The organism is Mesorhizobium ciceri WSM4083 (assembly GCF_000519305.1).
Classification (GTDB): Bacteria; Pseudomonadota; Alphaproteobacteria; order Rhizobiales; family Rhizobiaceae; genus Mesorhizobium; species Mesorhizobium ciceri_B.
Genome location: NZ_JAFG01000003.1, coordinates 725,130 through 837,714 on the forward strand (window position 1 = coordinate 725,130; position 112,585 = coordinate 837,714).

109 protein-coding genes and 1 pseudogene (2 of these 110 only partly in view) are annotated in these 112,585 nt (G+C 62.6%); 65 read left to right on the plus strand and 45 right to left on the minus strand.

The genetic code is table 11. The annotated features are described in order from the left end of the window. From MESCI2_RS0103690 to MESCI2_RS0103710, 5 genes are all read right to left on the minus strand, one after another. Positions 1–43 carry the 5' end (the start) of an SGNH/GDSL hydrolase family protein gene (locus MESCI2_RS0103690; protein ID WP_027035370.1) on the minus strand. Its footprint begins 641 nt before the window's first position, so only the first 43 of its 684 coding nucleotides appear in the window; its start codon is at positions 41–43; its stop codon lies beyond the left edge, outside the window. A gap of 64 nt (positions 44–107) precedes the next feature. After that, on the minus strand, positions 108–1,061 hold the full coding sequence (locus MESCI2_RS0103695) for an ABC transporter permease (protein WP_027035371.1): 954 nt from the start codon (positions 1,059–1,061) through the stop codon (positions 108–110). Positions 1,062–1,064: 3 nt separating this feature from the next. Then, positions 1,065–2,027 carry an ABC transporter permease gene (locus tag MESCI2_RS0103700; RefSeq protein WP_027035372.1) on the minus strand — a complete coding sequence of 321 codons (963 nt, stop codon included), beginning with the start codon at positions 2,025–2,027 and terminating at the stop codon, positions 1,065–1,067. Positions 2,028–2,035: 8 nt separating this feature from the next. Beyond that, on the minus strand, positions 2,036–3,547 hold the full coding sequence (locus tag MESCI2_RS0103705) for a sugar ABC transporter ATP-binding protein (protein ID WP_027035373.1): 1,512 nt from the start codon (positions 3,545–3,547) through the stop codon (positions 2,036–2,038). A 94-nt stretch (positions 3,548–3,641) separates the two neighbouring features. Continuing rightward, entirely contained in the window at positions 3,642–4,721 is a 1,080-nt protein-coding gene (locus MESCI2_RS0103710) for a substrate-binding domain-containing protein (protein ID WP_027035374.1), read from the minus strand. A gap of 343 nt (positions 4,722–5,064) precedes the next feature. Here MESCI2_RS0103710 and MESCI2_RS0103715 point away from each other — a divergent pair, with 343 nt between their 5' ends. The 9 genes from MESCI2_RS0103715 to MESCI2_RS0103755 all read left to right on the plus strand — a co-directional run bounded on the left by MESCI2_RS0103715 (position 5,065) and on the right by MESCI2_RS0103755 (position 13,431). Beyond that, positions 5,065–5,715, plus strand: coding sequence for an SGNH/GDSL hydrolase family protein (locus MESCI2_RS0103715; protein WP_027035375.1), 651 nt, complete (start codon positions 5,065–5,067; stop codon positions 5,713–5,715). A gap of 57 nt (positions 5,716–5,772) precedes the next feature. Further along, positions 5,773–6,867 (plus strand): ROK family transcriptional regulator, encoded by a 1,095-nt coding sequence (locus MESCI2_RS0103720; protein ID WP_027035376.1) that lies wholly within the window; start codon positions 5,773–5,775, stop codon positions 6,865–6,867. A gap of 135 nt (positions 6,868–7,002) precedes the next feature. Then, positions 7,003–7,695: a helix-turn-helix domain-containing protein gene (locus MESCI2_RS0103725; protein ID WP_027035377.1), complete on the plus strand. Its 693-nt coding sequence runs from the start codon at positions 7,003–7,005 to the stop codon at positions 7,693–7,695. Between the two features lie 3 nt (positions 7,696–7,698). Next, positions 7,699–8,778, plus strand: a complete 1,080-nt coding sequence (locus tag MESCI2_RS0103730) for an extracellular solute-binding protein (RefSeq protein WP_032900303.1) — start codon at positions 7,699–7,701, stop codon at positions 8,776–8,778. Positions 8,779–8,862: 84 nt separating this feature from the next. Beyond that, complete coding sequence (locus tag MESCI2_RS0103735; RefSeq protein WP_050596447.1) at positions 8,863–9,711, plus strand: ABC transporter permease; 849 nt, start codon at positions 8,863–8,865, stop codon at positions 9,709–9,711. Continuing rightward, entirely contained in the window at positions 9,708–10,496 is a 789-nt protein-coding gene (locus tag MESCI2_RS0103740) for an ABC transporter permease (RefSeq protein WP_027035380.1), read from the plus strand. The genes MESCI2_RS0103735 and MESCI2_RS0103740 overlap by 4 nt, the downstream gene beginning before the upstream one ends. A 1-nt stretch (position 10,497) precedes the next feature. Then, positions 10,498–11,607, plus strand: a complete 1,110-nt coding sequence (locus MESCI2_RS0103745) for an ABC transporter ATP-binding protein (RefSeq protein WP_027035381.1) — start codon at positions 10,498–10,500, stop codon at positions 11,605–11,607. A 30-nt stretch (positions 11,608–11,637) separates the two neighbouring features. After that, positions 11,638–13,020 carry an NAD(P)/FAD-dependent oxidoreductase gene (locus tag MESCI2_RS0103750; protein WP_027035382.1) on the plus strand — a complete coding sequence of 461 codons (1,383 nt, stop codon included), beginning with the start codon at positions 11,638–11,640 and terminating at the stop codon, positions 13,018–13,020. Between the two features lie 54 nt (positions 13,021–13,074). Further along, a complete protein-coding gene (locus tag MESCI2_RS0103755; protein WP_027035383.1) occupies positions 13,075–13,431 on the plus strand; it encodes a cupin domain-containing protein in 357 nt (118 codons plus the stop codon). Positions 13,432–13,448: 17 nt separating this feature from the next. On the opposite strand, the gene MESCI2_RS0103760 is transcribed toward MESCI2_RS0103755, so the two are convergent. From MESCI2_RS0103760 to MESCI2_RS0103805, 10 genes are all read right to left on the minus strand, one after another. Then, on the minus strand, positions 13,449–13,706 hold the full coding sequence (locus MESCI2_RS0103760; protein ID WP_027035384.1) for a BrnA antitoxin family protein: 258 nt from the start codon (positions 13,704–13,706) through the stop codon (positions 13,449–13,451). Between the two features lie 99 nt (positions 13,707–13,805). Then, positions 13,806–16,667, minus strand: a complete 2,862-nt coding sequence (locus tag MESCI2_RS0103765; RefSeq protein WP_027035385.1) for a nitrate reductase — start codon at positions 16,665–16,667, stop codon at positions 13,806–13,808. Between the two features lie 3 nt (positions 16,668–16,670). After that, on the minus strand, positions 16,671–17,000 hold the full coding sequence (nirD, locus tag MESCI2_RS0103770; protein WP_027035386.1) for a nitrite reductase small subunit NirD: 330 nt from the start codon (positions 16,998–17,000) through the stop codon (positions 16,671–16,673). A gap of 5 nt (positions 17,001–17,005) precedes the next feature. Next, positions 17,006–19,456: a nitrite reductase large subunit NirB gene (nirB, locus tag MESCI2_RS0103775; RefSeq protein WP_027035387.1), complete on the minus strand. Its 2,451-nt coding sequence runs from the start codon at positions 19,454–19,456 to the stop codon at positions 17,006–17,008. A gap of 4 nt (positions 19,457–19,460) precedes the next feature. Further along, positions 19,461–20,258, minus strand: coding sequence for an ABC transporter ATP-binding protein (locus MESCI2_RS0103780; protein ID WP_027035388.1), 798 nt, complete (start codon positions 20,256–20,258; stop codon positions 19,461–19,463). Between the two features lie 11 nt (positions 20,259–20,269). Further along, positions 20,270–21,160, minus strand: coding sequence for a nitrate ABC transporter permease (ntrB, locus tag MESCI2_RS0103785; protein WP_027035389.1), 891 nt, complete (start codon positions 21,158–21,160; stop codon positions 20,270–20,272). Between the two features lie 70 nt (positions 21,161–21,230). Next, a complete protein-coding gene (locus MESCI2_RS0103790) occupies positions 21,231–22,547 on the minus strand; it encodes a CmpA/NrtA family ABC transporter substrate-binding protein (RefSeq protein ID WP_027035390.1) in 1,317 nt (438 codons plus the stop codon). Positions 22,548–22,905: 358 nt separating this feature from the next. Then, positions 22,906–24,144 (minus strand): CmpA/NrtA family ABC transporter substrate-binding protein, encoded by a 1,239-nt coding sequence (locus MESCI2_RS0103795; RefSeq protein ID WP_027035391.1) that lies wholly within the window; start codon positions 24,142–24,144, stop codon positions 22,906–22,908. Positions 24,145–24,146: 2 nt separating this feature from the next. After that, positions 24,147–24,749 carry an ANTAR domain-containing response regulator gene (locus tag MESCI2_RS0103800; protein WP_027035392.1) on the minus strand — a complete coding sequence of 201 codons (603 nt, stop codon included), beginning with the start codon at positions 24,747–24,749 and terminating at the stop codon, positions 24,147–24,149. An 82-nt stretch (positions 24,750–24,831) separates the two neighbouring features. Further along, positions 24,832–26,901 (minus strand): NAD(P)-binding protein, encoded by a 2,070-nt coding sequence (locus tag MESCI2_RS0103805; protein ID WP_027035393.1) that lies wholly within the window; start codon positions 26,899–26,901, stop codon positions 24,832–24,834. Between the two features lie 276 nt (positions 26,902–27,177). On the opposite strand from MESCI2_RS0103805, the gene argE reads away from it, so the two are divergent. Next, the gene (gene argE / locus MESCI2_RS0103810; RefSeq protein WP_027035394.1) at positions 27,178–28,338 is read left to right on the plus strand and encodes an acetylornithine deacetylase; all 1,161 of its coding nucleotides are present in this window, start codon (positions 27,178–27,180) and stop codon (positions 28,336–28,338) included. A 7-nt stretch (positions 28,339–28,345) separates the two neighbouring features. Here argE and MESCI2_RS0103815 read toward each other — a convergent pair whose 3' ends face one another. From MESCI2_RS0103815 to MESCI2_RS0103855, 9 genes are all read right to left on the minus strand, one after another. Beyond that, entirely contained in the window at positions 28,346–29,302 is a 957-nt protein-coding gene (locus MESCI2_RS0103815) for a LysR family transcriptional regulator (protein ID WP_027035395.1), read from the minus strand. Between the two features lie 151 nt (positions 29,303–29,453). Continuing rightward, complete coding sequence (locus tag MESCI2_RS0103820) at positions 29,454–30,944, minus strand: aldehyde dehydrogenase (RefSeq protein WP_027035396.1); 1,491 nt, start codon at positions 30,942–30,944, stop codon at positions 29,454–29,456. A gap of 21 nt (positions 30,945–30,965) precedes the next feature. Continuing rightward, entirely contained in the window at positions 30,966–31,640 is a 675-nt protein-coding gene (locus tag MESCI2_RS0103825; protein WP_027035397.1) for a DUF1028 domain-containing protein, read from the minus strand. Positions 31,641–31,645: 5 nt separating this feature from the next. After that, a complete protein-coding gene (locus MESCI2_RS0103830) occupies positions 31,646–32,062 on the minus strand; it encodes a RidA family protein (protein ID WP_023809426.1) in 417 nt (138 codons plus the stop codon). A 55-nt stretch (positions 32,063–32,117) separates the two neighbouring features. Beyond that, positions 32,118–33,392 (minus strand): flavin-containing monooxygenase, encoded by a 1,275-nt coding sequence (locus tag MESCI2_RS0103835; RefSeq protein WP_027035398.1) that lies wholly within the window; start codon positions 33,390–33,392, stop codon positions 32,118–32,120. A gap of 153 nt (positions 33,393–33,545) precedes the next feature. Beyond that, positions 33,546–35,150: a GMC family oxidoreductase gene (locus MESCI2_RS0103840; protein ID WP_027035399.1), complete on the minus strand. Its 1,605-nt coding sequence runs from the start codon at positions 35,148–35,150 to the stop codon at positions 33,546–33,548. Between the two features lie 76 nt (positions 35,151–35,226). Beyond that, entirely contained in the window at positions 35,227–36,030 is an 804-nt protein-coding gene (locus tag MESCI2_RS0103845) for an ABC transporter ATP-binding protein (RefSeq protein WP_027035400.1), read from the minus strand. 13 nt (positions 36,031–36,043) lie between these two features. Beyond that, positions 36,044–36,910, minus strand: a complete 867-nt coding sequence (locus tag MESCI2_RS0103850; protein WP_024503974.1) for an ABC transporter permease — start codon at positions 36,908–36,910, stop codon at positions 36,044–36,046. 129 nt (positions 36,911–37,039) lie between these two features. Continuing rightward, positions 37,040–38,029 (minus strand): ABC transporter substrate-binding protein, encoded by a 990-nt coding sequence (locus MESCI2_RS0103855; RefSeq protein WP_027035402.1) that lies wholly within the window; start codon positions 38,027–38,029, stop codon positions 37,040–37,042. On the opposite strand from MESCI2_RS0103855, the gene MESCI2_RS1000000138405 reads away from it, so the two are divergent. Next, positions 37,965–38,183: a hypothetical protein gene (locus MESCI2_RS1000000138405; RefSeq protein WP_197031524.1), complete on the plus strand. Its 219-nt coding sequence runs from the start codon at positions 37,965–37,967 to the stop codon at positions 38,181–38,183. The genes MESCI2_RS0103855 and MESCI2_RS1000000138405 overlap by 65 nt on opposite strands. A 517-nt stretch (positions 38,184–38,700) precedes the next feature. Here the strand turns inward: MESCI2_RS1000000138405 and MESCI2_RS0103865 are convergent. From MESCI2_RS0103865 to MESCI2_RS01000000134200, 6 genes are all read right to left on the minus strand, one after another. After that, on the minus strand, positions 38,701–39,522 hold the full coding sequence (locus tag MESCI2_RS0103865) for a carbohydrate ABC transporter permease (protein WP_027035404.1): 822 nt from the start codon (positions 39,520–39,522) through the stop codon (positions 38,701–38,703). A gap of 2 nt (positions 39,523–39,524) precedes the next feature. Further along, positions 39,525–40,391: a carbohydrate ABC transporter permease gene (locus tag MESCI2_RS0103870; RefSeq protein WP_027035405.1), complete on the minus strand. Its 867-nt coding sequence runs from the start codon at positions 40,389–40,391 to the stop codon at positions 39,525–39,527. Between the two features lie 56 nt (positions 40,392–40,447). Next, positions 40,448–41,773: an ABC transporter substrate-binding protein gene (locus tag MESCI2_RS0103875; protein ID WP_027035406.1), complete on the minus strand. Its 1,326-nt coding sequence runs from the start codon at positions 41,771–41,773 to the stop codon at positions 40,448–40,450. A gap of 52 nt (positions 41,774–41,825) precedes the next feature. Further along, positions 41,826–43,325, minus strand: a complete 1,500-nt coding sequence (locus MESCI2_RS0103880) for a putative N-acetylmannosamine-6-phosphate 2-epimerase (RefSeq protein WP_050596482.1) — start codon at positions 43,323–43,325, stop codon at positions 41,826–41,828. A 131-nt stretch (positions 43,326–43,456) separates the two neighbouring features. Then, a complete protein-coding gene (locus tag MESCI2_RS0103885) occupies positions 43,457–44,206 on the minus strand; it encodes a GntR family transcriptional regulator (RefSeq protein ID WP_027035408.1) in 750 nt (249 codons plus the stop codon). A 131-nt stretch (positions 44,207–44,337) separates the two neighbouring features. Continuing rightward, positions 44,338–45,177, minus strand: a complete 840-nt coding sequence (locus tag MESCI2_RS01000000134200) for an IclR family transcriptional regulator (RefSeq protein ID WP_197031502.1) — start codon at positions 45,175–45,177, stop codon at positions 44,338–44,340. Positions 45,178–45,217: 40 nt separating this feature from the next. Here MESCI2_RS01000000134200 and MESCI2_RS0103895 point away from each other — a divergent pair, with 40 nt between their 5' ends. From MESCI2_RS0103895 to MESCI2_RS0103930, 8 genes are all read left to right on the plus strand, one after another. After that, positions 45,218–46,321: a succinylglutamate desuccinylase/aspartoacylase family protein gene (locus MESCI2_RS0103895; RefSeq protein ID WP_245270205.1), complete on the plus strand. Its 1,104-nt coding sequence runs from the start codon at positions 45,218–45,220 to the stop codon at positions 46,319–46,321. After that, positions 46,311–47,249, plus strand: a complete 939-nt coding sequence (locus MESCI2_RS0103900; protein ID WP_027035410.1) for a threonine ammonia-lyase — start codon at positions 46,311–46,313, stop codon at positions 47,247–47,249. The genes MESCI2_RS0103895 and MESCI2_RS0103900 overlap by 11 nt, the downstream gene beginning before the upstream one ends. A 159-nt stretch (positions 47,250–47,408) precedes the next feature. Continuing rightward, positions 47,409–48,428 carry a sugar ABC transporter substrate-binding protein gene (locus MESCI2_RS0103905; protein WP_027035411.1) on the plus strand — a complete coding sequence of 340 codons (1,020 nt, stop codon included), beginning with the start codon at positions 47,409–47,411 and terminating at the stop codon, positions 48,426–48,428. A 116-nt stretch (positions 48,429–48,544) separates the two neighbouring features. Further along, entirely contained in the window at positions 48,545–51,088 is a 2,544-nt protein-coding gene (locus MESCI2_RS0103910; RefSeq protein ID WP_027035412.1) for an ATP-binding cassette domain-containing protein, read from the plus strand. Between the two features lie 11 nt (positions 51,089–51,099). After that, positions 51,100–52,122 carry a Gfo/Idh/MocA family protein gene (locus tag MESCI2_RS0103915; protein WP_027035413.1) on the plus strand — a complete coding sequence of 341 codons (1,023 nt, stop codon included), beginning with the start codon at positions 51,100–51,102 and terminating at the stop codon, positions 52,120–52,122. Positions 52,123–52,132: 10 nt separating this feature from the next. Beyond that, a complete protein-coding gene (locus MESCI2_RS0103920; protein ID WP_050596449.1) occupies positions 52,133–53,107 on the plus strand; it encodes an ABC transporter permease in 975 nt (324 codons plus the stop codon). Next, positions 53,104–53,910: a creatininase family protein gene (locus MESCI2_RS0103925; RefSeq protein ID WP_027035415.1), complete on the plus strand. Its 807-nt coding sequence runs from the start codon at positions 53,104–53,106 to the stop codon at positions 53,908–53,910. Before MESCI2_RS0103920 ends, MESCI2_RS0103925 begins: the two co-directional genes overlap by 4 nt. Then, on the plus strand, positions 53,910–55,436 hold the full coding sequence (locus tag MESCI2_RS0103930; RefSeq protein WP_027035416.1) for an aldehyde dehydrogenase family protein: 1,527 nt from the start codon (positions 53,910–53,912) through the stop codon (positions 55,434–55,436). The genes MESCI2_RS0103925 and MESCI2_RS0103930 overlap by 1 nt, the downstream gene beginning before the upstream one ends. A gap of 41 nt (positions 55,437–55,477) precedes the next feature. Here the strand turns inward: MESCI2_RS0103930 and MESCI2_RS0103935 are convergent, their stop codons facing one another. Continuing rightward, positions 55,478–57,040, minus strand: a complete 1,563-nt coding sequence (locus MESCI2_RS0103935) for a GMC family oxidoreductase (protein ID WP_032900304.1) — start codon at positions 57,038–57,040, stop codon at positions 55,478–55,480. 435 nt (positions 57,041–57,475) lie between these two features. Here MESCI2_RS0103935 and MESCI2_RS0103940 point away from each other — a divergent pair, with 435 nt between their 5' ends. Further along, entirely contained in the window at positions 57,476–57,994 is a 519-nt protein-coding gene (locus MESCI2_RS0103940) for a ferritin-like domain-containing protein (RefSeq protein ID WP_027035418.1), read from the plus strand. A gap of 103 nt (positions 57,995–58,097) precedes the next feature. On the opposite strand, the gene MESCI2_RS1000000136510 is transcribed toward MESCI2_RS0103940, so the two are convergent. Further along, a complete protein-coding gene (locus tag MESCI2_RS1000000136510) occupies positions 58,098–58,295 on the minus strand; it encodes a hypothetical protein (protein WP_013530427.1) in 198 nt (65 codons plus the stop codon). A 243-nt stretch (positions 58,296–58,538) separates the two neighbouring features. Further along, complete coding sequence (locus MESCI2_RS0103950; RefSeq protein ID WP_027035419.1) at positions 58,539–59,444, minus strand: LysR family transcriptional regulator; 906 nt, start codon at positions 59,442–59,444, stop codon at positions 58,539–58,541. Between the two features lie 200 nt (positions 59,445–59,644). Between MESCI2_RS0103950 and MESCI2_RS0103955 the strand changes: the two genes are divergently transcribed. From MESCI2_RS0103955 to MESCI2_RS0103975, 5 genes are all read left to right on the plus strand, one after another. Beyond that, complete coding sequence (locus tag MESCI2_RS0103955; RefSeq protein WP_027035420.1) at positions 59,645–59,944, plus strand: hypothetical protein; 300 nt, start codon at positions 59,645–59,647, stop codon at positions 59,942–59,944. Positions 59,945–60,043: 99 nt separating this feature from the next. After that, positions 60,044–61,093 (plus strand): NAD(P)-dependent alcohol dehydrogenase, encoded by a 1,050-nt coding sequence (locus MESCI2_RS0103960; protein WP_027035421.1) that lies wholly within the window; start codon positions 60,044–60,046, stop codon positions 61,091–61,093. Positions 61,094–61,104: 11 nt separating this feature from the next. Beyond that, the gene (locus MESCI2_RS0103965; RefSeq protein ID WP_027035422.1) at positions 61,105–61,794 is read left to right on the plus strand and encodes a type 1 glutamine amidotransferase domain-containing protein; all 690 of its coding nucleotides are present in this window, start codon (positions 61,105–61,107) and stop codon (positions 61,792–61,794) included. A 94-nt stretch (positions 61,795–61,888) separates the two neighbouring features. Then, positions 61,889–62,896: an amidohydrolase family protein gene (locus MESCI2_RS0103970; RefSeq protein WP_027035423.1), complete on the plus strand. Its 1,008-nt coding sequence runs from the start codon at positions 61,889–61,891 to the stop codon at positions 62,894–62,896. A gap of 81 nt (positions 62,897–62,977) precedes the next feature. Continuing rightward, entirely contained in the window at positions 62,978–63,718 is a 741-nt protein-coding gene (locus MESCI2_RS0103975) for an SDR family oxidoreductase (RefSeq protein ID WP_027035424.1), read from the plus strand. A 78-nt stretch (positions 63,719–63,796) separates the two neighbouring features. On the opposite strand, the gene MESCI2_RS0103980 is transcribed toward MESCI2_RS0103975, so the two are convergent. Beyond that, the gene (locus MESCI2_RS0103980) at positions 63,797–64,591 is read right to left on the minus strand and encodes an SDR family NAD(P)-dependent oxidoreductase (protein WP_027035425.1); all 795 of its coding nucleotides are present in this window, start codon (positions 64,589–64,591) and stop codon (positions 63,797–63,799) included. A 103-nt stretch (positions 64,592–64,694) separates the two neighbouring features. On the opposite strand from MESCI2_RS0103980, the gene MESCI2_RS0103985 reads away from it, so the two are divergent. Next, positions 64,695–65,585, plus strand: a complete 891-nt coding sequence (locus MESCI2_RS0103985; RefSeq protein ID WP_027035426.1) for a LysR family transcriptional regulator — start codon at positions 64,695–64,697, stop codon at positions 65,583–65,585. 731 nt (positions 65,586–66,316) lie between these two features. On the opposite strand, the gene MESCI2_RS0103995 is transcribed toward MESCI2_RS0103985, so the two are convergent. Then, positions 66,317–67,921 (minus strand): FAD-dependent oxidoreductase, encoded by a 1,605-nt coding sequence (locus tag MESCI2_RS0103995; RefSeq protein ID WP_197031503.1) that lies wholly within the window; start codon positions 67,919–67,921, stop codon positions 66,317–66,319. A 149-nt stretch (positions 67,922–68,070) separates the two neighbouring features. On the opposite strand from MESCI2_RS0103995, the gene MESCI2_RS0104000 reads away from it, so the two are divergent. Genes MESCI2_RS0104000 through MESCI2_RS0104015 form a run of 4 tightly spaced genes read left to right on the plus strand, consistent with a single transcriptional unit; the run spans position 68,071 to position 71,943 of the window. After that, entirely contained in the window at positions 68,071–68,607 is a 537-nt protein-coding gene (locus MESCI2_RS0104000) for a cupin domain-containing protein (RefSeq protein WP_050596450.1), read from the plus strand. An 11-nt stretch (positions 68,608–68,618) separates the two neighbouring features. Next, on the plus strand, positions 68,619–69,395 hold the full coding sequence (locus MESCI2_RS0104005; RefSeq protein WP_032900305.1) for an aspartate dehydrogenase: 777 nt from the start codon (positions 68,619–68,621) through the stop codon (positions 69,393–69,395). Further along, positions 69,395–70,207, plus strand: a complete 813-nt coding sequence (locus MESCI2_RS0104010; RefSeq protein ID WP_027035430.1) for an alpha/beta fold hydrolase — start codon at positions 69,395–69,397, stop codon at positions 70,205–70,207. The genes MESCI2_RS0104005 and MESCI2_RS0104010 overlap by 1 nt, the downstream gene beginning before the upstream one ends. Continuing rightward, positions 70,204–71,943, plus strand: a complete 1,740-nt coding sequence (locus tag MESCI2_RS0104015) for a cobalamin-dependent protein (RefSeq protein WP_027035431.1) — start codon at positions 70,204–70,206, stop codon at positions 71,941–71,943. The genes MESCI2_RS0104010 and MESCI2_RS0104015 overlap by 4 nt, the downstream gene beginning before the upstream one ends. 40 nt (positions 71,944–71,983) lie before the next feature. Here the strand turns inward: MESCI2_RS0104015 and MESCI2_RS0104020 are convergent, their stop codons facing one another. After that, positions 71,984–72,730, minus strand: a complete 747-nt coding sequence (locus MESCI2_RS0104020; RefSeq protein WP_027035432.1) for an SDR family oxidoreductase — start codon at positions 72,728–72,730, stop codon at positions 71,984–71,986. 103 nt (positions 72,731–72,833) lie between these two features. Here MESCI2_RS0104020 and MESCI2_RS0104025 point away from each other — a divergent pair, with 103 nt between their 5' ends. The 7 genes from MESCI2_RS0104025 (at position 72,834) to MESCI2_RS0104055 (ending at position 79,044) form a co-directional block, all read left to right on the plus strand. Then, positions 72,834–73,805, plus strand: a complete 972-nt coding sequence (locus tag MESCI2_RS0104025) for a thiamine pyrophosphate-dependent dehydrogenase E1 component subunit alpha (RefSeq protein ID WP_197031504.1) — start codon at positions 72,834–72,836, stop codon at positions 73,803–73,805. A gap of 1 nt (position 73,806) precedes the next feature. Continuing rightward, positions 73,807–74,781: an alpha-ketoacid dehydrogenase subunit beta gene (locus MESCI2_RS0104030; protein ID WP_027035434.1), complete on the plus strand. Its 975-nt coding sequence runs from the start codon at positions 73,807–73,809 to the stop codon at positions 74,779–74,781. 14 nt (positions 74,782–74,795) lie between these two features. Beyond that, positions 74,796–76,094 (plus strand): acetoin dehydrogenase dihydrolipoyllysine-residue acetyltransferase subunit, encoded by a 1,299-nt coding sequence (locus MESCI2_RS01000000134205; protein ID WP_155936569.1) that lies wholly within the window; start codon positions 74,796–74,798, stop codon positions 76,092–76,094. 64 nt (positions 76,095–76,158) lie between these two features. Then, positions 76,159–76,482 (plus strand): NIPSNAP family protein, encoded by a 324-nt coding sequence (locus tag MESCI2_RS0104040; RefSeq protein WP_027035435.1) that lies wholly within the window; start codon positions 76,159–76,161, stop codon positions 76,480–76,482. Between the two features lies 1 nt (position 76,483). After that, positions 76,484–77,353, plus strand: a complete 870-nt coding sequence (locus MESCI2_RS0104045) for a hypothetical protein (protein WP_027035436.1) — start codon at positions 76,484–76,486, stop codon at positions 77,351–77,353. Next, positions 77,353–78,276, plus strand: a complete 924-nt coding sequence (locus MESCI2_RS0104050) for a 3-hydroxyacyl-CoA dehydrogenase NAD-binding domain-containing protein (RefSeq protein WP_027035437.1) — start codon at positions 77,353–77,355, stop codon at positions 78,274–78,276. Before MESCI2_RS0104045 ends, MESCI2_RS0104050 begins: the two co-directional genes overlap by 1 nt. 18 nt (positions 78,277–78,294) lie before the next feature. Next, complete coding sequence (locus MESCI2_RS0104055; protein WP_050596453.1) at positions 78,295–79,044, plus strand: SDR family oxidoreductase; 750 nt, start codon at positions 78,295–78,297, stop codon at positions 79,042–79,044. Between the two features lie 28 nt (positions 79,045–79,072). Here the strand turns inward: MESCI2_RS0104055 and MESCI2_RS0104060 are convergent, their stop codons facing one another. Next, complete coding sequence (locus tag MESCI2_RS0104060) at positions 79,073–79,825, minus strand: pyrroline-5-carboxylate reductase family protein (protein ID WP_032900306.1); 753 nt, start codon at positions 79,823–79,825, stop codon at positions 79,073–79,075. A 110-nt stretch (positions 79,826–79,935) separates the two neighbouring features. Between MESCI2_RS0104060 and MESCI2_RS01000000134210 the strand changes: the two genes are divergently transcribed. The 8 genes from MESCI2_RS01000000134210 (at position 79,936) to MESCI2_RS0104105 (ending at position 88,169) form a co-directional block, all read left to right on the plus strand. Continuing rightward, positions 79,936–80,709: a GntR family transcriptional regulator gene (locus MESCI2_RS01000000134210; protein ID WP_197031505.1), complete on the plus strand. Its 774-nt coding sequence runs from the start codon at positions 79,936–79,938 to the stop codon at positions 80,707–80,709. 138 nt (positions 80,710–80,847) lie between these two features. Beyond that, complete coding sequence (locus tag MESCI2_RS0104070; protein ID WP_027035440.1) at positions 80,848–81,963, plus strand: branched-chain amino acid ABC transporter substrate-binding protein; 1,116 nt, start codon at positions 80,848–80,850, stop codon at positions 81,961–81,963. 150 nt (positions 81,964–82,113) lie between these two features. After that, on the plus strand, positions 82,114–83,064 hold the full coding sequence (locus tag MESCI2_RS0104075) for a branched-chain amino acid ABC transporter permease (RefSeq protein WP_245270206.1): 951 nt from the start codon (positions 82,114–82,116) through the stop codon (positions 83,062–83,064). After that, positions 83,064–84,059: a branched-chain amino acid ABC transporter permease gene (locus tag MESCI2_RS01000000134215; RefSeq protein WP_081738585.1), complete on the plus strand. Its 996-nt coding sequence runs from the start codon at positions 83,064–83,066 to the stop codon at positions 84,057–84,059. Before MESCI2_RS0104075 ends, MESCI2_RS01000000134215 begins: the two co-directional genes overlap by 1 nt. Then, entirely contained in the window at positions 84,056–84,886 is an 831-nt protein-coding gene (locus MESCI2_RS0104085) for an ABC transporter ATP-binding protein (RefSeq protein WP_027035442.1), read from the plus strand. Before MESCI2_RS01000000134215 ends, MESCI2_RS0104085 begins: the two co-directional genes overlap by 4 nt. Beyond that, entirely contained in the window at positions 84,810–85,559 is a 750-nt protein-coding gene (locus tag MESCI2_RS0104090; protein WP_050596456.1) for an ABC transporter ATP-binding protein, read from the plus strand. Before MESCI2_RS0104085 ends, MESCI2_RS0104090 begins: the two co-directional genes overlap by 77 nt. Then, a complete protein-coding gene (locus tag MESCI2_RS01000000134220) occupies positions 85,552–86,841 on the plus strand; it encodes an NAD(P)/FAD-dependent oxidoreductase (protein ID WP_032900307.1) in 1,290 nt (429 codons plus the stop codon). Before MESCI2_RS0104090 ends, MESCI2_RS01000000134220 begins: the two co-directional genes overlap by 8 nt. 896 nt (positions 86,842–87,737) lie before the next feature. Then, positions 87,738–88,169 (plus strand): potassium channel family protein, encoded by a 432-nt coding sequence (locus MESCI2_RS0104105; protein ID WP_027035444.1) that lies wholly within the window; start codon positions 87,738–87,740, stop codon positions 88,167–88,169. Between the two features lie 9 nt (positions 88,170–88,178). Here MESCI2_RS0104105 and hemN read toward each other — a convergent pair whose 3' ends face one another. Further along, entirely contained in the window at positions 88,179–89,528 is a 1,350-nt protein-coding gene (gene hemN, locus MESCI2_RS0104110; protein ID WP_027035445.1) for an oxygen-independent coproporphyrinogen III oxidase, read from the minus strand. Positions 89,529–89,685: 157 nt separating this feature from the next. Between hemN and MESCI2_RS0104115 the strand changes: the two genes are divergently transcribed. After that, positions 89,686–90,414 carry a Crp/Fnr family transcriptional regulator gene (locus MESCI2_RS0104115; protein ID WP_027035446.1) on the plus strand — a complete coding sequence of 243 codons (729 nt, stop codon included), beginning with the start codon at positions 89,686–89,688 and terminating at the stop codon, positions 90,412–90,414. A gap of 2 nt (positions 90,415–90,416) precedes the next feature. Here the strand turns inward: MESCI2_RS0104115 and MESCI2_RS1000000139195 are convergent, their stop codons facing one another. Beyond that, positions 90,417–91,145: a hemerythrin domain-containing protein gene (locus MESCI2_RS1000000139195; protein WP_346557996.1), complete on the minus strand. Its 729-nt coding sequence runs from the start codon at positions 91,143–91,145 to the stop codon at positions 90,417–90,419. Between MESCI2_RS1000000139195 and ccoN the strand changes: the two genes are divergently transcribed. The 10 genes from ccoN (at position 91,050) to MESCI2_RS0104170 (ending at position 101,352) form a co-directional block, all read left to right on the plus strand. Beyond that, positions 91,050–92,660 carry a cytochrome-c oxidase, cbb3-type subunit I gene (gene ccoN / locus MESCI2_RS0104125; RefSeq protein ID WP_027035448.1) on the plus strand — a complete coding sequence of 537 codons (1,611 nt, stop codon included), beginning with the start codon at positions 91,050–91,052 and terminating at the stop codon, positions 92,658–92,660. The genes MESCI2_RS1000000139195 and ccoN overlap by 96 nt on opposite strands. Before the next feature lie 11 nt (positions 92,661–92,671). Further along, a complete protein-coding gene (gene ccoO, locus MESCI2_RS0104130; protein WP_027035449.1) occupies positions 92,672–93,403 on the plus strand; it encodes a cytochrome-c oxidase, cbb3-type subunit II in 732 nt (243 codons plus the stop codon). 12 nt (positions 93,404–93,415) lie between these two features. Beyond that, a complete protein-coding gene (locus tag MESCI2_RS0104135) occupies positions 93,416–93,565 on the plus strand; it encodes a CcoQ/FixQ family Cbb3-type cytochrome c oxidase assembly chaperone (protein WP_027035450.1) in 150 nt (49 codons plus the stop codon). A gap of 2 nt (positions 93,566–93,567) precedes the next feature. Continuing rightward, positions 93,568–94,431: a cytochrome-c oxidase, cbb3-type subunit III gene (ccoP, locus tag MESCI2_RS0104140; RefSeq protein WP_027035451.1), complete on the plus strand. Its 864-nt coding sequence runs from the start codon at positions 93,568–93,570 to the stop codon at positions 94,429–94,431. Positions 94,432–94,609: 178 nt separating this feature from the next. After that, positions 94,610–96,169: a cytochrome c oxidase accessory protein CcoG gene (ccoG, locus tag MESCI2_RS0104145; RefSeq protein WP_027035452.1), complete on the plus strand. Its 1,560-nt coding sequence runs from the start codon at positions 94,610–94,612 to the stop codon at positions 96,167–96,169. Further along, positions 96,166–96,663, plus strand: coding sequence for a FixH family protein (locus MESCI2_RS0104150; RefSeq protein WP_027035453.1), 498 nt, complete (start codon positions 96,166–96,168; stop codon positions 96,661–96,663). Before ccoG ends, MESCI2_RS0104150 begins: the two co-directional genes overlap by 4 nt. Further along, entirely contained in the window at positions 96,660–98,948 is a 2,289-nt protein-coding gene (locus MESCI2_RS0104155; RefSeq protein ID WP_027035454.1) for a cation-translocating P-type ATPase, read from the plus strand. The genes MESCI2_RS0104150 and MESCI2_RS0104155 overlap by 4 nt, the downstream gene beginning before the upstream one ends. Next, entirely contained in the window at positions 98,945–99,100 is a 156-nt protein-coding gene (gene ccoS / locus MESCI2_RS0104160) for a cbb3-type cytochrome oxidase assembly protein CcoS (RefSeq protein WP_027035455.1), read from the plus strand. The genes MESCI2_RS0104155 and ccoS overlap by 4 nt, the downstream gene beginning before the upstream one ends. Before the next feature lie 223 nt (positions 99,101–99,323). Further along, positions 99,324–100,430 carry a copper-containing nitrite reductase gene (nirK, locus tag MESCI2_RS0104165; RefSeq protein WP_027035456.1) on the plus strand — a complete coding sequence of 369 codons (1,107 nt, stop codon included), beginning with the start codon at positions 99,324–99,326 and terminating at the stop codon, positions 100,428–100,430. An 88-nt stretch (positions 100,431–100,518) separates the two neighbouring features. Then, positions 100,519–101,352: an SUMF1/EgtB/PvdO family nonheme iron enzyme gene (locus MESCI2_RS0104170; protein WP_346557997.1), complete on the plus strand. Its 834-nt coding sequence runs from the start codon at positions 100,519–100,521 to the stop codon at positions 101,350–101,352. A gap of 58 nt (positions 101,353–101,410) precedes the next feature. On the opposite strand, the gene MESCI2_RS0104175 is transcribed toward MESCI2_RS0104170, so the two are convergent. After that, on the minus strand, positions 101,411–102,586 hold the full coding sequence (locus MESCI2_RS0104175) for an NnrS family protein (protein WP_027035458.1): 1,176 nt from the start codon (positions 102,584–102,586) through the stop codon (positions 101,411–101,413). A 103-nt stretch (positions 102,587–102,689) separates the two neighbouring features. Further along, a complete protein-coding gene (locus MESCI2_RS0104180) occupies positions 102,690–103,127 on the minus strand; it encodes a pseudoazurin (protein ID WP_027035459.1) in 438 nt (145 codons plus the stop codon). A gap of 151 nt (positions 103,128–103,278) precedes the next feature. Here MESCI2_RS0104180 and MESCI2_RS0104185 point away from each other — a divergent pair, with 151 nt between their 5' ends. Beyond that, entirely contained in the window at positions 103,279–103,980 is a 702-nt protein-coding gene (locus tag MESCI2_RS0104185; protein ID WP_027035460.1) for a Crp/Fnr family transcriptional regulator, read from the plus strand. Between the two features lie 2 nt (positions 103,981–103,982). Here MESCI2_RS0104185 and MESCI2_RS0104190 read toward each other — a convergent pair whose 3' ends face one another. Beyond that, the gene (locus MESCI2_RS0104190) at positions 103,983–104,198 is read right to left on the minus strand and encodes a DUF1858 domain-containing protein (protein WP_027035461.1); all 216 of its coding nucleotides are present in this window, start codon (positions 104,196–104,198) and stop codon (positions 103,983–103,985) included. 147 nt (positions 104,199–104,345) lie between these two features. Between MESCI2_RS0104190 and MESCI2_RS0104195 the strand changes: the two genes are divergently transcribed. Then, positions 104,346–105,044 (plus strand): CBS domain-containing protein, encoded by a 699-nt coding sequence (locus MESCI2_RS0104195; protein ID WP_027035462.1) that lies wholly within the window; start codon positions 104,346–104,348, stop codon positions 105,042–105,044. A gap of 152 nt (positions 105,045–105,196) precedes the next feature. Here the strand turns inward: MESCI2_RS0104195 and MESCI2_RS0104200 are convergent, their stop codons facing one another. From MESCI2_RS0104200 to MESCI2_RS0104210, 3 genes are all read right to left on the minus strand, one after another. Continuing rightward, positions 105,197–105,745: a hypothetical protein gene (locus MESCI2_RS0104200; RefSeq protein WP_027035463.1), complete on the minus strand. Its 549-nt coding sequence runs from the start codon at positions 105,743–105,745 to the stop codon at positions 105,197–105,199. Positions 105,746–105,855: 110 nt separating this feature from the next. Then, positions 105,856–106,191: a DUF6455 family protein gene (locus MESCI2_RS0104205; protein WP_245270207.1), complete on the minus strand. Its 336-nt coding sequence runs from the start codon at positions 106,189–106,191 to the stop codon at positions 105,856–105,858. 77 nt (positions 106,192–106,268) lie between these two features. After that, positions 106,269–107,081, minus strand: a complete 813-nt coding sequence (locus tag MESCI2_RS0104210; RefSeq protein ID WP_027035465.1) for a universal stress protein — start codon at positions 107,079–107,081, stop codon at positions 106,269–106,271. 188 nt (positions 107,082–107,269) lie between these two features. Here MESCI2_RS0104210 and MESCI2_RS0104215 point away from each other — a divergent pair, with 188 nt between their 5' ends. From MESCI2_RS0104215 to MESCI2_RS01000000134230, 7 genes and pseudogenes are all read left to right on the plus strand, one after another. Next, entirely contained in the window at positions 107,270–108,826 is a 1,557-nt protein-coding gene (locus tag MESCI2_RS0104215) for a PAS domain S-box protein (protein WP_027035466.1), read from the plus strand. Then, positions 108,813–109,427 (plus strand): response regulator FixJ, encoded by a 615-nt coding sequence (gene fixJ / locus MESCI2_RS0104220; protein WP_027035467.1) that lies wholly within the window; start codon positions 108,813–108,815, stop codon positions 109,425–109,427. The genes MESCI2_RS0104215 and fixJ overlap by 14 nt, the downstream gene beginning before the upstream one ends. Before the next feature lie 146 nt (positions 109,428–109,573). Continuing rightward, on the plus strand, positions 109,574–109,804 hold the full coding sequence (locus MESCI2_RS1000000138410; protein WP_197031506.1) for a hypothetical protein: 231 nt from the start codon (positions 109,574–109,576) through the stop codon (positions 109,802–109,804). Between the two features lie 16 nt (positions 109,805–109,820). Next, positions 109,821–110,267, plus strand: coding sequence for a pyridoxamine 5'-phosphate oxidase family protein (locus MESCI2_RS0104235; RefSeq protein ID WP_027035469.1), 447 nt, complete (start codon positions 109,821–109,823; stop codon positions 110,265–110,267). A gap of 144 nt (positions 110,268–110,411) precedes the next feature. Then, the gene (gene trxC, locus MESCI2_RS0104240; protein WP_027035470.1) at positions 110,412–110,861 is read left to right on the plus strand and encodes a thioredoxin TrxC; all 450 of its coding nucleotides are present in this window, start codon (positions 110,412–110,414) and stop codon (positions 110,859–110,861) included. A 12-nt stretch (positions 110,862–110,873) separates the two neighbouring features. Further along, positions 110,874–112,127 carry an MgtC/SapB family protein gene (locus tag MESCI2_RS0104245; protein ID WP_027035471.1) on the plus strand — a complete coding sequence of 418 codons (1,254 nt, stop codon included), beginning with the start codon at positions 110,874–110,876 and terminating at the stop codon, positions 112,125–112,127. 388 nt (positions 112,128–112,515) lie between these two features. Beyond that, positions 112,516–112,585: pseudogene (locus MESCI2_RS01000000134230) on the plus strand (helix-turn-helix domain-containing protein); it runs 576 nt beyond the window's last position.

The following is a 112,585-nucleotide window of genomic DNA, read 5'->3' on the forward strand; positions in this document are numbered from 1 at the left end:
TCAGCGAGTCGCCGTAGCACATGATGTTTTTTGGCGGTGACATCCATGTTTCTCCATCTGTTTGCAATTGTCTGAACGCCGGCGCACTTGCTTCTCGCCGTCCCAAGTCAGGGGTTTCGCACGCGCACTCCGTAGAAGATCGCCGCGCCGAGAATGATGACGCCCTGCGCGATGAGCTTGCCGGGCTCGTCGATGCCGAGCACCGTCATCACCACGAACAGCAGCGCAAAGCACAGCGCCCCGAAGAAAGGCCCCCAGACGCCCCCGTCGCCACGGCCGAAGACGACGCCGCCGAGGATCGTTGCCGCGACCGCCAGGATCGGCAGGTCGAGGCCGACACGGACGCTGCCGACGGCGATCGAGCCGGTCTGCACCAGGGCCGCGATCGCCGCGATCAGGCCGGCGAGCGTATGCGCCAGGATGACCGTTCGCTGGACCGGCACGCCGGAAAAATGCGCGGCTTCGGCATTCTCCCCGACCGAGGCGACGTAGCGGCCAAAGACGGTCCGCGACAGAAGCAGCCACACCAAAGCGGTCAGCAGGACCCAGAACAGCACCGGCGTCGGAACCGACAGGAATTTCGTGTTGTAGAGGTCGTTGAACAGCTTCGGCACATCGCCGGGCGGATTGCCGCTCGACAGGAACTGCACCAGCCCGACCAGGATGATGCTGACCGCCAGCGTGACAATGACCGCCGACACCCGCCGGCTGCCTATCATGAAGCCGTTGAACAGGCCGATGACGAGGCCGGTGGCGAGCGCCAGCACGACGAAGAAAGGCATAGACGCGCCGGGAAAAGTGCCCGACGAGATGAAATAGTTGATGAGCAGGATGATGCCGCCGCCGGAGAGGTCGATCGACTTCACCCGCATGGCGACGAGCTGCCCCAGCACCAGGATGCCGAGCGGGACGATCTGCCTGACGAAGATTCCCATGATGTTGAGGTTGAGCATGTTCGGCCGCGCGATCCACAGCGTCGCCAGCAGCACGAGAAAGACAAAATAGGACGGCGGTATGCGCAGCAGACGCCGGGCGATCGGATTTGCGAGAACGGCAGCCATCTTTCAGAGCCCCATCTTCTTGCGGGATTGCAGCCCGACCACCGCCAGCAGGATGCCGCCCTTGATCGCCGTCTGGACGAAGGGCGAGACGTTGGCGAGGTTCATGCCATTGGCCAGCAGCGCCATCACCAGCGCGCCGATCACCGTGCCGTGCAGGCTGCCGATGCCGCCGGAGAGCTGGGTGCCTCCAAGCGCCACGGCGGTGACGGTATCGAGTTCGAAAAGCAGCCCGACATTCGGATCGCCCGATACGATGCGCCCGGCCAGGAAGACACCGGCAACGGCCGCGAAACAGGAACAGATCACATAGGCGAGGATGATGTTGCGGCGGTCGGAGACGCCGAAATTGCGGGCAGCACTCTCGGCGCCGGAAGCGATGCCGCCTCCGATCGCAAACAGATGCAGCCCGTACCGGGATCCGTAGAGCAGTTTCCACGCTGCCAGGATCACCATGATGCCCCAGAAAACCGGATAGGGAATGCCGAGGAAACTGCCCGAGACGGCAGCGATGACGATCTCCGGCACGGTGCCGCCAGAGACGGGACGCAGGATGCGCGTGATGCCGAGCACGATGTACTGCGTCGACAGCGTCGCGATAATCGGATGGACGTTGAAGCGGGTGATCGCCAGGCCGTTGATCAGCCCGATGAGTGCCGCCAGCACGAAGACCGCCGGGATCAGCACGATCGCCGGCTGGTCGAGCGCCAGCACCGCGGTGGTGAAGCTGATGACCGAGCCGACCGACAGGTCGAGCCCGCCGATGAGCACGACGACGAGTTGTCCGATTGCCGCGATGATCAGCGGCATCGCCTGGGCCACCAGGTTGAAGAGGTTTTCAGCCGTCGCGAACTGCGTCGTCTCGACGGTCAGCCACAGCGAAATGAGCAAGGCGACCAGCAGTGGCAGGCCCCACAGGCCTTGCCGCGTGTTCCGGCCACTCAGGATGTTGAAAAGCGAACGATGCATGGAGGCCCCTAATGCTGGCGCGTGGAGCCGCCCGTCAGGGCCGCGTCGAGGATTTTGTGCTCGGTCGCCTGCGCTGCCGGCATTTCGGCAACGATGGTGTCGTCATGGACGACGTAGATGCGGTCGCAGAGCCCGATCAGTTCGATCGTCTCGCGCGACAGCACCAGCACGGCGCCGCCCTTGGCGGTAAAGTCCCGCAGCAGATGGTAGATCTCGGACTTGGCGCCGATGTCGACGCCGCGCGTCGGCTCCTCGACCAGCAGAAGATCGAGATCGGCGGCAAGGTAACGGCCGAGCAGGACCTTTTGCTGGTTGCCGCCCGACAGTGAACCGACCGCAGCCGATGGCCCCGCCGCCTTTATGTTCATGACCTCCATCATGCGGGCGACGATGTTTCGATACGGCCGCGCCAGCGCGAGTTCGGATCGCCTCGAATGCAATCCGATGGCGATGTTGTGGGCGATCGGCAAAGCGAGAAAAAGCCCCTCTTCCTTGCGGTCCTCGGGAACGAAGCCGACCTTCAGCTGCTGCAAATGGCGAACGCCCGATGATGTCGGGAGCGGCATTTTCAGCGCCTTGCCGTTGATGGAAATCGTCCCGGCGAAGGGATGATAGCGGCCGATCAGCGATCTCAGGAAGCGCTGCTGGCCCTGTCCCTCCAGGCCGGCCAGGGCGACGATCTCGCCCTTGTGCAATGTCAGCGACAGCGGCCGCGATGTCTCGGTGATCCTCAGGTTCTCGACGCGCAGGATCTCGTCGCCTTTGTCATCCGTACGATCGGGAAAAAGGTCCTGGAGTTCGCGTCCGACCATCATGGCGATGAGTTCGTCGGTGGTGATCTCGGACACCATTCTTGTGCCGACCAGTGCGCCGTCCTTCAGCACCGTCACCGTGTCGCACAACTCGAAGATCTCCTCCATGCGATGAGAGATGTAGACGATGGCTTTTCCCTTATCGCGCAGCCGGCGGATGTTGCGGTTGAGCACATCGACGTCGGCTGCGTTGAGCGCCGCCGTCGGCTCATCGAGGATGAGCACGCTGGCGTCCGCCTGGATGCAATGCGCGATCTCGACGAATTGCCGCTCGGCGATCGTCAGGTTGGAAACGAGTTGCGACGGGTCGAGCGTGAGGCCGAGTTCGCCAAGCGCCCTGGCGGTCTGGCTTTTCATCGCGGGATAGTCGATCGAGCCGAATCGGGTCGTCGGCTCCCGGCCGAGAAACATGTTCTCGGCGATCGACAGATTGGGCAGCAGCGAATGCTCCTGGAAAACGGTCGAAATGCCGGCATCGAGCGCGGCGCGCGGCGACTTCAAATCGAGTTTCTCGCCGTTCATGAAGATCTCGCCGGAATCGGGCTGATGCACGCCCGCCAGGATCTTCATCAACGTCGATTTGCCGGCACCGTTCTCGCCCATCAAGGCGTGGACGCTGCCCGCCTTGAGATCGAGGGAAACGGAATGGAGCGCCTTGCTCCCTCCGAATGCCTTCGAAATGTGGGACATCTCGATAAGATTGGTCACGAAACCCTCGAACGAAACGGATTCAGCACATGGAACGGCGTGCGGGGAATGCCAGCGGGGAATGGTCGCCCACTCCCCGCCAGCCACGGCACCGTCACTTCTTGCCGTAGTATTCCTTGAGCTTGTCTTCTGGCAGTTCGCTTGGCCACCAGACGTTGGCGGTCAGGTCGTCGCGATAGTATTTTTTGGCCTTGTCCTGGTCCCATCCGTCGGGATTGTAGACGTAGCGCTTGTAGAGTTGCTTGCCTTCCAGAAGGGCAACGGCGGCGCGCACGCCGGCAGCGCCCTGGGCGGGGCTGTATTCGGGCGAGATCGACTTGAATCCGTCAGTGATCCACTGGCCGAAATAGCCATTGTTGCCCTCGCCCGAAATCGGCGGAATGGGTGTGCCGAACTGCTTGAAGACATCGACGCAGGCGCGCGTCATGTCGGCGCCGGACGACCAGATGCCGTCGACCTGCGGATTGTTCAGATAGAGCGTCTCGCACAGCTTCTTGGCCTTGTCGTACTGCCAGTCGCCATGCTCCTCGGCAATGATCTGCACATGCGTGCCCTTGAGCGATTCCAGGAGGCCGTTGTAGCGGTTGGTGTCTTCCGGATGGCCGGCCAGGCCACGCAGGACCCAGATCTTGCCGTTGTCGCCGACGGTCTTCACCAGCCAGTCGCCCATGACCTTGCCAAAGTGCTCGGCACCGCCCTGGATTTCGGTGGTGTAGGCATCGGAATCGATACGGCCGGTATGAAGGATGACGGGGATGCCGGCGGCGACCGCCTTGGCGATGCTGGCATTGGCCGATGTGCTGGTCACCGGCTGAACGATGATCGCGTCGACATGCTGCGCGATCAGGTCCTCGATGTCGGCCACCTGCTTTTTCTGGTCGAAGCCGGCATCGAGCAGGATGAATTTCGAGATGCGCTTGTCCTTGGCCGCGGCGTTCTCCGCCTCATGTGCCACCTGTACTGTCCAGGTGTTGGCGTTGACGCCGAAGTCGCTCATGCCGATGACCCAGGGCGGGTCCTTCTTGAACGCACCGGCTGCGGTCATGCGCGTGTCGTCGGGGCGCGGCGCGACGCCGTCCATCAGCTTGATGTCTTCCGCATGCGCCAGGGACGTCACGGCAAGCGTGGACGCAACGAGCATCCCCAGGCCGACGGTTTTCAGCAATCCTAACATTAAACTCTCCTCCTTGTGGTTGCCCCGGCCTACGAATTCGTATGGCCGGCCGTACGAATGCGTACGGCCATGAGACGCTCTCCCAATGCATGCTCGTTGTCGCAAACCGACCGATGCACGCAATTCTCCCGCCCCCGAACACATACGTGCCGAAGCCCAATTCCTGCTGGACGATGATGACGGTCGAGAACTCCTCCGGGCACTTTAGAAGCACAGCGGATTCGCCCTGTCAATAGTTAGTCATGTTGAATGACTATTCCCTTGCTTGCCTTTCACCGCTCCACTATCCATCATGAATGGCGCTCGCCGGCTTCGGCGCGCTGTCAGTCCCGGCGGGAAAAACATGCGATCAGTCTTGTGCTACGGCGACTCCAACACGCACGGCCAGATTCCCGGCAGGGGGCCGCTCGAGCGCTATGGTCCGGGTGAACGCTGGCCGGGGATATTGCGTTCTCAGCTAGGCTCCGACTGGTATGTTATCGAGGAGGGGTTGAGCGGCCGCACCACCGTCCACGACGACCCGATCGAGGGCGCCCACAAGAACGGCCGAACCTATCTTCGTCCTTGCCTGCAGAGCCATGCGACGCTCGACCTCGTCATCATCATGCTCGGCACCAACGATTTGAAGATCCGCTTCAACAAGCCGCCGTCGGAAGTGGCGATGGGGATCGGCTGCCTCGTCTACGACATCAAGGAGCTGGCGCCCGGTCCGGGCGGCTCGACGCCCGAAATCATGATCGTGGCGCCGCCGCCGATGCAGGACGACGTCAAGGAATGGAAGTCCATCTTCGCCGGCGCGCCGGAGAAATCGCGCCTGCTCGCGCTCGAGTTCGAGGTTCTGGCGGACTCGCTCGAACTACACTTTTTCGATGCCGGCTCGGTGGTGTCGTGCAGCGAAGCGGACGGCTTTCACATCGATGCCGAGGCGCACAGATTGCTGGGCACCGCACTCGCCCGCGCGGTCGATGCCATCGGCTGGAGCCGCTCGACATGAGCAACCATAGCGCCGCCAGGCAACGCGCTCTTACCGACGGGGCGACCCTTGCCTGACATGAGATTCGCACCACCCAATCCCTTGCGCATCGCCGATCGTGCGAGCGGGCTGAATGCATTAAGCGTGCGCAGCTACAATGAGCGGCTGGTGCTGTCGCTGCTGCTTCAGAACGAAGGCATTTCGCGGATGGAAATCGGCGAGAAGACCGGCCTGTCGGCGCAGACGGCCTCGGTCATCGTCCGCTCGCTCGAGCAGGAAGGCCTGGTCTCGCAAGGCGAGGCGCAGCGCGGCCGCGTCGGTCCGCCCACCATCCCGCTTTCGCTGAACCCGGAGGGCGCCTATGCGGTTGGCGTCGGCTTCAGCCGGCGCAGGATCGACATAGCGCTCATCGACTTCATCGGCACAGTGCGCTTCCACACGCAGTTGCCGGCGGATGAAGCCAATCCCTTTCCGCAAAGCAGCGAACTGTTCGGCGCGATCAGGCAAGCCATGACCAGCCTGCCGGTCGAGGTGCGCAGCCGGGTTGCCGGCATCGGCCTGGCCGTTCCCGACGATGTCGACACGATGGCTGCAACCCGCAACGGATCGAGCACCTCGCTGAAAGCCTTGCAGGGTGAGATCGAGGAACAGAACAAGCTGCCGGTTTTCGTGCAGAACGACATCACCGCGGCAGCCGGCGGCGAGAGCATGTTCGGCGTCGCAAAGCCGCTCAACGACTATCTGTTCTTCTATCTGGGGGCACGGCTGCAGAGCAGGCTCATCCTCAACCACCAGATCTACAAGGGAAACTCCAGCGCCAGCTTCGATCACGGCCTGATGCGCCTGGAGAGCGAACTGGCCATGCGCCGGCGCCCGTCCGAAATCATCTGGAGCAGCAGCCCTGAATGGCCCGACCTGGGCGAGGCCTACAGCGCATGGCTGGGCGAGTGTTCCGACCGCCTGAAAGCGTCGATCTCCGCGCTGACCCAGTTTGTCGAGTTCAGGACGGTCGTCCTGTCCAGCTATGCGCCGCGAAAGATCGCCGAGGCCTTGTGCGACGACATCGGCCGGGAGTTCCCCGGCATCGAGGCACTGCCGGCACGCGTCACCATCAGCCCGAAGGCCGTCGGCGCGGCAAGCCTGCCATTCAGTTCGCGCTTCATGATCCAGTGATCGAGCCGAACCGGCGTTGCCGGTCGGCCGATCATGCCCCTCTGCAGGTCCGTCGATGATTTTCAGGTGACCAAGCGAATCTGCTTGCCAGGACGCCCCACTTAATAGCATGTTAAGTGAACCCTGAGACCGCCCATGAAAATCGCTGCGGATCACGCACTCAACGACAATGCCGCGACCAGCGCCGAGGCGCGCCGCTCGACGGTGTTGGGCGATCGCATCAAGGCCTATCGCACCACGCGGCGCCTGACGCTGCGCCAGCTCGGCGACATGATCGGCACCACCGCCAGCTTCCTGAGCCAGCTCGAGCGCGGCCTTTCGGGAGCCAACACCAGCACGCTGATGCTGATCGCCAATGCGCTCGGCATCAGCGTGGCCGATCTTTTCGACGAATGCGAAGTCTCGCCGCACGCGGTGCTGACACGCGCCGAGCGGCCGGCGCTGCCGACCAGCGAGGGCTATCGCAAGACGTTGCTGTCGCGCCGGCCGATCCGCGAGATGGAAGTCTATTGCGGCGAGTTCGCCGTCGGCGGCTCGACCGGCGACGTGCCCTACACGCACGGCAACGCGAGCGAGATGTTCCTCGTGCTGCGCGGACGCGTGCAACTGACGCTCGGCGACGAGAGCTTCACCCTCGAAGAGGGCGATAGCATCGAATATTCGACCTCGACGCCGCACAGGACGATCAATGTCGGCGATACGGTGGCCGAAGTGCTGTGGATCGTTGCGCCGCCGACCAGCGGCGCCGTCGACCTCGACCAATATGTAGCCCGGAAAACGCTCGCGCCCGGCCTGCCAAAATCAAACAGCGAGCCATCGGAGGGTTAGAAAATGGGAAGCAGATCAAGATTGGCCGGATTTGTCGGCGCCGCCGCGCTGGCCTTGCTGGCAGCCGCCGCTCACGCGCAGAACGCGCCGCCGGCCGGAACCGTCGTCGACGGCTCGTTGAAGGGCAAGACGCTGACCTTCGTTTCCTATGGCGGCATCTACCAGGACGGCCAGGTCGCGGCGCTCAAGGAATTCGTCGACAAGAGCGGCGTCAAGCTTTTGAACGACGGGCCCACCGAAATCGCCAAGCTTCAGGCGCAGGTCGAATCCGGCAATGTGACCTGGGATGTCGTCGACACGGACGATTTTCCGCCCTTCGTGCATTGCGGCAAGCTGTTCCAGAAGCTCGATCTGACCAAGCTCGATATCTCGCACATCCCGGCGGGACAGGTCGGCGAGTGCAGCGTGCCGGCGATGAACTACGGCATGGTCCTGATGTACAAGAACGACACGTACAAGGACAATCCGCCAAAGGACTGGAAGGATTTCTTCGACACCGCGAAATTCCCCGGCACCCGCGCCATCGACGGCAGCGGCAGCCCGCTCGGCGGCCTGATCGAACAGGCCATCCTGGCCGACGGCGGCAAGGTCGACGCCATGACGCCAGCCGATATCGACAAGGGCATCGCCAAGATCAAGGCGATCGGTCCCGACACGATCTTCTGGAAGACCGGCGCCGAATCCCAGCAGCTCGCCGAATCCGGCGAGGCCGACATGATCATCATGTGGACCGGCCGCGCCATGACGGCGGTCAAGAACGGAGCCGCCTATACGCCGGTGTGGAAGGACTGGCTGGTCGTTATGGATCAGCTGACCATCCCGGTCGGCGCCAAGGACCCCGATGCCTCCTACGCGCTGATCAACGCCTATCTCGGCAAGAAGTCGCAGGAGATCCTGACCGAGCAGACATCCTACTCGCCGATCAACAACGAGGCACAGCCCAAGGTGGACGCATCCGTCGCCGCCTTCCTGACCAACACGCCGGACCACGCCAAGCTCGGCTACCAGCAGAACATCAAGTTCTGGGTCGCCAACTTCGCCACAGCGTCCGACAAGTGGACAGCACTGATGGCCGGCAACTGAGCCGGCTAACACTGAGGTGACGGCGTGAGCCAGACATCGCATACGCCGACGGCCGGGGATGAAAATCCCCGGCCGTCAGGTGCCATGCGGGGGCCGCAGCGGCGCCTGCGCCTTGCCGCCTATCCGTCGCTGCTGGCGATGCCGGCCCTGCTCCTGCTCATCGCGGCTATGGGCTATCCCTTGCTGACCGTCACGCTGCGCAGTTTTTCGGACCCGGCCTGGGGCCTGCAGAACTATGTCTGGTTCTTTTCCACACCGGTGAACGTCACCGTCCTGTGGCGCACCTTTTCCATCGCAGCATGGGTCACCATCGTCTGCGTCATTGCCGCCTACCCCTATGCCTATCTCATGACTGCGGTCGGGCCGCGTCTGCGGCTGGTCCTCATCCTGTGCGTGCTGGTGCCGTTCTGGGTCAGCGGCGTGGTGCGCACCCTGGCCTGGGTCATCCTGCTGCAGGATTCCGGCATCATCAATTCGGTCATCAGGCTGCTCGGCTTTGACGGCGTGAAGCTGATCCGCACGCAGACCGGAGTCGTCATCGGCATGGCGCAGGTGTTGCTGCCGTTCATGATCCTGCCGCTCTATTCGGTCATGCGCGGCATCGATTTGCGCCTCGTGCAGGCGGCGCGCAGCCTCGGCGCGCGGCCCGCACGTGCCTTCCTGCAGATCTATCTGCCGCTGTCGCTGCCAGGCGTCTTCGCCGGCGCCATCATCGTCTTCATCCTGTCGCTGGGCTTCTACATCACACCTGCCCTGCTCGGCGGCCCGCGCAGCACCATGCTGTCGACGCTGGTGCAGAGCCAGGTGCTCAGCCTGCTCAACTGGGGCCGTGGCGGCGCCATGGGCGTCGTGCTGCTGGTCGCGACCTTCGTGCTTCTGGCGCTCGCTGCACCGCTGATGCGCCAGCGCCACAAGCAGGCGTCCAGATCATGAGGCTGGCCCCCTTCCGCATTCTGCTCGGCCTGTTCTGCCTGCTGGTCGCCGTCTGGCTGGTGATGCCGACGCTGGTCATCATCCCGATGTCGTTCAACGAGAAGAAGTCGCTCGCTTTCCCGCCGTCCGGCTTCTCGTGGCAGTGGTACGCGAACTTCTTCACCAATCCCGATTGGCTGTCGAGCTTCTTCAATTCGCTCAGGGTCGCGGGCCTCGTCGCCGTTGCCGCCACGCTGATCGGCACGCTGGCGTCGCTTGGCCTTAGCCGCATGAAACATTCCGGCGCCGGCCTGCTGCGCGCCATCCTGATCACGCCGATGATCGTGCCCGGCGTGGTACTGGCGATCGGCATCTATGCCGTTTATCTCGACTACCAGCTCGTCGGCACCACCACCGGCTTCGTCATCGCGCACACGATGCTGGCGATCCCCTTCGTCATCATCGCCGTATCGGCAAGCCTGGAAGTCTTCGACGTGCGGCTGGAAACGGCAGCGGCCAGCCTCGGCGCCGACCGCTTCACCACGTTCCGCACCGTGACCTTGCCGCTGATCGCGCCCGGCATCCTGTCGGGGCTTTTGTTTGCCTTCGTCACCTCCTTCGATGAAATCATCGTCGCGCTGTTCATCACCAGTCCCTACCTCAAGACCTTGCCGGTGCAGATCTTCACCAGCATCACCCGCGACGCCGATCCGACGGTGACGGCCGTCGGAACCATCATCTTCATTGCCACGACGGTGATCATCAGCGCCGGGCTGATCATCAGCTCGAAATCGACGAGGAGTTGAGATGACTGCGAGGGAACGTGGCGCGGCCATCGACATCAAGGGCGCAACCAAGCGCTACGGCAATTTCACCGCACTCGACGATGTCAGCCTGCATATCGAGCCGGGCGAGTTCATGACGCTGCTCGGCCCCAGCGGCTCGGGCAAGACCACCACGCTCAACGTCGTGGCGGGCTTCACCGACCTCACCTCTGGCGACCTCGCCGTCGGCGGCAAGAGCATCGTCGCCCTGCCGGCGCACAAGCGCAACATCGGCGTCGTCTTCCAGCACTACGCGCTGTTTCCGCACCTGACGGTCGGCAAGAACGTCGCCTATCCCCTTACCTTGCGCGGCATGGACAAACAGGCACGCGACCGTCTCGTCGTACGTGCGCTGGACATGGTCAAGATGGCCGACTTCGCGCATCGCTATCCCTCAGAGCTGTCCGGCGGCCAGCAGCAGCGTGTGGCGCTGGCGCGCGCCATCGTGTTCGATCCGCCGCTGTTGTTGATGGACGAACCGCTCGGCGCGCTCGACAAGAAACTGCGCGAATGGCTGCAACTGGAGATCAAGCGCATCCACCGCGAACTCGGCACCACTTTCGTCTATGTGACGCACGACCAGGAAGAAGCGCTGGTGCTCTCCGACCGCATCGCCGTCTTCAACCAGGGGCGCATTGAACAGGTCGGAACTGGCCGCCAGCTCTATGACGAGCCGACGACCTTGTTCGTGGCCAAGTTCATCGGCGAATCGACCAGTTTGCGTGGCACCGCCCAGACGTCCGGAAACGAAACCAGCCTGACGATCGCCGGCCAGAAGATCGTGGCCAAGGGCAAGCTGGCCAGCGGAGGCAAACCGGTGGTCCTGCTGCGGCCGGAAAAGCTCTCGCTTGCCGGCGCCAACACGCCTCCCGCCGCCGGGCAGAACAGCCTCACCGGTGAGGTCAGCGAGGCGATCTATCTGGGGTCGGGTTCGAAATACCAGGTGACGCTTCGCGACGGCTCGGTCGCCATCGTGCGCGCCTCGCTGGAAGCCACACCGTTCTCGATTGGTGACACGGTCGATCTGCGCTGGTCCGTCGTCGATGCAAAACTTCTTGCCGACGACGACCGCGCCGACATGACGATGACCTGACCGCTCCTTTCCCCCGCAGGATTTTTAGACATGGACGCCAAAGTCAACGGCAACGTCTCGTTCTGGTATGCCGACATCGGCCTGCCGGCCTATCGCGCGCCGCTCCCGGGTGAGCTCGAAGCCGATGTCTGCATCGTCGGTGCCGGCTACACCGGCCTGTGGACGGCCTATTACCTGAAGAAGGCCGATCCTTCGATCCGCATCGCCATCGTCGAGCGGGAGTTCGCCGGCTTCGGCGCGTCGGGCCGCAATGGCGGCTGGCTATCCGGCGGCTTCAGCTGGTCGCGCGAGAAATATCTGCAGACCTCGACGCGCGGCGCCGTCATCGACATGGAAACCGCCATGCATGGCACGGTCGACGAAGTGATCGCGGTGGCCGAGGCCGAAGGCATCGATGCCGACATCCGCCGCGTCGACAATCTGACGGTTGCCACCAACCCGCCGCAGCTTGAACGGATCAAGGCCGCCTATGCCGATGCGATCGGCTGGAGCGTCCCGAGTGAGCGTGTCAGCCTGATCGGCCAGGCAGAGGCCAAGGCCCGTATCAACATCAAAAATGTGCTTGGCGGTTATATCCACCACGGCACCGCGCGTGTGCAGCCGGCCAAGCTGGTGCGCGGCCTGTCCGAAGCCGTCGAGCGGCTTGGCGTGCCGATCTATGAACAGACCACCGTGACCGGCATCGAGAAGGGCAAGGTCACGACGAACCGCGGCACTGTGCGCGTGCCCATCATCATCCGTGCCACGGAAGGGTTCACGGCCGGCATACCAGGCAATGAACGGCTCTGGCTGCCGCTCAACAGCGCGCAGATCATCACCGAGCCGCTGCCGCGGTCGCTGTGGGACGAGATCGGCTGGGAGGGCCATGAGCTTCTGGGCGACGCCGCGCACGCCTATTGCTATGCGCAGCGCACAAGGGAAGGCCGCATCACCATGGGCGGACGCGGCGTACCCTATCGCTACGGCTCGCAAACGGATGTACGCGGCCAGACGCAGCAGGCGACGATCGAAAGCCTGCACGCCATCCTCACCCGGCTGCTGCCGCAGACAGCCAGGCTTCGCATCGACCACGCCTGGTGCGGCGTGCTCGGCGTGCCGCGCGACTGGTGCACGACAGCAGGACTCGATCCGCAAACCGGCATCGGCTGGGCCGGCGGCTATGTCGGGCTCGGCGTGTCGAGCTCCAACCTGTCGGGCCGCACGCTGCGCGACCTCATCCTGCGCCGCGACACCGAACTGACCCGCCTGCCCTGGGTCAACCGCCAGGTGAGCAAATGGGAGCCCGAGCCGATGCGCTGGCTCGGCGTCCACTCGATGTATCAGCTCTATCGCGTCGCCGACGAGCGCGAGGAAGCCGGCCTCCAGCACACGTCGAAACTGGCCGCGATCGCCGACCGCATCACCGGGCATTGAGCTCGGAGCGATCCCAAAACTTTCTGCATTTTCAGTGCCTGCCCGGAGACTGCCATGACCGACTTCCAGACCTTCGCCCACCTCGCCTCCATCGATCTCGGCGAGCCCGAGCCCAAGCCGACCTCAATCAGCGGCGATCAGTTCGAAGCCTCGAAGATGCTGTGGACCTCGCCGGACGGCATGCTGGAAGTTGGCGTCTGGGAGTGCACATCAGGCCGCTTCACCGCCTCGCGCGAGACCAATTCCGAAACCTGCCACATCGTGTCGGGCCGGGTCTCGCTGCATGGGCCGGATGGCCGCAGCGAAGAGGTTGGTCCCGGCGAAATGCTGGTGCTGCCGAAAGGCTGGAAAGGCGAATGGACGATCCACGAGAAGACGCGGAAGCTTTACATCCTGCACTTCGAAGCGTGATCTGGCTGGAACAGCCGCTACTCGTCGTCCGAACCGCTGGCCGTCGGCTTGCCTTCAATCGCCTGCCGCAAGGCGTCGTTGATGCGGTCCTGCCAGCCCGGTCCATCCTCCTGAAAGTGGTCCAGCACGGCGCGGTCGATCCGGATCGAAACAAGCTCCCTGACGCCTGGAGCGGCCGAGGGCTCACGCATTGGAGCAGCCGGCTTCTTCACCGGCTTGAAAGCCGCTTCGGCGGCCGTCATCGGATTTGTTGGTCGGCGCGGAGGATTTGCCATTGGATGACCCTGACTGAAGACGATTCGTGCACGACGCTGCACGCTTGCGCCACCATAGCCCAACCAGCGCCGTCGCGCAGGCCCCTTTGGTCAGGACGATCACTCGGCTGCTTGGAGAACCTGTGCGTTGATGATGACCCTGATCTCGGCGCGGCAGGAACCGCAATTCGTGCCGGCATTCAGCGCCGCGCCGATTGCCGCGACGCTGCCGCAGCCGCGGCGCACCGCTTCGGCGATCTGGTTGGCACCGACGCCGAAACAGGAGCAGACGATGGCGCCGCGGTCGACGTCGATCCCGCCCGGCCGTCCGGCCACGATAGCCAGCCTGCCGCGTCGGTCGACATGATCGGCACTCAACTGTTCCGCCGCCCAGCCGCGCGACACGGCGACCGGTCCGGGCGCGACGAACAGCGCCCCGCACAGTTGATCGCCATCGAAGGCGGCGATGCGATGCTGGCCGGCGTCGCGGTCATGATAGGCTGATATTTCGGCACCCAATGACGCGCCGAACAGCGACCCGGCAACGCCCGCCCAGTCGATGTCGTCATCGGCAAAGGCAAGCTCGACCCGCCAACCGCCCTTGCATTTGGCCACGGCCCAATAGGCCGCGGCATCGGGCGCCGGCCTCTGCCGCGTCACCGCAAAGCCAAAGGCTCTTGCCGCGAATTTCTCGATGCGGGCGGCGACATGTTTCAGCGCCGGCTGGCCGGAAATGGGATCGGTCAGCGGCGCGGTCAGCGTGTCGAGCCGGCCCCTTGCCGAGAACTGATCGGTCCAGTGCATCGGCGCAAACAGGCTGCCCTGGCGCTGGCGCGCCGTCACCAGCGCGCGCACCAGCACGTCGCCGCGCGGGCTGGAAACGCGCACGATGTCGGCGTCACCGATGCCGAAGCGCTGCGCATCCACGGGGTGGATTTCGACGAAGGGCTCGGCGATGTGCTGCGAAAGCCGCGGGCTTTTCCCCGTCCGCGTCATGGTGTGCCAATGATCGCGGATACGGCCGGTGTTGAGGATCAGCGGATAGTCGGGACTGGTGCGGACTACCGTGGTCGGGCGGATGGCGATGAAGCGCGCCTTGCGATCGGGTGTGTAGAAATTGCCGTCGGCGAAGAAGCGGGTGGTGGAAGGGCCATTTGCAGCCAACTCCGACTGATGTCGAGCTTGAGCGCCCCCCTCTGGCCTGCCGGCCATCTCCCCCTCAAGGGGGGAGATTGGCAGCTTCGCCGATGGCGCTCGTTCTGCAACGTTGGTAATTGGCGAAAGCTGTAGCAATAGCCGATCTCCCCCCTTGAGGGGGAGATGGCCGGCAGGCCAGAGGGGGGTGCCTTGGCTCGGCGCCGGCCATTGGAATGGCTCAAGCGCCTCATACCCCTCCGCATCAACCCCGGCACAAGCCCCGATATCGAAATCCCGCGCACCATCATTCTCGAACCCCGACAGCGCGGCATGCTCGGCAAACACCTCCCCTGGCGTCGCATAGGAAAACGCCTCGCCAAACCCCATCCGCTTGCCCACCTCGGCGACAATCCACCAGTCGGGCAGCACCTCGCCGGGCAGCTCCAAAAACGCGCGCTGGCGCGAAATGCGGCGTTCGGAATTGGTGACGGTGCCGTCCTTCTCGCCCCAGGCGGCGGCGGGCAGCCGGACATGGGCATGGCGGACGGTGTCGGTCCGGGCCAGCACGTCCGACACCACCACGAAAGGGCACGCCTTGATCGCCGCTTCGACGGCATCGGCGTCCGGCATCGAATCGACCGGGTTGGTGGCCATGATCCACAGCGCCTTGATGCGCCCGTCGGCCAGCGCCTGGAACATCTCGACTGCCTTCAGGCCGGGCTTTCCGGCAATGGCCGGCGCGTTCCAGAAGCGCTGCACACGGTCGCGATGGTCGGGGTTTTCGATCTCCATATGGGCGGCGAGCATATTGGCCATGCCGCCGACCTCGCGGCCGCCCATCGCATTGGGCTGGCCGGTGACTGAGAACGGCCCTGCTCCTGGCTTGCCGATGCGGCCTGTGGCCAAATGGCAGTTGATGATGGCGTTGACCTTGTCGGTGCCGGATGACGACTGGTTCACACCCTGGCTGTAAACCGTCACCGTTTTCGCCGTCGCCGCAAACAGGCTGTAGAAACGGCCAAGCTCGTCCTCGCTCAGGCCGGTGGCGGCGGCGACGCCGGCCAGGTCGAGCGCGGAGGCCGCGAAAAGCGCTTGCCCGAAGCCGGTCGTGTGCGTCGTGATGTAGGCGCGGTCGAGCGCATTGTGCTGGCCGAGATAAGCGAGCAGGCCCGTGAACAAAGCGACGTCGCCATCCGGCGCGATCGCCAGATGCATGTCGGCGATGTCAGCGGTCATGGTGCGACGCGGGTCGACCAGGACGATCTTCATCTCCGGCCGCTTTTCCCGGGCAGCCGCAATGCGCTGGTAAAGCACGGGATGGCACCAGGCGAGATTGGAGCCAACCAGCACGATCAGGTCGGCAAGCTCCAGATCGTCATAGGTTCCCGGCACGGTGTCGGAGCCGAAGGCGCGGCGGTGGCCGGCGACCGAGGAGGCCATGCACAGGCGCGAATTGGTGTCGATGTTGGCCGAGCCGACAAAGCCCTTCATCAGTTTGTTTGCGACATAATAGTCCTCGGTCAGCAACTGGCCGGAGACATAGAAGGCGACCGCATCGGGCCCATGCTCGGCGATGGTTTGCGAGAAGGTCGAGGCGACGAGGTCGAGCGCCTCGTCCCAGCCGGCGCTGCGGCCGTGGATCTCCGGATGGAGCAGCCTGCCGTCGAGGTCGATGGTCTCGGCCAGTGCCGAGCCCTTGGAGCAGAGCCGGCCGAAATTGGCCGGGTGGTCGGGGTCGCCGCGGACGGACACCTGCCCGTCCGCGGCGACCTTCGCCAGCACGCCGCAGCCCACCCCGCAATAGGGGCAGGTGGTCCTCACCTCGCGCGCTTCGTCGATCTCCATGGGTCAGGCCGCGCGGCTGGCCAGCGCTTCCAGCGCAATGAACAGACGCTCGCCTTCGACCCGCACCGGAATGGTGCGCACCGCGCCCTCGTCGGCGCCGAGCGCCTTGCCCGTCTCCAGCGAAATCACCCAATTGTGCAAGGGACAGGTCACCGCCGTGCCGTGCACGATGCCCTGGCTGAGCGGTCCGCCTCTGTGCGGGCAATGGTCGTCGATGGCGTAGACCTGATCGTCCTGGGTGCGGAATACGGCGATCTTTCCCTCTGGCGTGGCGACACAGCGCGCGCCACGGCGGGGGATGTCGGAGATGGAGCCGATGGCGATCCAGTTCATGATGGTCACTCCGCCGCCTGCGCAAAGCCGACCGAGGCCATCGGCCGGAATTCGTGCTTGTCCTTGCCGGAAACGCGCTCTGACCACGGGTCGACCTGGGCGAACTTCTGGCTGAAAACGAAGCGCTCGTAATAGGCCTTGCGCTTGTCGCCATCGTCCATGATCTGGCGCTTGATCTCGGGAATGCCGATGCGCTTGGCCCATTTGTAGATGCGCTCGAGATAGCGGCCCTGCTCGCGATACATCTGCGTCAGCGCCACGATATGCGCCAGCGCCTCATCCTCGGTCTTGACCAGGCCGAGCACCTCGGTGCCCTTGATGTCGAGGCCGGCCGCGCCGGCAAAATGGATCTCGTAACCACTGTCGACGCAGATCACGCCGACATCCTTGCAGGTCGCCTCGGCGCAGTTGCGAGGACAGCCCGACACCGCCATCTTGACCTTGGCCGGGGTCCACGAGCCCCACATGAATTTTTCGATGCGGACGCCAAACCCTGTCGAATCCTGCGTGCCGAAGCGGCACCAGTCCGAGCCGACGCAGGTCTTCACCGTGCGCAACCCCTTGGCATAGGCGTGGCCGGAGACGAAGCCGGCCTGACCGAGATCGGCCCATACCGCCGGCAGGTCTTCCTTGCGGATGCCGAGCATGTCGATGCGCTGGCCGCCGGTGACCTTGACCATCGGGATTTCGAACTTGTCGACGACGTCGGCGATGGCGCGCAGCTCCGCCGCGTTGGTGACGCCGCCCCACATGCGCGGCACCACCGAATAGGTGCCGTCCTTCTGGATGTTGGCGTGGACGCGCTCGTTGATGAAGCGCGACTGGTAGTCGTCGGCGTACTCGTCCGGCCAGTCGCAGACGAGATAATAGTTGAGCGCCGGCCGGCATTTGGCGCAGCCGCAGGAGGTCGTCCACTCCAGTTCCTGCATGACGGCGGGAATGGTCTTCAGGCCCTTGGCGATGATCAGCCGGCGCACCTCGTCATGGCCGAGCGTCGTGCAGCCGCACATCGGCTGCACCGCCGCCGGATTGTATTTGTCGCCGATGGTCAGCACCATCAGCTTCTCGACCAGCCCGGTGCAGGAGCCGCAGGAGGCTGACGCCTTGGTGTGGGCGCGCACGTCGTCGAGCGAGGTCAGGCCCTTCCCCGTAATCGCGCCAGTGATCTTTCCCTTGCAAACGCCGTTGCAGCCGCAGATTTCCGCATCATCCGGCAAGGCTGCAACGGCCGCCATAGGGTCCAGCGGGGCACTCCCCTGGTAGGACTGGCCGAAGATGAGCGTGTCGCGCATTTCGGAAATATCGGTCTGCTTCTTCTTGAGGTCGTTGAACCAGGCTCCATCAGCCGTCTCGCCATAGAGCACGGTACCGATGATGCGGTCGTCCTTCAGGACAAGGCGCTTGTAGACGCCGGCGGCCGCATCGCGCAGCACGATCTCCTGGCGGTCCTCGCCCTCGGCGAAGTCGCCGAGCGAGAACAGGTCGATGCCGGTGACCTTGAGCTTGGTCGGCGTGTCCATATGGACGAAGGCCGCCGCCTCGTTGCCGGCCAGCTGGCTGGCTGTGACGCGCGCCATCTCGTAGAGCGGTGCGACGAGGCCATAGACCTGGCCGTTGACCTCGGCACATTCGCCGAGCGCGTAAATGTCGGGATCGTTGCTGCGCATTCCGGCGTCGACGACGATGCCCCTGTTGACTGCGATGCCGGCCTGTTTCGCCAGCGCCGAATTCGGCCTGATGCCGACGGCCATCACCACAAGCGTTGCTGGGATAATGGTGCCGTCAGCAAGCTCCACCTGCCCGACCTTGCCGTTGCCTGTGATCGCCTGTGTGTTAGCCTTGGTGATCACCTTGATGCCGCGCTGCTCCACGGCACGCTGCAGCAGATAGCCGGCCGCGGGATCGAGCTGGCGCTCCATCAGCGTCGGCATGACATGCAGCACGGTGACGTCCATGCCTTGCGCGTTGAGGCCCGCCGCCGCCTCCAGACCCAGCAGGCCGCCGCCGATGACCACCGCCTTGGCCCGCGACTGCGCGGCGAGCATCATCGCCTGCACATCGTCGAGGTCGCGATAGGTCAGCACGCCCGGCAGGTCATGGCCGGGCACCGGGATGATGAACGGTACCGAGCCGGTGGCGATGACGAGCTTGTCGTAGGGTTCGGTGACGCCATGATCTGACGTGACGGTCTTCGCTGACCGGTCGATGGTGACGATCTTGTGGCCCTTGTAGAGGGTGATGTTGTTGGCGATGTACCAGCCGTCGCCGTGGATGATGATCTCCTCATAGGCTTTCTCGCCCGACAGCACCGGCGACAGCATGATGCGGTCGTAATTGACGCGCGGTTCGGCGTTGAAGATGGTGACGGTGTAGCGGCCCGGCGCCTGTTCCAGCAGGTGCTCGAGCATGCGCCCGGGGGCCATGCCATTGCCGATGATGACAAGTCTTTCGCTCATGGTGCTACTCCGCGGCTTCGACGAAGCGGTGGCGTTCGTAGAGGAACTTCAGCACCGCCTCGCGGCAGCGCAGGAAGGTCCGGTCGGAAGAGAGTTCGACGCGCCGGCGCGGCCGCGCCAGCGGCACGGGAAGCACTTCGCCGATGGTTGCCGCCGGGCCATTGGTCATCATGACGATGCGGTCGGAAAGCAGCACCGCCTCGTCGACATCGTGGGTGATCATGATCGTCGTCGAGCCGAGCCTGGAGTGGATGTCCATCACCGCGTCCTGCAGATGGGCGCGCGTCAGCGCATCGAGCGCGCCGAACGGCTCGTCGAGCAGCAGGATCTTCGGCTCCATGGCCAGCGCCCGGGCGATGCCGACGCGCTGCTTCATGCCGCCCGATATTTCTGCCGGGCGTTTGTCCTTGGCATGCGCCATCTGCACGAGGTCAAGATTGCGCATGATCCAGTCATGCCGCTCGGCCTTGCTCTTCGAACGACCGAAGACCTTCGACACCGCCAGATTGATGTTTTCGTAGACGGTCAGCCACGGCAAAAGGCTGTGGTTCTGGAACACCACGGCGCGTTCCGGTCCGGGGCTGTCGACCTCCTTGTCCTCGAGCAGCACGGCGCCGGCGGACACCTTGGTCAGCCCGGCGATCAGATTGAGCAAGGTCGACTTGCCACAGCCGGAATGGCCGATGATGGAGACGAATTCGCCCTTGTCGATGGTCAGCCTGATGTCCTTCAATACCTCGCTGACCTGGGCACCACGCGTGAAGGATTTGTCGATATGGTCGAGTTTCAGATAGGCCGTCATCGCCCCTCTCCTCACTTTGCCGTTGTGCCGCGGGTGACAAAGGCGCCGACCGCTGCGACCAGACGGTCGAGGCAGAAGCCGGTGACGCCGATATAGGCGAGCGCGACGATGATGTCGGGCAGCCGCGACGAGTTCCACGCGTCCCAGATGAAGAAGCCGATGCCGACGCCGCCGGTCAGCATTTCGGCGGCGACGATGGCGAGCCAGGACAGGCCGATGCCGATCCTCAGGCCGGTAAAGATGTAAGGCGCGGCGGCCGGCACCATGATCTTCACGAAGAACTCGAACTGGTTGAGCCGCAGGATGCGCGAGACGTTGCGATAATCCTCTGGGATGTTACGCACGCCGACCGCGGTGTTGATGATGATTGGCCAGATCGACGTGATGAAGATGACGAAGATCGCCGACGGGCTGGAATCGCGGAACGCCGCCAGCGACAGAGGCAGCCAGGCCAGCGGCGGCACCGTGCGCAGGATCTGGAACACCGGGTCGAGGCCGCGCATCGCCCAGATCGACTGGCCGACCAGCGCGCCGAGCGCGACGCCGACCACCGCCGCCAGGCCGAAGCCGATGGCAACACGCTGCAGCGAGATCAGCACGCGCCATGCCAGACCGATATCCTGCGGGCCATTGTCGAAGAACGGATGCGCGATCAAATCGTAGGCCTCGTTCCACACCTGGGTCGGCGGCGGCAGGCTTGATGTCGGCGACGAACAGGCGATCTGCCAGACGACCAGCATCAGCGCGATCACGATGATGGGCGGCACCAGCGCGCTCGCCAGTTTGCCGGCGATGGCGAGCGGATCGAAGCGACGCCTTGCTTTGGCAGTGAAGGCGATGACCTCCGCCGGCTTGGCAGGAAAGGCCTTCACCTTGGTGTCCTCGATAGTCTGGATCGACATGTCTGGGGAAAACTCCGTGGGGCAGATAATTCGAGCGACAAACGGCGCAATGCGCCGTTTGCGCAGGGGTTCAGGCCGATGCCTTGATCTTCAGGCTATCGAGATAGGCGGACGGGTTGGCCGGATCGAAGATCTTGCCGTCGAAGAAGGTCTCGACGCCGCGCGACGGCGACGCCGGAACGTCGGCAGCCGCAACGCCGAGATCCTTGGCCGCTTCGCGCCACAAATCCTCGCGGTTGACCTGATCGACCAGCGCCTTGATGTCGGTGGTCAGCGCGAACTTACCCCAACGGATGTTCTCGGCGAGGAACCACGTATCGTGGCTCTTGAACGGATAGGAGACGCCGCCCTTCCAAAACTTCATGGAGAAATCGGTGCCGTTGGCGACGCGGCCATTGCCGTAGTTGATGTCGCCCTTGAGGCGGCCGATGATGTCGGCGACGGGCACGTTCATCCATTGCCGCTTGCCGATGATGGCGGCCATCTCGTCCTTGTTGTCGCTGGCCTCGCACCATTGCTGGGCTTCCATGACGGCCATCAGGATCGCCTTGGTGGCGTTCGGGTATTTCTCGATGAATTCGGCACGCAGGCCGAGCGCCTTTTCCGGATGGCCCTTCCACAATTCGCCCGTCGTGGCGGCGGTGAAGCCGACGCCCTGATGGACGAGCTGCTCGTTCCACGGCTCGCCGACGCAGAACACGTCCATGTTGCCGACCTTCATGTTGGCCACCATCTGCGGCGGCGGCACGACGATGGTTGAAACGTCCTTGTCGGGATCGATGCCGCCGGCGGCCAGCCAGTAGCGCAGCCACAGATCATGCGTGCCACCCGGGAAGGTCATGGCGGCCTTGATTTCCTTGCCGGCCGCCTTCTTGGCGGCAAAGGCGTCCTTCAGCTTCGAGGCGTCGAGGCCGACACCGGTGCCGGCATATTCCTGGGCGACCGAAATGCCCTGGCAGTCGTAGTTGAGCCGCGCCACGATCGCCATCGGCATTGGCTGGTTGTTCTGCGTCACCTTGCCGGTGTGCATGAGGTAAGGCAGCGGCGTCAGGATATGGGCGCCGTCGATGCCGTTGGCCGCGCCGCCGAGCATCAGATTGTCGCGTGTCGCGCCCCAGGAGGCCTGCTTGAGCACCTCGACATCGGGCATGCCGAACTTGGGGAACAGCCCCTTCTCCTTGGCGATCATCAGCGGTGCCGCATCGGTCAGCGCAATGAAGCCGAGCTTGGCGCCGGTGACCTCCGGCGCGGCGGTGGCGGCATAGGCGCCGGAGGGGAAGAGCTTGCGGGCGGCCACGAACAGTGCCGCCGTCATCGCGCTGCTGACCAGAAAATCGCGGCGCGTCATGTCCTTGAGGGTCGTTCCAGTCCTGATCCGTTTCGTCATCGTCGTCTCCGGTTGGGGCGCGGCTTGGGATCCGCGTCGTCGATTGCGTGTTGATCAAAACAAAAAAAGCCGCCAGCCAGGTCTTCGCGTCCGGGTGACCGGGAGCGCGCATTAACCTGAGCGGCAGCTTTGCCTGTGGCGCCCGCCATTGGACGCCTGTTCCGTGACCCGTGAAGGGCCTGTCTATTTCAAAGCAGGAACCGTGCCAGTTTCGAGAGAGGCGAAAAAGATCAATGAAATCAGCAGTTCACGCCGATCACCGACACGTCGGGCCCTATGGCCGGCAGGCCAAAGATTGGTCATTGGAGCAATCGCACGCACAATTTTTGTGCAATGCACAAGAATGGCGCGGAAATGATCAGGTCTGAATCTCGGCGGATTTCTGGCCGGCAATGTAAGCGTCGATCTCGTCGGGATCGAAGATCTGGCCGTCGAAGAAACCGTCGGGACCGAGCACCAGACCGGCACCGGTCGCACCGACCGCTGTGGCCACGCGGAGAGCGCCCTCGACTTTCGAATTGGCGCCGGGAAGTGCGACGCCAAGCGGCTTCAATGCCGAACGATAGAGGTCGGGGCGATAGCAGTCGCGGGCGATGGCAAGGTGTTCCGGCGTGTGCGCCACATGCCCCCAGCGCACCATCTGCGTGTAGAACCACAGCGCATGGCTCTTCCACGGAAAATTCGCCGCCTTGTCGAAAGGCAGGAAGAAGTCGTCGATATCCAGCTCCGCCCCGCCGCCCAATTGGAGATGTCCGGTCAGGATCGGCATCTGCACCGCCGGCGGCAGACCGAGGTAGCCGGCCTGCGCCATGACAGCGGCCAATTCGCCATGGTTGGCCGGGTCCTGGCACCAGCGCGCCGAATGATGCAGCGCGCGCAGCAATGCTGCCAGCGCCTCCGGGTTTTCGTCAGCCCACGCCTTGCGCACGCCGATCACCTTCTCCGGGCTGTTGCGCCATATCTGCGCCTTGACGGTGGCGATATGGCCGGTGCCCGCTGCCACCGAAGCGCTGTTCCAGGGTTCGCCAACGCAGTAGCCGTCGATACGCCCGGCGGCCAGCGCATCGGCCATGAAGGGCGGCGGCACGATGACGATCTCGATCTCTTGGCTCGGATCGATGCCGCAGGCGGCGAGCCAGTAGCGCAGCTCGTAATTGTGCCCGGAATGCGGGTGCACCACGGCGAAGCGCAGCGGATCGCGGCCGGCAGCAGCGCGCTCGCGAATGAGCGCGCCAAGTGCGGCACCGGCGCGCGCCGGATCGAGGTCGGCCACGGCGCCATGTGCCGCCATGCCGGCCCAAACGGCGTTCGAGATGGTGACGCAATTGCCGCCGAGGCCGAGCGAGAACGGCACGATGGTTTCCGAGGCGAGCGGCGTCAGCCCGAGATTGCAGGCGAGCGGCATCGGCCCCAGCATATGCGCGAGATGGAAGTGGCCGATGGCGATGCGGTCGCGGATGTTGGCCCACGACGTCTCGCGGTGCAGCGTTAGATCGATGCCTTCGCGCGCGGCGAAGCCAAGCTCACCGGCCGCAACCAGCACGGCGCTGTCGAAAAGCGGCATGAAGCCGGCGGTGATCTGGTGCTCGGCAGTCATGCTCATTCGTCCTCCGCCGGTCCCAGCAGCCCGGCGGCGGTCACCAGGCTCTGGGCGATGTCGCCGATCTTGCGATTCTGGTTCATCGCCGTCTTGCGCAGCAGCGTGTAGGCGGCCTCTTCGGAGAGGCCACGTGACTTCATCAGGATGCCCTTGGCGCGGTCGATCACCTTGCGGCTTTCGAGTTCGCTGCGGACTTCTTCCAGCTCGCGCGCCATGCGCGAAAAGGCGTTGAAGCGGCTGACCGCCATGTCGAGGATCGGCTTGACGCGCTCTTGCCGCAGACCGTCGACGACATAGGCAGAAACGCCGGCATCGACCGCCGCCTCGATCGAGGCCTGGTCGGAGCGGTCGACGAACATGGCGATCGGCCGTTTTACGGCGCGCGACAGCTGGAACATGTTTTCCAGCATGTCGCGGTTCGGGTTTTCGAGATCGATGACGATGACATCGGGCTCGATCTCGGCGATCCGCCGCGCAATGCCGGTCACGTCATGGATGACGGTGACCCGCTCATGGCCGGCCTCGCGCAACCCCGCCTCGATGATCGCGGCGCGGATGCGGTTTTCATCGATCACCAGGACGGCGAGTGCGGTTCGAACCATGCCTGCATTGTGACCAAGCGAAGGAATTGTGCAATGCGGTATGGTTGAACAACCCGATATTCGCTGACCGCTCCGCAGGCGCCTAATCCGCCGCCAGTGCCGTGACCTCGCGGCGGAAGGGCAGTGCGTCGCCGATATCGGCTTCGTCCAGCTCGCGCGCGAAGCGGTGGCCGGCATAGGTTGCCCAGGCGATCGGACCCGGCGCTTCGGCGTCACCGATGACCTTGATCGAGCGGATTCCGCTGTCGGCCCACTCGGCCCGCCGCGCCTTCAGGCCTTGCCAGACGCCATCGTCCTGCTGGCGCGATGTCACCAGCACCACGGCGTCGGCGGCGATGTCAAATTGGCTACCCGTATAGGCGCAGGCCGTGGCAACGCCGCCCGGCACGATGCGCGTCACGGTGCGGTTCAGCACGATCTCGACGCCGAGTTCGGCCAGCCGGCGATGGATGGCGCCCTGCTCCAGCGTGTTGCGGGTCCAGTCGGACACATAGGCCGACGGCGTCACCAGCGTCACCTTTGCGCCCTGGCGCGCCATCAGCTCGGCCAGAACGCCACCCATGTAATAGTGGTCGTCGTCGAACAGCACGACGCTGCCGGTCGGCACATTGCCGCCCATCAGATCGTCCGGCGTGTAGACCGGCATCGCCGGGTCGACCGGCATCGGCACGACATGCGCGCGCGCCACGCCGTCTCGGCGCCATGTCGAGCCGGTGGCGACGGCGATGTTCTGGAAGCCGAAGTCCAGTATCTCCTGCGCCGACAATCGGCTTTCGAAATAGACGTCGACATTGGACATCTGGCTGATCTGGTACTGGCGGTAGTCGCGCACGCGTCCCCATGCCGAGAGACCGGGCAAGCGGCATTCGCGCGCCACGCGGCCGCCGAGTTCGGTGCCGGCTTCGGCGATGGCCACCTGATAGCCGCGCAGGCCGAGCGCACGCGCCGCCTCCAGCCCGGCCGGGCCGGCGCCGACGATCAGCACGCTGTCGCTGTCGCCCTTGGCCTGCATGCGTTCGGGATGCCAGCCCTTGCGCCACTCCTCCATGAAGGTCGGGTTCTGCGTGCAGCGCGAGATCGACATGGTCATGTCGCCGGTGATGCAGATGTTACAGCCGATGCATTCTCTGATGTCCTCGATACGCCCCTCCTCCACTTTCTTCGGCAGGAAGGGATCGGCAATCGACGGCCGCGCGCAACCGATGAAATCGAGCGTACCGGACTTGATCATCTTCACCATCACGTCCGGCGAGGTGAAACGACCGACGCCGACCACCGGCTTCGAGGTCAGCTTCTTGATGCCGGACACCAGGCTCTCCTGCGCGCCCTCCTCCTTGAACCGCGACGGCCCCGAACAATCCTCCCAGGCGCCATGCGCCAAATCCCAGAGATCAGGCAGGTCCGCATGCATCTCGATCATGTCGCGCACTTCGGAATTGGCGAAGCCGAGTTCGCCGATCATCTCGTCCAGCGACAGCCGCAGCGTCAGGCCGCAAGTGTCGCCGATGGCATCCCTGCCCTCCTCGATCAGCTCGCGCATCAGCCGCGAACGATTTTCCAGGGAGCCGCCATATTCGTCGCTTCGCTGGTTGGTGGCCGTGGACAGGAAGTGCTGGATGATGCCGAAGCCATGCGCGCCGTAGAGGCACACCAGATCGAAGCCCGCGAGCCTCGCCCGTTTGAAGGCATTGCGGTGCCAGCGGCGCAGGTCGCGTATATCCTGCTTGTCCATGGCGCGCGCCTGCACCGGATCGTTGGTGAAGGTGCGAATGGGCAGGGCCGACGGTCCGCGCGGCACTTCCTTGGTGTAGAGGTTAGGTCCGTTGATGCCCGAATAGGCCAGCTGGATGCCGGCCAGCGCGCCATGCTGATGCATAGCCTTGGCCATCTTCGCCAGTGCCGGGATATCGGCATCGTCCCACAGCCTGAGCTCGATGAAGGGCGTGATCTCCGATGTATGGTGCATCTCGGTCTGCTCGGTGAAGATGACACCCCAGCCGCCTTCCGACTTGATGCGGCGCATCTCGGCCGCGGCCGAAGGGTCGCGATAGCCGCCGCCATTGCAATGCGGCACCTGATAGAAGCGGTTCTTGGCGGTCACCGGACCGATCTTCACAGGCTCGAACAGAATGTCATAGCGCGGATCGCGCATGGAACGTGCCTTCCTGCCAGCGTCGCCCTGCAGCATGCCCGATCATGGTTTCGAGGCGTGACGCAAGCCGGCCAGCCCAGTGGGTTGATGCCGTGAGACCATTCATAAGTTTCGGCAAGCGTCAGAAAACAACAGATTTCTTCCGTGCCGGTTAGGCCGCGCCTAATCGCGTTCACCCGGATTAGCATCCGCTGAATTTCGGCTGAGCCAAATGCGACTTCAAGGCCACCGCTGCGCGATGTTAGATAGCGCCCACGGCCAACGAGGCATAAACGCATGGACAGCATCCAGATCCTTGAAAAGCTGATCGCCTTCCCGACGGTGAGCCGCGACTCGAACCTCGTCCTCATCGGTTATGTGGCGGAGCTGCTGGAGGCGCATGGCATTGCTTGCCAGATCATCCGCAGCGAGGACGGCCACAAGGCCAATTTGTTTGCCACCATCGGACCGGCCGGTGCTTCCGGCATCATGCTGTCCGGTCACACCGACGTCGTTCCCGTCGACGGCCAGGCCTGGACGCTGCCGCCCTTCGAGATGACCAACCGCGACGGCAAGCTTTACGGACGCGGCGCGGCCGACATGAAGGGTTTTGTGGCCTGCGCGCTCGCGGCGTGCCTCAAGGCCTCGACAATGACGCTGCGGACACCGCTGCACCTGGCCCTCTCCTACGACGAGGAGATCGGCTGCATCGGTGTGCGCAGTCTGATCGACATGCTGCAAGCGGCCCCCCATCGGCCCTTGCTGTGCATCGTGGGCGAGCCCACCGACATGCAGGTGGCGACGGGCCACAAGGGCAAGCTTGCCGCACGCGCGCTTTGCAAGGGGCGCGAGGGCCATTCGGCGCTGGCCCCGCTGGCGCTCAACGCCATCCATCTCGGCTGCGATTTCGTCGCCGCCTTGCGCCGCGAGCAGGACCGGCTGGTGCGCGATGGCGCCCGCGACGGCGACTACGACATTGCCTACACAACCGTCCATGTCGGCAAGATCAACGCCGGCGTGGCGCTGAACATCGTGCCGAACCTCTGCCAGGTCGACTTCGAGATCCGCAATGTCGCCGCCGACGACCCGCATGAGATTCTCGAGCGCCTGCGCGTGGAGGCCGCGCGCATTGCCACCGAAGCCTCGGCTATCGCGCCCGAGGCGGCGATCGACATCGACATCACCAACACCTATCCCGGCCTGGACACGCCGGCCAGTTCGCAGGCCGTCGCCTTCGTCAAATCGCTGACCGGCGCCAACAACACCATCAAGGTGGCCTTCGGCACGGAGGGCGGCCTGTTCAGCCGCGACGTCGGCACGCCGACGGTCGTGTGCGGACCGGGATCGATGGCGCAGGGACACAAGCCGGACGAATTCGTCAGCGTCGAGCAGATGCGCCGCTGCGACGCCATGCTGGAAAAATTGCTGCAACGGCTTGCCGACCAGCAGCTGGCTTAACCGGGCGCTACTTCTGTGGAAGCGCTGCCTGGCCGACGGCCCGCTCGGCGCCGAACACACCTTGCTCGACGACGAAATGCCGGCAGTGGTCGATGAACGCCTGGGCGGTTTGCGTGCGGTGTTCGGAATTGGGCAAGGCGACGCCCATGGTCAGCGGCCGCAGATCACCATCCAGCGGCACGAACACCAGCGGCTTGCCGTCCGGCGCCAGCGTGTTGAGCGGCCGCATATTGGCGATGCCGTAGCCGAAGCCGTTCGCCACCATTGAGCGCATGACGGCAATGTCGCCTGTGCGCTCGGCAATGTTGGGGCGGATCCCCCGCTGGTGGAATGCCGACAGGAAATATTCGCGGCTGAACGGCAGGTCGAGCAGCACCATCGGCTCGTCGGCCAGTTCTTCCGTCGTGATCGACGCCTTTGCCGCGAAACGATGCCCCGCCGGCAGCATGACATAGGCCGGCACCAGCATCAGCGGCTCGAAGGTCATGTCCTGCGACAGTTCGAGATCGTAGGTCAGGGCAAGGTCGATTTCACCGCGCTGCAGCATCTCCAGCAATTGCCCTTGGTTGCGCTCGAACTGGCGCACGCGCACATCGGGATAGGCACGCTCGAACCGCATGCGTAGCGCCGGCAGCACGATCTGCGCAAAGGTCAGCAGGCATCCCACGGCCAGCGGGCCGCGCACCTTCTCCGCAAAATCGCCGGCGACGTCATGCAAGGCGTCGGCATCGTTGAGCAGCCGCGCGGCTTCCTTCAGGAAGATGCGGCCGCCGGCCGTGAGCGAGAGGCCGTGCGAATGCTTGCGGACAAAAAGCTGGACGCCGAACTCGGTTTCCAACTGCGCGATCGAGGCCGAAATCGAGGGCGGCGAGACATTGACCTGTTCGGCCGCCTTGGCGATGGAGCCGGCTTCGCCCACGGCGACGAAATATTCCAACTGTCTGAGCGTGAAGCGTAGCGGCATGGCTGGCTATGTTGCCGGTTTGAGGGCTTCTATCAAGCCTAATGCATGTCGCGCAAAAGTGGCCCCGGTTTTGCGCATACGACATGCAAAGAGCAAAGGCCTAAAGCGCATCGCTTGAATCCGTTCAATCGCGATGCGCTTTAGGCGCCCATCAGTATTTGATCCATGTCGTTTTGAGCGCGGTGTACTTGTCGAGCGCATGCAGTGACAGGTCGCGGCCGAAGCCGGATTGCTTGAAACCACCAAACGGCGTCATCGGGCTCAGCGCGTCGACCGTGTTGACGGAAACCGTGCCGGCATGGAGCCGGCCGGCGATGCGATGCGCGCGCGACAGGCTGTCGGTCCACAGCGATGCGGCCAGCCCGTACGGGCTGTCATTGGCGATGCGGATCGCGTCGGCCTCGTCGTCGAAGGCGATGACCGAAAGCACCGGCCCGAAGATCTCGTCGCGCGCGATCGGATCGGCGGGCGCGACATCGTCGAAGATGGTTGGCTGGACAAAGCTGCCACGCCCGTTGACCGTCACCAGATCGCCACCCGCAACCAGGCGCGCGGTTTTCTTGCCGGCCTCGACGAAGCGCATGACATTGGCCGCGTGGCGACTGTCGACCATGGCGCCCATTTTCGAAGCCGGATCGAGCGGATCGCCGGGCTGCGTGACCGCCGCACGTTGCACAAGTTTCTCCACCAGAGCATCCTTGATGCCGCGCTGGACGAGAAGGCGTGAATTGGCGGAACAGACCTCGCCCTGGTTGAAGAAGATGCCGAGGGCCGCCATGTCGGCCACCACATCGAGATCCCTGCAGTCGGCAAAGACGAGGTTGGGGCTCTTGCCGCCGGTCTCCAGCCAGACCTGCTTCATGTTCGACTGACCGGAATACTGCAGGAACATCTTGCCCACGGCGGTCGATCCGGTGAAGGCAAGGCAATCCACATCCATGTGGCGGCCAAGCGCCTGACCGGCGGTTTCGCCAAGGCCTGGCACGACATTGAGCACGCCGGCAGGCAGGCCCGCTTCCATTGCCAGTTCCGCCAGAAGCAGGGCCGACAGAGGCGACTGCTCGGCGGGTTTCAGCACCACCGAATTGCCCGCCGCCAGCGCCGGCGCGCATTTCCAGGTCGCCATGTCGAGCGGGAAATTCCACGGCACCACTGCGCCGACCACGCCAAGCGGCTCGCGCCGCACCAGCACCAGATCGCCTTCGCCGGTCGGCGCCACCTCACCATAGATCTTGTCGATGGCCTCGCCATACCATTGGAAGATCGCCGCCGAGCCGGGGACGTCGACCGAGGCTGCGTCCCTGACGAGTTTGCCCATGTCAAGCGATTCGAGCAGGGCCAGTTCATGCAGGTTTTCGCGCAGCAACTGCGCCAGCCGCAGCAAGACCTCCTTGCGGTGCGCCGGACTGGTGCGCGACCAGACACTCGCATTGAAGCTGCGCCGAGCTGCGGCAACCGCCAGATCGATATCTTCCTCGCCGCAGGACGCCACTTCGGCCAGCACCTCGCCGGTAGCCGGATTGACGCTGGCGAAGGTCCGGCCCGAACGCGCCGGAACCGTCTTGCCGTCGATGAACGCCTTGTCGCGAAAGCGGATCGCGGACGCCTTGCCGATCCAGTCCTTGTGGCTGAGCTCGCTCATCGCAGGTGGCCCCTGTCTTGACTATTCGTCGCCCGGCACGCCGTAGCTCGGCGCATCGGATGGGTTGATGGCGCGGGTCACATACGCATCGAGCTGTGGCTTGTAGAGTTCCCATAAGCTCGCCAGTTTCTCGATCGGGCAGTCGTCGGTCCAGTCGCAGCGCAAATCGGCGACCGGCCACGCAACCTCGCGCACCAACTTCATGCCGGCGGAATGGACCGGGCCGGCCTCGCCGCCAGCCTTCAGCGCGGCGCGCATGGTTGCGATAAGGCGGTCGCCGAGATGCCCTTCCGACGCCAGGAAGGCCTCGACCATGGCTTGCGGCACGCCGTCATGGGCCAGCATGTTGCCGCCGCAGGCGACATTGTCCGCACGTGCCTCCGCCCAGATGCCAAGCGCCCTGGGTCCTGAATGGATCGCGGTCGTTCCAGCGGCATCGACAGCCAGCACCTGCCGGTATTCGGGATAAGCGCCGGTGCGCTTCAGGATGGCAACCGCCTCGACGGCCGAAGCGCCGTGCGCCAGCAATTCGAGGCCTCGCAGCCCCAGCGTCGGATCGGTGACGTTCTGGCTTGCGATGGCGCCGGCGCCTGCCTGTGCATAGGCGCAGCGCGCCGCGACAGCAGGCGATGAGGAGGACACCGCGACCCCGAACATGCCGGTCCGGCTGCACCGCGCTACTATGGAAAAGGTCATCGCTATTAATCCGGGATAACGGCGGTGCCGTCGATCTCGACCAGCCAGTCCGGCCGCGCCAGGGCCTGCACGACAAGGCCGGTCGAAACGGGATGTACGCCTTTGATGTACTCGCCCATGGTGCGGTAGACCGCCTCGCGATGGCGCACGTCGGTGATGTAGACCACCACCTTGACCAGGTGCTCCATGGTGCCGCCGCACTCCTCAATCAGCTGGCGGATGTTCTGCATCACCTTGTGCGTCTGCTCGACGGGATCATGGCTGTCGATGTTCTTGGCCGTGTCCAGATCCTGCGGGCACTGGCCACGCAGATAGACGGTCCTGCCGCCCCGCGTAACGACCGCCTGGCACAGGTCATTGTCGAGCTTCTGCTCGGGATAGGTGTCCTTGGTGTTGAACTTGCGAATTCTTGTATGCGCCATCTTGGTCTCCGTCGGATCAGGCTCGAGGTCGGGACCTCCGTTTGAGGTGCCGTGTCTATGCCACCTTGGTCTCGCGCTTTGCGGACGCATGGTAGGCCAGGTACTTGCGCTGCGTGGAAATATGGTCGGCCACATGCTGGGCGTCGTGCCAGACGCCCCAGATGAAGCTCGACCCCCTGCGCGATTGCCAAGGCAGGCCAAGAAAATAGATCCCGGGCTCGGTCGACACACCGCGCTGATGCTTCGGCTTGCCCTTTTCGTCGAACACATCGACCTTCAGCCAGTTGTAATCAACGGTGAATCCCGTCGCCCAGATGATCGAACCTATCCCGGCTTCAGCCAGGTTCAGAGCGAGAATGGGATCGGTCATGCATTGCGGGTCCGGCCCGATTTTGCGGGCCTCGGGCTCCGGGGGAAGGTCGAGGCCGTTGCGGGCGACATAGGCATCTGCCTCGTCCAGAACCGACATGTAATTCGCATCGCCGCGCGCGATATTCTTGGCCAGATCGGGCGCGAAGGTCATGACACCGTGCCTGCAGGATTCGGTCCGGCCAACCAGCGTCATCCCTTGCGCGGCAAGGCGCCGGAAGTCGATCGTCTGGCCGCCCCGCGCGCCGCTTACCGCAATGGTGACATGTTCGGTGCCCGGAGCCGGCGCCTGCGCGTCCCATTTGCCCAAAACGCCCAGCCACCAGCAGAAGTCACGCTCGCGATAGGCCCGCGGCGGGCGATCATGCGGCCCGACCGAGAGGTAGACGCGGCGTCCCGCACGCTGGAGTTCGTCGGCGATCTGCACCCCCGAAGACCCGGAGCCGACCACCAGCACCGCCCCTGCGGGCAGCTGGCCGGGATTGCGATAGGCGCTGGAATGGATCTGCATAGGCCCGGCATCCCCGGGAACGACGGCCGGGATAACCGGATGCTGGAAAGCGCCGGTGGCGGCAACCACGCTCCTGGCCTCGATCACGCCATCCGAGGTTTCGACACGGAAGCCGGGACGGCCGACAAGCCTTTCCACGCTCCTGACCTCCACGCCGCAGCGGATGGGGGCAGCGATCATGTCGGCGTAAGCGACAAAATAGTCGGCGACCTTCTCCTTGCCGATAAAGGCATCCGGACCGGCATTGGGAAATTCCATGCCGGGAAAACGGTCATGCCAGGCGGGACCATTGGCGACCAGCGAGTCCCATCTTTCGGTGCGCCAGCGTTCGGCGATACGGTCCCGCTCGAGGACGAGATGAGGCACGCCGCACTTGCTCAGATGCTCGCTCATCGCCAACCCCGCCTGGCCGCCGCCAACAACAAGCGTGTCTACTGTTTCGACTGGCATTTCAGCGGCCCTTTCTGGCTCTCCCGAGAGTTTCTGCGGATGCGGCGGAGGTCTGATCATTGGTTTACTGGAGGGACCGGACAGCGAAAATTACGATTTCATGTGGCAGTGGTTAGCTTGTCCCTAAATGCCGAATTGGCTGCGCGCAGACGGTTACGCCAGTATTGCCATGGCCGCCTTTTCGCCAATCATCATGGAGGGCGCATTGGTGTTGCCACCGATCAATGTCGGCATAACGGAGGCATCAGCGACGCGCAGATTGTCGAAACCGCGCACCTTGAGGCCGGCGGGATCAACCACCGCCATGGCGTCGTTGCCCATCCTGGCCGTGCCAACCGGATGATAGACGGTAAGAGCCTCGGCACGCAGATAGGCGAGAATCTCGCCATCGGTGTTCACGTCGGGCCCAGGCAGGATTTCCGGTCCGCGGATGCCGCCGAAAACCGGCGAAGCAAGGATCGAACGCGCGACCTTTATGCCTTCGACGAGGGTCAGGGCATCCCGTTCGTCGCTGAAGAAGCGATGGTCTATGAGCATGTTGCGGCGAGTGCCGTCGCGCTGAAGCGTGATTTCGCCGACGCTGCCTGGTCTCAACACACAGGTGTGCACGGCATAGCCGTGGCCATATTCGACGAGCCGACCGCGATGGCTGCGATAGCCCGGCACGAAGTGGAACTGAATGTCGGGTATGCTCCCGGCATACTTCGTCCTGGCAAAGCCGCCGGCTTCGACATAGTTGGTCGTCAGCATGCCTTTGCGCCGGGTGAAATACTGGAACGGCGCCGCCAGCATCGCCGGAAGATTGGCGAGCGAAAGGCCGAGCGTCTTGCGGCTGTTCGATCGCACCGTGATCATGCCATCGACATGGTCGCGCAAGTTCTTGCCGACGCCCGGCAGGTTCGCGACCGGTTCAATCCCCGCTGCTTTCAGCTCCCCGGCCGGGCCGACGCCGGAAGCAAGCAGAATGCGTGGCGATCCGATCGCACCCGCGCTGAGGACCACCTCGGCTCGACAGCCTAACCGTTGGGTTGCGCCGTCGTTGATCACGTTGACGCCGGTGACGCGCCCGCGTTCAATCGTCAGATCAAGAACCTCGACGCCCGACAATATCCGCAGATTCGAGCGGCCGAGAACCGGCCTGACAAAGGCACTGTAGGCCGAGAAGCGCTCGCCTCTGTTCTGGGTGACGTTATAGATGCCGAGGCCCAGTTGGCCACCGGCATTGAAGTCGCGGTTCTCGGGCAGGCCTACGCCTCTGCCCGCCTCTACCCACAACCTGGATACGACATTGGGATCGCGCGGATTGTCGACCAGCAATTCGCCGTCGAATCCATGGTAGGCGGGGTTCTGCAACAGGCAGTTCCGCTCCAATTTCTTGAACACCGGCAGGACATCGGCATAGGACCATCCGGCGCAGCCAAGCGCTGCCCATTCATCGTAGTCCTGCGCGGCGCCACGAATATAGACCATCGAGTTGATCGAACTCGACCCGCCAAGAAGCTTGCCCCGATTGACCGGTATGCGGCGGTTGTTGAGCAGCGGCTGCGGCACGCCCTTGTAGCCGTAGTCGAAGTTCGGATTGCCGTAGAGCGAGAGAATGCCGGCCGGCACGCGCACCCTGGTGCGGTCGTCGCTACCGCCCGCCTCGATCAGGCAGACACGGTTGGCAGGATTGGCGCTCAGCCGGTTGGCCAGGACACAACCAGCCGAGCCCGCTCCAATGATGATATAGTCGAATTCCGCGGTCTCGATGCTCATGCCATTCCTGTTTCGTGATCCACCCCGAAGACCGCCGACATCTTCCCGAAACCGAGGTCACTTTGGGCGACATGCATCAGTGCTCGTCGTCTTCGTCGTTCTTCAAGAGCTCGAGGATTTCACGCTTCATGGCGATGAAGTTCGGCTCCATGACCAGATCCATGCTGCGCGGACGCGGGAGGCCGACGCGGATTTCCTTCTTGATCTGACCGGGCCGGCCGGACATGACGAGCACCCTGTCCGCCAGCAGGATCGCCTCGTCGATGTCATGGGTAACGAACAGGACCGTCTTCTTGGAATGATCCCAGATCCTCAGCAGAAGCTTCTGCATGCTGTGACGGGTTTGGCTGTCGAGCGCTCCAAAAGGTTCATCCATCAGCAGCACGTCCGGATCATTGGCGAGCGCGCGGGCTATCGCAACGCGCTGCTTCATGCCGCCCGACAGCTGAGACGGGTAATGGTTGGCGAACTTTGCCAGACCGACCTCGTGGAGAAAATGCTCGACAATGGCCCTGCGCTCGGCCGGCGCAATGCCCTTCCGCTTCGGGCCATATTCGACGTTCTGCGCCACTGTAAGCCAGGGAAACAGCGTATAAGCCTGAAACACCATGCCGCGATCCGGGCCCGGCTCGGTAACTGGCTTGCCGCCGACAACGATCATGCCGCCGGTGCGCTCCTCGAGACCGGCGACGAGATAAAGCAGGCTCGACTTGCCGCAGCCGGATGGGCCGACGATCACACAGAACTCGTTGGGCACGACGTGAAAGGAAATGCCGTCCAGCGCGAGCACCGCATTGTCACCCTTGCCGTAGCGCAGGACCACATTGTCGATGCCTATGTCGGAACTCTTTGGTTTCGTCGTAAGATTCAGGGCGTCCATGTGTGCGCGTTCCTCAATTGGCCCAGGGAGCGACGAGGCGGCGGATGCCCCGGAACAATTGGTCGGTACAAAGACCAAGGATGCCGATCATGGCGATGGCCATGAAGATCACGTCGACCTGAAAGCCGCGCATGGCTTTGAGCGAGATGTAGCCAAGTCCGCTGCGGGCGGCGACGAGTTCGGCCACAACGAGATAGGTCCAGGCCCAGCCCATGGTGACGCGCAGCACATCCAGCACGCTCGGAAGCGTGGCCGGAAAGACGATGTGGAAGACCGTGTCGCCTCGTTTCGTGCCGAGCGTATAGGCTGCGTTGACGAGGTCGCGCTGGACGCTGCGGGCGCTGTCGGCGATCATGACGAGCTGCTGGAAGAAGACGCCGAAGACGATGACGGCAACGCGCTGCTCGATGCCGATGCCGATCCACAGGATGAAAAGCGGCACGAAGGACGTCACCGGCAGATAGCGTATGAAATTGACCAACGGCTCGAGAACGGCCTGGACGATGCGATAGGTGCCCATCGTCAATCCAAGCGGCACCGCAACGATGCTCGAAAGGACGAAGCCGATCAACACCACCTGGACGCTGGCGAAAACATGCTCCCACAACGACCCGTCAAGCGCCATGCTGATGGTGGTGGACAACACGGATTCGGGGCGAGGCAGGAACATTTCCTTGACCGCTCCGGAATAGGTCAGCGCGAACCAGCCGCCGATGACGGCGATCCAGACCATGAAGCCGAGCGTGATGGAGAGAGAGCGCGGCACAGCCCGAAACGGTGTGGCGATGACTTTCAGGACCGATCGACCGGCCTGACCTTCTTCCACTCTCGCGGTCACGCCATTGCTGACCAGAGAGCTCGTGTTCGGTGCTAGTGTCACGGGATACCCTTTTGGGCCGCTTGGACCGGAGGCGAGGTCCGCCTCCGGTTCAGCCAAATCACTTTGCAAGGTCAAATTACTTCGCAGGCCAAGCTACTTTACAAGGCCAAGCTACTTCCCAAGGCCAAGCTACTTCCCAAGGAAGGACGTATCGACGAGGTCGTCGTACTTGACGTCCATCTTGAGCTTGCCGAAGCCGCCCCAGATATCGCCGCCTAGCTTGATCAGCTTGCCGGCTTCGCCACTCTCGCCACCGCCGAAGAATTCGGCATTGCGCTGCTTGCCGTAGAAGTTCACACCAGCGGCCGAGGAGGCGAAGTCCTTCGGATCCTTCAGCCAGCCGCCGACGCCTTTGGCCATGACCTCATACGCCTTCTCAGGATTCTCCTTGATGAACTCGTTGGCCTTGTAGAGGCCCTTCACCAGCGCCTCGACATCTCCCGGATTCTTCGTGATGTAGTCGCAGTTGAGCGCCACCACATCGACGATCAAGCCGGGCGTCTTGGAGGAGTCGATCAGCACCTGTCCCTTGTTTTCCTTCTTGGCCAGCGTCAGATGCGGTTCCCAGGTGACGGCAACGGGAATGCGGTCGGCCATGAAGGCGGCGGCGGCATCGTCCGCCGTCATGTTGGTGATCTTCACATCGGCCTGGGTGAGACCCGCCTGCTTGAGCAGGATATTGAACCAGAACTGCGACACTGACCCCTCGTTCAGCGCAACGTCCATGCCCTTGAGGTCGGCGACGCTCTTGACCCCGCTGGGCGCGAGCACGCCATCGCCGCCATGGCTGTCATCGAGCGCATAGACCGACTTGAAGCAGACATCCTTCGAACGATACTTCATGATCTCGTCGATGGTCGAGGCGCTGCCGTCGAGCTCGCCGGCGGCAACAGCCGCCATATACAGCGATGCTTCCTCGATGATTTCGAGCGAGACATCGAGCCCACCTTCCTTGAAGTAGCCCATGTCACGGGCAAGGAAGAGCGGCCCGTATCCCACCCAGGTGGTCATGCCCAGTTTCAAGCTGCCAGCTTCGGCGTGGAGGTTCACCGATATGGCGCTGAGCGCAATGCCGGCCATAAGCGCGGCCCGGCGAAACTTCGAGATTATTGTCGTCATCACGTTCCCCTGTTTTTCTGAAGTCGGGCGTTATCCCGGCCCGAACGAAACCCGCTCCGGATGCATCGCCGAAGCCTGTCGCCTGACGTTTTTTCTTGTTTTCTTTCAGCCGATGGCGGAGCAAAGCACGTTGGGTGCGCTGCACAAATTATGATTTTCAGTAGTTCGGCTTAGGCTGGACCTAACCAGACCGCGCTGCGTCTGCGCCATCGCGATCTCGCCATCAGCAAGCTGCGCCATTTCTTCCTCGCTCAGCTTGGGAGCACCTCGATCTATTCCCAGACTCCAGCCTTAGGCCGCGCTAGCGATCATGGACCCGATATCTGCTGAGCAACTCCGGGAAAGCGTATGGCGGCCTTCCGTCGGTTGGCCGGGCGCCAGATCGAGCGTCGGTCGGTCGGAGCTTTCGCCGTCATAACCGCTCTCGACACTGACGAATGCGATGACCATGTCAGCGCCGGCTGTGCCCTGCTCGGCTGGCGCGAGCAGCGCACCGCGTTCCTGCGCGATCCCGCTCGTCCCCCGGAACATCGATCTGGATATCGGCGCCGGCGAATTTCCGGCAGATCCGTCCGGACGGCTGATCAGTCTTTTCGGGATCGAGTCACCTGGCCCGACGCGCTGTCGGATAGGGTTGTCCAACTTGTGAGAAAGACGAACTTCTTCTTGCTTTAGCCTTTGACCGCTCCAGCGGTCATGGATCCTGATATCTGCCGATACATCACAAGCCCCAGCAAGGCCGGCGGCAAGGCGCCCAGCATCATGACGGCGGAAGCGGTTCCCCATTTTACGCCACCGCCGCTCGCGGCGAAGAAGAACGACGCGCCGACCGTCATCGGCACGGCACGGCTGGTTGTCAGCATGAGGCCGAAGAGGAATTCGTTCCAGGCGGTGATGAAGCCGAAGATGAAGGTTGTGACCAGCGCCGGTCGGATGACGGGTCGGACGATCATCATCATCACCTGCAAGGAACTTGCGCCATCGACTTTCGCCGCCTCGTCGAGTTCGACCGGTACATCTGAAATCGCGTTCACCAGGATGACGAGCGCAAGCGGCGCGTTGACGATGGTCAGGATTAGCCCGAGCCCGATCCGCGTATCGAGCAGGCCCAGCCACTGGTACATCATGTAAAGCGGGATCGCGAAGATGATCAGCGGCACGGCGCGAAGATTGATGACGATCGGCAGGACCAAGCGCTTTCCCGCCTCGCTGCGCGCGATCGCATAGGCAGCCGGGAACGCGAGCACGATCGCAAGGCCGGTTCCAATCAGCGCCGCCACGGTGCTGTTCAGCAGATAGGCATAGATGTTGAAGCGGCTGGTGTGCGTCAGGACCTCCAGGTAGTTGTCGAGCGTCGGCTGGCTGATCCACAAACCGGGGTTGGTCGAAAGCTCGCGCTGGCTTTTGAGTGATGTGATCAGCGTCACGACAATGGGGAAGTTCATCGCCAGCACGGCGATGGCAAAAACGATCCAGCGCAGTGCCCTGACCATCGTCAAAGCTTCCTGCGGCCGGCAAGCCGGTTAAGGCCGTGGAGAACGATGAACGACGCCACAAACAGGACAACAGAGGCGGCGACCGCCTTGCCGATAGCCCCTTCCTTGAAGAAGGCCTGGTAGATGTAGATCGACAATGAGGTTGTCGAGCCGCCAGCGCCACTGCCGGTCAGCGCGTAGACATTGTCGAACACCCGGAAACCGTCGATGAAACGGATGAAAAACGCGATGACCAGCGTCGGCTTCATCAACGGCAGGTCGATCCACCGAACGATCTCAAACGGTGATGCGCCATCGAGCGAGGAGGCTTCGCGCACGTCGAGGGGTATGGCCGAATAGGCCATGTAGAAGAGCAGGAAGGCGAAAGGCGTCCATTGCAGCGTCTCCACGACGACAAGGGTGCGGAAGGCATTGTTGATGTCGAGGAAAGCCGGGCTGTCGCCGAACCATTCGAAGAGATAGTAGGGGACGGGGCCCGCGAATTCATGCAGCACCAGCCGGTACATGAGACCGACCATGGCCGGCGCGACCATCAGCGGCAGCATCAACGGCGCCATCAGGACTGGTCGCTTGCCCAGAAGCGGCGCCAGGAAGATGGCAAGGAAAAGACCGATCAGACATTCCGCTGATGCGGTAAGAACACCGAAGCGCAGAGAGAACCAGGCCGAGCTCCAGAATTCGCGGTCGTTCAACACCGCGACATAGTTGCTGAAACCGCTCAAAACCGGACTGCGCAGCGTCTCGAATGTGACGGTCGAAACGGAATAGATCAGATTGACGATCGCCGGAAAGCCGAGGAACAGCAGCAGGAAGCCGACCAGCGGCGTCAGATACATCCTGCCTTCGGCACGTGTCACAAGGGCCATGTCGATCCGCCAAACGCGCCGGACACCGAGCCTCGACCCGGCGTCCGGCAAATGGTTCATTTCTTGAGAAGGTCCTGCATGCCCGCCTTGGTGTGGGCGAGCGCATCCTCGAGGCTCTGCTGGCCGGACCAGTAGCCGGTGAACTCCTTTGCCTGCAGCTCATAGACCGGGAGCGCACTCGCGGACGTCGCTCCGGTCATGACATAGCCGTACTTGCTGGCGAATTCGCCGAGCTTGACGAGGTCGGGACGTTCCTTCGCAACCTTGGCCACGACATCGGGAGACAATGCCGGCGAACCGCCGCTGCGCGCATAGAGCAAGGCCGCATCCTCGGTGGCGAGCCACTTCAGGAACTTGACGGCGCCTTCCTTGTTCTTGGCGTTCTTGTTAAGGCCCAAACCAAGGCCGTGGATATGATCGGCGCGTCCGTCGGGACCTGCCGGTGGTGCGACGATCCCGGTCACCTCGGCGACGGCCGGGGATTTTTCGGTGCTGGTCAGATCCGCCGCCGCGGCATTCCACTGCAGCGCCGTCGCGGCCTGGCCGGATGCGAAGGCCGCGTTGGTTTCCGCATATTCGTAGCTCAGCGAATCCTTGGGCGAAGACCCGGCATCATAGAGTTTCTTGTAGAGTTCGAGGCCGGTCTTGTAGGCATCGGAATCCACCGTGACATTGCCGTTCTTGTCCATCCAGTCGCCGCCGTAGGAGCGCGGCAGGGACTGGAAGACCATCATGTTGAACAGCAGGTTCTTCATCTGCAGGACCGTGCCATAACGCACCGGGCTGTCGGGGTTCACCTGCTTGGTGAAATAGAGGGCGGTGGCCGCCCAGTCGTCCCAGGTCCAGCTGTCCGGGTCTTTCGGCTGCAGCGGCTTGCCGAGATATTTCCGGGCGATTTCACCATAGGTCTTCCTGGCGGCGTCATCCCCGATCAAGGCGTCGACGAGATCCTTGCGGTAGTACATGAAGTGCAACGAAAGGTCTGTCGGCACGCCGTATTGCTTGCCGTCGAACTGCATCGTCTTGAGAACGGATTCGCCGAAAACCTTGGCCGCGTCCGCGCCAAGATCGACCGGCTCCATATAGGGCGCATAGCGACCGAGTGAGTAGGTGGCGACGAGGTTCACGTCGAAGGCACTGGATCCGGCCGCCATGTCGGCCTGCAGCTTGTCGTAAAAGCCTTCGCGGTTGAAGAACAGCAACTCCACCTTGTCGGCATCACTTGCCTGCTTGTTGTAGGTTTCCACGGTTGCCCGCAGTGCGGTTTCCTCGGAGCCGCCAGGCCAGCCGAGCACGGTCACGGTTGCGTTGGCAAAGGTCGGCAAAGCCGTCCCCGCAAGGAGGGTGGCCATAAGCGCAAAAGACGTCTTGCTCAATTTCATGATCGTTCCCTTCTTTTTTGATGATTTTTGCATGGCATGACCGGGCGCGCCGTTACCTTGCCCATTCGGCAAGATCGGCAACACCGATGACGCCGGCGTGGCCTGCGAGCTTCGCCGCTATGAGATCGGAGGAAAGGCGCGGTGGAACGTCGCTCAGATGCGCGCGCACCCGGTCGAGATAACCTTCGGCAAGACCGATACTGCCGCCGACGACGATCGATTTCGGATCGAACATCATCTGAATGTCCCGGCACAGCGTCGCGACCCGCGAGGCGCTCTGCGAGACGATGGCGCCGGCCCAGGCCTCGCCCTTCAGCGCACGCCCGAACACATCGACGGCGTCGGCCTTGAAGCCGGCCTTGAGGGCTTGCGAAGCGATCCAGCGGCCGGAGGTGCTGTCTTCGAACGGAGCCCGGTCTTCAGACAGGCCACGGATCAGACCGAAGTGACCGGCTAGACCGGACAGCAATCGGCCGTTGCAGACGATGCCGCCGCCAATTCCGGTCGAGATGGTCAGAAAGACGATGTCGCGACCTTGCCCGGCGCCGAATTTGTATTCGCCCCAGGCAGCTGCCTGGGCATCGTTGAACGCACAGACCGGCTTGCCGAAAACCGCGGATGCCCTTTCGACCAGCGGGTAGTCATCGGGAATGCCAAGCGTCGCCGGATTCAACGCCGACCAGCGTCCATCCTCTACCAATCCGGTCACCGCAATGCCGATACGGCTGAAGCGGCTCGACCAGGCCGACGTACTTTGCGCAAGGGATGCCAGCCAGGCGTCGGGTCCAGCCTCTCGCGCGGTCGGCACGATCATGTCCTCGATCACCTTGCCGCCGCTGACCAGCGCGGCCATGGTCTTGGTTCCCCCGATGTCGATGCCCAAGACGGATGGGCCCAGAACGGTTGGGCCCAGGACACTTGGGCCAAGCACGGTTTGCGCGCCCCTCGCCGCATAGGCGTCGGAAAGCGCCTGGTGGAACCATGAGGTGACGTGCTCGGTACGGGTGATCGCCGAGCCGACAACCACGGCACAGGCGCCGGCGCGCGCGGCGGCAGCCGCCTGCTCAGGCGACCGGATACGCCCTTCGGCGATGACGTAGGGGCTCAGGGTTCGCATTTGAGCGACGAGGGCGATGTCCGGATCCTCCGGCTCCGGCCCGCCGACATAGCCGGAAAGCGTCGTGCCGACGAAATCGACACCCGCGGCAAGGGCCCGGCGCGCATCGTCAAGGCAAGAGCAATCGGCCATGGTCAGCTTGTTCCTGGCCTTGACGGCTTTCACAAGCGCTTCGACAGGAACGGGACGGACACGGTCCGTCGCATCGAAAGCGATGATATCGGCGCCCGCCTCGGCCAGGGCCTCGACATCGGCCAGATAGGGTGTGATGCGCACGGGGCTGTCGGTGAGATCGCGCTTGACGATACCGATGACCGGCACGCGGACGGCCAGGCGGGCGGCCGCGACATAGGGCACGGATTCGATGCGCAGGGCCTTGGCTCCGGCTTCAACAGCGGCCCTGGCAAAGCCTGTCACGAATTGTGCACTGTCCATCGGGCCGCCGGGAACCGGCTGGCAGGACACGATGAGACTGTTGGCGATGTCTTGTCGCTGCACGTCGGCACTCCCCTGTCGCCATCACGATAAATGGAAAATACCAGATTACAACCAGTTCATAACTGGTATTACCTTTGCAGCTCGAAGACGAAATCGTAGACGTCGCCCTTGTATCGTGTCTCGCAGTATTCCACGATCTGTCCGTCGGCGAGAAAGCAGCGGCGCTCGGTCATCAGCAGTGGTGCGCCCATCTCGCAATGAAGGTGCTTTGCATCCTCCAGCGATGCGCCGCGCGAGCGCATGCGCTGGATTGCCCTCTGAGGCAGGAAGCCGCGTGCATCGAGCGCTTCATAAAGGGAATTCTGAACCATCTCGGGCGAAGGAAGGAAGCGAACCGGCACGGCCGAAACCTCGACGGCGATTGGCGCACCATCGGCTGTCCGCACACGACGCATGCGAACCACATTGGCATTGCCCGCAATACCCAGGGCCATCATTTCGGCTGGGGATGGACGGCTTATCTGCCTGGAAAGCCATAGACATCCAGGCTTCAGGCCGCGCGCCAGAATATCCTCCGAAAAGCTCGTCAGCGTCGAAAGCGATTTTTCGACCCGCGACCCGATCTCGGTTTTGGAACCATGCCGGCGATTGAGCTGCCCTTCCTCTTCGAGCAACGCCAGAGCTTTTCTCACGGTGACACGCGAGATCGACAGGGCTTCCGCCAAAACCCGCTCGCCCGGCAGAACCGCGCCGGCTTTCAATGCATTGGAGCGGATCGCTGCCTCGATCGCCGATTTCAACCGTCTGTAAAGCGGCACATCGGACGCCGTCGCTTCCATTTCCCGACTGACAAGCCCGATCAGGTTCACGGTTGTCATTGGCTTTCCTCCCGCGCGAGAAGCACCCAGGATCAAAACATTCCTGACTGGACCTATACTGGTATTATCAAGCCGGTGCAAACGGCCCGTGGGACGATGCTTCGTCCGCGGCCTCAGCGCACCACGATCCCTTAGCGAACCCGCGGTGACAGCTTCATGGAGATGCGATCGCAGGCAGCACGCAGGACCTCCAGAGTAAAGGCATGGCGGCTTTCACGCGTATGGCGATTGATATAGGCGACGATAATGGAGGCGACGGCGCTGCCGTCCGGCCCGATGACCGGACAGCAGATATCGGTGATGCCGACGAAGTCGCGGCTCTCGCGCATCCAGTAGCCGTCCGCGCGGATGATACGAAGCTGCTTTTCCAGCGCGTCTCGATCCAGCGGCGCCGGCGAATGCGCCGCACATTCATCGATCATCCGCGCCGCGACCTTTGGCGGCTGGAAGGCAAGTATCACATGGCCGGAGGTCGCGTCGGTAGCCAGGCGGCCGTAGCCGAGGCGCAGCGTGAACGCCATGTCCTCGCCGCCGGGAACGGCCGCGGTCACGACGGTCAAGCCATGGTTGAAGACCACCAGGTGCGGCGACTGATTTGAGTCCCCGGCAATCCGCGTCAGTTCGGGCATGGCGGCGGACATGAGATCCTGAGCGCTCGGCGTGTGCAGCCCCAGCTTGAAAAGCTTGTCGGTCAACGAATAGGCGTCGGTCTCGGCGTTGCGCTCGATATATTGTCGCTCCTGCAGCGCGATCAGCATCCGGAATATCTCATTCTTCGAACGGCCGAGGCCTTCCGCGATCTCCTTCATCGTCAAGGGCGCCCGCGCCTCCGCCAGCAGCTCCAGGACATCCAGGCCCTTGGTCAGCGCCGGGGCCGAATAGGTCGGTTTGCCACTCTCTTTTGCGTCATCTGCCATTCGAAGAATCCCCGGTGGTCCCGCACGATAGAGACAAGAAATCGGAATTGCCATTGGTTTTATATCCAAACTTGACACCATATATAAAACTGACATGATGACGGGGACAATGAATTTCGAGGCCGACCCGATGACCGTCCAGAGACCTGCAAACACTGTCCGCGCGACCATCATTCCCCGGAACAACAGTGTTTACACGTCGGTCGATTTCGATCGCGAAGGCAAGCAGATGGGCTTCTTCCATGTGCCCCAATCGCCGCACGATGATGCCTGGGGCACGGTCCGCGTTCCGCTCGCCGTCATCAAGAACGGCGACGGCCCGACGGTCCTGATCGAGGGTGGCAACCACGGCGACGAATATGAGGGACCGATCGCGCTCGGCGAGCTTCTGCGCGAGATCGATCCACGGGATATTGCCGGTCGCATCATTGCGATTCCGGCCATCAACATTCGGGCTGTCGAGGCCGGCACCCGCACCTCCCCGGTCGACGGGTTGAATTTCAACCGCAGTTTTCCGGGCGATTTCAACGGCACGCTGACAAGCCAGATCGCGGCCTATGTGCATGACATCCTGTTTCCGAAGGCCGACTACTTCCTGGATCTCCACTCCGGCGGTTCGTCCCTGATGATCCTGCCGAGCGCGATCATCGAGCCCTCCCCGACCGCGCAAGGGCATCGCAAGAACATCAAGGCGACACTCGCCTTCGGGGCACCGACCGTTGTCATGGTCGACAATCTCGGTGAAACCCGGACTTCGACCGCGTCCGCCAACCACCAGGGGCTGATCGTCATCGGCAGTGAGATGGCCGGCGGCGGCCTTGTCAGTCAAGACGCGCTGGCCATCTGCCGCAGGGGCATCCGCAATGTGCTGAAACATGCAGGCGTCCTGAAAGGCGCGCCTGACATTGCCCCTGGCGCCAACGCACGCGTGCTCAAGGTGCCCGGAAGCGAAGGCTATCTCCTTTCCGAGGAGGACGGTGTCTTCGAACCCTTGAGCCCGCTCGGCAGTGCCGTCAGCAAAGGCGACCTTGCCGGACGCATTCACTTCCTCCACACGCCGTCACGCGCGCCCATCGATCTCCTTCACCCCATCGACGGCATCGTTTTCGCCAAGCGTCAGCCCGGCCGCGTGCGTCCGGGGAATTGCTGCTTCGTGCTTGCCAACGAATATCCGGAGGCACTGACCGATGAGCCATGAGGACATCATGGCGGCTGCCCGGCGCATTGCCCCCTTCATACGGCGCACCCCTGTCGTCAAGCTCGACCATGCCACGGGCGCAAACCTCCAAAATGATGTCTATCTGAAACTCGAATGCCTCCAGGTGAGCGGCTCCTTCAAGATCCGGGGCGCCACGAACCGGGTGAAAACGCTCGAGCCGAGCCGGATCGAAAACGGACTGGTCGCCGCATCCGGCGGCAATCATGGCCTGGCCACCGCCTATGTGGCTGCCCAGGCCGGCGTTCCCGCCACCATCTACCTGCCGAACAATGCAAGCCCGCTGAAGGCGGAAAAGTTGCGCAAATGGGGCGCTGACGTTCGCTTCGCAGGCAATGTCTGGGATGAAGCGCATGAGGCGGCATTGGCCGAGGCAAAGGCGAGCGGCGCCTTCTACATGCATCCCTTCGCCGATGCGCAGATCGTGTCCGGTCAGGGAACCGTGGCGCTGGAGATGGCCGACCAGATTCCCGATGCAGACATCTACATCGTCGCGATCGGCGGTGGCGGCCTTATCAGCGGCATGTCCGAAGTCCTGAAGCACGTCAAACCTGAAGCCAGGATCATTGGTGTCGAGCCGACCGGTTCACCGACCCTTCACGCCTCCCTGGCTGCCGGCCGTGTCGTTCGCTTGCCCGAGATAACGACGAAGGTGGCGACCATGGCCTGCGGCCGCACGGACGAAAGCATCTACGAGATCGTCGCCAAGCACGTCGACGACATCGTCCTTGTCGAGGATGCGGACATGCAGAAGGCCGCTGAATTGCTCTGGTTCGAATTCGGCATCGCCGCCGACCTCAGCGGCGCGGCATCGCTGGCCGCGTTGATGAGCGGAGCTTTCAAGCCACCGTGCGGCGCCCGCATCGCCGGGCTTGTCTGCGGCGCCGGTATCGAAGGCCTGAACGGCTGAGGTTGAGAAAGGCCGGTCCACGCAGGACGCGGCCCTGACATGGATACGGCACGAGTGCCGCGGAATACCGCCGGAATGCCTGTCGCTGGGACGGTCGTCGTGCGGGACATGAAAAAGAGGCGAAGAATCGTCCTGTCGCAACAAGAGGAGAACTGAAACATGCGCGTTTCCCTGAAAGCATCCATTGCCCTGCTTGCACTCGCCATCGCAACGCCCTCGCTTGCCGCGGAAAAGGTTTTGGGGCTTGCGGCAATCGACCTGCAGAACTCCTTCTTCGTCCGCATGAAGGAAGCGGGCGACGTGGCTGCCGCCGACTATGGGGTGAAATCCACCTGGCAGAGCGCCGAGGGCAGTCTGGAAAAACAGGTCAGCATCATCGAGAATTTCATCAATCAGGGCGTCAGCGCGATCCTGATCGATCCGATCGACAAGAATGCGGTCATTCCGGTCATCCAGAAAGCCACCGCCGCCGGCATTCCGGTGATCACCATGGGCAACAAGGTCGAGGCCGGCTCGAACTATTCGACGCTCTATCCGGACTACGACAACATGTCGATGGTTGCCCGCGCGCTCGGCAAGTCGCTTGGCGGCAAGGGCGAAGTCGCCCTGCTCGTCGGTTCGCGTGGCAACTTCGTGTCCGACACGCGCGAAAAGGGCTTTGTCGAAACCCTGAAAAAGGAGTTTCCGGACATCAAGGTCGTCGGCATCGAGCCGACCGGCTGGGACGCAGCCAAGGCAACCAATGCCGCCCAGACCTGGCTCACCACCTATCCGGATCTGAAGGCCATCGGCTGCATCTCCGACAGCCTTTGCCTGGCCGCCGATTCCGTTGCCAGCTCGATGGGAACCCAGTTGCTCTACGGTGGCTATGACGGCGACGCCGAGATGAAGCCGCTGATCGACGACGGCAAGATGGTGATGGACGTGCTGACCGGCGCCTATCGTGTCGGCTACTGGAACATCGCCGTTGCCGCTCGCCTGGCCAACGGCGAAAAGCTGCCGCAGGATCTCTACATGCCGACCTATTTCGTGACCTCGGATGCGACGGCCGCGAAGCTCAAGGCCGATGGCCTCACCTTCGAATACATCAACACCGACAAGGAGGCGGTGGAAGCCAAGAACTATACCGAGCAACTCGGTCCCAAGGTTCCGGCGACCGCCATGACCCTGGCAAAGTAACAGCCTGAAGGCGGCTCAAGCGCCGGATGACATATCATCCGGCGTCCCCTTTTCCTGACGATCGCCGTCGCCGCTCCGTGGTGACCGCGCATGATGCTCGATAAGAGGACCGACCCATGTTCCAGTCCTGGACCTCTCCATTACTGCGGCGCAACGAACCGGTTCTCATCGCGGTGCTGCTGCTCGCCATCGCCGTCTTCGGCTGGATCGATCCGCGCTTTCTGTCGACCGGCAATCTTGTCAGCATCGCGCAGCAGAGTGCGGTCATCGCCCTCATCTCTTTTGCCATGACGGCCGTGATCATCGCGCGCGGCATCGATATTTCCGTCGGCAGCAACCTCGCCTGTTCCGGCATCGCCGCGGGCCTTGCCTACACGGCAACCGGCTCGGCGAGCTTGAGCCTTCTCGCCGCGATCGGTGGCGGTGCCGCAATCGGTCTGCTCAATGGAGCGCTGATCGGCTTTGCCGGCATCTCCCCCTTCATCGCAACGCTCGCCACCATGGCGTTTGCGCGCGGGCTGGCGCTCAGTCTCTCCGGCGCATCCAGCATCGCGGTCGCCGATCCGATCCTGCTTTTCGCGGGGCGCGAGACGATCGGCCTGCTGCCGGTCTCCGTCATCATCGCCGCCATCTGCCTGGGGCTCTGGTGGTTCGTGCTCAATCGCACGGTGTATGGGCGCTGGATCTATGCGATCGGCGGCAATGCGGGAGCAGCGCGAGCCTCTCTGGTCCCCGTCGACCTGGTGCGCATCTCCGTCTACCTGATTGCCGGTGCGACAGCCGGGCTCGGCGCGATTCTCACCATCGGCCGCCTTGGTTCGGCACAGCCGCTTGCCGGCACCGGCCTTGAATTTACAGCCATTACAGCCGCGATCATCGGCGGCACGAAACTGTCCGGCGGCCAGGGCTCGATCTGGGGAACGGCGATCGGGGCGCTGCTGCTGGGCGTCATCAACACCGGCCTGTCCTTCCTGCAGGTGCCGCAGATCCTGATCTATTTCGTCACCGCGAGCCTCATTCTGGTGGCTGTTCTCACCAGCCAGCCGGAGAGTGTCGCCGCCCTGTTCAAGGCCGGTGGCCGCAAGTCCACCCCGTCGCCCCGCAACACTGCCGCAACACCGGTCGGCAAACACAGCATCGCCTTGCGCGGGCTTGGCAAGTCTTTTCCGGGCGTCAAGGCACTCGACGGTGTCAGCTTTGCCGTCTCGGCTGGCGAGGTGGTGGGACTTGCCGGCGAGAACGGGGCCGGGAAATCGACACTGGTGAAGTGCATTTCCGGTCTGCATCGCCCGGACGAGGGTGAGATCGTCATTGACGGCAACGCCGTCCAGTTCCACTCCCCCAGCGACGCCAAGGGCATCAGCGTCATCCATCAGCATTTCAGCCTTTCGCCGGACCTGACGGTGGCGGAGAATCTCTTCATCGGCCGCGAACCGCACACCCGCCTGGGATTTCTCGACCGGGCCCGGATGCGGCGCGATGCGAAGGCCATCATGGACGAGCTGTCGCTCGATATCGACATTGGCGCGGAGCTGCGAACGCTTTCCGTCGGGCACCGGCAGATGGTGGAAATTGCCCGTGCCGTTCTGTCCGATGCCTGGTTCTTCATCATGGACGAGCCGACCAGCGCGCTCTCCAACCGCGAGCGCGACCAGCTCTACGACCTGATCGACAGGCTGAGAGCTCGCGGCGCCGGCATCCTCTACATCTCGCACAAGATGGAAGAGATCTTCAGCCAGTCCGACCGCGTGGTCGTTCTGCGTGACGGACGCTTCATCGGTGAGCGCCAGACCCACCAGACCAGCGAGGCCGAGATCGTCTCCATGATGGTCGGGCGCGACGTCGGCGACATCTTCCCCTATCTCGAAACGCAAGTCGGCGTAACCGCGGTCGAGATCAGCAACATTTCCGATGGCAAGCTCTTGAAGTCGGCCACGCTCAGCGTGTGCAGGGGCGAAATCGTCGCGCTCGCCGGCCTGATGGGCAGCGGCCGCTCCGAAGTGCTCAGGCTGATTGCCGGCCTCGAACCCATGCATGGCGGCACGCTCAGAATTTTCGGCGGGCAGCAGACCGGCGGCGACACCAAGGCCGCCAATCGCGCCGGCATCGTCTACATACCGGAAGACCGGCATCTGGAAGGCTTCGTCGGCACGATGTCGATCAGGGATAACCTGTCCCTCGCCTGGATTCGCGACAACAGTCAATTCGGCCTGCTGAGACCTCGCCGCATCCTGGCTCTCGCGCGCGATCTGATCGGCTCACTCGGCGTGCGGCCGGCCCAGCCCGACAAAATGACCATCGAGCTTTCGGGCGGCAATCAGCAGAAGGTCGTCATCGGCAAATGGCTTGCCACCAAACCGAAGATCATCCTGCTCGACGAGCCGACACGCGGCGTCGACGTCGGCGCTAAGTCCGAACTCCATCACCTGATCGCTAGATTGAAGGCCGAAGGCGCGGCGATCCTCATGGTGTCGAGCGAGTTGCCCGAGGTTCTCGGCGTGGCCGACCGCATCGTCGTCATGCGCGAAGGCCACTCTGTCGGCACGCTGGCGCGTGGGGCGACGGAAGAAGACGTGATGACGCTGGCTTTCGGTGATCGCACGATCACACCACCAGCCTGCGCACCCCGGCCAGCATCCAACCTTGCACCATGCCTGTGAGGAGAAACCCTTTGAGCAAGTTGAAGATCGCCATCGTCGGTGCCGGCTACATGGGCCTCCTGCATGCGCAGGTGGTTGCCGCTAGCCCTGTCGCGGAACTGTCGGCATTCGTTGATCCGAATCCTGCCTCGGGAAGCAAGGCCGCGTCCGATTTCGGTGCCCGCCATTTCCGCGATGCCGCCACCGCGCTGGCCGCCAATGCCGCCGACGCCTACATAGTGGCGGCACCCGACACGCTGCATGAAGACGTCTGCCGCACGCTGCTCGATGCCGGCAAGCCGGTGCTGCTCGAAAAACCGATGGCTCATGATCTTTCCGCTGCCAAGGCGATTGCGAAAGCGGCGCAGAGAAACGGCGCGCGTCTGTTGGTCGGCCACATCCTGCGGTTCGACCCGCGCTATTGCGAAGCCGCGACAGCGGTGAAATCCGGGCGGATCGGCGAGCCGATCCACGGCAGCAGCGGCCGTTTCACCAATCGCGAAGTCGGTCTTCGCATGAACGGAAATTCGAGCGTCTGCTTCTACCTCGGCGTGCATGACGTGGATGCGCTGCAATGGATCTCGGGTTCGGACATCATCGCCGTCTACTCCCGCCCGGTCGCCAAGCTCATGCCTTCGCTCGGGGTTCGCTCCGAAGACGCGATCTTCTCCACCGTCGAGCTGTCGAACGGAATGAGCGGACAGCTCTACTTCGGCTGGACGCTGCCACCGACCGTTCCGACCGGCATCTGGGCACGCACGGAAATCATCGGTACCGAAGGCATGATCGACCTCGATGTGCGCGACCATGGTCTGCGCATCCTGTCGCGGGGACAGTGGTCGCAACCCGACGCCCTGCACTGGCCGACCGTCAATGGCCGTATCACCGGGGATCTCTTCGAGGAGGTCCACCATTTCATTTCGGCGGTTCGCGACGACACCCCTTTCGTGATGCCGCTCGGCGACGCCCTTCGCGCCGTCGCCGTCAACGATGCAATCCTGCGCAGCGTCAAATCAGGCCTGCGCGAACCGGTCGAAGATTGGCACATCCGATGAGAGAACCCTCATGACCCGCCAACAGAACATTTGGTGCAGGCGCTTTCTCGACCTCTCGCCGTTGATCCTGCTGGTCTTCCTGCTGACGATCTTCGCCCTCATCGACGCCCGCATCGTTTCAACCGCCAGCCTCATCAACATCGTCGCCCAGGCGACCCCGATCGCCATACTGGCGCTTGGCGCCCTGATCGTTCTGCTGACGGCAGGCATCGACCTGTCCGCCGGCGTCGGCGTCGCCTTCTGTGCCGTCTTCATCGCCAGCCTGATCGACGGCGGCGCCGGCCTGCCGCTTGCCCTGCTCGTCGGCTTTGCCGTGATGGTGGTGATCGGCCTCGCGAACGGCGCCGTTATCGCACTGTTGAAGATACCGCCCTTCGTGACGACACTGGCCACAATGGTCGCGCTGCAGGGCGCAACGCTTGCCGTTGCCTCCAAAGGCGTCCTGATGCTGAAGGATCCGACGCTTCGCACAATCGGCATCGAACGCAGCTTCGGCATTCCCAATGTCATCTTCGCAACACTGCTGATCGTCGCCGTAGCAGCAATCTTGATGCGGCACAGCCGTTTCGGGCTGCGTACCTATGCGCTCGGGTCGGATGCCGGGGCCGCGGAACTTGCCGGCATCCCGGTGACGAAACACACGATCCTCGTCTATTGCGCCTCCAGTATCTTCGTCTTCCTGACGGCTGTGATCATGATCAGCCGGGTGCCTGTCGTGACGCCCAATATCGGCGGTACCTCGCTGCTTCTGGACGCGATCGCCGCTGCCGTGCTCGGCGGCACCAGTATTTTCGGCGGCAGGGGAACGGTGTGGGGCGCGGTCGTCGGCGCCCTGATCGTCAGCCTGCTGACGACGGCGCTTCGGGTGTTCGGCACGGACCCGTCCAGCCTCGAGCTCTACAAGGGGGCAATCATCATGGTCGCTCTCCTGGCCGATTCCGGCATGACCTACGCCAAGGCCCGGCTTGTCGAGGCAGCACGATGAACGAGCCAGCTCCGGCCTTGCCGATCCCGCATGGATCCAGCTTTGCGGCGATGACCTCGCCGGATGCGGAAAGACACGCGACAGCCGGCGTGCATAAACCCGTCGTCATTCTACCGCTCGGCGCTGTCGAGCAACATGGCCCGCATCTGCCGCTCGGCGTCGATTGCTGGCTTGCGGAAGCGGTTGCGCTCGCCGCGGCGGAAGGACAGGCCTCCATCCGTGTCGCCGAACCTTTCGCCTATGGCTCGTCCGAGCATCATCGCTCCTTCTCCGGCACCATGAGCCTCAGCCCGCAGACCTTCATCGCCGTTCTCGTCGATCTCTGCACCTGCCTTGCCGAAGACGGCTATTTGCCGGTCATGCTTAACGGGCATGGCGGAAACCGCGCCGCGATCCAGGTGGCGATCACCACCCTTGGCCAGCGTGGCATCGTCACCGCGGGTTTCTCGTATTTCGATCTCATCGCCGACGTGGCGGCGCAGGCTCTGCCCGACATCGCCACGGGCACCGGTCACGCTTGCGCGCTTGAAACATCGTTGATGATGCATGTGCTTGGCGACAGCGTTCGCCGCGATCTCATCCCGCCAGGCGGCACTCCGCCATCCTGGCCGGATCCTCACCTCTACGCCGCGCCGGCCGTCACCGTCTGGCGCCGTTTCGAAGCCATCCGCGACAACGGCGTCATCGGTACGCCGTCGCAGGCGAGCGCGGAGGCCGGCAGCAGACTTTTCATCGCAGCCGTGGAGCGCAGCCGCGCCGCCATTTTGAACATCCAATCCGAATTCGGCCAAAGGAACGCATGATGACAGTTCATTTCAAATCTTCTCTCGACGGTCCCAACCTGCGCGGCATGGCGATCGTCTCGGAGCCGGAAGCAGCCGGCCGCATCGGCATCAACCGCATTGGCGGCGAGTGGATTGCCGGCAGCTCCGGCAAATTCCTGAAAATCGATAGCCCTTCGACGGGCGAGCATCTCGGCTATCTCTCCCTTTCCACCCGCGCCGATGTCGGTCGCGCGGTGAAAGCCGCCGAAGGCGCACGCGAGGCCATGCGCAAGATGGGAACCTTCGCGCGCGCTCAACTATGCATGCGCATTGCCGACGCGATCGACAGGCGCGCCGAGGAGCTGGCGCGCCTGCTCTGCCTGGAACAGGGCAAGCCCTTCCACAGCGAGGCAAAGGCCGAAGCGTCGGCAGCAGCTCTCGGTTTCCGCAATGCGGCAGAGCAGATGAAATGGCTGGAGACGGCGGCGTTTCCGCTGGCCGATGCCAACAAGCGCGCCTTCAGTTTTCTGCAACCGAAGGGCGTCTTTGCCATCATCACGCCCTGGAATTTCCCGCTCGCCCTGCCCTGCCTCTATTATCTCGGACCGGCCGTCGCAACGGGCAACACCGTCGTCTGGGTGCCCGCGCCGACGACGTCGCTGATTGCCACGGCACTTGTCGAATGCTTCATCGAGGCGGGCCTGCCGGACGGCGCTATCAATCTCGTTCTGGGTGACGGTGCGGAGGTGGGCGACGAGGCGGTCGTTCATCCAGGCACCCATGCCATCAGCTTCACCGGCAGTTCCGCCACCGGCGCGACGATCGCCCGGCGTGGCGCGGGCAAGCCGCTTCTGCTCGAAATGGGCGGCAACGGTCCGACCATCGTCCTGGCCGACGCCGATATCGACATGGCCGCCGCCCAGGTGGGAGCCGGCTGCTTTGCCAATGCCGGGCAGATCTGCACGGCCACCGAACGCGTGCTGGTGCATAAATCCGTCCACGACCGTTTCATCGAAGGTCTCGTGAAAGCGGCCGCGAAGGTGAAAATGGGCGACCCTTTCGATCCCGCGACGACGATGGGTCCGATCAACAATGCGGTGGCCGTCGACAAGGTGCTCAGCCACATCGCGGACGCCCGCGCGCGTGGCGCCGAGATCGTCACCGGCGGCAATGTGGCAGCGGGTTTTGCCACCAATCTCTATTTCGAGCCGTCGATCGTCACAGGACTGACCCGGGAAAGCCTGCTCAATGTCGAGGAATCCTTCGGGCCGATCGCACCCGTGCTGACCTTCGAGACCGACGAGGAGGCGATGGAACTTGCGGCGTCCAGCCCCTACGGCCTGTCGGCCGCGGTCTTCACCAGCACCATCAAGAACGCCTTTGCCTTTGCTGAAAGCCTGAAGGTCGGCATCGTCAACATCAACGAGATGAGCTGCTATTGGGAGCCGCATATCCCTGCCGGCGGCGCCGCCGGGACGCAGAGCGGCCTCGGCCGCACCGGGGGTCGGCACACGCTGATGGAAATGTGCGATTTGAAGACGATTACCTTGGATATCACCCGCTGACATCCAAGCCCGCGCCTTGTGCGCGGGCTTGCCTCGCTCTGTCAGATGGACCGGCGCAGGCTGTCGGCCATTTTCTCACCAATCATGATCGAGGTGAGATTGGTGTTTGCCTGGCAATCGAGCGGCATGATCGACGCATCGATAACCCGCAATCCTTCCAAACCGTAGACCCGGCATTCCGGATCGACCACGGCCTCGCCGAGCCGTCCCATGCAACAGCCTCCGATCCCATGCTGCGCATCGGAAGACTGCGCCAGCAGGAAATTGTCGACCTCCTCGTCGCTTGCCGTTTCGAGCCATGACAAAGGCAGATCGGAATCCCCCAGCAGAACGCGCTCGGCGATCGCCTGGATCGGCGCCTGCCGGGCAATCTCGCCAAGGTGGCGATAGGCGATACGCATGCGCTGAAGATCCATTGGATCGTCCAGCATGTTTTCTTCTACGATCGGCTGGTCGAAAGGGTTGGCGGAACGCAGTTGCACGGTGCCGCGGCTCTTGGCTTCCATCAGGATCAGATTGACCATGGCCTCGCCGAACTGGGCGCTGTCGGACTCCACGCCGATACCGCCATGGTTCATGGCGACGTAGAGAATGTCGTCGCGCTCGGCACCCGGCACGCCGGAACTCATTCGCACACAGCAGTTGGTATGCCGCGCGTCGACATCGGTCGCCTTGAATTCCGGCTTCAGCTTCAGTTCGATGCGGCAATAAGGATGGTCGAAGAAACCTTCGCCGACCGGCAGGTCGGCCAGCACCTCGATGTCCTTTCGGTTCAAGAGAGCCGCCGGACCGATGCCCGAGCGCTGCAGGATGGCCGGAGAGTGGATGGCGCCGGCCGAAAGGATGACCAGCGGCGCCTCGAGTTTGCGAACCTGACCAGCCACGATGGCCAAAACGCCGATCGCTTTCTTGCCATCGAAAAGCACCTTGTCCACTGTCGCCTGCCCGATGATGGTGAGGTTCGGCCGGTCGCGGGCCCCTTCCAGATAGCCGTCATTGACCGACACGCGCTTGCCGGCTCGACTGTTGATGGGATAGGTGCAAGCCCCTTCGGCATCCGGAGCATTGAGATCGTCATGCCAGGGATGGCCGAGAGCCATCGCGCTTTGGCGCATGGCCTTGTCGACGCTTCCCCAGCTTTCGACAGGCGCGCGGTAGATCGGAATCGGGCCATCGCTGCCGTGAAAATTGGCCGCAATCGGGTCATCTTCCAGCCGGCAGAAGAAGGGCAGCACGTCGGCTCCCGACCAGCCCTTGCATCCGATTTCCTCCCAGCGATCGAAGGCATGGAGCACACCGCGAATGGCAATCTGCCCATTCACGGCCGTCGAACCGCCAAGCCCCTTGCCGCGCCAGTAGACCCGGTGTTCCTGCCGCTTCGTGCGACGAGCCATCAGGTCGGGATACATGTATTGTTGCTGGAAATGATCGGGAAGCAGCAGGTTGAAGGGATTTGGGCTCGCCATCTCGGCAGGTTGCTCGCCGCTCCGGTAGTCTGGCCCCGCTTCCAGCAAAAGCACGTTCGTGGCAGCATCTTCGGTTAGCCGGGCGGCAAGAACAGCCCCGGCTGCGCCGGCTCCGACAACGATGACATCAAAGGGCATGCCGCACTCCCTGGATCCGACCAATGCACGGCTTACTCGACCGCGACATCATGTTGATTTCATTGTGCACGATCATCTGCTGGCAGGCTCGGCGCCGGGCGCCGGGAACCGACCACCTTAGCCGCCGTTGCACGACTGCAAGATCATCATGATTTGTTTTATATGTAAATACGATTTCGTATATGAACCTATCGGAAGTGTTTCTTTTCACCATCTACTCCATATGGCGCGACGAACCCCGGTGCTCTCCGTCCCCTGCCGGCGGTTGTCACACCGTCATCGTCCATGGCCTTTTGATAGCGATCGGCTCTAGACAAAAGCGGTGTTTGACGTGCTGCCCTTCGAGTCATCCCCAGGGAACAACTGCTTCCATGGAAAGTTAGTCCATGGCTACACCGCCGGTGAGCTTTCACGACAATCCAAGGGAGACAAATCATGGCGACTGCAAAAAAAGCGACGACAAAAGGACTGGAGGCTTTGTTCCTCGATGGGCTGAAGGACATCTACTACGCTGAAAAGAAGATACTCAAAGCCTTGCCGAAGATGGCAAAGGGCGCCGAATCCGAGGAGGTGGCCGCAGCCTTTGAGAAACACCGCATGGAAACCGAAGGCCAGGTCGATCGGCTCGAGCAAGTGTTCGAACTTATGGACAAACCGGCCCGCGGCAAGACCTGTCCGGCGATCGACGGCATTCTTGAGGAAGGGTCGGAAATTCTCGACGAATACAAGGGTGACCCAGCGCTGGATGCAGGGCTGGTCGGCGCGGCACAGGCCGTCGAGCACTATGAAATCGCGCGCTATGGCACGTTGGTCGCGTGGGCTGAACAGCTTGGCAAGAGCGACGTGGTCAAGCTCCTCAACGAGACATTGAAAGAGGAGGTCGCGACGGACGAAGCGCTTTCCGGGCTGGGTGAAGGCGGTGTCAATGAGCGCGCCCTGGATCAAGCTGCCTGACTGGCGTCCTGACCGGGCGCTGCCCCGGCGCCGGGGCGACTCTCGCAGATGCAATCAGACCCACCCCGATACTTCGGGGTGGGTCTGCTGAAATCAACCGCGATCAGCGGTTCTTGTGGCTTTGTTCGCCAGCTTTCACGTGCTGTTCGTGGGTTCCACCACGCATGCCGGATCCATCGCCCTGCTGCCGTTGACCACCACCGGCGGCCTGCTGTTGCTGACGGTTTTTATTGTCGGCGTTCTTGTGGCTCTGCTGGCCTGCCTTCACGTGCTGTTCGTGGCTACCACCTTGATTGGGCATTCTTCTTCTCCTTCACAATCCACGAGGCGACAACCGCCTCCCCTGCCTAAGAAGAGTCAGACGCGAACGTTCCCTTACGTAATATTTTGTGAAGGATCCTGGTCAGACAAAACCTGCGATGGATGCCAACCTCGGAGTGCAAACGCAAATTAAGAAGGCCGTTCCCGGAAGGCGACAGCAAGGCGCTTGTCTTGCCTTCCGACAGGACGTCCGCAATCACGCTACTTGTCCGTTGCGCACGCATCAGCCGTCGAGTCGTTTCGGCAACTCGGAGACGAGCGCATCTATTGCCAGCCGTGTCCGTAGCGGCAAATATTGGGTCGCCGGCCAGACAGCATAGCATTCCATCGACGCACTTGGCCGATCAGCCCACAGTGAAACGAGGGAGCCGGCAAGCAACTTATCACGGACAAGCCAACAAGGGAGCCAAGCCAAACCCATGCCCGCGACCGCGGCGTTCGCGATCGCCTCGAGATCATCGAACCGAAGCCGCGACGCGACCGAGACCTCGACGAGTGCGCCGCTTGTGTCAGGGAGTTGCCAGTCCTGTCCGTGATCGGCGCGCCAATAGAGCAACGTGTCATGATCTGCCAAATTCGCAATGACCTCAGGCGTGCCGTTAGCGGCAAGGTAGGCGGGAGCGGCGCAGAGGACCTTTGGCTGGCTGGTGAGGCGGCGCGCTTGCAATCCAGCGCCATTGCCCAGAGCCCCGTTTCGAACCCCGAGATCGATACCCTCCGCGATCAGATCTACCCGCCTGTCGCTAAAACTCAGATCGAGTTCGAGCCGGGGGTGTTCGCGAGCAAAAGCAAGGAGGATGGGGGCTATGCAGTAGCGGCCGAACAGCACCGGCATCGACACGCGCAACCTGCCGATGACGTCGCGCCTTCCCGATTCGAGAAGTGACTCGCCAGCCCGAAGCTCACCGATCGCACGCAGGCACCGCTCATAGTACTGCTGGCCGTCCTCCGTCAGATTTTGTGTGCGTGTCGTTCGATTGAAGAGGCGGACACCAAGACGATCTTCCAGTCGTGCGATGGATTTCCCGACGGCAGAGCGAGTGAGCGAAAGCCGTTCAGCAGCCTTCGCGAAACCGCCGGCTTCGACGGCTTCGACGAAGACTTGCACCCCGTCAAATCTGTCGCGCATTGAGCAAGCCGCCTCAAGGGTCGTCCAACGATTGTAGAACGGTGGGAACCAAAAACGGGAAGAACTGTCGCCACTGCTGACAATCATTCTACGCTAGGAACAAACCCACGCAAACGATTTTTGGATAGTCGCGCCCGTTGCCCGGATCGTGCGGCGACTTCAGTTCGTTTGGTCCGTCTTCCCAACCCAGGAGCCCTACCATGAAACTGCTTTGCCTCGACATTCCCCAACCCGGCGCCACCATGGAACGGTACCAGCCGCATATGGCGGATGAAGTCCGTCACACTTGGCAGGCCTACAAGAGCGGCATCGTGCGCGACATCTATTTCCGCCAGGACCGTCCGGGCGTGGCCATCATAGCCGAATGCGACTCTATCGAAGCCGCCAGGCAGGCTCTGCGCGAATTTCCGCTGGCCAAGGCCGGCCTCATTGACTGGGACGTCATTCCGCTTGGCCCTTTCCTCAATTGGGAAACGCTGTTCGCGCCCGGCAATGCCTGAGACTTCGCGAAATCACGGAGCTGCGCCTGCCGCATTGGGCCGGCACAGCAGCTTTCGTCACGCGCTCGATGGCGCCAGGATCGATAAGGAATACAGACAATGAAAGTGCTGGGCTATTCCGCTCCATCGGCCACTGGCGCTCTCGATCCTTTCGTGTTCGAGCGGCGCGCTGCGCGGCCCGACGATGTCGTGATCGACATCCTCTATTGCGGGGTCTGCCATACGGACCTGCACCTGGCGCGTAATCACTTTGGCTTCACGAGCTATCCTATCGTTCCCGGCCACGAGATCATCGGAAAGGTTCGACAGGTCGGTGAGAAGGTCAGTCGCTTCAAGGCCGGTGACATGGTCGGCGTCGGATGCCTTGTCGACTCATGCCAGCATTGCAAACCCTGCCTCAAGGGATGGGAGCAGGACTGCGCTGAAGGCGCGACCTTTACCTACGCCAGCCGCGACAGGCACGATGGCACCGTCACCCATGGCGGCTACTCCGATTCCATCGTCGTCTGTGATAAGTTCGTTCTCGCTCTCCCCGATGGACTCGATCCGGCCGGGGCCGCGCCGCTCTTGTGCGCCGGCATTACCACATGGTCGCCACTCCACCGCTGGAATGTCCGCGAAGGCAGCAAGGTCGCCGTAGTCGGCCTCGGCGGCCTTGGCCATATGGGGCTGAAATTGGCAAAGGCGCTCGGCGCCGACGTCACGCTGTTCACCCGGTCAACCGGCAAGGATGAAGACGCCTTCCGGCTTGGTGCCGATCATGTGGTGCTGTCGAGCGATCCGGCCCAGATGACGGCTGTCGCCGGCCGCTTCGACGTGATCATCGACACCGTTCCCTACGATCACGACGTCAACCCGTATTTGCCGACGCTTGCGCTGGAAGGCGTGCTTGTCCTGATTGGCTATATGGGACCGCTGGGCACTTCAGTAAACGCCGGCGCGGTCGTGCGCGGCCGCAGGGCAATCTCGGGATCGTTTATCGGCGGCGTCGCCGAGACCCAGCAGATGCTCGATTTCTGCGGCCGGCACGGCATCGTCTCCGATGTCGAGATCATTCCAATCCAGCAGATCAACGAAGCCTATGAGCGCATGTCGAAGAGCGATGTGAAGTATCGCTTCGTCATCGACATGGCCTCGCTGAAATCATGAGGACCAAGACAATGCCAGACACTATCAAGCCGATTCTTTGCGTCGTCACCAGTCATCCGATCCGCGGCGACAGCGGTGAGCCGACAGGCTTCGCCATGGTCGAGCTTACGCATCCTCTTGCGGTTTTCCACGAGGCCGGCATTCCGGTCGAGATCGCCTCGATCCGCGGTGGACATCCGCCGATCGACTTCTTCGACCTCAAGGATCCGGTCAACGACCGCTTCTGGCACGACCAGGAATTTCGCGATGCGCTCGCCCACTCGCTGATCCTGGGCGAGCTCGACCCGTCACGCTATTCGGCAGTCTTATTCGCCGGCGGCCACGGCACGATGTGGGACTTCGCCGACAACGCGGCTGTCCAGCGCACGATCCGCGAGATCTACGAAGCAGGCGGCATCGTGTCCGCCGTCTGCCATGGCCCGGCCGCTCTGGTGAACGCGACGCTCTCCGACGCCAGCTACCTCGTCGCCGGCAAGAAGCTGGCCGCCTTTACCGACGAGGAGGAAGCGGAGGTCAAGTACACGAAAGTCGTGCCTTATCTGCTGGCGACCACGCTCAAGGAGCGAGGCGCGCTGCACCAGCCCGCGCCGAACTGGACGGAAAAGGTTGTGGTCGATGGTCGCCTGATCACGGGCCAGAATCCGGCGTCGGCGCACGGGGTCGGCCAGGCAGTCGTCGACAAGCTGACCGCAAAGTCCTGAGTGACGATATCCGGCGGTTGATCTTAAGGCGGCGTGTTCGGCAGGGCCGCTGTCAAGCCAACGAGTATGGCTGTACGGTTATGAAGGAGCAGAGATGAAGATCACCGCGATCGAAGAGCATGCCCTTCCCGATGAGGTGCAACATGCGTGGAACACCATTCCTGGCGCCGATGACGGAACACTCGGGCTCAATCCAGGGATCCTCGGCAGTCGCCTTGCCGATCTCGGCGAACAGCGGCTGGGGCTGATGGACGAAACAGGCGTCGACGTGCAGGTCCTCTCCCTGACGACGCCCGGCCTCAACAACCTCGGGCATCACGCTGTCGATCTGGCCCGCCGCGTTAACGATCTCCTGGCTGAAACCGTGGCCTCGAAGCCATCCCGCTTCCAGGCACTGGCCGTGCTGCCATCCATGAGCCCCGACGCAGCCGCGCAGGAGCTCAAGCGCTGTGTCGACCAGCTCGGCTGCAAGGGCGCCATTCTCTATGGACGCGTCGGTGAGAAGAATCTGGACCATGCGATCTTCGAGCCGACATTCGCCTGCGCGGCGGAGCTGGGCGTCCCGCTGCTGATCCATCCCCAGATTCCGCAGGCGAGCGTTCGCAACGCCTATTATGCGGGCTTCAGCACACCGATCGACCTTGCCTTGTCGACCTTTGGTCTTGGATGGCACTACGAGGCCGGCATCCAGTTCGTCCGCGTCGTCCTGGCCGGGGTATTCGACCGGTACCCCAACCTCCAGATGATTCTCGGCCACTGGGGCGAAATGGTGATCTTCTATCTTGAGCGGCTCGCGATGCTGGATCGGGTGTCGGGGTTGCAGCGGCCCTTTGTCGATTACGTCCGCAACAATCTCTATCTGACCGCCAGCGGCATGTTCAGCCCGGCCTATCTGCAGCAGGCGATCGGCGCCGTGGGTCCCGACCGCATCCTGTTTTCGACGGATTATCCCTATCAGTATCGCCCAGGAGGCGACGCGCGGCGTTTCATAGAGGATCTGACGCTCGGCAGTGCCTCCAAGGCCAAGTTTGCTCATGAAAACTGGGAGCGCTTGACCAGGAATTCGGGCTCGCAACCTGACGCAATTCCGTCGGGCGCATAGCCAAGCTTGCCGGCCATGGCGTGCGCACATCAAAAAGCCCGGGTCGGCGCACCCTTTCAATTCATAGAAGGACGCACGGTCTTGAAGCTCACGGAAAACACAATTCTCATCACAGGCGGCGCGACCGGCATCGGTTTTGCGCTTGCACGACGCCTTTCCGAAAAAGACAATCAGGTTATCATCTGCGGCAGGAACGAAGCCGCTCTTAGCCAGGCGCGGGAACAGGCGCCGGCGCTAGTCACCCGCATCTGCGATGTGGCCGATACCGAAAGTCGCCGGTCTATGGTCGATTGGCTGAAAGCGAACCATCCGGCGCTCAATGTGGTCATCAACAATGCCGGGGTTCAGCATCGGCGCGACTTCAACAATGATCCGGAGGCCGACACTCTCGACCAGGAGGTGGCAATCAACCTCACGGCGCCGATCCATCTGACCGTCGAACTGCTCCCAACCCTGAGGCGGCACGAGCAGGCCTACATCATCAACGTCAGCTCGGGCTTGGCGTTTTCGCCAATGGCGGATGTTCCCGTCTATTGCGCTACCAAGGCCGCGATCCATTCCTTTACGCTCAGTCTGCGCCATCAACTGAGGTCGACCGGAATTCGGGTGGTGGAGATGGCTCCACCAATTGTCGATACCGGTCTCGGCGGCAGCACGCGCAGCGGAGGAACAGCCAACCGTATGATGGTTAGTCCGGACGAATTCGCCACTGAGGCGCTTGCGCGGCTCGAAGCGGACAAGGACGAGGTGCTTGTCGGTATTTCGGCCGATACGCGCCGGATGGGCGAAGCTTTGTTCGAGCGGATGAACAATCGCTCCTGAGCCACTATGGGATTGCCGTCGCGGGTTGCGGCAATCCGCTCGTGGCCACGTGTCCTCGAGGTTTTGTCAGCGTGCGCTCTAGGCTATTGTCCGGACGACACCACCGTCGACACGCAGGGAAGCGCCTGTTGTCGCCGACGCCTGCTCTGAACAGACATAGACGACCAGGTTTGCGACTTCTTCGGTTGTCGCAAAGCGATTGAGGAGCGATGTCGGGCGCATCGTCTTCAAGAACTGCTGCTCGGCTGCCTGTTGCGTAATGCCTTGCTCTTCTGCGGCCGCCCTCATCCAACCGCTCATGATCTCCGAATTCGTCGGACCAGGGAGGACCGAATTGACGGTGACCCCCGTTCCGCCGACCGCCTCGGCCAGTCCCCTCGCGATGGCGAGCTGAGCGGTCTTGGTCATGGCGTAATCGATCATGTCCTTGGGGATTGCGAGCGCGGACTCGCTGCTGATGAAGACGACACGCCCCCAGCCGCGCTTCGCCATGTTCGGTACATAGTGGCGGGAAGCGCGGACGCCGCTCATGACGTTGAGCTCGAAGAGATCGATCCACTCCTTGTCGGCAATATCGAAGAACGGCTTCGGTCGCCCCGTGCCCACATTGTTGACGAGAATATCCGCATCCGGCGCCTGCGCGAACAACTCGGCCGCGCCTTCCGGGGTGGCAAGATCGGCGACGACACCGATGAACTCACTCTTTGGGAAAAGCGCGCGCAACTCGCGAAGCGTTGCGGCGACCCTGTCCTCGCGGCGACCGTTGATGACGACCGAGGCGCCCGCACGCGCCAACCCTTCGGCAATGGCTCGCCCAATGCCCCCCGTAGACCCAGTAACAACCGCCTTGCGTCCAGTACTATCGATATTCATGGCACATTTCCTTTCAAGCGTTGGTAAACGCCTCATTTAGGTCATGTGGAAAACATTGATAATAATACAAATACCCATAAGATTGATGCCTGAGGAGAATATAATGGACCGATTTCACGAGTTGAGTGCCTTTGTCGCGGTGGTCGAATCGGGCGGCTTTTCGGCCGCTGCGCGTCGGACCGGCGAGTCACAGCCTGCTGTCAGCAAGGCAATCGCCGCGCTCGAGAAACGCCTCGGCGTGGCGCTGTTCAATCGGAGCACCCGCAGCGTGACCCTCACGGATCAGGGGCAGCGATACTATGACCGGACGAAGCCGCTCGTTGATGAAATCGACGATGCCGATAGCGAACTCACGAGCAGCACGCAGACTGTTTCGGGCCTGATCAGGATCAGCGCGGCCTCCACATTTGGCCGCCTGCATATCCTGCCGCTGATACCCGAGTTGTTGTTGCTTTATCCCGGCCTTCAGGTGGATCTCGTTCTTTCGGATTTCGTGCGAGACATGGTGGAAGATCGGATCGACTTGGCGATCAGGGTGGGGCCTGTCGAAGACTCAGACGCGGTTGTCCGCCGGGTGGCGGTCACGCCCCTCGTTTGCGTCGGATCCCGTCGCTATTTCGAGAAGCATGGGATGCCGAGATCCCCCGCAGACCTGAGTAAGCACAATTGCCTTCTATACGGTGGCCTGACGGAATTGGCGAAATGGCCGTTTGCAGGCCCACATGGACGGTTCAGCGTGACCGTTCGCGGCAACTTATCGTCCAACAGCGTCGAAACGATCCGGGCTGGGGTTCTAGCCGGCGTCGGAATCGGCCTCTTCGCCAAAGTCTCGCTCGCTGATGAGCTCAATCATCCTGACGTGATCACGATACTCGACGACTTTCTTGACGACGTCAGAGACATCAGCCTCGTCTGGCCGAAGCGTCGGTTCGTGCCGGCACGCGTGCGCCGCGCGACCGACTTCTTTGCAGCAACCGTCCCGCAGCGACTCTAGCCTAGGCCGAAGTAACGCCTATCGCCATCGGTGGCATTGGATAACGACAATGGTGATCCCAGAGGGTCAACGTTTTCTACACAAAATCAATATGTTAGAGGACGGTTCGCCAAGCCGTTTCCTTCGTATTCTCTCGTATGGTCTGGCGAACCTAAGGACGACGAACGCGACTAGTTACGGGCTTCGAGATGCCGCCAATGTAGGCGCAGGTCGCCAGGAACGCCTGGCAGTGAATGACCGAAATGGAGCCGTCTGCTGACCGTCAGGTTTCATCCGCAAAGTCGTTGAAGCGGACAGCTATTAGAGCAACCTCACCTTAGTGTTCGGCCCGTGGCCGCCGTTCGTCCCTCCTATATTGTACGTCCGCTGTGATCCGCGACTGAAGCTATCGCATTCGGCTTCTCGGACCTTTGCCAGGCGCATCTGGAAGAATTCAATGATTTCGTCTCTTGCTGCTATCGTATAGAACCCGCACCGCTTCGCTCATCGACGCTGATATCTGCGGAGACCTAGTTGACGACGCCGTTCAGTTCCGGCGTCACGCGTTGATTGAACTCCGAGAGCTTTAGCGCCACGTCCTGATCGAGCGAGAGCTGATCGATCAAAGGGCCGTCGCTGCTCCAAGTGGAGCGGCCTTTTCGTTGCTAATCGATGGTCACGGCGATCCCGTGGGACGTGCGGCAAACACTGATTTTGTTGTTTTAAAGGACGGTCGGAGATCTTCTACGCAGTCACCTGTTCTGATGCAGGATCGTCTCGGCCGCTATGAAGCCCCAAGTCAGGTTGGGGCCGAGCGTGGTGCCGGCCCCTACGGCGCGCGTGCCGATGGGATTGGCCATGGCAAGCCCTGCCGCGTAGAGGCCGGGGACGATCGAGCCGTCCGGTCTCAACACTTGCGCTCGCTCGTTGGTCCGGGCGCCGCCCTTGGTGCCGAGGATCGAGCGATTGATCGTCATGCCGATATAGGGCGCCTTGTCGATCGGCTTCAGCCGGTTCTCGGGTCCATGCGCCTTGTATGCCTCCCAGCCATTGTCGCCGCGTTGGAAGTCTGCATCGTGTCCCTTCGCGCAAAAGCTGTTCCAGCGGGCGATCGTCTCCTCGAGCGCCGCTGCCGGCAGCCCGAGCTTGGCGGCAAGGCCAGCGATCGTATCGGCCTTCTTGATCCAGTCGCGCTCGTAGGAGGCATACCAGCGGAAAGGCAGCGACGTTTTCAGGAAGCGATGATCGCCGACGAGATAGCAGGGCAGATGGATCGGCGCGCCATCCGGCCCGCGCGCATCGATCGCCTCGCCGATGTTGAAGGCGTTTTCGCTGACAAAGCGCTTTCCCTCGCGATCGACCACGATCGAATGCGGCTCGGCCTGGAAGGTCATCGGCAAGCCGTGCGACTGTCCCTGGTAGCGCGTCGGCAGGCAGGGATAGACGTTGGCCTGATCCATGCGGTCCAATTGCGCGCCGACGGAAGCCGCAAGCTTCTGGCCGTCGCCCTCATTGCCGCGCGGGCTGCCGATCCGGTCGAAGGCGCCGGGGAAGTGGCGTGCGCGCATCTCGGCGTCCCATTCGAAGCCGCCGGTTGCGATGACGACGCCGCGGCGCGCGACGATCTTCGTGCGTCGGCCCTTGCTCTCCACCTCCGCGCCGGCGATGCGCGAGTCCGGATCCTGAAGCAGGGTGACGGCGCGCGTTTCCGGCTGAAAGGTGACGCCGGCATCGAGGCAGCCCTTGATCAGCCCGGTCATCAGTGCCGTGCCCTGGCCGCCGGAATTCGTCAGCCATCGCCATAGAAGCTTCGGCCAGACCTTGAACCCGGCGCGGATGGGATGGTGATAGAGATCGAGGTCGACGATCTCCTGGTAGGTAAAGCTGTGCGGCAAGGTGGAGCGGCGCAGGCTCCGCGCAAACTTGCCGAGGAGACGGCGGCTGAGCGGCCTCGGCGATAGCATGCGGCCGTAGAGCTTGCCGCCAGGCGCTTCGGCAAAGGGGTCCGGCTCATTGATCAGGCGGAAGTCGAGCGGCGTGTTGACGGACAGGAAGTGCAGCATGTCCGGCGCGGCCTTGGCGAAAGCGCCCCAGAGCGCATCTTCCTTCTGCTCCCATCCTTCGGGCGCGACCGCACGCAGATAGGCGAGCGCATCCTCGCGGCTGTCGGCGATGCCGGCTTCGGCCGCGACATGGTTGGCGGGTATCCAGACCCCGGCCCCGGACATGGCCGAGGTACCACCCAGCCATTCGCTCTTTTCGATGACGAGCACGTTGAGGCCACCCTTGGCGGCCCGCAGCGCTGCCGAGCAGGCCGCCGATCCCGAACCGATCACCAGAACATCGTACTCGCCCATCGGCATTCCCCTGCCATCATCGACACAGCACTATAGAGGCACGAAATTTAATCTGTCTACTATTGTGTCGACACTTTTTGCGCTGTACGCTCTCCAGGTCAGCAACGCGCCCCGAACGACCTTCGCAGCTCCATTCGACAGGCAGAGCCATGGACAACACCAACCTTCCACCCGCGCCCTCTGGCATCCATGTTTCCGGAACCGAAACGCGCGAAAGCTACTGGCAGCCGGTTCCCGCAAACGGCCATATCGACGTGGCGCTCGCGCCGCACATCGTCGGCATGGAGCACCCCTTCGCGCTGGGCACGCAGTCGGTAGCGCCCGGCGGCTATGTGCGCGAACACACGCATGACCGCAACGAAGAGACGGTCTATGTCATCGAAGGCCATGGCCGCGCCGTCATCGACGGCAAGGAATATCCGCTGGAACCGGACAGCGTGGTGTTCCTGCCGAAGAATGTCCGGCACATGTTCATCAACGATGGCGACACGCGCCTGCGCTGGATCTGGTTGATCGTGCCGAACGGGCTTGAGGACTTCTTTCGCCTGATCGGCAAGCCGCGCAAGCCGGGCGACCGCGTGCCGTCCAATTTCCCGCGCCCGGAAAACGTCCTGGAGATCGAGCGCAAGACGGTGTTCGGGGCAGACCTCGCCGACAAGTTCGATCCCCTGAAACAGAATCCCTGAAGAAGTCTCGGATGGTGACGCTCGGCCTCATCGGCTTCGGCACGATCGCGCGCGAGATCGTCTCCGCTTTCCCAGTGGACTCGGTTCGCTGGGTGGCGCTGATGCGCGAAGGTACCCGCCGCGACTTGCCGGCGAATGTCAGCACTGTCACGCAGCTTGACGCGCTGATCGGTCCGCGCCCCCTGGCGGTGGTGGAGGCGGCAAGCCAGGAGGCGGTGGCCGCTTATGTGCCCGCGCTTCTCGACGCCGGCATCCCGACCATCATCGCTTCGATCGGTGCATTCGCCGATCCGATCCTTGCCGCGAGGCTGACCAATGCTTCACGCAACGGCGGCGCACGCTTGGTCCTGCCGTCAGGCGCGTTGGGCGGCCTCGACTACCTCAGGGCGATAGCGGCACTTCCTGAGGCGCGGGTCCGCTACACCTCGCGCAAGCAGCCGACAGCCTGGACGACGGAGTTGGCCTCCGCCGGCCTTTCAGCGGACACTGACGCCATAACCCTCTTCGAAGGCACGCCGGCGCAAGCGGCAAAACTCTATCCGAAAAACCTCAACGCCGCCTTCGCCGTTGCGCTCGCGGCAGGCATCGACAAGGTCACCGTAAGCGTGGTTGCCGATCCGAAAGCCACCGGCAACACGCATGAAATCGAGGTCGAGAGCACCGCCGGCACCGCTTCCTTCCGCCTCGTCAACGCGCCCTCGCCCAACAATCCGAAGACCTCAATGCTCACGGCGCTCAGTCTCATCGCGGCGCTCGGCGAGTTGCTCGACAGGGAGGGCCTCAGCTGATGCCCTTCTTCACCGCCGCCGATGGCTGCCGCATCCACTACCAGACATCAGGCAGCGCTGGCCCACGCCTCATCCTCATCCCCGGGCTCGGCGGTGATGGGAGGTTCTGGACCGGCGTCGTACGCCTGATCGAGGCCGACCATCGCGTCATCGTCACCGACCATCGCGGCGCCGGTCGCAGCGATCGCCCCGAACGCCCCTATTCCATTCCCCTGATCGCCAGCGACATTGCCGGCCTGCTGGCGCAGACGGGCGGTCCCGCCCATATTGTCGGGCATTCCACTGGTGGCGCCATCGCGCAGGTGCTGGCGCTCGATCATTCGGAACTTGGCCTGAGCTATACGATCAGCAGTTCCTGGGCGCGAGCCGACGGCCGTTTCCGCACGCTCTTCAGCGCTCGCGCCGAACTGCTGGAGGCCGGCCTGGCCGAGACCTATCAGCGCCTCGGCCATGTGCTCTGCCACGAACCGTCCTACCTCGAAACGCATGCCGGGGAACTCGACGCAGCCGTCGCCGCCGCCCCTGGCACCCTGGCGCCGCTGACAGTCAGTGCTGCGCGCGTGCGCATGCTGCTCGACCACGATCGCCTTGCCGATCTGCCGCGCATCGACGCCCCGGTTCAAGTGATTGCGGCCACCGGCGATATCCTGACACCGCCAGCCCTTTCGGAGGCGATCGCTGCGGCAATACCGGATGCCCGGTTTGTTTCAGTTCCCGGTGCGCATTTTCACCCCCTCGCCGACCCCGATGGTCTTGCCGCCATCATTCGCCGTTTCATTGTCGAAGCTCACCTTGATCGCAAAGCATCATGATCGCTGACCTCAGCCCCGCCCTCCTCGACCCGCGCCTCAAGCCTGGCGCCGACCTCCTCGCCGAAGGACGCGCCATGGCGCGCGACTGGCGCCTCGGCAGCTGCCGCTTCCTCACCGAAACCGGAATGCCGTCCGAAGCCGCATGGAAGCGCAAGGCAGCGGCCGAAAAGCGAGTCATGCAGCACGCCCATATCGGCTTCAGAAGCGTCGACCGCACCGTGGCCGCGATCGGCGAGGTGCATGAGCAATGCCGCAAGGCAGGGGTAACGGTCGACCGTTTCGGCATCACCCTCGACTGGTCGATGGGTTATCCCCAAGCAATGCGTGCAAAGGCTGCGCGCGGCACCGGCATCGTGCTCACCGGCCCAGAGGATTTCGCCCGCATCACCAACGCCGCGCCCGCTGCCGCGCATTTCGGCGACTTCATGCTCGGCCTGCCGGGTGCTGTGGAAAACACCCGCGCCGCGATCGCCGCCGGTGCAACGGCCATCGGCAATCTGGGGCAGTATTTCACCTTCCGGCTGCCCTACTGGGACGATGATGTGGCGACCACCGAAGCGACCGTCACCGCCCTCGGCCTGATCGCGGCCCAGGATGCCGAAATCCTTGTCCATTCCAATCTCGACGACGGCTTCGCCGGGCTGTTCATCGACATGGCCTGCGCGCTCGGCATGGTGCTGGTCGAAAAGCACATCGTCGAGGATCTGATCGGCGCGCGGCTCGGCCATTGCTACGGCCACCACTTCAGCGATCCACTGTCGCGCGCTGCCTTCCATGCCGCGCTGGTGCGGGTCAGCGATACGCCGGGCACCATGATCTTCGGCAACACCGTTTCCTACCAGTCAACCCCGGCAGGCAATTACGCAAGCCTGGCGAGTTATCTCCTGGCCGACATACTGGCTGTCGGGCGATGGCCCTCCGGCCATGCGATCAATCCGGTACCGGTAACCGAGAACCAGCGCATTCCCGATGTCGACGAGATCATCGACGCACAAACCTTCGCGCACCGGCTCACGCTGCACGCCCCCTTCTACGACCCCGTCTTCGACTGGGCCAGGGTGGAGGCGATGGCCGATGTGCTGGTCGAAGGCGGGCGTCGCTTTGCCGGTGCCGTCATGAAAGGGCTGGCCGAGCGCGGGGTGGATACCGAAGACCCGGCCGCGCTGATGTTCGCCATCCGCCGCATGGGGCCGAAGCGCATGGAGGCGCTGTTCGGCCCGGGCGCGGACGGCATCCGCGGACGCACGCCGCTGATCCATGCCGAATGGGCCCGCGAACTCAACCACAAGGCCGTCGCCTGGGTCGCGACGCAAAAGCCGCTGGAAAGCCCTAGACCCCTGACCGTCTGCATCGGCACGACCGACGTGCATGAGCACGGAAAATATCTCGTCGAACAGGCGCTCGAAGGCCTGGGCATCGTCATCGCCGATGCCGGTGTGGCCGTCGACCCGGAAACACTCGTCGCCCGCGCCGCCGAAACCGGGGCCGATGCGATCGCGGTCAGCACTTACAATGGCGTGGCGCTGCGTTATGCACAGGCGGTGAAAGCAGCGATGGCGGCACGCGGACTTGCCTTGCCGGTGCTCGTCGGCGGACGATTGAACGAAGTGCCCAAGGAGTCCAATTCGGGCCTGCCGGTCGACGTGACCAAGGATATAGCAGACCTAGGCTGCCTGCCCTGCGCCGACCTCGACGAGATGCTGAGTGCCCTGCGTTCCATCCGGCCCGTTGCCTGAAACGGGCAGGCTTCGTCTTACGCAACGGCAGGCACGCGCCTCACCAGGCGGTCATGCCGCCGTCGACCGTCAGGATCGAGCCGGTGGCGAAAGAGGATTCGTCACTGGCGAGCCACAGGATTGCATTCGCGATTTCAACCGGCTGCGCGACGCGATTCATCGGTGAGCGCGCGTTCAATGCCGCGACGAACCCCTGAGGATCGGGATGGGTTTCCAGCATGGTTTCGAAATAGCTCGACCAGGTCACACCCGGCGCCACGGCGTTGACCCGGATCTTGTCTGCAACATGGTCAAGCGCCATGGCACGCGTCAGCGCCGCGACGCCGCCCTTGGAGGCGACATAGGCCGCCCGATCGGCAAGTCCGACATGGGCCACGTTGGAAGCGGTGTTCACGATCACCCCGCCACCACCCGCGGCCATGACGGGAATGACATATTTGGAGCAGAGAAAGACGCCCTTGAGGTTCACTGCCATGAGCGCGTCCCAATCCTCCGCTGCGGTGGTGACAACCGAACCGCGTATGCCGTAACCGGCATTGTTGACCAGAATGTCCACCCGGCCGAAGGCCTCTTGCGCTTGGCGCACCATCGTTGCCACAGAGGCCTCGTCCGAGACGTCCGCCTCCCAAGCCAGCGCTCCGGTCCTGCCGGCCACCTCGCTGGACCGCGCGCCGTCGCGATCGACGACCAGAACGCGCGCGCCCTCCTTCACAAACAGTTCCGTGACGGCCGCGCCGATACCGGCGCCGGCTCCGGTGACGATGGCCGCCTTACCCTCCAAACGCATGATCGATCCCCTTTTCACAAACTTGTTTTGCCCTATCTTGCAGAAGCGCTTGCAAAGTGTCGACACTTTTGTATTTAATTTCGGCACCAACTCGGGGATATCGGTGAAAAACACTCCTTCCGTCGAACAACATCTGGAAATCTATCGCCGGATGCTGCTGGTGCGGCATCTCGAAGAGGGCCTTGGGACGCTTCACAAGGAAGGACGCACGCGCGGTCCGATCCATCGCTGCGATGGCCAGGAAGCCGTCGGCGTCGCCGCGACCGCCGTGCTGGAGGCCGGCGACAAGGTCGCCACCACCCATCGTGGCCACGCGGTCTATATCGGCAAGGGCATGGCTGTGCACCCGGTTGTGGCCGAGATCTTCGGGCGGGCCACCGGTGCCTGCGGCGGACGCGCCGGCCACATGCTGGTGGCCGATGCCGAAAAGGGCGTGATCGGCGGCAATGCCATTGTCGGCGCCGGCATTCCAGCCGCCACCGGCATGGCGCTGTCGATGCAGATCCTCGGCACCGGCAATGTCGCCATGTGCATTTTCGGCGACGGCGCCGCGCAAACCGGCATCTGCCACGAGGCCATGAACATGGCCGGGCTCTGGAAATTGCCGGTCGTCTTCGTGCTCGAACACAACCAGTTCGGCCTGACCGTTCCCTCCGAGGTCCAGTCACCGGTCGAGGATCTGTCGATCCGCGCCGCCGGCTATGCGATGCCGGCCGAGATCGTCGACGGCAATGACGCGGTGGCCGTCTATCGCGCCGTGTCGGCCATGGTCGAGCGTGCCCGGCGTGGCGAGGGTCCCGGCATGGTCGAATGCAAGACCTACCGCATCGAGGGTTTTTCCACCTCCGACATGGGCGGCTACCAGAAGCCGGAGGACATTGCGGCCTGGAAAGAGCGTGACCCGCTGCTCGTCTCGCGCAAGGCGCTTTTGGGCGACGTCGGCGAGGCGAAACTCGCCGAGATAGAGGCGGCAGCCAAGGCCGAGGTGGCCGAGGCTTTCGAGACCGCTCTCTCCGACCCGATGCCCGAATTCTCGCTGGACGAAGCCTGCAACCCCTACAGCGAGGCACACTGACATGGCCATGATGCGGTATGCCGAAGCGCTCAATGCGGCTCTGCGCGAAGAGATGCAGGCCGACCCTTCCGTTTTCGTCTTCGGCGAGGACATCGGCCGCTATGGCGGCGTCTTCAAGGTGACGAAAGGGCTGATGGAGGAATTCGGCGAAACGCGGGTGCGCGACACGCCGATCTCCGAACAGGCGCTGACCGCCATGGCGGTGACCGCCGCCATGACCGGCACGCGGCCGGTGCTTGAAATCATGTATGCGGATTTCGTGCCGCTGACACTCGATGCGCTGGTCAACCAGGCCTCGATCTACAATTACATCTGGAACGGCCAGGTGAAGATGCCGTTCGTGCTGCGTACGCAGGGCGGCGGCGGCGCCGGCGCCGGCGCGCAGCACTCCAAGTCGCTCGATTCCATGCTTGCCCACATACCCGGCATCAAGGTCGTTGCTCCTTCGACGCCCGCCGACGCCAAGGGCATGCTGAAGGCCGCGATCCGCGACGACCAGCCGGTGGTCTTCCTCGAACACAAGCTGCTCTACAACACCCGCGGCGAGGTGCCGGAAGGCGATGTGACCGTGCCGCTCGGCAAGGCGGCAACCCTGCGCGAAGGCAGCGATATCTCGATATTCGCCACCTCCAAGATGGTGGTCGAGGCCCTGAAAGCCGCGGATCTTCTCGCAGCCGACGGTGTTTCGGCCGAAATCGTCGATCTCCGGTCGCTGCGCCCGCTGGATGTCAACGCCATCGTCGCCTCGATCGCGAAAACGCACCATGCCGTGGTGGTCAACGAGGGCTGGCGCTTTTGCGGCTACGCCGCCGAGCTTTCGGCAACGATCATGGATCACGCCTTCGACGAGCTCGACGCGCCGGTCGCGCGCGTCACGCTGCCGGACATGCCGATCCCCTATTCCGAGCCGCTGGAAACGGCGATGCTGCCAAGTGCCGAGAAGATCCGCACCGCCGCGCTGAAGACGCTGAAGTGACGGAGGCGGCGGCGATGGCGACCCATCCGATCAGCATCGACAGCGCCGGCGGCGAATATATGGAAACCGTACTGGTGATCGCCTGGGCGATGAAATCGGGCGATCCGGTCAAGACCGGTGATCTTCTCGTCACCGTAGAGACAGCCAAGGCAGCAACCGAGATCGAAGCCGACCGCGACGGCTGGCTGGCCGAAATCTTCTTCGCCGAGGGACAGGAAGCGCCAGTGGGCGCCGTGCTCGGCACGATCGCGGACGCGAAGCCGATGGCTGGCCAGCCAGCCTCGGTCGGGCCGGCGACAGCAGCCGCCGCGGCAGCCAATCCGCGCGAGCTTGTGGCTGACGAAGCCTCTTCCTCCATCCGGCCGCCCGGCAGCCGTGCAGTCGCAAGCCCGCTGGCCCGGCGGCTTGCCGCTTCGGCCGGGCTCGACCTAGCCACCATTTCGGGAAGCGGCCCGCACGGGCGCATCAAGAAGCGCGACATCGATGCCGCCCTCGCCGCCCGCACGAACGAACATGACGATGCAGGCCAGCGGACGCCGACGGCAGTCCAGACATCCCCTGTTGCCGCGCCGGCGCTGGCCCGACAGACGGCGCCCGTGGTCCTCATCCATGGCTTCGGGTCGGATCGTTCCGTGTGGCGGCAGGTCGTCCCCTTGCTCCAGTCGGGGATCGACACGATCAGCCTCGACTTGCCCGGCCATGGTACGGAATCGGCAAGACCCGCAAGCAGCATCGAGGAGATTGCCTTCCTCCTCTCCGACCGGCTGGAGGAAATGGGCGTGGGCAATGCCCATCTCGTTGGCCACTCCCTCGGTGGCGCAGCGGCTCTCGCACTCGCCCGGCTTGGCCGTCTCGCGGTGCGGTCTGTCACACTTCTTGCTCCAGGCGGACTTGGCCCCGAGATCAATGCCAGCTTCATTGCGGGTCTTGCCCGCGCGACCACGGTGCAGGCTCTGCAGCCGTGGCTGACTGTCATGGTCGGCGACCCCGCGGCCTTGCCGAGCGGCTATGCGCAGGCAGCCCTCAGACAGATGGAAAAGGCCGGCAATCGCGACGCAATCGCGGCGATGGCCGAAAGCCTGTTCCCGGACGGCACGCAGGGTTTCGATCTCGCGGGCGCGCTTGGCGAACTCGCCGTCCCGACGCGGCTCATCTGGGGCAGGCTCGACCGCGTCATCCCGGCCGCTCATGCAGCCCGCGCGCCGGGCTTCACCGCTGTTCATCTTCTCGATGGCGTCGGCCATGTACCGCAGATTGAAGCGCCGGTGCTCACCGCCCGGCTGATCACCGAGACGGTGCGAAGCGCCGGCTGAGCCGGCAAGACCATCGCGCCCGCGTCAAGGGCGCCACGACAGAATGTCAGAAGGAGTGCCCGATATGATCTTCGACCATCGCACCTATACCGCCCGCCCCAACAAGCTGTCGCATTTCCTCAAACTCTATGAGGACGTCGGCCTGCCGATGCAGCGGCATTATCTGGGCGAGCCTTTCGGCTTCTTCCAGACGCATATTGGCGACCTCTCCCGTACCGTGCATCTGTGGCAATTCGAGAGCCTAGCCGACCGGGAGGAGCGGCGCGACCGCATGGAGGCAGACCCGGAATGGCAGGCCTACCGGCGCAAGGTGATCGAGACCGATTATCTTCTCGACATGCGCAACCAGATCCTCAAACCCGTCTCCTTCTTCAATCCCGGAAAGTAAGATGGACCTGATTTTCTCTGCCGAGGGGCGCAGCTGGCCGCTGCGCCTGACTGGCGATGCCGAGCGCACGCGCCGCGCGCTGCTTTCGGCCTTGCCGATGCGTCTGCAGCTGCACACGCCGAAGATCGCCGGCAGCCATATCTATTGGCATGCTCCCTTCGTCGAGGATATCGAGGGTGCTACGCATGTGCTTTCCGCGACCGCCGGCGCCTTCATCTACTGGCCGGTGCGGCAGTTCCTCGAAATCACCTTCGCGCCGCTCCAGGCGGAGAATGCCGAGATCACCGTTCTCGGCCATCTCGACGCGCCGGTGGAAGGCATTGCCGAACTTGCCGCGACACTGAAACAGGACCAGGGCCGCCGCATTCTGGAAGGCACGCTTGTCCGGTCGGATGGCGGCGTGTCCGAGCCTTCGCCGCCATCGTCGCTGCCACAGGATATCATTGCCGCTCGCAAGGCGCTGTGGGTGTCCTGTCCCGCCGACATCAGCCGGGTCACCGCATCACGCGCCATCATGCACCCGGCAGGGCCTGTCTTCACCGCGGAATCAGAAGCGCGGGTGCTGCACGAATTCCTCTGGTGGATCCGCGCCGAGCGCGGCCGGAAGGACGAATTGGTGCTGCGCCAGGCGGCAGCAATCGCGCTCGACAAGACCGCGACCCGGCTGCGCGATTTCTGCCACATGGAGGAAACGCCTGCCCTGCTTTTCCGGCTCGAGGCGGCGATGGACGGCAACTATCCGTTCGGTGCGCTGATCGACGAGGCGATCCTGGCTACCGGGCGGATCGGCGCCTGGCTCGATCTTCTCATCCCGTGGAACGACCTCAACGAGGCCTTCCGCGCAGCGCTTGACGGCAGGAAGGCCGGGTGATGCAAAAACTGACCATCGGCATTGTGGGTTTCGGCGTCATCGGGCAGCGCTGGACGGCTTGCTTTGCCCATGCCGGCCACACGGTGCGCGTGTTTGATCCGACTGAGCGGCGCGAACAGGCTTTCAATGAGGTGCTGCCTGCACTCATGGCCGACCTCGATGCGTTGAAAGGAACCTCGCACGCGCCCGGCGAGATCCATCTTTTTCCGACGCTCGCCGAGACGCTCGAAGGCGTCGATTTCGTGCAGGAGAACGGTCCGGAAGACCTGGCCCTCAAGCGCCGGCTGCTCGCCGAGATCGAAGATCATATCGGTGACGAGGTCGTCATCGCCTCCTCCTCCTCGGCCCTGCTGGTGTCCGACATGCAGGGCGAGTGCCGCCTGCCCGGCCGCGTCGTGCTCGGCCATCCCTTCAACCCGGCGCATCTGATGCCGCTGGTCGAGATCGTCGGCGGCAAGACGTGCGATCCACAGGCGATCGCCCGGGCGCACGCCATCTATGAGGCCATCGGCAAGAAACCGGTGACGCTCAACCGGGAAGTCACCGGCCATATCGCCTTGCGCCTGATGGGCGCCATGTGGCGCGAGGCAATCGCTCTGGTGCGCGACGGCGTCGCCTCGGTCGAGGACGTGGATCGTGCCTTCATGTATGGGCCGGGCGCGAAATGGACCCTGCAAGGTTCGTTCATTTCCAACAGCCTCAACGCCGATAGCATCGAGGACTTCCTGCGCAAATATGGCCCGACCTATCAGGCGATCTGGGACACGCTGCTCGACGCAAAGCTTGACAGCGAGACCATCCGCTCGATCACGGCTTCGACAAATGCGGCGGTGGGCGGACGCAGCCACGAGGAACTGAAGGCCGCGCGCGAAGCTGGCTTGGTCGGCATTTTGAAAACAGTGGCCGCACACGGTGCACTCTAACCGTCACGGAGAATGGCCATGACCTATCGCACCGCCCTCGTCACCGGCGCCTCGAAAGGCATCGGCGCTGCAATCGTCGAGAGCCTGATCGCGGAAGGATTGACCGTCCATGCGCTGGCGCGCAACCATGACGCGCTGCAGGCCCTTCAGGAGAGGCTCGGGCCACGCGTGAAACCGCTTGTCGCCGATGTGCGCGACAACGAGGCGATCGCTTCTGCGCTCGGTGCGGCGGAAATCGATGTCCTGGTCAACAATGCCGGCGGTCTGGCGACCGTGCGCCCCCTGCACGAACAGAGCGCGGAGGAAACAGCCGAGGTGGTGGCGCTGAACCTCACCGCACCCTTGCAGCTCATCCGCATGTTGCTGCCGGACATGATCGCCCGCAAGCGTGGCCATATCTTCAACCTGACCAGCACGGCGGCCAGTGGCGTCTTTCCAGGCACGGCGACCTATGGTGCGGCAAAGGCCGGCCTTTCCCAGGCCGGCCGCATCCTGCGCTATGATCTCGCGGGCACCGGCGTGCGGCTGACCGAGATCGCCCCGGGCCGTGTGGAAACGGATTTCTATCTGAAGGCCTTCGACGGCGACCGCGAGGGCCTGCACAAACGCATGTACTCGCAACAGCGGCCGCTCGGCCCGGCCGACATTGCCGCCGTGCTTGCTACCGCGCTGCGGATGCCGGATCATGTCGACATCGCCGAACTGACCGTCGCGCCGAGCGAACAGGCGCCCGGCGGCCATACCTATCCGCCCGCGCCGCAACGATGAGCATGCGTGGCGTCAGCGACGCGGCGCCTCAGTCCGGCTCGGTCAATTTGTCGAGCACGGCCGTGCAGGCCTCCTGCCAGGCCGCAGGCACTCCGCGCGCCGAAAGCACCTGCAGACCCCGCTCGGTGATGCCGCCCGGTGTCACCAGCTCCTCGAGCATCTGATGCATCGGCTGGTCTTTCTCCTCAATCAGCCGCCCGGCGGCCACGAACGTCATCGCCGTCAGCCGGCGGCCAATTGCCGGATCGAGACCTCGCGCGCTCGACCATTCAGTCGTCCTGCGGATCAGATCCTGCACCCAGCCATAGATGGCAGCATTGACCGTCGCCAACTCGAAGTCCGTTTCGCTGGCCAGAGCGATCGAGGGGCCAAGCCGGTCGAGGACCGCCCGCGCCTGCTCGAGGTCGGGGAAATAGATCGTCGGACTGGCACAGATTTCGGAAGCCGTGAACGGCATGGCGCGCACCGCGCGCGCAGGCGCGACAGCAAACCGCGATAGCGCTACGCCGGCGCAAACCGAAACCATTGTTTGGTCCGTGCGCCACGGCAGGCCAGCGACCGCGTCCGGCGCATGCACGGGCCGCACCGCAACAATGACGACATCGGACCGTTCGACGAGGTCGCGATTGTCGATCGCCAGCCGAAAACCGTGCCGGGCGGAGAGTGCCGCCGCCTTGCCCCGCGGCGACAGCACGATCGCCGCGGGATCAAGCCCGGAACGCAAGAACCCAGCCAGCATGGACGTCGCCAGATGCCCGACCCCAAGAATGCCTACAATCATTGTTGTCCCCCGGATTTGAACCTGCTGCTTGCCATTCACACGAAGTTGGGAAAGAAAGGCGCTCTACAAAGTGTCGACACAACCTGCATACAAATCAGATGAGAACCGTCGTGACCGAACGAGCCGAGACCAGTGCCGATAGCGACCCGTCCCTTGCCGCTGAAGCGGAGACGCGCCGCGCTGCCGATAGCAGCGAACGCGCCTACAACACCATCCGCAAGCTCCTGGTCGAATTCAAGCTGAAGCCCGGAGAGCGCATCAACGAGGTCCAGCTTTCGCGCAGCCTCGGCGTTTCGCGCACACCGATCCGCGAGGCGCTGAACCGGCTCGCCTCCGAGGGTTTCGTTTCGCTCACCCCCAATCGAGGCTTTTTCGTCAGAAGCCTCAGCACCGAGGGCCTGCTCGATCTCTACGAGTTCCGCTCGATCATCGAGTGCGCTGCTTTCAAACTGATGTGCGAGCGCGCCGACGACAGCGAAATCGACCGGCTGCGGAGCTACTGGGAAGCGATCGTCGACGCCTACCCGGACCAGCCGCCGGATGTCATCCTGGCCGAGGACGAAGGCTTCCATCTGCTCATCGCCGAACTCTCCGGAAATCCCGAACTTGTCGGCCAGCTCAGCTCCATCAATGCGCGCATCCGCTTCATCCGCCGCATCCAGATCGAACATCCTTCGCATGACAAGGCACAGATCACCTCCCATTCGGCCATCGTCGAGGCCGCCGTCAAGCGCGATGCCGAGAACGGCACGAAACTGTTGCGCGAACATATCGAAATGACCGTCTCCGCCACGCAGCAAGCGCTCAAGGACGCCTTGCTCAAGGTTTTCGCGCCCGACAATGGCGCCGAGCTGAAGCGTCGCCGAAGGGCTCGCGACGCATAATCGATATCTGAGCACAAAATTGAACGCAATAGTGTCGACACTTTCTTGACGACGATCCCTTTGTCTGCTTCGATGGGCTTACACGGGGAAGAAGACCGCAACGGCCTCCCCTGTCGTAGTCAGCAGCTAAGGGGAACCATGATGAAAAAAACTATCGCCACACTTCTTCTCGGCGCCTCGCTTTTTGCAGCGCCGGCCATGGCCGAGCAGATTACCGTCGGAATGTCCGCGCCGCTCTCGGGCGCGCAGGCCTATTTCGGCAGCACCTGGCACAATGGCTTCAAGCTCTACGTCGACAGGCTGAACGCCGATGGCGGCGTCAATGGCGTCACCATTGCCTATGACCAGCAGGACGACAAGGCCGACCCGCGCGAGGGAACGCTCGTCGCCCAGAAATTCTGCGACAATGACAAGGTCGTGCTTGGCCTGGTGAACTTCAATTCCGGCGTCGCCCAGTCGACGCTGCCGATCTATGAAGACTGCACGCTGCCGACCATGACCTTCGGCTCCAATCCGTCTCTCACCAAGCAGGGCTACAAGTTCATGGTGCGCCCGGTGGCCAACGATCTGGCCGGCGCATTGTTGCCAGCCGAATATGCGCTGGGCAAGCTCGGCGCCAAGACTGCCGTGATCGTCAACGACAAGCAGGTCTTCGGCCAGGGCATTTCCGAAATCTTCGCCAAGAACTTCGAAACCGGCGGCGGCAAGGTCCTCGATACCATTGCCGTGGCGCCGTCCGACGTGGACTTCACCGCTGTGCTGGCCCAGATCAAGTCCAAGAAGCCCGATGCGATCTATCTCGGCGCCGTCATGCCGCAGCTGGCGCTCTTTGCCAAGCAGATGCACGAGCAAGGTATCGCCGCCGTGCTAATGGTGCCGGACGGCGGCTACACGCCGGACCTCATCAAACAGGCCGGCGAAGCCAATGTCCAGGGCACGCTTGTCGCGATCCAGGTGCCGCCGATGGATGCCTCCCCCGAGATCGCCGATTTCGCCAAACTCTACAAGGCGAAGTATGGTGAGGAAGCCGGCCCGTATTCGATCTACGGCTATGTACAGGGCCAGATTTTGGAACAGGTGCTGAAGACGACGAAAGGCCTCACGCGTGAGGACCTCAACGCGGCATTGCATGCAGTCAAGGCGAAGACCGTCGTCGGCGAGCTGGAATTCGACGAAACCGGCGAACTCAAAGTCGCCCCATCCTACCTCTACAAGGTGGAGGGAACGGGCTTCCATCTCGTCGGTTCGAAATAGCAGCCAGACCGCCGGAGCCGCATCGCTACGCGCGAAGCGGCTCCTTCACCTGTTGACGGGCGTGCCTGCCGCAAGTACGGGCGGCCACGTCGACCATTCCCCTTCCCGGTTCGACCGGTCCATGGGGTTGCAGGCACAGGACGCCGGCCCATGCTGGGAAATCTTATCCAACAAACGGTAAATGCGCTGACCATCGGCTCGATCTACGCCCTGATCGCGCTCGGCTACACCATGGTCTACGGCGTGTTGCGCATGATCAACTTCGCCCATGGCGAGATGTTCATGCTCGGCGCCTATGTAGCGTTTCTGGCGCTCAGCCTGCTGGTCGGCGATGTCGGGATGTCGGGCGCGCTGGCGCTGACCGTGGCCTTTCTCGTGGCGATCTTCCTCGTCGGCCTCATTGGCGTCGGCATCGAAAGGGTCGCCTACAAACCGCTGAGAAGCTCCACCCGGCTCGCGCCGATGCTGTCCTCGCTCGGCGTCTCATTGTCGCTCGTCACCGGGGTGCAGATCCTGGCCGGCCCACAGCCGGTTGCCTTTCCCAGCTTCTTCCCCGTCGTCCGCTATCAGGTGATGGGCGGCACCATCACCTTGATGCAGATCGGCATCCTGATCGCCGCCTTCGTGCTGATGTTCGGCCTGCATGTCCTGGTCAACCGGAGCCGTATCGGCATTATCGTGCGCGCCGTGTCGGAAAGCCGTCCGACCGCGCAGCTGCTGGGCATCAACGTCAACGGCGCCATCTCGATGGTGTTCTTCGTCGGGCCGCTTCTCGGCGCTGCCGGCGGCATCCTCTATTCCAGTTACTATGGCATCATGTCGCCCAGCATGGGCGCGGTCATCGGGCTGAAGGCCTTCACCGCGGCCATCCTCGGCGGCATCGGCTCGATCCCCGGCGCCATGCTCGGCGCCTTCATCCTGGCTTTCATCGAAGTGTGGGGAACCGCGCTGCTGCCCATTGTCACAAACGGCGTGCTCGGCACCGAGTATCGCGACGTTCTCGCCTTTGCGATCCTCATACTCGTGCTTCTGGTCCGTCCTGCCGGTATACTCGGCGAGGCCGTCTCCGAGGAAAGCATCGTGTACAAGAGGGAATTCTGATGGCCGCCGCCGACACTCTCGCCGCGGCCCGGCCGCCTGCGAACCGGACCATCTCCTGGCTCGTCTTCGCCATCGCGATCGCGCTGATCGTGGCCACGCCCTTCCTGCCCAACTACCATGTCCGTGTCCTCAACAGCCTGCTGATCTACATCCTGCTCGGCATCGGCCTGAACATCGTGATCGGCTATACCGGGTTGCTGGATCTCGGCTTCGTCGCCTTCTACGCGGTCGGCGCCTACAGCTATGGACTGCTGGCAAGCCCGCAGCTCGGCCTGCATATGCCGTTCCTGCTCATCCTGCTCGTCGCCGCCTGCCTGGGTGCGGTCACCGGCATATTGCTCGGCATTCCGGTGTTGCGATTGCGCGGCGACTATCTGGCCATCGTCACACTTGGCTTCGGCGAGATCATCCGCATCATCATCAACAATCTCGACTGGCTGACCGGAGGGCCGCAAGGCATTGCCCGGCTGGACAAGGCGTCGATCCTCGGCATCCAGATTGCCCGGCCGATCGACTTCTTCTGGCTGCTGCTGATCACCGTGCTCATCGTAGGCACCGTGGTCTGGCGGCTCGAGCGCTCCATCCTCGGCAAGGCGTGGGCGGCGATCCGCGAGGACCAGGACGCCGCGCGCGGCATCGGCATCAACACCACCAATGCCAAGCTTGCCGCTTTCGCCACCTCGGCCACGATCGGTTCCATAGCCGGCGCGATCTTCGCCGCATCGCAGCGTTTCGTCAGCCCGGAAAGCTTCACGCTGCAGGAATCGGTGCTGATCGTGCTGATGATCGTGGTCGGCGGCATCGGCAACATCTTCGGCATCGTGGCCGGCGCGGCAATCCTGATCCTGCTGCCGGAGCTGCTGCGCGAATTCGCCGAATGGCGCATCCTCTTCCTCGGTCTTTTGATGATCTCGCTGATCATCGCGCGCCCGGCCGGCATCGTGCCGCGCAGCTTCGGGCCGGAGAAACTGATCCGAGGGCTTTTCGGAAAATGACGCTGGTCTTTCAGAGCCTTCGCAAGGTGTATGGCGAGGTCGTCGCCATCGACGGCGTGTCGACCGACTTCGCTCCCGGCATGATCCACGGCGTGATCGGACCGAATGGCGCCGGCAAGTCGACGCTGATCAACATGACGGCTGGTTCCTACACAGTGTCGTCGGGCTCGATCACGCTCGACGGCAAGCGTCTCGACAAACTCAAGAAATACCAGATCGCCAATTCGGGCATTGCCCGCACCTATCAGAACATCCGCCTCTTCGACCAGATGTCGGCGATCGAGAACCTCGAAGTCTGTTTCTATCCCGCCGAGGTTGCGGCCGCCTGGAGGGAAGTGATCTGGCCACCCTATGCCAACGCCCAGCGCCGGCGCCGGCGTGAGAAATGCATGGAAATCCTGCGGTTTTTTGACCTTCAGGGCTACGCCGACGTCGATGCCGGGGGCCTGCCCTATGGCCGACAACGCATGCTGGAGATCGCCCGCGCCTTGGTCGCCAATCCGCGCGTCCTGCTGCTCGACGAGCCCGCCGCCGGATTGAACCACCACGAGACGGCGGAACTGACGGCAAAACTCACCGCGTTGCGTTCGCCCGACCGGATCATGATCGTCGTCGAGCACGACATGGATCTCGTCATGACGCTCTGCGACAGCATCATCGTCATGCATCACGGAAAGCTGCTCTTCCGGGGCACGCCCTCCGAAGTGCAGGCAAGCACCGACGTCCAACTCGCCTATCTGGGAACCGCCAATGACATCGACGACATCCGGGCCGCTGCTCAGGATCGCCGGGCTCAGCTCGGGATACGGGCGCGTCGGCGTTCTTGAGGCCATCAGCATTGACGTCGATCCGCACGAGATCGTCGTCATCCTGGGTCCGAACGGCGCCGGCAAGACGACGCTGCTCAATTCCATCTCCGGCGTGGCGCGGCCCACCGCCGGCAGCATCGCCTTCGAAGGCCGCGACATCACCGGGATGCGCCCCGAACAGGTCGTGCGTCTCGGCATCACCCACTGCCCGGAAGGCCGCCAGATCTTCCAGCGCCTGACTGTGGAGGAAAACTTGGTCGCGGCCCATATCGGTCGCGGCGGGAAGAGTTTCGAGGCGTTGCGCGCCGAGGTGTTCGAGCTGTTTCCTGTTCTCAAGGAACGGCGCAACGGCATGGCAAGCCGCATGTCCGGCGGCCAGCAGCAGATGCTGGCGATCGGGCGCTCGCTTATGGCCGAGCCGAAGCTTCTGATGCTCGACGAGCCGTCTCTCGGCCTTGCCCCGAAGATCGTCCACCAGATCTTCCGCATCATTCTCGACCTGTCGCGCAACGGCATTTCGATCCTGCTCGTCGAGCAGAACGTTCAGCTGGCGCTCGAATGCGGCGACTACGCCTACCTGCTCAACACCGGCAAGGTGAAGCTGCATGGCCCGGCGCAGGAAATGGCCGCGCATTCGGCCCTGAGGGAACACTATCTCGGCGGCGCCAGCGAGGACGTCCTTCATGTTTGAGGTCGACTGGAAGACGCCGCATCTGTGGCGCAAGACCGCGAACAGACGCCCGGCCGCACCGGCGTTGCAAGGCGACCTGAAGACGGACGTGCTGGTGGTCGGCGGCGGCTTCACCGGCATGGCCGCGGCACTCGGCGCGCGCGACAGCGGCGTCAATGTCATCCTGCTTGAGAGCAACGAAATCGGATCGGCAGCGTCGGGCCGCAACAACGGCCTTGTCATCTCCCACCATTCCAAGGCCTCGCCGGCGGAGCTCGAGGCAGTCTACGGCAAGACGATCGGTGAGCGCTACAATCGCATGGTTGCGGATGCGGCCGGCGTCGCCTTCGGCCTGATGCAGCGCTTCAACATAGACGCCCACCAGGTTCAGGAAGGCTGGATCCAGCCCGCTCACACCGACACCACGCTTGCCCGCGCGCGCCAGTTCTACGAAGAGTGGAAAGCCTTCGGCGCCAATGTCTCCTGGCTTGACCGGCCCGAGGCCAGCGCGCGCATCGGCAGCCCCTATCTCGGCGGCTGGATGGTGCACAATTCCGGCCACATCAATCCGTTCGCCATGATTATTGGCCTTGCCGGCGCCCTTGAGCGCGAAGGCGTGACCATCTTCGAGAACGCCCCGGCGTCTCGCATCGAGAAGGTGGAAGGCGGCTGGCGCGTCTTCACCGCAACGGGAAGCGTCACGGCGCCAGAAGTGGTGCTTGCCACGAATGCGCTTACCGGCGACCTCTGGCCTGGGCTGAAGAAGACACTGATGCCGTTCAAGGTTTTCCAGGCCGCGACAAACCCGCTGCCGGAAGGCCTGCGCACCCAGATCCTTGTCGGCAACCCCGCGGTGTCCGACATGCGCAACGACATCCGCTATTTCCACTACGACGTCGACGGCCGGCTGGTGAGCGGCGGCACGCATACATTCTGGTTTGACGAGGCCGACCGCGGTCGCGCCAAGGTCTCGAGCATGCTGGGCAAGGCTTTTCGCGCATTCGGCGGCGAACCCCCGATCGTGGAATACTGGCATGGCACCTTTGCCGTGGTGCCTGATCGCAGACCTCGCCTCTATCGCCTGGCACCCGGCCTCGTGTTTGGCGGCGTCTATTCCGGCCGCGGCGTGGCATTGGCAATGTCACTTGGCCAGGAAATCGGCCGCTGGGCGGCAGGCCGGCGCCGGGACGAGCAGATGCCTTTGCCGGTCACCAACATGAAACCGGTTCCGTTCCATCCGGTCGCCGTGCAGGTCGCGAACCGCATGCATCTCTGGAACCGCTTCAAGGATCGAAGCTCTTGATGACATTATAGGCCGACGATGCTGATTTTTGTGCCGGCGGCTTGATGGTCCAGCCAAGGTGTTGTCTTGGCACTTCATGTCATGGGGCGGCGGCAGTCCCTCTCCAGGATTTGAACCAATGCGCGCGGCACTGTGAGCACCGAGCCCCCAAGCCCCGCCGAAAACTCGTCGCGCCGGAGTCCTTCAAGCTCCGCCACCAAGGCTTTCAGGCTGCGTGTCAGCGTCTCCCTGTCCATGCCAGCGTTCAGCCCCGATTGCCACGACCGCGAGCGTCGTCGCCCGCCGCTTCGTCTCGCGCTTTGTCAGTGCCCCGAGCCATACCCGGAGAGGGGTTGATCCAAGGTTGCGACCTGCCCGGCAGGGATTCGCATCTGGAAGAAGAATCCCGAGTCTTTGCGCCATAGATACATCGCCCGCTCCAGGTGCACGTTTAGGTGTGCGCTTCTGGATAAAGGGCGATAATTACACAACAGAATCAAATACTTAGTCTATGGTGGGTCCGGAGGGACGCCGTTTCCTATAGGAAATCAATACGTTACGGGATGGTTCGCCAATCCATTTCCTTCGTATTCTCTCGTATGGTCGGGCGAACCTAACGACCAGAAGGAGGACTAGTTTTTCCTGCACGCGGTTTCTCTTCATCCCACAGAAGCGTTGATGACCCCGTGACGAACGCGGCTGCTTTGGGGCCGAGAGCGAACGGGGCCGCTTCGAGGCTCGAATTGGCAGAAACGGGTCTTTAGCATCAGAAACAGCAACTAATGCGTTCGTGTGGGTGCAATCCTCAGCTTTTCTACGCATATGACACGCACATTCAACGGTCGCGGTTTGCAGCATGCCATGAAGGATTTGATCTCGCACAAGGACCAAGGCCCCTGGATGGCTAGGTTCCGCGCATGGTCCTCAATCTGCTCATCGGTACCATCGTCATAAGTCTGACGGTCCTGGTCCATACGTTTGGTCTGATCGCCGTCACGCATGCGATGGGATACCTCGTCGCCCGGTTTCGCATGCATGGGCGCCGCAGCCGGATCGTCGCGATGATCAGTGTGGTGATGGGGCTCTTCGCCGTCATGACAGCGGAGGTGTGGCTGTGGGCAGGGCTATACCGGTTGCTCGATATCTTCGCCGACTTCGAGACTGCACTCTATTTTTCGACCATCACCTTTTCGACGGTCGGCTACGGCGACATCGTGCCCGCTCATGCGTGGCGTGTCCTGGCGGCGCTCGAGGGCGTAAACGGGTTCCTGCTCATCGGCTGGTCGACCGCCTATCTGATCGCGGCGGGCACCCGCATCGGTCCATTCAAGGCCGGCGAGCATTTCTGACGGCGATGCTCACACCGCCACCGAATGCCTGGCTTTCCCGATTTCAAAATACTTGTCGAACTTTGCCGCGATGCCCCTGACAAAGGGACGGCTTTCCGCCGGCACGACGAAGCGGTCACCATCGAGCTCAAGCAACCGCGCGGGATCGTGGAGGGCTGTGGAACTCGCCTTGACGAGAAGTCTTTGGCCGGCCTCGCCAAAGCGCTCCACTAGGTCGATTGCGGAGAAGCCGAAATCGCACATCAGGCGCTCGATGATCCAACCGCGAACGCGGTCGTCTTGGGAAAACGCAATCCCCCGGACAGCGGCCAACCCGCCGTCTGCGACCATACGCCCGTACTCGGCGGTTGAAGGCATGTTCTGTGCATAGCCTTGCCGAAACTGGCTGATGGACGATGGGCCGAGGCCGATCAAGGTTTCGCAACGATCCTCGGTGTAGCCCTGAAAATTCCGGTGCAAGGTCCCGGCGCGGGCCGCAAGCGCCAGCGCATCGCCCGGCTTGGCGAAATGGTCGAGCCCGATTGCTTCGTAGCCCTGGTCCACGATCGCCTGCGCGGCCTGTTGCGATTGGGCAAACCGTTCCGCCGGACCGGGCAACCAGGCCTCGTCGATCATCGTCTGATGTTTCTTGAACCACGGAACATGGGCGTAGCCAAAAAGCGCGATCCGGTCCGGTTCCAGGGTCAGTGCCTGCGCGACTGTAGACGCGACGCTCTCCCTGGTCTGGTGCGGCAGGCCGTAGAGCAGATCCAGATTAACGGATTCGACGCCGCGCGAACGAACGCCGTCAACGACCGTCTTGGTTTGCAGGAAGCTCTGCTCGCGGTTGATTGCCTTCTGCACCTTCGGATCGAAATCCTGGACGCCGAGGCTCGCCCTTGTCATGCCGATTTCGGCAAGCGCGTCGAGGCGGGCACCGTCCATATCATTGGGTTCGATTTCGACGCTGATCTTGGCGTCGGGAAGAATGGCGAAGCTGTTGCGCAAGACAGCTCCCAGCGTCACCAAATCTTCGGGTTTGAGCATGGTCGGCGAACCGCCGCCGAAATGGACAGCACGCACGCGGCCCCTGCCTGCAACAAGACCGGCGACGGTGGCGATTTCGGCATGCAGGGAACGAAGATAGGTGGTCACCGGCTCGTAATGGCGTGTCTGCTTGGTATGGCAGGCACAGAACCAGCAAAGCTTGTCGCAGTAGGGGATGTGCAGATAGAGCGAGATCTCGTCGCCCTCGTCGAGCGCCTGCAGCCAGTCACGACAAACGGCAGCGTCAACGCTTGCATTAAAATGCGGCGCTGTCGGGTAGCTCGTATAGCGCGGCACGTTTTCGCCAAGTCTGGCAACTAATTCTGGCCGCATGTCCCTATCCGCTCCACTTTGCATGGCGCGACATTGGTCAAATTGGACGCCGGCAGCCTTGATTTCGGTCAAAGCCGCCCCCGGACAAACTGCCACAAGGTTTTTTTGTCCGCAGATGGTTACGTTGCGGGCACATGGAACCCTTTGGACGATCAAGATGACGGTGCGCCAAGACGTTCACAGTTCCGGCACTCCCGTGCTTTGCCAATCGTGCGAAGCGCGCCATCATGGCGTTTGCGGCGCGCTCGATCCCGATCAACTGATGGGCCTGGCCAAGACCTCATCGAAGCATACCGTTGAACCGGGCGCAGAACTGATAGGCGACACCGAGGCTGTCGACAGCTATTCGAACGTGCTTTCAGGCGTGGTGAAGCTCACAAAGAGCCTGTCGGACGGACGCCAGCAGATTGTCGGCCTTCAATTCGCCCCCGATTTTCTGGGGCGGCCGTTCAAGGTGGAAAGCGCAATCAACGCCGAAGCTGCAACCGCCGTTTCCCTGTGTTCGTTTCCAAAGGCCGCTATCGAACGGATGATGAAGGAATCACCGGAACTCGAGCATCGACTTCTCAAGCAGACACTGAACGAACTCGACGAAGCCCGCAACTGGATGGTGACGCTGGGGCGCAAGAGTGCTTCGGAAAAGGTGGCGAGCTTTCTTCTCATGATCGCCAGGAACATCGACCCCGCGCTCGACCCCTCCGCCCAGTCGACAAGTTTCGACTTGCCATTGACCCGCGCCGACATCGCCGATTTTCTCGGTCTGACGATCGAGACAGTTAGCCGCCAGTTGACCAGGTTGCGATCAGATGGCGTGATCCGGATCGAGAACAATCGGCATGTAACAGTCGATAACCTGAACCGGCTACAGCGCCGCTCCGGCGCTTAGGATCAATAGTCGGATCCAATCATCGGCAAGACGTGCTCGCGCTCGAAGGCGATATGCCGGCGCAGGCTTTCGAAGAAGCCGCGCAGCATGAAGCCAACCGCTTCGGCATTGTCAATGGTCTTGCCATGGCCGATGGCCAGCAGAATCTCGGTCACCTCGGCGGCAAAGCATTCGTCCTCGACATGCTCGGCGCGCAATCGCCGGGCTGAATCACGATTGTTGGCCAGGGCGGTCTCGTAGGCAGGGAAGATAACCGATTCTTCGTATTCGTGGCTGTCGCGCAGAAGCGGAACGATTGCGTTCGCCAAAGTCAGGCATGCCAAAGGATCGACTCGGGGCAGCGTGTCTGCGATTTTTTCCAGCGCGGCGCAGAGCTGCAGCTTTTCCAGATGCGCGCGTCTCATCACCGCGGATGACGCCGCCTTCATGCCGCTGTTGCTGCCCGTTTGAAACGGCAACGATCCTCGTCCCTGTTCCGAGTTCAACGGCAACCTCCTGATCGTTTGCGCACCCAAGGCTGCCCAATCCGAAAGCGCCGGGCTTTGACATGGATCAAGGCGGCGGCGACGTGACTGCTGAATTGCTGTCCCTGCGGATTGACATCCGCGCATCGGAGTCGACGTCGGGGACATGTCATGAAGTTCGGCACGCACATCTTCGCCTTGAGCCTTTTCACATTCGCGGCTTTTGTGGCTGCCGGCTTCGGCGTGGACGCGCCATTCCGACAGCATATGTGGGTGCTGTTCTTGGTGTTGCTCGGCTTTGTCGCCATTCTCCTTCGCAACACGAATTTCGCCCCGGCAGTCGCAGTCGATCCTTCCGCTTACATGGATGGTCCGATCCGCTACGGCGCCATCGCCACGATGTTCTGGGGTGTCGTCGGCATGCTGGTCGGCGTCGTCATCGCGCTGCAGCTTGCCTATCCCGATCTCAACATCCAGCCCTGGTTCAATTTCGGCCGCCTGCGGCCCCTGCACACGTCGGGCGTCGTCTTCGCCTTCGGCGGCAACGCGCTCTTGTGCACATCATTGTATGTCGTACAGCGCACCTGTCGCGCCCGGCTCTTCGGTGGCGATCTCGCCTGGTTCGTGTTCTGGGGCTACCAGCTCTTCATCGTCATGGCGGCGACCGGCTACCTGCTCGGCATCACCGAAAGCCGCGAATACGCCGAACCCGAATGGTATGTCGACATCTGGCTGACCATCGTCTGGGTTGCCTACCTCGTTCTGTTCCTCGGCACGATCCTGAGGCGCAAGGAGCCGCATATCTACGTCGCCAACTGGTTCTACCTCTCCTTCATCGTGACGATCGCGATGCTGCATGTGATCAACAACCTGTCGATGCCGGCCTCCTTCCTCGGCTCCAAGAGTTACTCCGCCTTTTCCGGCGTCCAGGACGCCCTGACGCAATGGTGGTACGGCCACAATGCCGTCGGCTTCTTCCTCACCGCCGGCTTCCTCGGCATGATGTATTACTTCGTGCCCAAGCAGGCGAACCGGCCGGTCTATTCCTACCGGCTGTCGATCATCCACTTCTGGGCGATCATCTTTCTCTACATTTGGGCCGGGCCGCATCACCTGCACTACACCGCCCTGCCCGATTGGGCGCAGACGCTCGGCATGGTGTTTTCGATCATGCTGTGGATGCCGTCATGGGGTGGCATGATCAACGGCCTGATGACGCTGTCAGGCGCCTGGGACAAGCTCCGCACCGATCCGATCATCCGCATGATGGTGATGGCCATCGCCTTCTACGGCATGTCGACGTTCGAGGGTCCGATGATGTCGATCAAGGCGGTCAATTCGCTGTCCCACTATACCGACTGGACCATTGGCCACGTGCACTCCGGTGCGCTCGGCTGGGTCGGCATGATCTCGTTCGGCGCAATCTACTTCATGGTACCGAAGCTGTGGAACCGTGAACGTCTCTACTCGCTGAGGCTCGTCACCTGGCACTTCTGGCTGGCGACGCTCGGCATCGTTGTCTACGCCGCGGTGATGTGGGTGTCCGGCATCATGCAGGGCCTGATGTGGCGCGAATACGACGAGCAGGGCTTCCTCGTCTACTCCTTCGCTGAAACCGTGGCCGCCATGCACCCCTACTATGTCATGCGCGCCATCGGCGGGGCCATGTACCTTTCCGGCGCCCTTATCATGGCCTGGAACATCGCCATGACGATCCTTGGATACCAGCGCGAGGAGCAGCCGATGCCCGGCTCTGTTCCCGCCCTTCAGCCTGCCGAATAGGGAGCCAGAAAATGGGCTTGATGGATAGACACGCAATCATCGAGAAGAACGCCACGCTTCTTCTCATTGGCTCTCTTCTTGTGGTGACTGTCGGCGGCATCGTCGAGATCGCACCGCTCTTCTATCTCGACAACACGATCGAGAAGGTGGAAGGCATGCGCCCCTACTCGCCGCTCGAACTTGTCGGGCGCAACATCTATGTGCGCGAAGGCTGCTACCTCTGCCACAGCCAGATGATCAGGCCGTTTCGCGACGAAGTGGAGCGCTACGGCCACTACAGCCTGGCTGCGGAGTCGATGTACGACCACCCCTTCCAGTGGGGATCCAAACGCACCGGGCCGGATCTCGCCCGCGTCGGTGACCGCTATTCGAATGCCTGGCACGTCGCGCACCTTGCCGACCCCCGCTCGGTAGTGCCGGAATCGGTCATGCCGAGCTATGCCTTCCTGAACGATGCGCCCATCGAGGTGAAGGACTTCTCGACGCATCTGCTTGCGAACGCGCGCGTCGGTGTCCCCTATTCGGATGACATGATCGCCAATGCGAATGCCGACTTGAAGGCGCAGGCCGACCCCAATGCCGACACCTCCGGCCTTGAGAAACGCTATCCCAAAGCCAAGGTCGGAGACTTCGACGGCAATCCGCAACAGGTGACTGAAATGGATGCCCTCGTTGCGTATCTGCAGATGCTCGGGACCTTGGTGGATTTCAAGAACTACGACGAGGCCGCCGGTTACCGCTGAGGAGCTTTATTCATGGAATACAATTTGATGCGGGAGTTTGCTGACAGCTGGGGTCTGGTCGCCATGGCGCTCTTCTTTGTCGGCGCGGTTGCCTTCGCGCTGCGCCCTGGCAGCCGCAAGTTGGCCGACGAAGCTGCCCGGATTCCCCTTGAGGACGAGTGATCATGAGCGACGAGCACATCGACGAAATCTCCGGCGTCTCAACCACTGGCCATGAGTGGGACGGCATTCGGGAGTTGAATAACCCGCTTCCGCGCTGGTGGGTCTGGACGTTCTACATCACCGTGGTTTGGGCCATCGGCTATACCATCGCCTATCCGGCATGGCCGCTGCTGCATTCGGCAACCAAGGGTGTGCTGGGCTATTCCAGCCGCAACGAGGTCAAGAACGAACTGGCCGCGGCCGAAGTCGCGAAGGGCAAATATGTCGCGGCGGTAGAGTCAAAGAGCGTCTCTGAGATTGCCGCGGACGACGCCTTGCGCGAATTCGCCGCCGCCGCCGGTGGCGCCGCGTTCAAGGTCAACTGCACGCAGTGCCACGGCTCTGGCGCCCAGGGGTCAGCCGGCTTTCCCAACCTCAACGACGACGACTGGCTATGGGGCGGCACGGCCGAGCAGATCCAGCAGACGATCACGCATGGCATCCGCTTTGCGACTGATGCGGAAACGCGGCTGTCGGAAATGCCGGCTTTCGGCGACATCATCACCGCCGACCAGATTGCGCAGGTCAGCGCCTACGTCGCCAGCCTGTCAGGCAAGGTCCACGATGCAAGTCTGATCCAGCCGGGCGCCAAGGTCTTCGCCGACAACTGCGTTGCCTGTCATGGCGACAACGCAAAAGGCAACAAGGAGCTGGGCGGACCCGACCTGACCGACGCGATCTGGCTTTACGGCTCAGGCGAGACGGCGATCGCCGACCAGGTTCGAGCACCCAAGCAGGGCGTCATGCCAGCCTGGGGAGCGCGTCTTGGCGAAACCAAGGTCAAGGAACTGGCGGTCTACATCCATTCGCTTGGCGGTGGAGAATAGGAAGCGGGGACCTATTCTCAACCCTTCACCTTCCAGGCGACGAGGCCCGGCCCTGCCGGGCCTCGACTCTTTTCCGGAGCGCGCAGATTGACCTGCATCAACGCGGGCAGGTCCATCCGGCGGCATTGTTGCCTGACGCAGTCAAATCACCGTCTGCGTGTAGAGCGGAGAAAAGTCGTTGCTGGACAAGACGCAGGTAGAACGGCTGGAAGCCGAGGCGGTCAATTCCGCCAGGATCCGTCAGCGCCTTTATGCTCCGCGCAAGAAGATCTTTCCAAAACGCGCCTCGGGCAATTTTCGACGCTTCAAATGGCTGGTGATGGCGATCACGCTTGGCATCTACTATCTGACGCCATGGCTGCGATGGGACCGTGGTCCGTTTGCGCCCGACCAGGCCGTGCTGCTCGATGTCGCCAATCGGCGCTTCTACTTCTTCTTCATAGAGATATGGCCGCAGGAATTCTTTTACGTGGCTGGTCTCCTGGTCATGGCCGGCGTTGGACTTTTCCTGATCACCTCGACTGTCGGCCGTGCCTGGTGCGGCTATGCATGCCCTCAGACGGTGTGGGTCGATCTGTTCCTTGTCGTCGAGCGTGCGATAGAGGGCGACCGCAACGCCCGCATGAAGCTCGATGCAGGTCCCTGGACCGCGCGCAAGCTCATGCTGCGCGTGTTCAAGCACACCATCTGGCTGGTCATAGGCGCGGCGACTGGCGGCGCCTGGATCTTCTACTTTGCCGATGCACCGACACTGCTCGGCGAGCTCTTCACCGGCACTGCGGCGCCCGTCGCCTACATCACCGTCGCCGTCCTGACGGCGACCACCTACACGTTCGGCGGGCTGATGCGCGAGCAGGTCTGCACCTATATGTGCCCATGGCCCCGCATCCAGGCAGCGATGCTGGACGAAAGTTCGCTCACCGTCACCTACAACGACTGGCGCGGCGAACCGCGTTCGCGTCATGCGAAGAAGGTGCAAGCCACAGGACAGTCCGTCGGCGACTGCGTCGACTGCAATGCCTGCGTCGCGGTCTGTCCGATGGGGATCGACATCCGCGATGGTCAGCAGCTCGAATGCATCACCTGCGCGCTTTGCATCGACGCCTGCGACGGCGTCATGGACAAGCTCGGCAAGGAGCGTGGGCTGATCTCCTACGCAACGCTCTCCGATTACAACGCCAACATGATGCTGGCGACCGCGGGCGGCGCCAATTCGGTCAATCCGTCGCTGGTCAGGACGGCTGATGGCCTGTTCTCCGATAAGGTTTCGCATTTCCATATCCGCAAGATCTTTCGGCCGCGCACCTACGTTTACATGGGTATGTGGTCGCTGATTGGCCTCGGCCTGCTCTATTCGTTGCTGACCCGCGACCGGCTCGAAGTGAACGTGCTGCATGACCGCAATCCGCAGTTCGTGACGCTGTCCGACGGTTCGATCCGCAATGGCTACACCGTCAAGCTGCTCAACATGATCCCCGAGCCAAGGACGATCGTCGTCACGATGCAGGGGCTGCAAGGGGCTGACATGAGCGTCGTCGGCGACGACATCCCGGCAGGCCGCTCCTTCGCCATTCCAGTCGAGCCCGACCGTCTGAAGATGCTGAAGGTCTTCGTGCGCCAGCCGGCGGAGCAGATCCGGGGCACCGCGCAGATCTTCACGTTCCGGGTCGAGGACAGAGCGAGCTTCGAGGCGGACGAATACACCGCCACTTTCAACGCGCCGGAGATCGCCAGATGACCGCCAAAGCTCAAAAGCCCCGGGAATTCACCGGCAGGCACATGTTGGCCATCATCCTTGCCTTTTTCGGGGTGGTCATCGCGGTCAACCTGACGATGGCGACGCTCGCCAACACAAGCTGGACCGGCCTTGTTGTAGAAAACACCTATGTAGCGAGCCAGCAGTTCAACAAGAAGGCTGAGGAAGGGCGGGCGCAGGCAGCGCTCGGCTGGACCGGGAAACTGACCATCGCATGGGGCGAGGTCCGCTATAGCCTTGCAGACGGCGCCGGCAAGCCAGTTGCGTTGCATGGCGTCAGGGTGCTGTTTCGCCATCCCGCCTACGAAAAGGAGGACGAAGCCGTCACGCTTGCTCTCGCCTCGGGCCAGGAATTTGCTGCGCAGCACGTGCCGAAGGACGGCGTCTGGATCGTCGAAGTCGACGCCGACGCCGGTTCGGCCGAGCCCTACCGCGACGTCCGCAGGGTCATGATTTCCCATGGAGCGCTGAAATGAGTTGTTGTGCACCGGGCGCCGAAATGGCGCTGGATCTGGTCAACACCGGATCGGTCCTGCCGTCCACCCAGGAGATCAGGCTGGCGAGCCGATCGCTTGGCGATGATCTCCGCCAGACCGACCTTTCGGTCCCCACAGTTCATTGCGCGGCCTGCATCCAGGCGATTGAGACAGCGCTGGGAAAGCTCGAGAATGTCGAAGACGCGCGTGTCAACCTGTCGACGAAACGGGTCGCGGTGCGCTGGCGTGGGAACGAAGTACCACCATTCGTCGCCGCGCTGGGCCGGCTGGGCTACCAGGCACATCTGTTCGAAGCCGACACCGATGCGAAGGACAAGGTGCTATCGGAGCTTATCCGCGCCGTCGCCGTTGCCGGCTTTGCGGCGGGCAACATCATGCTGCTCTCGGTGTCAGTCTGGTCCGGCGCCGACGGCGCGACGCGCGATTTGTTCCACTGGGTCTCGGCACTGATCGCCATTCCCGCCCTCGCCTTCGCCGGCGGCATCTTCTTCAAATCGGCGTGGAATGCGCTGCGCCACGGCCGCATGAATATGGACGTGCCGATCGCTGTTGGCGTGTCACTAGCCTACGCCATGAGCCTCTATGAGACGGTCACCCATGGCGACCATGCCTATTTCGACGCGTCGGTGTCGCTACTGTTCTTCCTCCTGATCGGCCGCACGCTCGATCACGTGATGCGCGAGCGCGCTCGGACCGCGGTGAAGGGGCTGTCACAGTTGGCCGCGCGTGGCGCCATGGTGCTACGCGGCGACGGCGCAAGGGACTATTTGCCGGTTGGAGAGATCGAACCAGGGATGCAACTGCTTATTGCAGCCGGCGAAAGAATCCCCGTCGACGGCAAGATTGCGTGTGGAACATCGGACGTCGACTGCTCCCTGGTCTCCGGCGAGAGCACGCCCAGAAGCGTGTCGCCAGAAGATACCGTTCAGGCCGGCGTGCTCAACCTTACGGGTCCGCTGACGATAGAGGCGACTGCCGCCGCGAAGGATTCGTTCCTGGCGGAAATGGTTCGGCTGATGGAGGCCGCCGAGGGCGGTCGCGCACATTACCGCCGGATCGCCGACCGCGTTTCAGCGCTCTATGCTCCTGTGGTTCATCTCACCGCCTTCGTGACATTCGTTGGCTGGATGGCGGCGACAGGCGACTGGCACCGGGCGATGACGATCGCCATCGCTGTTCTCATCATCACGTGCCCCTGCGCACTTGGCCTCGCCGTGCCGATCGTTCAGGTGGTCGCCGCGCGGCGCCTGTTCGAGAACGGCATCATGGTCAAGGACGGCTCGGCCATGGAACGCTTGGCTACAATCGACACGGCGGTGTTCGACAAGACCGGCACGCTCACACTTGGACAGCCCCGGCTCGTCAACGCGGCCTCGATCGATCCCGCCATGCTGGAAATCGCAGCCGGCCTGGCCGCGCATTCGCGCCATCCATATTCAAAGGCTATTGCGGGCCTTGCCGCTAGCAGCAGCCAGAACAAATTCGATAAAGTCACCGAGCACCCAGGATTCGGGATCGAAGCTACCGCCGCTGGAAGCATCTGGCGGCTGGGCCGACGCGGATGGGCGGGCTGGAAGGCTCGAACTGGCGGTGAAGGCAGACATGGCTACGGTGGAACAGTCCTGACGGAAAACGGGATGATTGTTGCATCCTTTGTTTTCGAGGATGCGCTGCGCGTCGGCGCCAGAACAGCCATCGACCAGCTGCACAATGCCGGTCTGTGCGTGGAAATGCTGTCGGGCGACACCGCCAAAGCCTGCTCGGAGGTTGCGGACGTTCTGGGTGTCGACGACTTCGTTCCGTGCCTGCTGCCGTCCGGCAAGGTCGAACGCATCGAGACCCTGGCGAGAGACGGTCACAAGGTTCTGATGGTTGGCGACGGCCTCAACGACACGCCTGCACTGAGCGCGGCGCATGTCTCGATCGCACCGGCCACCGCAGCCGACATTGGCCGCAACGCGGCCGACTTCGTATTCCTGCGCGAAAGCCTGCTGGCTGTGCCTCTCGCGCTGGACGTCTCGCGCAAGGCGGGTCACCTGATCCGCCAGAACATTGCGATTGCGATCGTCTACAATGCCGTCGCCGTGCCGATCGCCATCCTGGGCCACGTCACCCCTCTTATCGCAGCGATCGCCATGTCTGCTTCCTCGCTCCTCGTGATCGGAAACGCGCTGCGTCTGCAGAATTCCAGGCAAAGTTCGCCGGCGAAGAATGTTCGGCGCGACAGGCGTTCCGACATCACCAAATTGGCACAGTCCTCATGACAACCCTTGCCTACCTCATACCTGTGGCCCTCTTCCTTGGTGCGCTTGGACTGGGGGGCTTCCTGTGGGCTTTAAAGAGTGGCCAGTACGAAGATCTTGACGGCGCCGCCGAGCGGGTCCTTATCGATCGGGAAGACAAGCTGGACTGCTGATCGAAAGCCAAGTAGCCCCGATAATGGCGGTGAGGCAGAAAACTACACCGCCGCATGTCCCTGTCTAGAATAGACCCAAAGCTGGAATAAAGCGCAACATTGCCGTGTCCGAAGTCGCAGCTTGCCGGGTTTAACTCTTTCAATTTGCGCCAGCGCAAAGAAACGCCGCGTCAGGTCAGGTAAATTCTATTCATCCGCAACGGTTGATAGACAGGAGACTGACATGTTCACGCGACGCGAAGCCCTCTTCGGAGTAGCCATCGGCGCTGCCGCCGTGGCGGCGATGCCGGCATTTTCCGCAACGGCCCCTCAAGCAGACATCAGCGCGCTCCCCCGGGAAAAGATCAAGCTCGTGGCACCGCCCTTCGTGCATCCGCACGATCAAGTCGCGAAGGGCGGACCGAAAATCGTCGAGTTCACCATGACGATCGAGGAGAAGCCTGTCGTCATCGACTCCGACGGCACGACGCTCAATGCGATGACCTACAATGGTTCGATCCCCGGCCCGCTGATGGTCGTGCATCAGGACGATTATCTCGAGCTGACGCTCATCAATCCCGACACCAACTCACTCGCTCACAACATCGACTTCCACGCCGCGACCGGCGCTCTGGGCGGCGGCGAGCTCACGCTGATCAATCCCGGCGAACAGGTGACCTTACGCTTCAAGGCGACCCGCTCGGGGACGTTTGTCTATCACTGCGCGCCCGGTGGCGCGATGATCCCTTGGCATGTCGTCTCCGGCATGAGCGGCGCAATCATGGTCTTGCCGCGCGATGGGCTCAGGAACGACAAGGGCGAACCGGTAAAGTACGACAAGATCTTCTACATCGGCGAGAACGACTTCTATGTTCCGCGCGACGAGAAGGGCAATTTCAAGAACTACGAATCGGCCGGTGACGGGTACGACGACATCGTCAAGGTCATGCGCGGACTGATCCCGACGCATGTCGTGTTCAACGGCAAGGTCGGTTCCCTGACCGGCGACAACGCGATGAAAGCCAAGGTCGGCGAGACCGTGTTGATCGTCCATTCACAAGCCAACCGCGATACGCGGCCGCATCTGATCGGCGGTCATGGCGATTATGTCTGGGAACAAGGCAAATTCGCCAACCCGCCGGCCAAGGACCTGGAAACCTGGTTCATCCGCGGCGGCTCGGCTGGCTCGGCGCTCTATACGTTCCTGCAGCCGGGTGTCTACGCCTACGTCAATCATAATCTGATCGAGGCTGTGGAACTCGGAGCGACCGCTCACTTCATGGTCGAGGGCGAGTGGAACGACGACCTGATGACGCAGGTCGAGGCGCCTAAACCCATCGCCACCAACTGACGGCACTCCAATTTGCCCGGACGGCGTCGCTGTCCGGGCATGGACAAGAGCCATGTCTCCTTTCATCCTCAAGGTTGCCTCGGTCGCCATGGCGGCCGCAACGGTTCCGATGGGCTTGGCCGCCATCGGCTGGAGCGGACATCGGCAATCCCACCCTGCCGCCATGACGGTCACCTTGGTCCCCGGTTCGATCACCTATCCCCTGCCGGGGGAGTTCCTGAGCGATGGACGCCCGCAAGCCAATCCCCGGCTCAGGCGACAGTTCAACAAATCCATCGAAATCATGGCCTATCAGGTCAGCGTGTCCGATTATGCGAATTGTGTAGCGGCTGGCGCCTGTCAGCCGGCACAGGAGACGCGCGCGATCCCGAGCAATGCTCCCGTGACCGGAGTGAGCTATCTCGATGCCAATGCCTACGCGCAATGGTATTCGAAGGCGACCGGCGACGACTGGCGGCTGCCATCCGACGAGGAATGGGCATTTGCCGCGGCGGAGCGGTTCGCAGGCGAATTCGAGGGTGTCGAAAACGACGCCAACAACCCCGCCAGACGTTGGCTCAGCAGTTACAAGGCCGAGGTGGACCTCAATCGCAAACCGGATCCTTTGCCCAAGGGTCGTGGCTCGTTTGGTTTCAATTCCCTGGGCCTCGCCGACTTTTCCGGCAACGTCTGGGAGTGGACTTCGACCTGCTACATCCGCACCACATTGGCTGCGGATGGAAACGGTGTGGTAAGTTCGGTCGACAATTGCGGCGTCCACGTCCTTGAAGGGCTTCACAGAGCCTATATGTCGAACTTCGTCAGTGACGGGAAAAGCGGAGGCTGTGCCGTTGGCACGCCTCCCGACAATCTTGGATTCAGGCTGGTCCGGGATCATCGGGGATGGGCGAACCGTATCCTGGGCTACCTCGGCATTGCCTGACAAATCAGAAGCGGCTGCTCCATTCGCGTTTTTGACGATCGCCTGCTCTCCGGCCGCCTCACCGCGCCTTTGGCGTCATCAATGCAGTTCCGTAGACCAGGATGAAGCCGCTAAATGCCGCCGCCCAGGCAGCACCCGCCATGTCGATCATCGCCCCCGAGGGGACGAAGGCGGCCAGGATTCTCAATGATCCCGCGAGCAGGACGGCTGCGAAGATGAACGAGGCGCTTCTTCCAGCCTTGAGCTCTCGCCCGGTGTGCCCGAGCGTTGCGCGGGTCATCACAGCAAGCGTCATGGCGCCGACCGCACCAGTTCCGAGTGCGTGGAACCCTGCAGCGGCCGGCACCGTGGCAGGAAAGAAGATCGACGCCGAAACGAAGGCAAGACCGAGAGGCACAAAGGCATATGCAAGATGGAGGATGAGCACCAGCCGATCCCGCAATGTGCGCTCGCCAGCCCAGCGCGACAGACGCCACGCCTGGCAGATTGCGGCGACGGCCATAAGCATTCCCGAGGAGCTGTTGACGGGAGCGAACGTCCATGCTCCCAGCGCGATGGCTGAGATGGCTATTGATGCGATGTCAAAACGGTCGAACGGCGCAGGCAGCCTGCCAGGATTTTCGCGGACGAGCCAGTTGCGGGTGAAGCTCGGAATGATGCGCCCACCGATCAGCGAGATGAGCATGATCGCCGCAGCCATACCGAGCCTGCGGCTGAGGTCGGATGTGCCCTGAAGATGCGCCTCGAGGTGGAACGCGCCGTTGGCACCAGCCAGGACGGCAAGCGGCAGCAGCACCTTGAGATTGCGCCAGTTGCGTCCCGCGACGATCTCGCGGGCCGCCGCGGCAGCGACAGCAAGCAGAAAGGAGCCATCGATCACGGCTGCCGCTTCCCAGCCGATATCCGCCGAGAAGAAGACCGCGACACGGCCGGCAAGCCACAGGACTACCAGCGTCAGCAGCGGCAGGCCTTGCACGGGCAGCCGGCCGGTCCAGTTCGGGATGGCGGTCAAGAGGAACCCGGTAACGATCGCCGGCAGATAGCCGAACAGCATCTCGTGAATGTGCCAGTCGACGGCAACGAACGCACTGTGGGCATCGAGTTCGCCGGCATACATCGGCAGCCAAAGCAGAATGGAGAGCGCGGCATACAACGACCCGAGCAAGAAGAAGGGCCTGAATCCGTAGGAAAGAAATGCGGGTCCGGTGTAGGCCCGCAGGCGTGGAATTCCCATGATTTGCGTCTCCAAATGAACAGGGCCGGATGAACCGCCGCCCTCGGTCCGTCCGGCCCTCGCCTGCCCTTCATGCGGCAGGCATGGCTGTATCGATTGCCGGTCAGTTGGCCGGGACCTGGCTGAACAGGTCGGCGAACACCGTCTTTGCCTTGCCTGCATGTTTGACCGTCTTGGCTGCGTCGAGGTTGACCGGCTTTCCGACAACGATCAGGGCGACCATGCCCATGCCGTAGTGAGGCGCGCATTTGACGCCGTACACACCTTCCTGGGTCAGTGTGACGGTGATCTCCTCGTTGGGCTTTCCCTTGAAGGCTTCGGCGCCGTCCGGAAGCATGCCCTTGATCGACTCCGCGTCATGGCTCTTGTCGGTCGGCACGAACTTGACGGTGTCGCCGGGTGCTGCCTTGACGAAGGCGGGCTGGAAAACCATGGCGCCTTTTTCGCCCTTGTTGAGCATCTGCACCACATGCTCTTCGGCGCTTGCGCCGCCGGCGAGCGCGAGGAGGGAGATTGCGGCAGCGAGGATGGAGAGTTTCATCAATTTGTCCTTTGTTTCGTCTTCGCGGCATTGCGCCGTTCCATGCCATTTAGCCTGACGCGGCCGGGAACAATTTGCGCTGGCGCAAACTCAAGATAAGAAAGGTCTTCCGCACGACTGATGCGGAGCCGTAGGGCCGTGAGGAATCCGCTTGGCTGCGCTGGACCGATCGCTGATTTCGCGACTCCTCCTCTTCCAGGGTCTGACGCCCGACGAGCAGAGCGAGATCCTGCGGGATGCGCGGTCGTCTCGCTATGCCAAGGAGACTGCGATCTTCGAGCAGGAAGCCGAGGCTCATTCCTTCTTCGTGCTGATCGCCGGGCATATCCGTGTCGTTCGCACCACACCGGACGGACAACAGGTCATCGCCAGATACATCAGCGAAGGCGAGATTTTTGGCGTCGCCGCGGCACTTGGCCGAACGACCTACCCAGCCAGCGCAATTGCGGCGGTGGACTGCGTGGTGCTCGCCTGGCCAAATGCTCTGTGGCCGGACCTGGCGGGACGCTTTCCCGTGTTTGGGGCGGCCACATACAGGACGGTTGGAACCAGGCTGCAGGAGACGCAGACGCGGGTTGTGGAGATGTCCACCGAGCAGGTGGAGCAGCGGGTTGCGCATGCGCTGCTGCGACTGGCAAACCAGACCGGCCGAAAGACCGACAGCGGCATCGAAATCGATTTCCCGATTTCCAGGCAGGACATTGCCGAGATGACGGGGACGACGCTGCACACCGTCAGCCGCTTGCTCAGCAAGTGGGAAGACAATGGGATAATCGTCAGCGGACGCCAGAAGGTCACCGTGAAGGATGCGCATCGCCTTGTGGTTCTGGCCGAGAACCGGGACAAGCGCTGATCTCATTCTCTGCTGCGGACAGTCGCTTCCAAGTCGGCGATGAGACGGCTTTCATCGACGTGGTGTTCAAGGCACGCTTCAGCCACTGTATGGAATGTGCCGATCGGGCAGCCGACGCACAGCATCTTGTATCTCAGCACCACAGCCACCGTTGCCGGCCATTTCCTCATGATTTCGTCAACGACCATGTCGGGGTCGATCGGACTGGGTTGCTTCACGATGAAGTCTCCGCGATTTGCGACGCCTCTTCATAAATCGCGTTCGGACCGCTCTCGTTGCGCTTTCGCAATCTGAAATGATTCAGATCAAGACACGGCGCGCGTGACCTCGGTAAGCAAAGGGATAAAGTGTCTGAGGAGGTTGGCATGCAAGCCAAAGCCATAATGACCGCGCCGGTCGTCGCGATAGATCCGTCTGCGTCGATCGCCGAAGCGGCCGGATTGATGCTCTCCAGCAAGATCAGCGGGCTTCCCGTCATTCGCAGCGACGGCGCCTTGGTGGGCATTATCAGCGAGGGTGATTTCCTGCGCCGCGGCGAGTTGGGCACTCAGCGCAAGCGCCCACGCTGGCTGGAGTTTCTCGTCAGCCCCGGAAAGGTCGCCGATGAATATGTCCACGCCAATGGGCGACGAATCGAGGAGGTGATGTCGCAAGATGTCATCACGGCATCCCCTGCCGCATCGCTCGCCATGGTCGTCGAGCTCATGACCCGTCACCATGTCAAACGCATTCCGGTCGTCGACGCAGGCAAAGTCGTCGGCATCATCACCCGCTCTGACCTTCTGCGAACATTGCTCAGCGTGCTTCCTGATGCAGTCCCTGCAGCCATCGATGACGAACAGATTCGTCAGAACATCATGACCGAGCTGGCAACAAAGAAATGGGCAGGCAAGGACTTGATCAACGTGACGGTGAAAAATGGCGTGGTGAAACTTCGCGGCGCCATCTTTGACGAACGTGAGCGCCAGGCGGTCATTGTTGCGGCCGAAAACGTCGCCGGCGTCAAAGCGGTCGAGGATGGTCTCTTCTGCGCGGATCCCGTGTCCGTCCTCCTGGTTTCTTAGTGCTGGCCGACCACCCCCGAATTAGGGTCGCCAGTGGCAACGCAAAAGCACCTCGCCTGCGCTAAGGCACTCGTCGCCGCGCATGACACTGATCTACAGCGAGGCACCATTGCCACGGTGAGCTGCCCGTTCTCCCCCAGGCCTCGCCGCGCTCAGATCGCGACCAGAGGTATCAATGGTCCAAGGAGCAGCAGGGCGAATGCAATAAGCGCTGTGCCCACAACCCTTTCTGCCATCCTTTTGCCTCCGCTAAAGCGCCGACCCAGCAAAAGCCACAACGATCCTGTGGCAGCTGTCATCACCAGGAGCGCAATCCAGAAGACCCCCAGCGCGCGCGGCTCGGTGTTCATCGGCACGATAGCCAAGCAATAAATAAAGGCCTTCGGATTGAGAGCACTGGTCGCCGCAACAGAAATGGCGTCGCCGCTTTTGGAAGCGTTGATCCGGGCGCTCGCTGTCAGACGCAGGCCAAGAACTACGAGCCATCCGGCTGCAACCAGCCTAAGGATTTGGATGGCATCGGGTGACACAAAGGGACGCAGCGAAAACCAACATGCGGATGCGATCCCATATCCGCATGCCTGAGCGGCCAAAAGCTTGAGTGCATTCTCTCGCTTGACCGATCCCGCCATCAAAAGAGCGTTGGTTGGCCCTGGTGCGACAAAGAGCAGGAAAGCTTCTAGGAAAAATAGATTGTCCAAACTGCCCTGGTCCCGTGGAATGTAAACCTATCAACTGCAAAACTTGGTTCGCGTTGACTCTCGTCAAAACACGGACAGCACGATATCGTCCAGGCTGAGTACTCGGAAGACTACTGTTGTCCGGCCGCATGCTGCAGTCGAGCGATCAGGTCGCCATTGCGGCAATAGTCTGGCGGGTTATCGGCTTGCTGGTGTTCATCGAGCCAGACCGAGCATTCGTCCTGATGCCCGCAGGAACGGCAGCGGTCCACGGCCCGGCTGGTGACGGCGGCATGGTCGGCTACGACTTTCAATTGTCTATCGACGCCGAGCTTCTGCATCATGCGACCCATTAAAGCGGTTCTGGCGTCCACTGAAATCAGGTAATCGAGAAAGGTCATGTTGATCACTCCTGCCTGCTGGCCATGATTGCCATGTTGGCGGCTGGTGGCGTTGATCTCGATCAACAGTCGACTCGCGAAGAGCGATCATTCCAGCCTGGAACTGCAAGCGTCGGATTTGAAATTCCCGATGCGACCGACGATCAATACGACATGAAGCGGTTGATGCCGCTTTCCTCAATCAGCGAGCGGGTTATCCCGCCGAACGCCCATTCCCGCAGACGGCTGTGCCCATAGGCACCCGAGACGATCAGGTCCGCATGGATCGACCGCGCAAATGTCAGCAACCGGTCGCCGTCTGCGTCGCCGGCGATCAGTTCGGTTCCTGCCATGATGCCGTGATGTTCGAGAAAAACCGCGACATCGGCAAGGCTGTCGCGGATGCTCTTGTCGCGGTCGGCATCCATTGTGGCAACGACGACTTCGTTGGCCGAGGCCAGAAGGGGCAACGCATCTACGATCGCGCGCCGCGCTTCCCTGGTGTCCTTCCAGGCAACAAGAACGGTTTTTGCCATGACATGCTCGACATTGCTCGCGGCAACCAGGACTGGCCGGCCAATCCCAAGTACCAGGCTCCCGACGTCCACTGCACGGAAGACATTTCCCCCTTTCTCGCTGCCGGTGACAATAAGATCGGAAGATCGAGCCGAAATGCTCAGGAAGCGGGTCGGGCTGCAAACGGCTTGCCCCCATTCGCTGAAGATCGAAGCAGGAACCAGCCTCTCGAATTCGGTTTGCAGTTCGGCAAGCCGCTTTTCGATTTCCGTGCGCTGGATCTGCATGATCTCGCCTTCGTAGACCATACCGTCGCCGGTCGCGACCAGTGGCGGGACATCTGCAGCCGCCAGACCGATGAGACGGGCGCCAAACCGTTCCGCGAGCTCGATCCCCACCTTTACAATAGGTGCGGGAGGCGCATCGATTGCGAGGTTGACGATGATTGACTTGTAAGACATTGCGGGCGCCTTTCGCTGAACGATGGAATGCGTGATGAATTGCATTCGACAGCGTCCAATGCCTTGATGCGCATCAAAGGCCCGACAACTGCATTTGCGTTCGAAAACCTCGGCTCGATCCGTTTTGCGTGTTCGGCGAGAAGTGATAGTTAGCCCCGGTAGCACCGTCTCGAACCTAGGAACTTCAGGTGATCAAAGACGAAGCGCTCAGTTTATCACCCGGCGGGACGACACTGAAATCACTGTTGTCTCAAATGTTCGATCAGGCTCCAGGCTTTATAGCGCTGCTGCGCGAGCCAGGTCACATTTTCGAGCTGACCAATGCCGCCTACCAGCGATTGACTGGCCACAGGCAAGTGATTGGAAAGTCGGTGCGGGAAGCCTTTCCCGAGCTCGAAGGGAATGAGTTTTTCGAACATCTGGACCATGTGTACACGACCGGCGAGCCCTACATTGGCCACGGGGTGAAGGTTGGCCTTCGCAACATAGCCGACGGCCCGGTCGAAGAGCGCATCCTTGATTTTGTCTATCAGCCAGTCAAGGCTGACGATGGCCGGATCACGGCGATCTTCATTGAAGGTACTGATGTCAGCGAACTCTCCTTTGCAAACGCAGCACTTCGGCTGCGTGAGGACCATTTGCGGTCGATCCTCGCAACAGTGCCGGACGCGATGGTCGTCATCGACGAACAGGGTGGGATTCAATCCTTCAGCACCGCTGCCGAAACGCTGTTCGGCTACCAGTCAGGCGAAGTCATCGGTCAAAACGTGAAAATGCTGATGCCCTCGCCCTACCGCGACGAGCATGACGCCTATCTGCTTCGCTACCTCACGACGGGAGAGCGCCGGATCATCGGGCTCGGCCGCACCGTGACCGGGGCACGCAAGGATGGCACGACTTTCCCGATGGAGCTTTCCGTTGGCGAGATGCATCCGGGGACCGGACGTTTCTTTACCGGCTTCTGCCGCGACTTGACTGAACGCCACCGGGCAGAAGCAAGAATCCAGGAGCAGCAGCAGGAGCTGCTGCACATGGCGCGGTTCACCGCACTCGGCGAGATGGCCTCGACGCTTGCTCATGAGATCAACCAGCCGCTCACCGCCATCACGAACTACCTCAAAGGCAGTCGTCGGCTGCTTGAGATGAGTCGGGACGAGAATGCGCCCATGCTTCGGGATGCCGTGGAAAAGGCAGCTGAGCAGGCCTTGCGGGCAGGCGACGTCATCCGTCACCTGAGGGATTTCGTTGCAAGAGGCGAAAGCGAGCGCCAGGTCGAACGACTGCCGGCACTGATCGAGGAAGCGTCGTCGCTCGCCCTGGTTGGTGCAAGGGAGATAAATGTCCTCGTCAGCTACAAGCTTGACCCTGCCGCCGAACTGGTCTTGACCGACCGTATCCAGATTCAGCAGGTTCTGCTCAATCTGCTTCGCAACGCGGTGGAAGCCATGCAGGACATGCCGCGCCGTGAACTAAAAGTCACCACTGTTGCCCGGGACGATGGCATGGCCGAGGTAAGCGTGATCGATACAGGCCCAGGTCTCGCGCCGGAGGTCTCGGCGCAACTTTTCCAGCCATTTGTGACCACCAAGAAGCAAGGCATGGGTGTCGGCCTTTCCATTTGCCGCACCATTGTTGAATCGCATGGCGGTCACATATGGGCCGAGGCGGTGCCGGCCGGTGGAACCGCGTTCCGGTTCACCTTGCGCATCGTCGGGAAAGATGAGGTCACAAATGGCCGACAGTGATCTGGTGCACGTGGTTGACGACGACGTCGACGTTCGCAAGTCGCTCGGTTTTCTTCTGGCCACAGCAGACTTCGCTGTACGCCTGCACGAATCGGCCACAGCTTTTCTGTTGACGGCGACGAGCAGTCTCGACGGCTGCATAGTCACCGACGTCCGCATGCCGGGCATAGATGGCATAGAGTTCCTCCGCCAGCTCAGAGCGGGCGGTCATACAATTCCGGTCATCGTCATGACGGGCCATGCCGATGTGGCGCTCGCCGTTCAGGCCATGAAGGAAGGCGCTTCCGATTTCATCGAAAAGCCATTCGACGACGAGATGCTGATCGAAGCGATCCGCTCGGCGCTTGCCAATCGCAACCAGGTCAATGCTGCGCATCCGCGGTCTGCAGAAATCCGCGGGCGCCTGGCAACCTTGTCGGAGCGCGAGCGGCAGGTGCTTGACGGGCTCGTGTCGGGTCTGCCGAACAAGACGATCGCCTATGACCTTGGAATCAGCCCGCGCACGGTCGAGATCCATCGTGCCAACGTTATGAGCAAGATGGGCGCGGGCAGCCTGTCACATCTTGTGCGCATGGCGTTGATCGTGGAATCCAGACCCTAGCAGGCCTCCTCGAGAGACTTGCCGTCGTCTGTCGGCACTGTCTTCGACTTCCAGTAGCGCCAATGGGTCGGGCGGATATCGACGCGAACGCCGGTCGCGGCGCTCTTCCAACCCTGCGGCTCCTTTATGCAGGGAAATACGAGCGCATGTTCGCCGTCCTCGTCGAAAACGGCGAGTTCGAGTTCGCGACCAAACGGAGCGCTCAGGATTGGCTTCCACATCTCCCCATGATCGGGGTAAGCGGCAAGCAGCGCCTTGATTTAAATCATTTTCCGAAATTGCCGCTTATGCCGCTGCGGGCGAGCGGCAAGCCTGCCTTGATCGCGATCAATGACAGCCCCGGCGGCTGGGCCAATAGTCTGTGGAACGATCAATAAACTCAGGAGATCACACATGCTGATCCGCACATTATCCGCCCTGGAATGCACGAAATTGCTGACCGCCAACCGTGTCGGTCATCTGGCATGCGCGATGGATGGGCAGCCCTACGTGGTGCCGGTGCACTATGCGCACGCCGACAATCATCTCTACGCGTTTTCCATGCCCGGCAAGAAGATCGACTGGATGCGCGCCAATCCGCTGGTGTCCGTCCAGGTCGACGAACACGGTGAAGGACGGGGATGGAGAAGTGTGGTTGTCGACGGGCGGTTTGAGGAACTGCCGGACCGGATCGGCCACAAGCTCGAGCGCGACCATGCATGGTCGGTGTTGAGCAAGCATTCTGATTGGTGGGAGCCGGGTGCCCTCAAGCCGGTGGTGCCTCCAGTTGCGGAAAGCACGCCGCACGTGTTCTTCCGGATCCTGATCGCGCAAGTGTCAGGTCGGAAGGCAAGCGAGTGAACTCTTCCATTCGCTCGGTTTCGCAAAGCACGGACCTCCAGCAGGCTGAGCTGTCCTAACCGTGTTGCCTGTCGCGCCAAGATTTGGAGGTGCGAGGCACTTGGCAAGGGAGATCCCCGCGCAGATAAGATGTTATCAATGGCCATGGCGCAGGAAAACCTGGTGGTTTGCAGCACGTGCGGCGGGATTAACCGACTGCCGCCGGGGCGCAATGCCGGAGGCGCGAAATGCGGAAAGTGCGGGAAACGGCTGTTCTCAGGTCACCCTGAAGGCGTCAACGGTCGGGTTTTCGATCACCAGATCACGCGTAGCAGCATCCCCGTTCTCGTCGACATCTGGGCACCATGGTGCGGCCCGTGCAAGATGATGGCGCCGGCATATGAGGCGGCAGCGAACGAACTGGAGCCGGATGTTCGCCTGATCAAGCTCAATTCCGACAATGAGCAGGCCGTTTCAGCCAGGCTCGGTATCCGCAGCATCCCGACCATGATCCTCTTCCATGGCGGACGTGAGGTCGCGCGCACATCCGGCGCCATGACAGCGGGGCAGATCGTCAGATGGGTTCGCGACCACCTGCCGATGGCCACCGCCTGAAAGTAGCAAACCATGGATTCGCTGATCGCACGGCTCGGACTTGCACTGGCAATAGGCCTGCTCGTCGGATTGGAGCGCGGCTGGCGGGAGCGCGATGCGCCAGATCGCAGCCGGACGGCCGGAATTCGAACTTTCGGCATATCCGGCCTGCTCGGTGGTATTCTCGCGGCACTGGCCGAGGCGCTCGGCGCGGTTTCCGTGCTGGTAGGTGGATTCGTCGCCTTCGCCGCAATCTTTGCCTGGTACAAGGCGCGTGAGGCTGCCCATGACAAGGATTTCAGCGTTACGGGAGTCATAGCGGCCCTTGGCGTGTTCGCACTCGGCGCGCTTGCGGTCGCTGGTGACTTCCGGGCCGCTTCTGCCGGAGGAGCGGCATTGGCCGCGGTCCTTGCCAGTCGCGAAATCCTGCACGGCCTCTTGAAGAGCCTGACCTGGATCGAGCTTCGTTCGGCGCTGATCCTGGCGGTGATGACCGCGATCGTTTTGCCCCTGCTGCCAAACCGGACGCTGGACCCGTGGGGTGGCTTCAACCCGTGGGAGGTCTGGTTCCTCACGGTGCTGATGGCGTCGATATCGTTCGCTGGCTATGTCGCCATTCGCGTACTTGGGACCACGCGTGGGCTGCTCGTCAGCTCGCTCACCGGCGCCATCGTCTCTTCAACCGCCGTAACCGTGGCGCTCGCCCGCAACGCCGCGCCGGCAAGCAATCCATCGCCGCTTGCAGGCGCAGCTTCGCTGGCGGCGATGGTTTCGTTGCTACGCGTCTGCGCCGTGGTTCTGATCATCGAGCCGAGCGTGTCCGTTTCGGTCGGCATTCCGGCAATCGCCGCAGCACTCTCCTTTGCTGTTTTCGGAGCATTGCTCATGGCCCGGGATAGCGGAGACCGCGAGGGCGGGGCGATCGCGCGCAATCCATTCGAACTAGGTCCATTGCTGCTCTTCGCCGTGCTCTTTGCGATTGTCGCGACCGCGAGCGCCGCGTTGGCTGCTCAATTCGGCGAACGCGGCTTGCTCGCGAGCTCGGCGCTCGCAGGCGCATTCGATGTCGATGTCTCGGTGCTCAGTGCTTTGCGCCTGGTCAAGCATTCGGTCCCTGTCGAGACAGTGGGCCAGGCGGTGCTCGCGGCGCTGGCAGCAAACGCGGTCGGCCGCCTGTCGCTGGCAGTATTTGCCGGCCCGGTCAGGTTCTGGTTGCCGCTGGCCGGCGCAACCCTGATCGCCGCGACCGCCGGTGCTTGCGCGATGCTGCTGCTGCCGAGCCTCTGAGACAAGCCAGACCCTCGTGCCTTCTTCGATGCCAATCCAAGGCCAAGTCCTGCCGGCGCTTTATGACACTCCATCAAAGGAGTTCGCCATGGCAGATCTGAAGGATATTACCCCGAAATTCCGCAATGTCCGGCTGTGCTTGCTCGCGAGATAGACCACCCGGAAGGTAACCGCAAAGAGGGCTATGACGCGCCCGCTCCACCGGCGACCGCCGAATCGACGCAGACAAGTGGAAAGCATGGGCGTAACCGGGCGTGCACCTTCGCGATCAACGCTCCAGTGCCACCTGGGGCGGGCATCTAGGTAGTTTCCCGTAGGGACATAACCGAATTTCGCGACCCGCGGATTCGCGCGATTGCTGTGTCAGGGATCAACCGGGAAAACAGCCATGCACGCCTACACCGCCTCCAGAATTTCGCTGCCGTCACGGTCTGCCCAGCCCAACCTGCCGGAGACTT

What these genes read in the sequence shown, in the direction of transcription:
- MESCI2_RS01000000134215 (WP_081738585.1), top strand. Translation starts at nt 83,064, where the DNA reads ATGGCCGCCGCCGACACTCTCGCCGCGGCCCGGCCGCCTGCGAACCGG.
- MESCI2_RS0103845 (WP_027035400.1), bottom strand. Translation starts at nt 36,030, where the DNA reads ATGGACGCCCTGAATCTTACGACGAAACCAAAGAGTTCCGACATAGGC.
- MESCI2_RS0103940 (WP_027035418.1), top strand. Translation starts at nt 57,476, where the DNA reads ATGGCGACTGCAAAAAAAGCGACGACAAAAGGACTGGAGGCTTTGTTC.
- MESCI2_RS0103750 (WP_027035382.1), top strand. Translation starts at nt 11,638, where the DNA reads ATGGACGCCAAAGTCAACGGCAACGTCTCGTTCTGGTATGCCGACATC.
- MESCI2_RS0103995 (WP_197031503.1), bottom strand. Translation starts at nt 67,921, where the DNA reads ATGGGCGAGTACGATGTTCTGGTGATCGGTTCGGGATCGGCGGCCTGC.
- nirD (WP_027035386.1), bottom strand. Translation starts at nt 17,000, where the DNA reads ATGAACTGGATCGCCATCGGCTCCATCTCCGACATCCCCCGCCGTGGC.
- MESCI2_RS0104175 (WP_027035458.1), bottom strand. Translation starts at nt 102,586, where the DNA reads ATGGGAATTCCACGCCTGCGGGCCTACACCGGACCCGCATTTCTTTCC.
- MESCI2_RS0104075 (WP_245270206.1), top strand. Translation starts at nt 82,114, where the DNA reads ATGCTGGGAAATCTTATCCAACAAACGGTAAATGCGCTGACCATCGGC.
- MESCI2_RS0104000 (WP_050596450.1), top strand. Translation starts at nt 68,071, where the DNA reads ATGGACAACACCAACCTTCCACCCGCGCCCTCTGGCATCCATGTTTCC.
- MESCI2_RS0103720 (WP_027035376.1), top strand. Translation starts at nt 5,773, where the DNA reads ATGAGATTCGCACCACCCAATCCCTTGCGCATCGCCGATCGTGCGAGC.
- MESCI2_RS0103805 (WP_027035393.1), bottom strand. Translation starts at nt 26,901, where the DNA reads ATGCGCGATCCGCGCTATGACATTCTGTTCGAGCCTGTGAAGATCGGT.
- MESCI2_RS0103815 (WP_027035395.1), bottom strand. Translation starts at nt 29,302, where the DNA reads ATGCCGCTACGCTTCACGCTCAGACAGTTGGAATATTTCGTCGCCGTG.
- ccoP (WP_027035451.1), top strand. Translation starts at nt 93,568, where the DNA reads ATGAGCGACGAGCACATCGACGAAATCTCCGGCGTCTCAACCACTGGC.
- MESCI2_RS0104155 (WP_027035454.1), top strand. Translation starts at nt 96,660, where the DNA reads ATGAGTTGTTGTGCACCGGGCGCCGAAATGGCGCTGGATCTGGTCAAC.
- MESCI2_RS0103950 (WP_027035419.1), bottom strand. Translation starts at nt 59,444, where the DNA reads ATGCGCGACAGATTTGACGGGGTGCAAGTCTTCGTCGAAGCCGTCGAA.
- MESCI2_RS1000000138405 (WP_197031524.1), top strand. Translation starts at nt 37,965, where the DNA reads ATGGCGCTGAGCGCAATGCCGGCCATAAGCGCGGCCCGGCGAAACTTC.
- MESCI2_RS0104135 (WP_027035450.1), top strand. Translation starts at nt 93,416, where the DNA reads ATGGAATACAATTTGATGCGGGAGTTTGCTGACAGCTGGGGTCTGGTC.
- MESCI2_RS0104050 (WP_027035437.1), top strand. Translation starts at nt 77,353, where the DNA reads ATGCAAAAACTGACCATCGGCATTGTGGGTTTCGGCGTCATCGGGCAG.
- MESCI2_RS0104045 (WP_027035436.1), top strand. Translation starts at nt 76,484, where the DNA reads ATGGACCTGATTTTCTCTGCCGAGGGGCGCAGCTGGCCGCTGCGCCTG.
- MESCI2_RS0103965 (WP_027035422.1), top strand. Translation starts at nt 61,105, where the DNA reads ATGCCAGACACTATCAAGCCGATTCTTTGCGTCGTCACCAGTCATCCG.
- fixJ (WP_027035467.1), top strand. Translation starts at nt 108,813, where the DNA reads ATGGCCGACAGTGATCTGGTGCACGTGGTTGACGACGACGTCGACGTT.
- ccoO (WP_027035449.1), top strand. Translation starts at nt 92,672, where the DNA reads ATGGGCTTGATGGATAGACACGCAATCATCGAGAAGAACGCCACGCTT.
- MESCI2_RS0104070 (WP_027035440.1), top strand. Translation starts at nt 80,848, where the DNA reads ATGATGAAAAAAACTATCGCCACACTTCTTCTCGGCGCCTCGCTTTTT.
- MESCI2_RS01000000134205 (WP_155936569.1), top strand. Translation starts at nt 74,796, where the DNA reads ATGGCGACCCATCCGATCAGCATCGACAGCGCCGGCGGCGAATATATG.
- MESCI2_RS0104210 (WP_027035465.1), bottom strand. Translation starts at nt 107,081, where the DNA reads ATGTCTTACAAGTCAATCATCGTCAACCTCGCAATCGATGCGCCTCCC.
- MESCI2_RS0104005 (WP_032900305.1), top strand. Translation starts at nt 68,619, where the DNA reads ATGGTGACGCTCGGCCTCATCGGCTTCGGCACGATCGCGCGCGAGATC.
- argE (WP_027035394.1), top strand. Translation starts at nt 27,178, where the DNA reads ATGGACAGCATCCAGATCCTTGAAAAGCTGATCGCCTTCCCGACGGTG.
- MESCI2_RS0103735 (WP_050596447.1), top strand. Translation starts at nt 8,863, where the DNA reads ATGCGGGGGCCGCAGCGGCGCCTGCGCCTTGCCGCCTATCCGTCGCTG.
- MESCI2_RS0104245 (WP_027035471.1), top strand. Translation starts at nt 110,874, where the DNA reads ATGGATTCGCTGATCGCACGGCTCGGACTTGCACTGGCAATAGGCCTG.
- MESCI2_RS0103835 (WP_027035398.1), bottom strand. Translation starts at nt 33,392, where the DNA reads ATGCCAGTCGAAACAGTAGACACGCTTGTTGTTGGCGGCGGCCAGGCG.
- MESCI2_RS01000000134200 (WP_197031502.1), bottom strand. Translation starts at nt 45,177, where the DNA reads ATGGCAATTCCGATTTCTTGTCTCTATCGTGCGGGACCACCGGGGATT.
- MESCI2_RS0104170 (WP_346557997.1), top strand. Translation starts at nt 100,519, where the DNA reads ATGGCGGCCGCAACGGTTCCGATGGGCTTGGCCGCCATCGGCTGGAGC.
- MESCI2_RS0104090 (WP_050596456.1), top strand. Translation starts at nt 84,810, where the DNA reads ATGACATCGACGACATCCGGGCCGCTGCTCAGGATCGCCGGGCTCAGC.
- MESCI2_RS0104195 (WP_027035462.1), top strand. Translation starts at nt 104,346, where the DNA reads ATGCAAGCCAAAGCCATAATGACCGCGCCGGTCGTCGCGATAGATCCG.
- MESCI2_RS0104105 (WP_027035444.1), top strand. Translation starts at nt 87,738, where the DNA reads ATGGTCCTCAATCTGCTCATCGGTACCATCGTCATAAGTCTGACGGTC.
- MESCI2_RS0103985 (WP_027035426.1), top strand. Translation starts at nt 64,695, where the DNA reads ATGGACCGATTTCACGAGTTGAGTGCCTTTGTCGCGGTGGTCGAATCG.
- MESCI2_RS0103760 (WP_027035384.1), bottom strand. Translation starts at nt 13,706, where the DNA reads ATGGCAAATCCTCCGCGCCGACCAACAAATCCGATGACGGCCGCCGAA.
- MESCI2_RS0103980 (WP_027035425.1), bottom strand. Translation starts at nt 64,591, where the DNA reads ATGAATATCGATAGTACTGGACGCAAGGCGGTTGTTACTGGGTCTACG.
- MESCI2_RS0103700 (WP_027035372.1), bottom strand. Translation starts at nt 2,027, where the DNA reads ATGCATCGTTCGCTTTTCAACATCCTGAGTGGCCGGAACACGCGGCAA.
- MESCI2_RS01000000134220 (WP_032900307.1), top strand. Translation starts at nt 85,552, where the DNA reads ATGTTTGAGGTCGACTGGAAGACGCCGCATCTGTGGCGCAAGACCGCG.
- MESCI2_RS1000000136510 (WP_013530427.1), bottom strand. Translation starts at nt 58,295, where the DNA reads ATGCCCAATCAAGGTGGTAGCCACGAACAGCACGTGAAGGCAGGCCAG.
- MESCI2_RS0103765 (WP_027035385.1), bottom strand. Translation starts at nt 16,667, where the DNA reads ATGGAGATCGACGAAGCGCGCGAGGTGAGGACCACCTGCCCCTATTGC.
- MESCI2_RS0104085 (WP_027035442.1), top strand. Translation starts at nt 84,056, where the DNA reads ATGACGCTGGTCTTTCAGAGCCTTCGCAAGGTGTATGGCGAGGTCGTC.
- MESCI2_RS0103970 (WP_027035423.1), top strand. Translation starts at nt 61,889, where the DNA reads ATGAAGATCACCGCGATCGAAGAGCATGCCCTTCCCGATGAGGTGCAA.
- MESCI2_RS0103900 (WP_027035410.1), top strand. Translation starts at nt 46,311, where the DNA reads ATGAGCCATGAGGACATCATGGCGGCTGCCCGGCGCATTGCCCCCTTC.
- MESCI2_RS0104115 (WP_027035446.1), top strand. Translation starts at nt 89,686, where the DNA reads ATGACGGTGCGCCAAGACGTTCACAGTTCCGGCACTCCCGTGCTTTGC.
- ccoS (WP_027035455.1), top strand. Translation starts at nt 98,945, where the DNA reads ATGACAACCCTTGCCTACCTCATACCTGTGGCCCTCTTCCTTGGTGCG.
- hemN (WP_027035445.1), bottom strand. Translation starts at nt 89,528, where the DNA reads ATGCGGCCAGAATTAGTTGCCAGACTTGGCGAAAACGTGCCGCGCTAT.
- MESCI2_RS0103715 (WP_027035375.1), top strand. Translation starts at nt 5,065, where the DNA reads ATGCGATCAGTCTTGTGCTACGGCGACTCCAACACGCACGGCCAGATT.
- MESCI2_RS0103820 (WP_027035396.1), bottom strand. Translation starts at nt 30,944, where the DNA reads ATGAGCGAGCTCAGCCACAAGGACTGGATCGGCAAGGCGTCCGCGATC.
- MESCI2_RS0103755 (WP_027035383.1), top strand. Translation starts at nt 13,075, where the DNA reads ATGACCGACTTCCAGACCTTCGCCCACCTCGCCTCCATCGATCTCGGC.
- MESCI2_RS0103790 (WP_027035390.1), bottom strand. Translation starts at nt 22,547, where the DNA reads ATGACGAAACGGATCAGGACTGGAACGACCCTCAAGGACATGACGCGC.
- MESCI2_RS0103885 (WP_027035408.1), bottom strand. Translation starts at nt 44,206, where the DNA reads ATGACAACCGTGAACCTGATCGGGCTTGTCAGTCGGGAAATGGAAGCG.
- MESCI2_RS0103780 (WP_027035388.1), bottom strand. Translation starts at nt 20,258, where the DNA reads ATGACGGCCTATCTGAAACTCGACCATATCGACAAATCCTTCACGCGT.
- MESCI2_RS0103960 (WP_027035421.1), top strand. Translation starts at nt 60,044, where the DNA reads ATGAAAGTGCTGGGCTATTCCGCTCCATCGGCCACTGGCGCTCTCGAT.
- MESCI2_RS0104015 (WP_027035431.1), top strand. Translation starts at nt 70,204, where the DNA reads ATGATCGCTGACCTCAGCCCCGCCCTCCTCGACCCGCGCCTCAAGCCT.
- MESCI2_RS0104020 (WP_027035432.1), bottom strand. Translation starts at nt 72,730, where the DNA reads ATGCGTTTGGAGGGTAAGGCGGCCATCGTCACCGGAGCCGGCGCCGGT.
- MESCI2_RS0103740 (WP_027035380.1), top strand. Translation starts at nt 9,708, where the DNA reads ATGAGGCTGGCCCCCTTCCGCATTCTGCTCGGCCTGTTCTGCCTGCTG.
- MESCI2_RS0103745 (WP_027035381.1), top strand. Translation starts at nt 10,498, where the DNA reads ATGACTGCGAGGGAACGTGGCGCGGCCATCGACATCAAGGGCGCAACC.
- MESCI2_RS0103730 (WP_032900303.1), top strand. Translation starts at nt 7,699, where the DNA reads ATGGGAAGCAGATCAAGATTGGCCGGATTTGTCGGCGCCGCCGCGCTG.
- MESCI2_RS0103920 (WP_050596449.1), top strand. Translation starts at nt 52,133, where the DNA reads ATGACCCGCCAACAGAACATTTGGTGCAGGCGCTTTCTCGACCTCTCG.
- ntrB (WP_027035389.1), bottom strand. Translation starts at nt 21,160, where the DNA reads ATGTCGATCCAGACTATCGAGGACACCAAGGTGAAGGCCTTTCCTGCC.
- ccoN (WP_027035448.1), top strand. Translation starts at nt 91,050, where the DNA reads ATGAAGTTCGGCACGCACATCTTCGCCTTGAGCCTTTTCACATTCGCG.
- MESCI2_RS0103880 (WP_050596482.1), bottom strand. Translation starts at nt 43,325, where the DNA reads ATGGACAGTGCACAATTCGTGACAGGCTTTGCCAGGGCCGCTGTTGAA.
- MESCI2_RS1000000138410 (WP_197031506.1), top strand. Translation starts at nt 109,574, where the DNA reads ATGTTCGCCGTCCTCGTCGAAAACGGCGAGTTCGAGTTCGCGACCAAA.
- MESCI2_RS0104235 (WP_027035469.1), top strand. Translation starts at nt 109,821, where the DNA reads ATGCTGATCCGCACATTATCCGCCCTGGAATGCACGAAATTGCTGACC.
- MESCI2_RS0103925 (WP_027035415.1), top strand. Translation starts at nt 53,104, where the DNA reads ATGAACGAGCCAGCTCCGGCCTTGCCGATCCCGCATGGATCCAGCTTT.
- MESCI2_RS0104180 (WP_027035459.1), bottom strand. Translation starts at nt 103,127, where the DNA reads ATGAAACTCTCCATCCTCGCTGCCGCAATCTCCCTCCTCGCGCTCGCC.
- MESCI2_RS0103725 (WP_027035377.1), top strand. Translation starts at nt 7,003, where the DNA reads ATGAAAATCGCTGCGGATCACGCACTCAACGACAATGCCGCGACCAGC.
- MESCI2_RS0103695 (WP_027035371.1), bottom strand. Translation starts at nt 1,061, where the DNA reads ATGGCTGCCGTTCTCGCAAATCCGATCGCCCGGCGTCTGCTGCGCATA.
- MESCI2_RS0103710 (WP_027035374.1), bottom strand. Translation starts at nt 4,721, where the DNA reads ATGTTAGGATTGCTGAAAACCGTCGGCCTGGGGATGCTCGTTGCGTCC.
- MESCI2_RS0103795 (WP_027035391.1), bottom strand. Translation starts at nt 24,144, where the DNA reads ATGACTGCCGAGCACCAGATCACCGCCGGCTTCATGCCGCTTTTCGAC.
- MESCI2_RS0104030 (WP_027035434.1), top strand. Translation starts at nt 73,807, where the DNA reads ATGGCCATGATGCGGTATGCCGAAGCGCTCAATGCGGCTCTGCGCGAA.
- nirK (WP_027035456.1), top strand. Translation starts at nt 99,324, where the DNA reads ATGTTCACGCGACGCGAAGCCCTCTTCGGAGTAGCCATCGGCGCTGCC.
- trxC (WP_027035470.1), top strand. Translation starts at nt 110,412, where the DNA reads ATGGCGCAGGAAAACCTGGTGGTTTGCAGCACGTGCGGCGGGATTAAC.
- MESCI2_RS0103910 (WP_027035412.1), top strand. Translation starts at nt 48,545, where the DNA reads ATGTTCCAGTCCTGGACCTCTCCATTACTGCGGCGCAACGAACCGGTT.
- MESCI2_RS0103825 (WP_027035397.1), bottom strand. Translation starts at nt 31,640, where the DNA reads ATGACCTTTTCCATAGTAGCGCGGTGCAGCCGGACCGGCATGTTCGGG.
- MESCI2_RS0104150 (WP_027035453.1), top strand. Translation starts at nt 96,166, where the DNA reads ATGACCGCCAAAGCTCAAAAGCCCCGGGAATTCACCGGCAGGCACATG.
- MESCI2_RS0103930 (WP_027035416.1), top strand. Translation starts at nt 53,910, where the DNA reads ATGACAGTTCATTTCAAATCTTCTCTCGACGGTCCCAACCTGCGCGGC.
- MESCI2_RS0103905 (WP_027035411.1), top strand. Translation starts at nt 47,409, where the DNA reads ATGCGCGTTTCCCTGAAAGCATCCATTGCCCTGCTTGCACTCGCCATC.
- MESCI2_RS0103895 (WP_245270205.1), top strand. Translation starts at nt 45,218, where the DNA reads ATGATGACGGGGACAATGAATTTCGAGGCCGACCCGATGACCGTCCAG.
- MESCI2_RS1000000139195 (WP_346557996.1), bottom strand. Translation starts at nt 91,145, where the DNA reads ATGCTGTCGGAATGGCGCGTCCACGCCGAAGCCGGCAGCCACAAAAGC.
- MESCI2_RS0103955 (WP_027035420.1), top strand. Translation starts at nt 59,645, where the DNA reads ATGAAACTGCTTTGCCTCGACATTCCCCAACCCGGCGCCACCATGGAA.
- MESCI2_RS0104055 (WP_050596453.1), top strand. Translation starts at nt 78,295, where the DNA reads ATGACCTATCGCACCGCCCTCGTCACCGGCGCCTCGAAAGGCATCGGC.
- MESCI2_RS0103870 (WP_027035405.1), bottom strand. Translation starts at nt 40,391, where the DNA reads ATGGCCCTTGTGACACGTGCCGAAGGCAGGATGTATCTGACGCCGCTG.
- MESCI2_RS0103875 (WP_027035406.1), bottom strand. Translation starts at nt 41,773, where the DNA reads ATGAAATTGAGCAAGACGTCTTTTGCGCTTATGGCCACCCTCCTTGCG.
- nirB (WP_027035387.1), bottom strand. Translation starts at nt 19,456, where the DNA reads ATGAGCGAAAGACTTGTCATCATCGGCAATGGCATGGCCCCCGGGCGC.
- MESCI2_RS0103935 (WP_032900304.1), bottom strand. Translation starts at nt 57,040, where the DNA reads ATGCCCTTTGATGTCATCGTTGTCGGAGCCGGCGCAGCCGGGGCTGTT.
- MESCI2_RS0103855 (WP_027035402.1), bottom strand. Translation starts at nt 38,029, where the DNA reads ATGACGACAATAATCTCGAAGTTTCGCCGGGCCGCGCTTATGGCCGGC.
- MESCI2_RS0104060 (WP_032900306.1), bottom strand. Translation starts at nt 79,825, where the DNA reads ATGATTGTAGGCATTCTTGGGGTCGGGCATCTGGCGACGTCCATGCTG.
- MESCI2_RS0103800 (WP_027035392.1), bottom strand. Translation starts at nt 24,749, where the DNA reads ATGGTTCGAACCGCACTCGCCGTCCTGGTGATCGATGAAAACCGCATC.
- MESCI2_RS0103830 (WP_023809426.1), bottom strand. Translation starts at nt 32,062, where the DNA reads ATGGCGCATACAAGAATTCGCAAGTTCAACACCAAGGACACCTATCCC.
- MESCI2_RS0104010 (WP_027035430.1), top strand. Translation starts at nt 69,395, where the DNA reads ATGCCCTTCTTCACCGCCGCCGATGGCTGCCGCATCCACTACCAGACA.
- MESCI2_RS0103840 (WP_027035399.1), bottom strand. Translation starts at nt 35,150, where the DNA reads ATGAGCATCGAGACCGCGGAATTCGACTATATCATCATTGGAGCGGGC.
- MESCI2_RS0103865 (WP_027035404.1), bottom strand. Translation starts at nt 39,522, where the DNA reads ATGGTCAGGGCACTGCGCTGGATCGTTTTTGCCATCGCCGTGCTGGCG.
- MESCI2_RS0104040 (WP_027035435.1), top strand. Translation starts at nt 76,159, where the DNA reads ATGATCTTCGACCATCGCACCTATACCGCCCGCCCCAACAAGCTGTCG.